The 115,343-nt window shown below is 52.1% G+C and carries 105 protein-coding genes, 3 tRNA genes, 1 other RNA gene, 1 pseudogene and 1 CRISPR repeat array (1 of these 111 only partly in view); of the genes and pseudogenes, 64 read left to right on the top strand and 46 right to left on the bottom strand.

The genetic code is table 11. The features are described 5' to 3' along the window. The 3 genes from Pr1d_RS12290 to Pr1d_RS12280 all read left to right on the top strand — a co-directional run. Window positions 1-516, top strand: partial view of a glycerol-3-phosphate dehydrogenase/oxidase gene (locus tag Pr1d_RS12290; RefSeq protein ID WP_148073804.1) — the end only. The gene continues 948 nt to the left of window position 1, outside the view; the window shows 516 of its 1,464 coding nt (coding positions 949-1,464); its start codon lies beyond the left edge, outside the window; the stop codon is at window positions 514-516. A 132-nt stretch (window positions 517-648) separates the two neighbouring features. Then, window positions 649-1,407, top strand: a complete 759-nt coding sequence (locus tag Pr1d_RS12285; protein ID WP_148073803.1) for an MIP/aquaporin family protein — start codon at window positions 649-651, stop codon at window positions 1,405-1,407. A 310-nt stretch (window positions 1,408-1,717) separates the two neighbouring features. Then, window positions 1,718-2,932: an IS256 family transposase gene (locus Pr1d_RS12280; RefSeq protein ID WP_168205201.1), complete on the top strand. Its 1,215-nt coding sequence runs from the start codon at window positions 1,718-1,720 to the stop codon at window positions 2,930-2,932. Between the two features lie 106 nt (window positions 2,933-3,038). Here the strand turns inward: Pr1d_RS12280 and ltrA are convergent, their stop codons facing one another. Both ltrA and Pr1d_RS12270 read right to left on the bottom strand, forming a co-directional pair. Further along, window positions 3,039-4,517, bottom strand: a complete 1,479-nt coding sequence (ltrA, locus tag Pr1d_RS12275) for a group II intron reverse transcriptase/maturase (protein ID WP_148072169.1) — start codon at window positions 4,515-4,517, stop codon at window positions 3,039-3,041. Beyond that, window positions 4,511-4,882, bottom strand: coding sequence for a hypothetical protein (locus Pr1d_RS12270; protein ID WP_148072168.1), 372 nt, complete (start codon window positions 4,880-4,882; stop codon window positions 4,511-4,513). Before Pr1d_RS12270 ends, ltrA begins: the two co-directional genes overlap by 7 nt. 684 nt (window positions 4,883-5,566) lie before the next feature. On the opposite strand from Pr1d_RS12270, the gene Pr1d_RS12265 reads away from it, so the two are divergent. After that, on the top strand, window positions 5,567-5,776 hold the full coding sequence (locus Pr1d_RS12265; RefSeq protein ID WP_148073802.1) for a hypothetical protein: 210 nt from the start codon (window positions 5,567-5,569) through the stop codon (window positions 5,774-5,776). Between the two features lie 105 nt (window positions 5,777-5,881). On the opposite strand, the gene Pr1d_RS12260 is transcribed toward Pr1d_RS12265, so the two are convergent. Beyond that, the gene (locus tag Pr1d_RS12260; protein WP_148073801.1) at window positions 5,882-6,064 is read right to left on the bottom strand and encodes a hypothetical protein; all 183 of its coding nucleotides are present in this window, start codon (window positions 6,062-6,064) and stop codon (window positions 5,882-5,884) included. A 395-nt stretch (window positions 6,065-6,459) separates the two neighbouring features. Between Pr1d_RS12260 and Pr1d_RS12255 the strand changes: the two genes are divergently transcribed. After that, a complete protein-coding gene (locus Pr1d_RS12255; protein ID WP_148073800.1) occupies window positions 6,460-7,104 on the top strand; it encodes a hypothetical protein in 645 nt (214 codons plus the stop codon). Between the two features lie 579 nt (window positions 7,105-7,683). On the opposite strand, the gene Pr1d_RS12250 is transcribed toward Pr1d_RS12255, so the two are convergent. From Pr1d_RS12250 to Pr1d_RS12165, 19 genes are all read right to left on the bottom strand, one after another. Further along, window positions 7,684-8,220 (bottom strand): hypothetical protein, encoded by a 537-nt coding sequence (locus tag Pr1d_RS12250; protein ID WP_148073799.1) that lies wholly within the window; start codon window positions 8,218-8,220, stop codon window positions 7,684-7,686. A 322-nt stretch (window positions 8,221-8,542) separates the two neighbouring features. Continuing rightward, window positions 8,543-9,334 (bottom strand): type I-G CRISPR-associated protein, Cas3-extension family, encoded by a 792-nt coding sequence (locus tag Pr1d_RS26845; protein WP_449241548.1) that lies wholly within the window; start codon window positions 9,332-9,334, stop codon window positions 8,543-8,545. After that, a complete protein-coding gene (gene cas3g, locus Pr1d_RS12245; RefSeq protein ID WP_168205200.1) occupies window positions 9,309-11,678 on the bottom strand; it encodes a type I-G CRISPR-associated helicase/endonuclease Cas3g in 2,370 nt (789 codons plus the stop codon). The genes Pr1d_RS26845 and cas3g overlap by 26 nt, the downstream gene beginning before the upstream one ends. Continuing rightward, entirely contained in the window at window positions 11,675-12,985 is a 1,311-nt protein-coding gene (csb2, locus tag Pr1d_RS26675) for a type I-G CRISPR-associated protein Csb2 (RefSeq protein WP_148073797.1), read from the bottom strand. The genes cas3g and csb2 overlap by 4 nt, the downstream gene beginning before the upstream one ends. Beyond that, window positions 12,963-14,045: a type I-G CRISPR-associated RAMP protein Csb1/Cas7g gene (gene cas7g, locus Pr1d_RS12235; protein WP_148073796.1), complete on the bottom strand. Its 1,083-nt coding sequence runs from the start codon at window positions 14,043-14,045 to the stop codon at window positions 12,963-12,965. The genes csb2 and cas7g overlap by 23 nt, the downstream gene beginning before the upstream one ends. A 266-nt stretch (window positions 14,046-14,311) precedes the next feature. Further along, a CRISPR array of direct repeats spans window positions 14,312-14,953; the repeat unit is 33 nt; unit sequence GTAACAGCCCGCGTAGCGGGCCCGAATTGAAGG. Between the two features lie 593 nt (window positions 14,954-15,546). After that, on the bottom strand, window positions 15,547-16,149 hold the full coding sequence (locus tag Pr1d_RS12230) for a hypothetical protein (RefSeq protein WP_148073795.1): 603 nt from the start codon (window positions 16,147-16,149) through the stop codon (window positions 15,547-15,549). A 118-nt stretch (window positions 16,150-16,267) separates the two neighbouring features. Next, window positions 16,268-16,735 carry a hypothetical protein gene (locus Pr1d_RS12225; protein WP_148073794.1) on the bottom strand — a complete coding sequence of 156 codons (468 nt, stop codon included), beginning with the start codon at window positions 16,733-16,735 and terminating at the stop codon, window positions 16,268-16,270. A 2-nt stretch (window positions 16,736-16,737) separates the two neighbouring features. After that, window positions 16,738-16,938 carry a hypothetical protein gene (locus Pr1d_RS12220; RefSeq protein WP_148073793.1) on the bottom strand — a complete coding sequence of 67 codons (201 nt, stop codon included), beginning with the start codon at window positions 16,936-16,938 and terminating at the stop codon, window positions 16,738-16,740. A gap of 369 nt (window positions 16,939-17,307) precedes the next feature. Then, window positions 17,308-17,856, bottom strand: a complete 549-nt coding sequence (locus Pr1d_RS12215; protein ID WP_148073792.1) for a hypothetical protein — start codon at window positions 17,854-17,856, stop codon at window positions 17,308-17,310. Window positions 17,857-18,371: 515 nt separating this feature from the next. After that, the gene (locus Pr1d_RS12210; protein ID WP_168205199.1) at window positions 18,372-19,124 is read right to left on the bottom strand and encodes a ParB N-terminal domain-containing protein; all 753 of its coding nucleotides are present in this window, start codon (window positions 19,122-19,124) and stop codon (window positions 18,372-18,374) included. A gap of 104 nt (window positions 19,125-19,228) precedes the next feature. Continuing rightward, on the bottom strand, window positions 19,229-19,519 hold the full coding sequence (locus Pr1d_RS12205) for a DUF1580 domain-containing protein (protein ID WP_148073790.1): 291 nt from the start codon (window positions 19,517-19,519) through the stop codon (window positions 19,229-19,231). A gap of 109 nt (window positions 19,520-19,628) precedes the next feature. Beyond that, window positions 19,629-20,231, bottom strand: a complete 603-nt coding sequence (locus Pr1d_RS12200) for a hypothetical protein (RefSeq protein WP_148073789.1) — start codon at window positions 20,229-20,231, stop codon at window positions 19,629-19,631. Window positions 20,232-20,344: 113 nt separating this feature from the next. Beyond that, complete coding sequence (locus tag Pr1d_RS12195; RefSeq protein WP_148073788.1) at window positions 20,345-21,523, bottom strand: tyrosine-type recombinase/integrase; 1,179 nt, start codon at window positions 21,521-21,523, stop codon at window positions 20,345-20,347. Window positions 21,524-21,640: 117 nt separating this feature from the next. Beyond that, window positions 21,641-21,713: transfer RNA gene (locus Pr1d_RS12190), tRNA-Asn, on the bottom strand. Between the two features lie 142 nt (window positions 21,714-21,855). Beyond that, entirely contained in the window at window positions 21,856-22,272 is a 417-nt protein-coding gene (locus Pr1d_RS12185) for an ATP-binding protein (protein ID WP_148073787.1), read from the bottom strand. 44 nt (window positions 22,273-22,316) lie between these two features. Then, on the bottom strand, window positions 22,317-22,661 hold the full coding sequence (locus Pr1d_RS12180) for an STAS domain-containing protein (protein ID WP_148073786.1): 345 nt from the start codon (window positions 22,659-22,661) through the stop codon (window positions 22,317-22,319). Between the two features lie 195 nt (window positions 22,662-22,856). After that, window positions 22,857-23,321, bottom strand: coding sequence for a hypothetical protein (locus Pr1d_RS12175; protein ID WP_148073785.1), 465 nt, complete (start codon window positions 23,319-23,321; stop codon window positions 22,857-22,859). A gap of 60 nt (window positions 23,322-23,381) precedes the next feature. Then, on the bottom strand, window positions 23,382-23,696 hold the full coding sequence (locus Pr1d_RS12170; RefSeq protein WP_148073784.1) for a hypothetical protein: 315 nt from the start codon (window positions 23,694-23,696) through the stop codon (window positions 23,382-23,384). A 216-nt stretch (window positions 23,697-23,912) separates the two neighbouring features. Next, window positions 23,913-24,209 (bottom strand): hypothetical protein, encoded by a 297-nt coding sequence (locus Pr1d_RS12165; protein WP_148073783.1) that lies wholly within the window; start codon window positions 24,207-24,209, stop codon window positions 23,913-23,915. A 387-nt stretch (window positions 24,210-24,596) separates the two neighbouring features. Here Pr1d_RS12165 and Pr1d_RS12160 point away from each other — a divergent pair, with 387 nt between their 5' ends. The 5 genes from Pr1d_RS12160 to Pr1d_RS12140 all read left to right on the top strand — a co-directional run bounded on the left by Pr1d_RS12160 (window position 24,597) and on the right by Pr1d_RS12140 (window position 30,574). Then, window positions 24,597-25,925 (top strand): hypothetical protein, encoded by a 1,329-nt coding sequence (locus Pr1d_RS12160; RefSeq protein ID WP_148073782.1) that lies wholly within the window; start codon window positions 24,597-24,599, stop codon window positions 25,923-25,925. Window positions 25,926-26,014: 89 nt separating this feature from the next. Continuing rightward, a complete protein-coding gene (locus tag Pr1d_RS12155) occupies window positions 26,015-27,286 on the top strand; it encodes an FtsX-like permease family protein (RefSeq protein ID WP_148073781.1) in 1,272 nt (423 codons plus the stop codon). A gap of 16 nt (window positions 27,287-27,302) precedes the next feature. Next, complete coding sequence (gene devC, locus Pr1d_RS12150; RefSeq protein ID WP_148073780.1) at window positions 27,303-28,496, top strand: ABC transporter permease DevC; 1,194 nt, start codon at window positions 27,303-27,305, stop codon at window positions 28,494-28,496. A gap of 38 nt (window positions 28,497-28,534) precedes the next feature. Continuing rightward, a complete protein-coding gene (locus Pr1d_RS12145; RefSeq protein WP_148073779.1) occupies window positions 28,535-29,680 on the top strand; it encodes an ATP-binding cassette domain-containing protein in 1,146 nt (381 codons plus the stop codon). Between the two features lie 402 nt (window positions 29,681-30,082). Then, a complete protein-coding gene (locus Pr1d_RS12140; protein WP_148073778.1) occupies window positions 30,083-30,574 on the top strand; it encodes a DinB family protein in 492 nt (163 codons plus the stop codon). A 1,045-nt stretch (window positions 30,575-31,619) separates the two neighbouring features. Here Pr1d_RS12140 and Pr1d_RS12135 read toward each other — a convergent pair. From Pr1d_RS12135 to Pr1d_RS12120, 4 genes are all read right to left on the bottom strand, one after another. Then, the gene (locus Pr1d_RS12135; protein WP_148073777.1) at window positions 31,620-32,456 is read right to left on the bottom strand and encodes a DUF5131 family protein; all 837 of its coding nucleotides are present in this window, start codon (window positions 32,454-32,456) and stop codon (window positions 31,620-31,622) included. Between the two features lie 264 nt (window positions 32,457-32,720). Continuing rightward, window positions 32,721-33,662: a hypothetical protein gene (locus Pr1d_RS12130; RefSeq protein ID WP_148073776.1), complete on the bottom strand. Its 942-nt coding sequence runs from the start codon at window positions 33,660-33,662 to the stop codon at window positions 32,721-32,723. 120 nt (window positions 33,663-33,782) lie between these two features. Beyond that, window positions 33,783-34,619 carry a hypothetical protein gene (locus Pr1d_RS12125; RefSeq protein WP_148073775.1) on the bottom strand — a complete coding sequence of 279 codons (837 nt, stop codon included), beginning with the start codon at window positions 34,617-34,619 and terminating at the stop codon, window positions 33,783-33,785. Between the two features lie 30 nt (window positions 34,620-34,649). Beyond that, complete coding sequence (locus Pr1d_RS12120; protein ID WP_148073774.1) at window positions 34,650-35,309, bottom strand: type IIL restriction-modification enzyme MmeI; 660 nt, start codon at window positions 35,307-35,309, stop codon at window positions 34,650-34,652. A gap of 349 nt (window positions 35,310-35,658) precedes the next feature. On the opposite strand from Pr1d_RS12120, the gene Pr1d_RS12115 reads away from it, so the two are divergent. The 19 genes from Pr1d_RS12115 (at window position 35,659) to Pr1d_RS12015 (ending at window position 56,149) form a co-directional block, all read left to right on the top strand. After that, a complete protein-coding gene (locus Pr1d_RS12115) occupies window positions 35,659-37,101 on the top strand; it encodes a sulfatase (protein WP_148073773.1) in 1,443 nt (480 codons plus the stop codon). A gap of 78 nt (window positions 37,102-37,179) precedes the next feature. Next, the gene (locus Pr1d_RS12110; RefSeq protein WP_148073772.1) at window positions 37,180-37,587 is read left to right on the top strand and encodes a hypothetical protein; all 408 of its coding nucleotides are present in this window, start codon (window positions 37,180-37,182) and stop codon (window positions 37,585-37,587) included. A 268-nt stretch (window positions 37,588-37,855) separates the two neighbouring features. Further along, on the top strand, window positions 37,856-38,134 hold the full coding sequence (locus Pr1d_RS12105) for a DUF202 domain-containing protein (protein WP_148073771.1): 279 nt from the start codon (window positions 37,856-37,858) through the stop codon (window positions 38,132-38,134). Between the two features lie 28 nt (window positions 38,135-38,162). After that, the gene (locus Pr1d_RS12100; protein ID WP_148073770.1) at window positions 38,163-38,483 is read left to right on the top strand and encodes a hypothetical protein; all 321 of its coding nucleotides are present in this window, start codon (window positions 38,163-38,165) and stop codon (window positions 38,481-38,483) included. Window positions 38,484-38,788: 305 nt separating this feature from the next. Continuing rightward, a complete protein-coding gene (locus tag Pr1d_RS12090) occupies window positions 38,789-39,745 on the top strand; it encodes a YybH family protein (protein WP_148073768.1) in 957 nt (318 codons plus the stop codon). 45 nt (window positions 39,746-39,790) lie between these two features. Further along, window positions 39,791-41,512, top strand: coding sequence for a hypothetical protein (locus Pr1d_RS26475; RefSeq protein WP_168204974.1), 1,722 nt, complete (start codon window positions 39,791-39,793; stop codon window positions 41,510-41,512). Between the two features lie 285 nt (window positions 41,513-41,797). Continuing rightward, window positions 41,798-43,936: a cation:dicarboxylate symporter family transporter gene (locus Pr1d_RS12075; RefSeq protein ID WP_168205198.1), complete on the top strand. Its 2,139-nt coding sequence runs from the start codon at window positions 41,798-41,800 to the stop codon at window positions 43,934-43,936. Window positions 43,937-44,126: 190 nt separating this feature from the next. Further along, window positions 44,127-45,599 carry a porin gene (locus tag Pr1d_RS12070; protein ID WP_148073765.1) on the top strand — a complete coding sequence of 491 codons (1,473 nt, stop codon included), beginning with the start codon at window positions 44,127-44,129 and terminating at the stop codon, window positions 45,597-45,599. Between the two features lie 251 nt (window positions 45,600-45,850). Next, on the top strand, window positions 45,851-46,921 hold the full coding sequence (locus Pr1d_RS12065; RefSeq protein WP_148073764.1) for a linear amide C-N hydrolase: 1,071 nt from the start codon (window positions 45,851-45,853) through the stop codon (window positions 46,919-46,921). A 241-nt stretch (window positions 46,922-47,162) separates the two neighbouring features. Beyond that, on the top strand, window positions 47,163-47,627 hold the full coding sequence (locus tag Pr1d_RS12060; protein ID WP_210417965.1) for a LamG domain-containing protein: 465 nt from the start codon (window positions 47,163-47,165) through the stop codon (window positions 47,625-47,627). A 240-nt stretch (window positions 47,628-47,867) separates the two neighbouring features. Then, window positions 47,868-49,412, top strand: a complete 1,545-nt coding sequence (locus Pr1d_RS12055; RefSeq protein WP_148073763.1) for an arylsulfatase — start codon at window positions 47,868-47,870, stop codon at window positions 49,410-49,412. A 143-nt stretch (window positions 49,413-49,555) separates the two neighbouring features. After that, complete coding sequence (locus tag Pr1d_RS12050; RefSeq protein ID WP_148073762.1) at window positions 49,556-50,515, top strand: AAA family ATPase; 960 nt, start codon at window positions 49,556-49,558, stop codon at window positions 50,513-50,515. A 10-nt stretch (window positions 50,516-50,525) separates the two neighbouring features. Further along, complete coding sequence (locus tag Pr1d_RS12045) at window positions 50,526-51,446, top strand: DUF58 domain-containing protein (RefSeq protein ID WP_148073761.1); 921 nt, start codon at window positions 50,526-50,528, stop codon at window positions 51,444-51,446. Then, the gene (locus tag Pr1d_RS12040) at window positions 51,446-51,907 is read left to right on the top strand and encodes a DUF4381 domain-containing protein (protein WP_168205197.1); all 462 of its coding nucleotides are present in this window, start codon (window positions 51,446-51,448) and stop codon (window positions 51,905-51,907) included. Before Pr1d_RS12045 ends, Pr1d_RS12040 begins: the two co-directional genes overlap by 1 nt. A gap of 1 nt (window position 51,908) precedes the next feature. Continuing rightward, the gene (locus tag Pr1d_RS12035) at window positions 51,909-52,946 is read left to right on the top strand and encodes a VWA domain-containing protein (protein WP_148073759.1); all 1,038 of its coding nucleotides are present in this window, start codon (window positions 51,909-51,911) and stop codon (window positions 52,944-52,946) included. Further along, complete coding sequence (locus tag Pr1d_RS12030; RefSeq protein WP_148073758.1) at window positions 52,943-53,872, top strand: vWA domain-containing protein; 930 nt, start codon at window positions 52,943-52,945, stop codon at window positions 53,870-53,872. Before Pr1d_RS12035 ends, Pr1d_RS12030 begins: the two co-directional genes overlap by 4 nt. Next, on the top strand, window positions 53,869-54,453 hold the full coding sequence (locus Pr1d_RS12025) for a tetratricopeptide repeat protein (protein ID WP_148073757.1): 585 nt from the start codon (window positions 53,869-53,871) through the stop codon (window positions 54,451-54,453). Before Pr1d_RS12030 ends, Pr1d_RS12025 begins: the two co-directional genes overlap by 4 nt. Further along, a complete protein-coding gene (locus Pr1d_RS12020; RefSeq protein ID WP_168205196.1) occupies window positions 54,450-55,652 on the top strand; it encodes a BatD family protein in 1,203 nt (400 codons plus the stop codon). Before Pr1d_RS12025 ends, Pr1d_RS12020 begins: the two co-directional genes overlap by 4 nt. A gap of 137 nt (window positions 55,653-55,789) precedes the next feature. Further along, entirely contained in the window at window positions 55,790-56,149 is a 360-nt protein-coding gene (locus tag Pr1d_RS12015) for a SpoIIAA family protein (protein WP_148073755.1), read from the top strand. A gap of 67 nt (window positions 56,150-56,216) precedes the next feature. Here the strand turns inward: Pr1d_RS12015 and Pr1d_RS12010 are convergent, their stop codons facing one another. After that, entirely contained in the window at window positions 56,217-57,062 is an 846-nt protein-coding gene (locus tag Pr1d_RS12010; protein WP_148073754.1) for an ion transporter, read from the bottom strand. 53 nt (window positions 57,063-57,115) lie between these two features. Then, window positions 57,116-59,260, bottom strand: coding sequence for a glycoside hydrolase family 2 protein (locus tag Pr1d_RS12005; protein WP_210417964.1), 2,145 nt, complete (start codon window positions 59,258-59,260; stop codon window positions 57,116-57,118). Between the two features lie 395 nt (window positions 59,261-59,655). Between Pr1d_RS12005 and Pr1d_RS12000 the strand changes: the two genes are divergently transcribed. The 12 genes and pseudogenes from Pr1d_RS12000 to Pr1d_RS11945 all read left to right on the top strand — a co-directional run bounded on the left by Pr1d_RS12000 (window position 59,656) and on the right by Pr1d_RS11945 (window position 70,305). Then, window positions 59,656-60,675: a DUF1559 family PulG-like putative transporter gene (locus Pr1d_RS12000; RefSeq protein ID WP_148073752.1), complete on the top strand. Its 1,020-nt coding sequence runs from the start codon at window positions 59,656-59,658 to the stop codon at window positions 60,673-60,675. Window positions 60,676-60,719: 44 nt separating this feature from the next. Next, the gene (locus Pr1d_RS11995; RefSeq protein ID WP_210417963.1) at window positions 60,720-61,190 is read left to right on the top strand and encodes a hypothetical protein; all 471 of its coding nucleotides are present in this window, start codon (window positions 60,720-60,722) and stop codon (window positions 61,188-61,190) included. Between the two features lie 189 nt (window positions 61,191-61,379). Further along, window positions 61,380-61,826: a Fur family transcriptional regulator gene (locus tag Pr1d_RS11990; RefSeq protein WP_238476694.1), complete on the top strand. Its 447-nt coding sequence runs from the start codon at window positions 61,380-61,382 to the stop codon at window positions 61,824-61,826. A gap of 236 nt (window positions 61,827-62,062) precedes the next feature. Then, window positions 62,063-62,878 (top strand): all3515 family Zur-repressed PEP-CTERM protein, encoded by an 816-nt coding sequence (locus Pr1d_RS11985; RefSeq protein ID WP_148073750.1) that lies wholly within the window; start codon window positions 62,063-62,065, stop codon window positions 62,876-62,878. 799 nt (window positions 62,879-63,677) lie between these two features. Then, a pseudogene (locus Pr1d_RS26260) lies at window positions 63,678-63,911 on the top strand (type II secretion system protein); the annotation flags it as partial. A gap of 499 nt (window positions 63,912-64,410) precedes the next feature. Beyond that, the gene (locus tag Pr1d_RS11975) at window positions 64,411-65,610 is read left to right on the top strand and encodes a hypothetical protein (RefSeq protein ID WP_148073748.1); all 1,200 of its coding nucleotides are present in this window, start codon (window positions 64,411-64,413) and stop codon (window positions 65,608-65,610) included. Window positions 65,611-65,729: 119 nt separating this feature from the next. Beyond that, entirely contained in the window at window positions 65,730-66,497 is a 768-nt protein-coding gene (locus tag Pr1d_RS11970) for a hypothetical protein (RefSeq protein ID WP_148073747.1), read from the top strand. Between the two features lie 656 nt (window positions 66,498-67,153). Continuing rightward, window positions 67,154-67,549 carry an S-adenosylmethionine decarboxylase gene (locus tag Pr1d_RS11965; RefSeq protein WP_148073746.1) on the top strand — a complete coding sequence of 132 codons (396 nt, stop codon included), beginning with the start codon at window positions 67,154-67,156 and terminating at the stop codon, window positions 67,547-67,549. After that, window positions 67,546-68,094, top strand: a complete 549-nt coding sequence (locus Pr1d_RS11960; RefSeq protein WP_148073745.1) for an SET domain-containing protein — start codon at window positions 67,546-67,548, stop codon at window positions 68,092-68,094. The genes Pr1d_RS11965 and Pr1d_RS11960 overlap by 4 nt, the downstream gene beginning before the upstream one ends. 257 nt (window positions 68,095-68,351) lie before the next feature. Further along, window positions 68,352-68,900, top strand: coding sequence for a PH domain-containing protein (locus tag Pr1d_RS11955; RefSeq protein WP_148073744.1), 549 nt, complete (start codon window positions 68,352-68,354; stop codon window positions 68,898-68,900). 218 nt (window positions 68,901-69,118) lie between these two features. Beyond that, window positions 69,119-69,616: a thioredoxin family protein gene (locus Pr1d_RS11950; protein WP_148073743.1), complete on the top strand. Its 498-nt coding sequence runs from the start codon at window positions 69,119-69,121 to the stop codon at window positions 69,614-69,616. Window positions 69,617-69,804: 188 nt separating this feature from the next. After that, window positions 69,805-70,305 (top strand): thioredoxin family protein, encoded by a 501-nt coding sequence (locus Pr1d_RS11945; protein ID WP_148073742.1) that lies wholly within the window; start codon window positions 69,805-69,807, stop codon window positions 70,303-70,305. Window positions 70,306-70,326: 21 nt separating this feature from the next. On the opposite strand, the gene Pr1d_RS11940 is transcribed toward Pr1d_RS11945, so the two are convergent. The 4 genes from Pr1d_RS11940 to Pr1d_RS11925 form a co-directional block, all read right to left on the bottom strand. Beyond that, window positions 70,327-71,295, bottom strand: a complete 969-nt coding sequence (locus tag Pr1d_RS11940; protein ID WP_148073741.1) for a hypothetical protein — start codon at window positions 71,293-71,295, stop codon at window positions 70,327-70,329. 180 nt (window positions 71,296-71,475) lie between these two features. Continuing rightward, window positions 71,476-72,450, bottom strand: coding sequence for an aldo/keto reductase (locus tag Pr1d_RS11935; RefSeq protein ID WP_148073740.1), 975 nt, complete (start codon window positions 72,448-72,450; stop codon window positions 71,476-71,478). Continuing rightward, complete coding sequence (locus Pr1d_RS11930) at window positions 72,443-73,492, bottom strand: ferrochelatase (RefSeq protein WP_148073739.1); 1,050 nt, start codon at window positions 73,490-73,492, stop codon at window positions 72,443-72,445. The genes Pr1d_RS11935 and Pr1d_RS11930 overlap by 8 nt, the downstream gene beginning before the upstream one ends. Window positions 73,493-73,640: 148 nt before the next feature. Then, window positions 73,641-74,534, bottom strand: a complete 894-nt coding sequence (locus Pr1d_RS11925) for a DMT family transporter (protein ID WP_148073738.1) — start codon at window positions 74,532-74,534, stop codon at window positions 73,641-73,643. Between the two features lie 225 nt (window positions 74,535-74,759). Between Pr1d_RS11925 and Pr1d_RS11920 the strand changes: the two genes are divergently transcribed. The 7 genes from Pr1d_RS11920 to Pr1d_RS11890 all read left to right on the top strand — a co-directional run bounded on the left by Pr1d_RS11920 (window position 74,760) and on the right by Pr1d_RS11890 (window position 80,850). Beyond that, window positions 74,760-75,404, top strand: coding sequence for a peroxiredoxin-like family protein (locus tag Pr1d_RS11920; protein WP_148073737.1), 645 nt, complete (start codon window positions 74,760-74,762; stop codon window positions 75,402-75,404). A gap of 57 nt (window positions 75,405-75,461) precedes the next feature. After that, complete coding sequence (locus tag Pr1d_RS11915) at window positions 75,462-76,160, top strand: hypothetical protein (protein WP_148073736.1); 699 nt, start codon at window positions 75,462-75,464, stop codon at window positions 76,158-76,160. 287 nt (window positions 76,161-76,447) lie between these two features. Continuing rightward, window positions 76,448-77,149 carry a zinc ribbon domain-containing protein gene (locus tag Pr1d_RS11910; RefSeq protein WP_148073735.1) on the top strand — a complete coding sequence of 234 codons (702 nt, stop codon included), beginning with the start codon at window positions 76,448-76,450 and terminating at the stop codon, window positions 77,147-77,149. A gap of 132 nt (window positions 77,150-77,281) precedes the next feature. After that, window positions 77,282-77,761 carry a transcription elongation factor GreA gene (greA, locus tag Pr1d_RS11905; protein WP_148073734.1) on the top strand — a complete coding sequence of 160 codons (480 nt, stop codon included), beginning with the start codon at window positions 77,282-77,284 and terminating at the stop codon, window positions 77,759-77,761. Beyond that, window positions 77,758-78,534, top strand: a complete 777-nt coding sequence (locus tag Pr1d_RS11900) for a TatD family hydrolase (RefSeq protein WP_148073733.1) — start codon at window positions 77,758-77,760, stop codon at window positions 78,532-78,534. The genes greA and Pr1d_RS11900 overlap by 4 nt, the downstream gene beginning before the upstream one ends. An 800-nt stretch (window positions 78,535-79,334) precedes the next feature. Then, entirely contained in the window at window positions 79,335-79,736 is a 402-nt protein-coding gene (locus tag Pr1d_RS11895; RefSeq protein WP_148073732.1) for a VOC family protein, read from the top strand. Between the two features lie 52 nt (window positions 79,737-79,788). Next, window positions 79,789-80,850 carry a M42 family metallopeptidase gene (locus Pr1d_RS11890; RefSeq protein WP_148073731.1) on the top strand — a complete coding sequence of 354 codons (1,062 nt, stop codon included), beginning with the start codon at window positions 79,789-79,791 and terminating at the stop codon, window positions 80,848-80,850. Window positions 80,851-80,864: 14 nt separating this feature from the next. On the opposite strand, the gene Pr1d_RS11885 is transcribed toward Pr1d_RS11890, so the two are convergent. Then, complete coding sequence (locus Pr1d_RS11885; protein ID WP_148073730.1) at window positions 80,865-81,287, bottom strand: RrF2 family transcriptional regulator; 423 nt, start codon at window positions 81,285-81,287, stop codon at window positions 80,865-80,867. Window positions 81,288-81,420: 133 nt separating this feature from the next. Here Pr1d_RS11885 and Pr1d_RS11880 point away from each other — a divergent pair, with 133 nt between their 5' ends. Next, window positions 81,421-83,667, top strand: coding sequence for a nitric-oxide reductase large subunit (locus Pr1d_RS11880; protein WP_148073729.1), 2,247 nt, complete (start codon window positions 81,421-81,423; stop codon window positions 83,665-83,667). 19 nt (window positions 83,668-83,686) lie between these two features. Next, window positions 83,687-84,412: an iron-sulfur cluster repair di-iron protein gene (gene ric / locus Pr1d_RS11875; RefSeq protein WP_238476693.1), complete on the top strand. Its 726-nt coding sequence runs from the start codon at window positions 83,687-83,689 to the stop codon at window positions 84,410-84,412. A 397-nt stretch (window positions 84,413-84,809) separates the two neighbouring features. On the opposite strand, the gene rsgA is transcribed toward ric, so the two are convergent. Together rsgA and Pr1d_RS11865 are read right to left on the bottom strand one after the other, a co-directional pair. After that, window positions 84,810-85,937, bottom strand: coding sequence for a ribosome small subunit-dependent GTPase A (gene rsgA, locus Pr1d_RS11870; protein WP_148073727.1), 1,128 nt, complete (start codon window positions 85,935-85,937; stop codon window positions 84,810-84,812). A 92-nt stretch (window positions 85,938-86,029) separates the two neighbouring features. Then, window positions 86,030-86,521 (bottom strand): FHA domain-containing protein, encoded by a 492-nt coding sequence (locus Pr1d_RS11865; RefSeq protein WP_148073726.1) that lies wholly within the window; start codon window positions 86,519-86,521, stop codon window positions 86,030-86,032. 171 nt (window positions 86,522-86,692) lie between these two features. Between Pr1d_RS11865 and Pr1d_RS11860 the strand changes: the two genes are divergently transcribed. Continuing rightward, window positions 86,693-87,667, top strand: a complete 975-nt coding sequence (locus Pr1d_RS11860) for a TIGR01212 family radical SAM protein (RefSeq protein WP_238476692.1) — start codon at window positions 86,693-86,695, stop codon at window positions 87,665-87,667. 35 nt (window positions 87,668-87,702) lie between these two features. Here Pr1d_RS11860 and Pr1d_RS11855 read toward each other — a convergent pair. The 3 genes from Pr1d_RS11855 to Pr1d_RS11845 all read right to left on the bottom strand — a co-directional run bounded on the left by Pr1d_RS11855 (window position 87,703) and on the right by Pr1d_RS11845 (window position 94,738). Continuing rightward, window positions 87,703-87,786, bottom strand: a tRNA-Leu gene (locus Pr1d_RS11855). Between the two features lie 80 nt (window positions 87,787-87,866). Next, on the bottom strand, window positions 87,867-91,394 hold the full coding sequence (locus Pr1d_RS11850) for a UvrD-helicase domain-containing protein (RefSeq protein ID WP_148073725.1): 3,528 nt from the start codon (window positions 91,392-91,394) through the stop codon (window positions 87,867-87,869). A 101-nt stretch (window positions 91,395-91,495) separates the two neighbouring features. After that, window positions 91,496-94,738 (bottom strand): PD-(D/E)XK nuclease family protein, encoded by a 3,243-nt coding sequence (locus Pr1d_RS11845; RefSeq protein ID WP_148073724.1) that lies wholly within the window; start codon window positions 94,736-94,738, stop codon window positions 91,496-91,498. A 409-nt stretch (window positions 94,739-95,147) separates the two neighbouring features. Here Pr1d_RS11845 and Pr1d_RS11840 point away from each other — a divergent pair, with 409 nt between their 5' ends. The 5 genes from Pr1d_RS11840 (at window position 95,148) to galK (ending at window position 100,514) form a co-directional block, all read left to right on the top strand. Continuing rightward, window positions 95,148-96,473: a DUF1559 family PulG-like putative transporter gene (locus Pr1d_RS11840; protein WP_148073723.1), complete on the top strand. Its 1,326-nt coding sequence runs from the start codon at window positions 95,148-95,150 to the stop codon at window positions 96,471-96,473. A 133-nt stretch (window positions 96,474-96,606) separates the two neighbouring features. After that, a complete protein-coding gene (locus tag Pr1d_RS11835; protein ID WP_210417962.1) occupies window positions 96,607-96,999 on the top strand; it encodes a rhodanese-like domain-containing protein in 393 nt (130 codons plus the stop codon). A 199-nt stretch (window positions 97,000-97,198) separates the two neighbouring features. Then, window positions 97,199-98,437: a CCA tRNA nucleotidyltransferase gene (locus Pr1d_RS11830; RefSeq protein ID WP_148073722.1), complete on the top strand. Its 1,239-nt coding sequence runs from the start codon at window positions 97,199-97,201 to the stop codon at window positions 98,435-98,437. A 168-nt stretch (window positions 98,438-98,605) separates the two neighbouring features. Then, window positions 98,606-99,331: a 3-keto-disaccharide hydrolase gene (locus tag Pr1d_RS11825; RefSeq protein WP_148073721.1), complete on the top strand. Its 726-nt coding sequence runs from the start codon at window positions 98,606-98,608 to the stop codon at window positions 99,329-99,331. Next, window positions 99,309-100,514, top strand: coding sequence for a galactokinase (gene galK, locus Pr1d_RS11820; protein WP_168205195.1), 1,206 nt, complete (start codon window positions 99,309-99,311; stop codon window positions 100,512-100,514). Before Pr1d_RS11825 ends, galK begins: the two co-directional genes overlap by 23 nt. 69 nt (window positions 100,515-100,583) lie before the next feature. Here the strand turns inward: galK and Pr1d_RS11815 are convergent, their stop codons facing one another. The 5 genes from Pr1d_RS11815 to Pr1d_RS11795 all read right to left on the bottom strand — a co-directional run bounded on the left by Pr1d_RS11815 (window position 100,584) and on the right by Pr1d_RS11795 (window position 106,074). Next, window positions 100,584-101,960 (bottom strand): hypothetical protein, encoded by a 1,377-nt coding sequence (locus Pr1d_RS11815; protein WP_148073719.1) that lies wholly within the window; start codon window positions 101,958-101,960, stop codon window positions 100,584-100,586. A 175-nt stretch (window positions 101,961-102,135) separates the two neighbouring features. Continuing rightward, on the bottom strand, window positions 102,136-103,716 hold the full coding sequence (locus Pr1d_RS11810) for an adenylate/guanylate cyclase domain-containing protein (RefSeq protein WP_238476691.1): 1,581 nt from the start codon (window positions 103,714-103,716) through the stop codon (window positions 102,136-102,138). Window positions 103,717-103,749: 33 nt separating this feature from the next. Then, entirely contained in the window at window positions 103,750-104,463 is a 714-nt protein-coding gene (locus Pr1d_RS11805; RefSeq protein ID WP_168205194.1) for an HAD family hydrolase, read from the bottom strand. 110 nt (window positions 104,464-104,573) lie between these two features. Beyond that, window positions 104,574-105,086, bottom strand: coding sequence for a peptide chain release factor family protein (locus Pr1d_RS11800; protein ID WP_148073717.1), 513 nt, complete (start codon window positions 105,084-105,086; stop codon window positions 104,574-104,576). Window positions 105,087-105,786: 700 nt separating this feature from the next. Then, on the bottom strand, window positions 105,787-106,074 hold the full coding sequence (locus Pr1d_RS11795) for a response regulator transcription factor (protein ID WP_148073716.1): 288 nt from the start codon (window positions 106,072-106,074) through the stop codon (window positions 105,787-105,789). A 440-nt stretch (window positions 106,075-106,514) separates the two neighbouring features. Here Pr1d_RS11795 and rnpB point away from each other — a divergent pair. Then, an RNA gene (gene rnpB / locus Pr1d_RS11790) (RNase P RNA component class A) lies at window positions 106,515-106,939 on the top strand. Between the two features lie 101 nt (window positions 106,940-107,040). Here rnpB and Pr1d_RS11785 read toward each other — a convergent pair. Then, the gene (locus Pr1d_RS11785; protein ID WP_148073715.1) at window positions 107,041-107,628 is read right to left on the bottom strand and encodes a hypothetical protein; all 588 of its coding nucleotides are present in this window, start codon (window positions 107,626-107,628) and stop codon (window positions 107,041-107,043) included. Window positions 107,629-107,979: 351 nt separating this feature from the next. Next, entirely contained in the window at window positions 107,980-108,918 is a 939-nt protein-coding gene (locus Pr1d_RS11780) for a sugar phosphate isomerase/epimerase family protein (RefSeq protein WP_148073714.1), read from the bottom strand. Window positions 108,919-109,149: 231 nt separating this feature from the next. On the opposite strand from Pr1d_RS11780, the gene icd reads away from it, so the two are divergent. Then, the gene (icd, locus tag Pr1d_RS11775) at window positions 109,150-110,397 is read left to right on the top strand and encodes an NADP-dependent isocitrate dehydrogenase (protein WP_148073713.1); all 1,248 of its coding nucleotides are present in this window, start codon (window positions 109,150-109,152) and stop codon (window positions 110,395-110,397) included. Window positions 110,398-110,540: 143 nt separating this feature from the next. Then, window positions 110,541-110,954, top strand: coding sequence for a hypothetical protein (locus Pr1d_RS11770; protein WP_148073712.1), 414 nt, complete (start codon window positions 110,541-110,543; stop codon window positions 110,952-110,954). Between the two features lie 38 nt (window positions 110,955-110,992). Here the strand turns inward: Pr1d_RS11770 and Pr1d_RS11765 are convergent, their stop codons facing one another. Next, window positions 110,993-111,988: a hypothetical protein gene (locus Pr1d_RS11765; protein WP_148073711.1), complete on the bottom strand. Its 996-nt coding sequence runs from the start codon at window positions 111,986-111,988 to the stop codon at window positions 110,993-110,995. Window positions 111,989-112,144: 156 nt separating this feature from the next. Between Pr1d_RS11765 and Pr1d_RS11760 the strand changes: the two genes are divergently transcribed. The 5 genes from Pr1d_RS11760 to Pr1d_RS11740 all read left to right on the top strand — a co-directional run. Further along, window positions 112,145-112,218 (top strand) — tRNA-Val (locus Pr1d_RS11760). A 126-nt stretch (window positions 112,219-112,344) separates the two neighbouring features. After that, the gene (locus Pr1d_RS11755; RefSeq protein WP_148073710.1) at window positions 112,345-113,601 is read left to right on the top strand and encodes a tyrosine-type recombinase/integrase; all 1,257 of its coding nucleotides are present in this window, start codon (window positions 112,345-112,347) and stop codon (window positions 113,599-113,601) included. A 115-nt stretch (window positions 113,602-113,716) separates the two neighbouring features. Continuing rightward, a complete protein-coding gene (locus Pr1d_RS11750; protein WP_148073709.1) occupies window positions 113,717-114,310 on the top strand; it encodes a hypothetical protein in 594 nt (197 codons plus the stop codon). Between the two features lie 131 nt (window positions 114,311-114,441). Beyond that, entirely contained in the window at window positions 114,442-114,726 is a 285-nt protein-coding gene (locus Pr1d_RS11745; protein ID WP_148073708.1) for a DUF1580 domain-containing protein, read from the top strand. Window positions 114,727-114,793: 67 nt separating this feature from the next. Further along, the coding region (locus tag Pr1d_RS11740) for a hypothetical protein (protein ID WP_210417961.1) at window positions 114,794-115,343 on the top strand (550 nt) is incomplete at its 3' end.

The raw sequence follows: 115,343 nt of genomic DNA, 5'->3' as shown, positions 1-115,343 counted from the left end.
AACGACGTGATTTCCACTTGGGCCGGCTTGAGACCCTTAGTTGCGGACAAACACGGCAAACCCTCAGACATTTCTCGTCGCCATGAGATTAAGATGAGCCATCCTGGCTGGTGGGACGTGACTGGAGGCAAACTTACGACCTACCGTCTAATGGCTGAGGAAACCGTAGATGAGATCGCCGACTATCTCAATATTCCTTTGAAGCCATGCCGTACTGCAACAACGCCGCTATTAGAACAACGAGATTCCGTTCAAGTGAGCGGAATTGAGCCTCCCGAAGTATGCCAAGAGGCCGTTGAACACTATTGTCAACGGGAATGGGCAGTCCATCTTGAGGATGTGATGATTCGACGTACAAGTTGGCGCTACTATCACTGCGAACATATGGATATCGCAGAGAACGTGGCAAAGTGGATGGGCAGAATCCTGGATTGGAGCTCAGAAATTACAACCCGTGAACTGGAGCACTACAAGTCGCTGACTGATTCTGGCTTCGCCAGTACTCCATCTTCATAAGTGGCGTTCTCAGACGAATTGAAGTTGTTGCATGGACGGAATCTTTTGAAGTTTGTATCGAGTCATGAAGGTTCTTCTTTGTGACACAATGTGACTATTCTCAATATCATACATTTCTTGGAGCAAAAGAAGATGATTGCTTACGCAGGTGAATTCCTGGGAACATTCCTGCTGGTTTTGCTGGGCAATGGAGTTGTTGCTAACGTTGAATTATCTGAGACGAAGGGTCACAGCGCCGGTTGGATTGTAATCACCTTCGGGTGGGGCATGGCCGTGTTTGTTGGCGTCTGGTGTGTGGGCCCGATGAGTGGTGCCCATCTTAACCCGGCCGTTACCTTAGGGCTGGCGTCAGCAGGTGAGTTTGCTTGGGAGGAAGTCGCGGGCTACATTGCAGCTCAAATGGTGGGAGCCATAGGAGGCGCAATTCTTGTATTTCTTGTCTACAGGGATCACTATGCCGCAACCGATGATGCCAACGCGAAACTTGCCACGTTCTCAACTGGCCCGGCAATCCGACGAACGAGTAGTAATCTACTAAGCGAAACCGTTGGTACCATGGTCTTGGTGCTGGCCGTCCTCCTTACGGTCGAACCAACTCTACTGGCAGAGGGTCCCATGATCGCAGGTCTCGAGATGCCCAGTGCTAAAATCGGCTTGGGCACACTCGGAGCACTTCCAGTTGGATTGCTTGTGCTCTCGATTGGCTTATCCTTAGGAGGCACGACCGGCTACGCAATCAATCCTGCACGCGACTTGGGACCTCGCTTGGTTCACGCGTTGTTACCGATACCTGGAAAACGTGATTCCGACTGGGATTATGCCTGGGTACCTGTCATAGGCCCACTTTCAGGTGCGATTTTGGCCGCCGCTATCTACTCGCAAGTCGGCTAAGCGATTTGCGGGTAGCCTAAGGACAATACCAGTTGATGATGATTTCAGAGAAGCAGCCTTTTAGAAGAAAGCTCGGCATTCGTGAATTCACGAGGCCAGACAGAAAACCCCGAGAAACAGACTATTGCTCGGGGTTCAAAGAGCATGCAAGCTCCCTGTAAACAACACTGTTCGTAAGAGAATAATCTATCTCACTCGTGTTAAGTAGTTAGATAACGTCCTAATTATTGCGCAGATTGTTTGGGCAGCCCCTGCTTGGTAGGAATTGGATTGTTACGATTCATTCCCCCAAGCGAAGGAGACTGCCACGATGGCGAGTTTAACAGGAAGTACTGAAAACGGAAGCATGGTTCAGATCGACGAGGCTCAGATTCGAGGGCACGTCGACGAGGTGGTTCGCAAGAGCGTCGAGGAGACGCTCAATGGACTGTTGGAGGCCGAAGCTGATCAACTCTGTGGAGCGAAGCGTTACGAGCGGAGCCCCGACCGCGTGGATACGCGGGCCGGGTCATACGATCGCGGACTGCAGACAAAGGCAGGCCAAGTGACGCTCAAGGTTCCTAGACTCCGCAGTTTGCCATTTGAGACGCAGATTATTGAGCGGTACCGACGACGGGAGTCGTCGGTCGAAGAGGCGCTAATGGAGATGTACCTCGCCGGGGTGAGCGTTCGCCGGGTGGAGGACATCACCGAGGCGTTGTGGGGAACACGAGTTTCTCCGAGCACGGTGAGCGAGCTGAATCAGCAGCTCTACGAGCGGATCGAAGCCTGGCGAAACCAGCCGATCGAGGGCGATTTTGCCTACGTGGCCCTGGATGGTATTTGGCTGAAACGGTCGTGGGGCGGCGAGGTGAAGAACGTGGCGGTATTGGTTGCCGTGGGCGTCGACCAGGACGGCTATCGGCAGGTTCTGGGTGTTTGCGAAGGGACGAAGGAAGATACCGAGAGTTGGCGGAAGTTCCTCCGGCATCTCAAGGAGCGTGGCCTGAAGGGAGTTCGCCTGGTGACCAGCGACAAGTGTTTAGGGTTGGTAGAAGCCTTGGGCGAGTTTTATCCGGAGGCAGACTGGCAACGGTGTGTGGTCCACTGGTATCGCAACGTTGGCTCGGAAGTTCCTCGTCATCGAATGAAGGAGGTGATGGCGATGCTCAAGGCAATTCACGCGCAGGAAGACCGCGAGGCGGCCAAGAAGAAGGCGGGCGACGTTGTGGAGAAGCTGCGAGCGATGAAGCTCACCAAGGCAGCCAAGGTGGTCGAGGAGGGCGTGGGCGAGACGTTGCGGTACATGTCCTATCCTCGCGAGCATTGGACGCGGATTCGCACGAACAACGCTTTGGAGCGATTGATGCGCGAAGTCCGCCGGCGGACGCGCGTCGTGGGTGCCTTCCCGGACGGCAACAGCGCATTGATGCTGGTATCCGCAAGACTGCGACACGTCGCTGGTACCAAATGGGGCACCCGCAAGTACCTCGATATGGAGCGATTGCAAGAGACAACGAAGGAGACCAGCGGAGTGGCCTCGTAGGCCGCGCACGCCCCCAACTCGTCGAGTAGGCCCGGGGGATCTCTCCCCCAAGCCTCTCACAGAACCGGACTTGCGGGTCACGCATCCGGCTCTTCAAGTTGCTGCCTTAGGTTTCAAACAGTCGTTGCTGTTTGATGAAGACCTGTCGGGAAGGGTTCAAGGCATGCCAACGGTCGGTGAGCGGCATCAATCGTTCGGCGAACCAGGCGTTGGAATACGCCTGATGGATGCCATAGCTGACACTGCGTCTCCAAACGCCAGCACGAGTGAAGGCGGTCTTAGCCGCCGACTTCCGAGAAACGCCACGTGTTTGCAGGTGGCGGAACAGATACCGGTCCCGCTTCTTCTGACGAATGATAATCGCCCGAATACGACGCCGAATGTGGGCGTCGAACTTGTGGAGCGGTCGCAGGGAATCTTCGGTACACAACCGAAAGTATCCAATCCATCCTCGCAGGTAGCGTTCGGTTCTCTCGAAGCACGTCGACAGCGATTGACCCCAGACTCGTGGCGTTAGCTCACGAATACGGGCATCCATTCGCTCCTTAGTTCGGCGAGAGATTGCCACCATGACTTGGCCCTCGGCATTCTTGCCGAGTTGAAAGCCGAGGAAAGTTAGATAATTCGGACCCGTGACGGAACTCTTGTCTTCATTGACCAGCAGACGCAAGCGTCTATCAATGAATTTACTGACGGAGTCCATCACCCGACGACCGGCACGTTCGCTTTTCACGAACACGCTGAAGTCGTCGGCGTAACGCACGAACCGAAGTCCACGACGTGCCAGTTCCCAATCGAGTTCGTCAAGAACTACATTGGAAAGTAGCGGAGAAAGCGGACCACCTTGCGGTGCGCCTTCGGTCGTGGCCGTTCGTGTGCCATCGGGCAACACAACCTTCGCCTTGAGCATGCCATGCACTAGCTTTAGGAGACGCCCATCCTTTACGTGGTTCGCCAAGCGGTTTAATAGCCGCTGGTGGTGAACACGATCGAAGAACTTTGAAAGGTCAATATCGACCGTCCAGGCATATCCTTCTGCCAGATATTGCTTGGCCGCAGCAATGGCCGTTTGTGCACCACGCCTCGGACGGAATCCGTGACTGCTGTCGTGAAACGTCGGCTCGAAGATCGGCTCCAAAACTTGGAGTACGGCCTGCTGAACCCAGCGGTCCACGACATTCGGAATACCTAGGCCCCGATGCCCGCCACCGGACTTGGGAATCCAGACCCGGCGAATGTCGCCAGGCAGGTAGGTACCCGAAAGCAATTCACGGCGTAGCTGAGCAAGCAGTTGGGGCGAAGCCTCAACCACTTCCCGTACACCACGTCCGTCCACACCTGCCGCACCTTTATTGCGCGCGACGTTAAGCAACGCCCGGGCCAAATTAGACACCGAGGCTACTTGTTCCAGTGACCGACTTGTGTCGTCGGCTACCCAGGTGGCTGGATGATCTACCTCCTTGGTATTCGCTCTGAGCAGCAGGTGCGACTTTCCCTTGGATTCGTCCGAGGTTCTCTCGTCCTTGCCCCCATGCGGGCTGTCGGCAAACGCGAAAGCCAGTTGGCATGTTCCAGCACTTAACAACTTGTCGCCCCCTTCGCTCCACCGGCATTACCCAGCTTCAGCACTACTATGGGGCGATCCGACTTCTCTGCGGGCATCAACCGGTCGTCGTTGCCTTCTTCCGGAATACCGATAGGCGGACCCGCAGAGATCTCCTGGGGTAAGATCGAACAATGTCCTGCCGCCTCCGCCCTCACTACTCCTCGGCCACCAACGGATATCGGGCGTCGCGCTGGAAGGCACGCTAACCCAGGTCCGAGAAGCCCGTTTGAGGGTTCACTTACGTTCGGTGCTGCAGTTCGGCTACGGCTTCCTCCCCACACGCCCTCGCGGGATAGACTTCGATTGTCCAATGTCCAAACTCCGTCTCGTGCAGTTGCTTTCACCTCGTGGTTACCTCCGTTAGGATCCACAGGGGACTTCCACCCTCAATCGCTCGACCATGCCCAGCGCACCCTCCGCTGCTACGCAGCTACGGAGTTGGGGGCGGACCTACCGACAGGGCTAAACCCTAAAAACAAATGTGCGCATCTTGACGGACACTACCTGACAAATGAGTCAATATGTGCAACCAGCATGTTAACTTCTGGGGAAATGTTAATCAGAGATTCCGAGACTTTTGGCCGGAGATTTCGCACATGCGATGGCAACCTTGAAGGTTCCGTTCGGCCCCAGGATCTCTCCCTTGAAATAGAGATCCCCGGCCAGGGCGACCAGTCCTCGCAAACTCTGCGAACATAGGATCGAAAAGCAAAACGCCCGGCGGCCGAATTCTCGGTGCCGGGCGTTGACTGGTGTGGTGGTCGGTTTCGTAGAAACCAAAGAAGCTCCCCGGGTAGGACTCGAACCTACGACCCAGCGGTTAACAGTGGGGCTTTTACACCTATAGGCTAATGCCGAAAACACCTAAAATAATAGTGGTTTGCTATCATTCTATACTTGGATGAGACTCTTGCAAAGCCTATTATCTGATTGCATTGTTTATCGGGGAATAGTGGTAGTTTCAAGTATGCCATCTTCGCTTTTAGGTAGTTTACCTATCGGATTAGATCGCGGATTCAGGGTGCTCAATGGCAGACAAGTCGCAATACTTCGAGGGAGTTATTCACGCCGATGCCGTCTACACACTTGAGGAAGTGAAGAAGCGTATGCGATTAGGTGCCGCCGCTTTGAGAACTGCACGCCGCCACGGGTTGAAAGTCCATAGAGTCGGAAGTCGCAACTACATCATTGGTAAGGAATTCATTGACTACATCAGCCAGACGGAAATCGTCTCATAGATCAACATGGATCATCGAGGATGCCTCCAGAATCGATGCTGACGCCTGATAGGTGTTCTCACACCCGCTCCGCCCATGACGCCACACAACACGCTGCTGCTCTGGTCATTCATCGTCGGCGTGACCCTGATGATTACAGGCATCGTGGCCAACCGTTTCCGAGGTGGCCAATTGCTTGACCTGCCCTACTGATATGAGACAGCCGCCTTTGTGGCCTACTTCGCTGGAATCGCAGTGGTGCTGATCGGCAATGTGGTTGCCTGGATGTACATGTAGTAGCTGGCCCATTTGTCAGTGATACCCAACCGAACTCCGGAGACTGGGAAAGACGATTATGCCGATGCCCTATACATTGTGGATATATTGGAACCGGAAAACTGATCCCGAAGCAAAGCTTATCAGCGGAGATATCTATTTGCATTGCCGGAACAATTAAATAATCCTTTCGAATATCGAAATCGGTTTACGTTTCCATCTTCGTCTGCTGAGATAGATATAAGCGTTCGCAAGATGTGTGATGCCATGTACCATAGTTCTAGCAGCTCATCTTGCGTTGAAGCGGAAGGATTGAGTGCTGACTCTACTTCGACTAGACTGCTCCTAACTAATGGTATTGATCAAGATACATCCTGTAGCTACTCGCTTCGCGATTATGCTTTTTAGCTTTGAATGAGAGGTCAAGAATGAGAAGCATCATCATTTCATCTTGTGTTGTGCTTATGAATTTCCAGCTAATTTGCAGTAAACTGCCTGCAGAAGATAAAACTGAAAAAGCTGAGCGAGTTATTGATTTGGTAGTTGAGAAAGCACCCAAGAAAGTGAAAAATAATTCACTAATCGGCGAATATGTTGACAATCGAATTATTCCATTTTTCGATCTAGAAGAGGTGTTATCTAGATCAGATGATTGGGAGGTTGCCGATAACGATTCTTCACATGATTACAAACACACCAAGACTGGCATGAGAGCTCAGTCTCGGATATCAGGCGACCACTCAATAAAAAACCCAAGAACGGGAGAGAAGGTTCTCGAAGTATATGCCGATCTTTCATTTGTCTTTGAAATCGACGACGAAGAACAGAAAAAAGTTTCGAATGAATTGCTGGAGAAAATATTAGACTACGAGTCAGTCAGTTCAAAGAAGAAAATCATTAGATGGATAAAGGCTGGTGCACCTAATGGTGATCTCAAGCTCTCAGATGAGAGAAGCGTTTCAATGTGGTTCAGTAAGGGAGTCAGCGGCTTTACATATAGTTTAAGGATTGCACATTACATGGTTGACGAAGATGGTGAAATAATTCGCAGCAACCTAGGGAGACGACGTTGAGTTATTCGAAGCTATTGGCCTCCGTGATCGACTTGACTGTCAAATTATAGCTTGGGGATTGGAATCTGCGAGGAGCGTTGTCGCCGTTTTAGAAGGCATCGGCTTTGATGTGTCCAATTCGTTTCTTGAAGACCCAATTCTAGCTTCGGTCCGCACAACCGCTGACGATAACTGCCTCCCGCTAAGTTCGAAGGCTTTATCGACCGCGGCTAGTTGGGCATTCCCAACTAAGTTCCGAGATTTGGCACTCCGCCGCGAGGTAGTATCAGCCAGATTTATTCCTAGGTCATCAATCTGGCCGGGGCGGAACTTCTTTCGTAAAGCACTCTAACGTGTCTATAACTGGGCCGAAATTGAGCCGATCTATCGGCAACCATGGAAGGAATCGCAAGCGAAGACTGTGGAGGCCCACCAAGCGGCTGCCAAGCGGCGAGGTGGTGGCTAAAGCACGCCGGACGCGTCTCACGTCGAGGTCCTCCTACGCCTGACAGAGGACGTGAGTCTTAACTGCGTGTTGCTGTTGAAACGATCTTGATGCCTCTAACTCGCGGTGGGTCAGGCTCTACGAGCGACTCCTTGCTAGGGCTCTACCAAGTGGAAGACTTTCATAAATGGTGAAAGCTCATCTTCCCAAATCTGCTTCTTGTTTTTCACTTTGTTGAGAATCATATCACGGATGAACCATGGATTGATCGTGAAATGACCCTCCCCAATCACGACACGCTTCTGCTGTTGACCAGTCAGGCCCCACTTGTACTTTTCACTCTTATTTGGCATTCCGCGATGAGCAAGGCCATTTCGCCAGCACGTCCAGAACTCGTAAGCATCGTCGGCAGGGATCTCCAGATCCTTGCCGATTAATTTGAAGACTTCGTGCCCTTCTGAAAAACTTTCCTCCTGCCCAATTTGGGAAGTCATTCTCAAATACTTTTCGTAAAGGAAAAGGCAGACACTGAGACACACAAAAGCCTCATGGCCATTCATCCTCTCCAAAGGCTCAATGTACCAAAGCTCAATCAGTTTCTTTTTCGAGGTGTGTTCTAGCTTGATCGATCTTGAACCACCGGTTGACCCTGAATCAGGCGGGTTTCCCGTGATGCTGTGATTGTCAGTCATTTTTATGTCCTACCTTGTTGCCAAACATAAAAAGAAGATATAGATACCACTGAATCAATGTTACGGAAAATTAGAAGCATTTCAATTGACAGCAGGCATGCCACGCTGTATGAAGTTCCAGGCCAAAGCTGCGTTGTGTCAGCCTCATCGGCTGAGGCACTTTCCGAGATGCCCCGTCTTCCTCGCTCCGAATGGTGCTCTGTTTGCTTTTGAGGCACCCAAGTACAGCGGCTTTATCAACCGCCGCTACTTCCTTTTTTTACTTCCTTACTCATTTCTGCATCTCCCTCCTCCGACAATCCGCACGGTTTCTTCGAAAATCTCATCGACTATTCCCTACTGCTTTGGCTGGAGATACAGACCAGTTACCTTTGGAAATGTGTCGACGTGAAGAAACATACGCAGGTGGACTCGTGAACAAGCGAGCCGTAATCGCTCTGGGTAGTAGATAGTTCTCCCAGAGGGCCCACGACACAATCTTACCAGTACGATCAAAAATCGCGTGTAGGCTTCGATTCAGCGTAGGGACTAGCGGGAATGACTCGAATGCCAGCCGTGTCGGCCCCAACGCGACAATTTGAGAGTCTTGATTCTTGATGCTGGGGTCAGACCAATTGTCTGCATGTGGTCGATTTTCGAGGGGATCCAATCTAAGCCCACAATCGGGGATTCGCTTCCACGGGCCAAGCAACGCCAGCTCAATATCTTCTCTTGAAATCTTAGAACATTGTCCTTGCACCATCTTTAGAGGATGCTGATGGCCACCCCCTTTGCTCATCAAAATTGGAGACCTTCGGAAATCTTCTCCAGCCTCACAGCCAATTGCACAAGCCCAGTCAGGATACTGGAGTGCGAATTCTCGCCACTTGTTTACACCCTCTTCAAATTTAAGTGCCGGATCCGTCTCAGCCAGTTGGCTGAACTGAGCTGGAAATGTTTGGCATGTTTGTAGCAGTTGAGAAACTACAACTTCAAAGGGATCATCAGTGTCAATGTCTGCTATCCAAAAGGGTCCACTCTTTCGCCATGCAAGACCTACCTCCAGTGTTCTGCAGGCTCCTAATGCTGCAAGAAATCCTAGTAAGCTATCAGCTCTCAATCCGGGTAGTTCCATAACTCTCCCTACGGCTAGTTTCTCTGTCAGCAAACTGTACGACCGATGCTAAAAGTGCAAGTCCCCAATATCCGTAACGATCAATGAGTCGCCAAAGTCGATTCTCATCTGCTACATGCTCATCTGCTCTAACGCTAAGATGTTCCCTATCCCAGGTTAATTCCACATTTGGGGAGCACTCATCGGAAGGTAATGGATAGGTAGGTCTTGCCCATCCGTGGTGCGACTCGATGAGATGAAGTGCCAAATCAATATCTTCCACTTCACAGGCGTCTTTGCTTATGGAGAATAGCTTAGCTGACAAGAACTCATGTCGACGTCCTGAAGGATAAGCGGCCTGCTGTCTTGCAGCAAGCATTTGCAGCCACGTTTGACCACTCTTCGCTAGGAATTCTTTATGAACTGCAAAGCCTCCTTGCAGCCACGCTTGAAATCTAGGATCTGCTTTGCCAGTGTCGTGCCACCATGCAGCTAATCGAATAACTTCTTTCGAGGGTAAGTCCAAATCAGTTGCGATAGATTGTGCTAGTTCCGTTACTTCTTTGCTATGTTGTTCAAGAGAAACTGGTTTTCCACTTTGTACGGAAAGAGAAGTCTGCTTGGCAGCCAGAACAAGACCATCAGGATAGGGACGTACTTCAACGCTGTCTCCTAAGCGTTCCTTCACAGCTTCGGGAAGCAATTCGAGTATCTCGTGCAGTGCCACGGATTCCAAGTCGACACCACTTTCTAGTCCTTCTCTTTCCAGTCTCTCTTTTGTAAGGCGAAAAACAGGTTCCACTATTTCCGAAATGTCTGGAGTCTCCTCCGAAATCATGCATGCTAACTCAAAATATCCTGAGCCTGCAGGAAGAATAACAACATCACCCGGTTGGATGTCTTCTGCATTTCTAACCGCAACATCCTCACGTCCTCGCCAAATGACCAGAGGTTCCTTTACGGCTCTTTGCACACTGTAGATTGGTACGTTTGCAGTCTCCAAAATTGCTGGTGGAACTGCATTGATACGCTCGACCCAATCCGAATTGTCTCCCTCAAAGTCATTTCGCCAACAGATGCGGCAATCTTGTTCGTCCTGTTCGCCGTGTAACCACGGGCTAACATCGAGATCAATTGTCTCGCTTGTCAAAACCCACGCATTGAGATGAGCTGGGAGTAATAGGGGCGGAGGTACTAGAGGCAGACTGCACTCTAGTGGGACTTCCCACTTGCTTTGCGAAGTGATGCCAAAGTCTATCATGCTTTTCTCAGCATTGGCCGTCAACCATTTCCAAGTAGCTAGAGCCGAATCACCATAGACTTTGGGTTTGCTGGGGGGCTTGATAATTTTCCCCTCGGTCTGGGTTCGCTTACCGATCCTGTCGAGTCGACCAAAGCGTTGTTTAAGAGCATCGATGCTTGCACATTCAGTTACCAAGGCATCGAAATCCCAATCGACACCCACTTCAAGTGACTGAGTCGTTACAACAAAAACTTTGGGAGACTCGCTCGATGAGTTGGATTCCAACATTGGACCCCATTCTTTAAGCAACGCTATTCGATCAAACTCCCGTTGACGACCCGTAAAGAGTACCGTTTCTCCGATTTGACGTAGTTTCTTTGCATTCTCGATTGCTTCGTCTACGGTGTTGCACCAAACGGCAATTGATTGTGCCCCTGATTTGCGAAGTTGCTCGGCGTGCTGTGCTAGGCTCCCTGTTACCAAATGGGCTATTTTCTGTGCGTGAAGCCGACTCGCCAAAATTGGATGACCTAAGTCGCTCTCATTAAGGTTAAGTATTTCGCCTTCGGCACATCTCGGTGTAGCTGTCATTGGCGAAAGTCTAATATCTGCTCCAAGTGATACTGCTGACGTGATTGTCTCATTCAATGGTTCGGAAAGATGAGCCTCATCAATCACCACAAGTGAATCGACGCCAGCAAGTGCAGCTTCCAAAACTCTACCGGAACGCCCAACTCCATACCCACGAAAAAGAAGTCGAGATCCAAACTGGTCAACGGTGGAGCAAATGACAGCTGGTCGACTCGGAGAAAGTAGAGGACGTTCGTCAAAGACACCCCCTCGAAGTCTCAAAACATCTACATCTGCTCCTGACTCTCTAATAAGATGAGATGCCCGTTCAAAGGCCGCGTCAACGAGCACACGACGATCAACTATGTACCAGCACCGTCGATTAGCCCTACCTTCCAACCAACGCCACAGCCAAACATCGATTACTGCGGTTTTCCCGCAGCCGGTTGGAACAGCGATTGCAGCAGGCCATTCTTCTAGTTCGGACAACCTCGACTGCCACGGAAAAGGCTCGTAACCCCAAACATCTGAAAACCAATCATTGAAGTTCACAATATTGCCTTGCAGAATCCAAGGCCTTTGTATCTTCCGGAGCCAATTGCTACGGGGCCAGCTAAGGAGGATTGCCACTTAATAGTTGCGTGGAGCCGATACCGATTTGGGGGAGAAACCAACTCCATTCCGAGACCACCTCGATGAGGAGAGGATTGCAGAATCTCGATTGATTCTGGGACTGGCAGCTCTGCTTGTTCGATTGCTTTGAGCAGAAGACTATCCACACTTTCTTGTTTTGGCCATCTAGGCAAAAGAATTGGTGTGACAGTTCCCCAGGTCTTAGATGCTCGGCACCATGTATCTGCAAACACTGTCTTTCGCAGAGACTCCACTTTTCCGATACTTGTCTTGGCATCAATCCAAGACGTCTTCTCAAGAAATGGAGCCAATGCGAGTGAGGCAGCCACTGCATCAATACTTTTGGGAATCATTAACCCTACACCGTAGACAATTCCACTTGAGTACGGATTGCCTACATCAGCCAGTGGAACTAGACCCACGTGGCTTGCTTGAAGTCTGTCTCCATTTTTGGTGTGACCACTAAGCCAGGAAGGCATTGGCTCTTCACAAGCTGCCAAAAAACATTTTCGGACTGCTTCAATAAGCGGACACACTTGTCGAAGATCTACAGGTTTTCCAAGCTCCAATGGGATCAGCTGTGACCACTCGCCTTGTATAGTTTCAGGTGAGTGTGTATTTCGATAACCGTGCCATGCAGCTGGTTGGGGTCTGTTGCCTGCAGCATAGAAAGCTTGCAATTCTGAAAGTCGACCTTGATAGGGTACCCGCATCTTGAGTACACCCTGGTCATCAGGAATCCAAGCTGCAGTCCGTTTTCCTTCCTCTACCCAACAATTTACAATCGATTCTGAACGTCCCAAGTAAGTCATTCGGGATGTCACATTTCGCAAAGCTTCAAGAAGCTCTTCTTTGGGTTTTTCGTCCCACCAGTAAGTAACGCATGGATCATCTGGGCAAGTTGCTGCAAGCAGCTTTTCTTTATTCCTATTTGCGTAAAGCTTATCGTTGGTGGGCCAGTAAGCAGTTAAAGTGCTTCGATCATTAGTGGGAGAGGCCGAAATTGCCGGTGGCTGTTGGCCTTCAAGCCAGCTTAGTGCTTCCAGCTCAGCAGGCTGAGGCTCCCCGCGATACATTGCAGCGACCAAGGCCATAAATAACCTGTCTGGATGGGGTGGCCACTCTACGTGCCCTGGCTCATCGTAAGCCTGGCGGTCTAAGTGTGCGACCCCTGCAACATATTCGACTGTGATTCCCAGCAACTCACACTCCGATTGACTGAACACCTTCTTCTACAAGCTTTAGTAAATCGTCGCTAGGTTCGAGCATTGTTGTCTCATGCCAGGGCAGTCCAGCTTTCTTCACGTCAGATATGGATTCCTCCAACAGACCCAAAGCGACTTCCGAAGAGATTTCCCCAAGGCTAACCGATTCTGGCCCTGAGAGAGCCTCCCAAACATATTGACTCTCCGGTAGTAAATCACACCGCGACCTCAGTCGACAACCTTTAGAAAATGCTTCTGCAAACCCAGCGACTCCCAAAGCTGCTAGAAAATTTACCCCTACTTCGGAATCGTTTCCAAGTGATAAACTTCTCAGCGAAGAAAGGCTTATACTCACGCACTGAAGGGCATAATCCATAGTGATGCCACGGTCATCGGTGATGCTGGGAGGAATATTACCCAACAAGGCTTCAGAGGGTTTTTTACCTTTGGCGTTGAGTCGCCAATCCCATCCTTCTTTTGCAACGACATCGGGCTTCTTAATGCTTTCAACTTTGGATGCTTTGCTGATAGGTAATTGATCAATTCGACTAGCAGTGTGGGGGGCATTCTCTACATCCACGGCAACAATCTCAGAGGCAATTGATCGGGGAACCTTGATTCCCACTCCACCGGTACGATTGCTGTGCCAAAAACCGAAAAGCAAGGATGAAGGTGAATAACCAAATATTTCCCTGACATCGTGATTCAGGATTGCTTTTCCTACAGAAGAATTCAAATAAGGAACACCGTCCAGAGTACAGCCCCTTAATATGGCATCACATATTCGATGGGGAACATCGTACGAGGTCAGATGGTAGTTGCCGACATTGACGGAAAGATGCGGCGTAGTAATCGAGGAGTCGCGAAGAGCCTGTTCCATTCGATTCGCTTGAGAAGTGACTGCGTCCAAGAGAACACATGTCCGACTTTCTCCATCAATCCTTCTGAAATGTCTCGTGCTTCCTTCGCTATAAGTAGGAGGGTAAACAACGTCGCCGTTGCCACCCGCAGGCTGGAGGCGATTGCGAGATCTCAGGACTGTCGACGATTGTAAAACCTTGCTGAAATCTTTTAGCTTCATTTGGCTACTCCGCTTGAGTATCAACCCGAAAAAGTGGCAGTCCAAGGATTGATCAATATGGTTCAGGCCCTGATTGTTCGACTTTAGCCGCGAATAGCAAGTGGCCACGAAATAATAGGGAGGTTCGCGAATTCGCTAACCTGTTGCTAACACTCTAGTTCGGTCTTGGTATAGCTGAAGGAGGCTTCGCTCTTTGACAGAAAACACCCAGGTTCGCGATTTCCCCGACTTTACCCTTTGCTAGATAACGAGTTATGTTGGTGGCCGTAACAGCCCGCGTAGCGGGCCCGAATTGAAGGTTGATGAATGTGATCCTGGTTATTTATTCGCCTGGTAACAGCCCGCGTAGCGGGCCCGAATTGAAGGCCTATTGCAATCCCGAGCACGGTGCCCGGCACAGGTAACAGCCCGCGTAGCGGGCCCGAATTGAAGGAATGACGATGCCTCTACGGTAGATACCAAGGCAACGTAACAGCCCGCGTAGCGGGCCCGAATTGAAGGACGATGTCGTCTCGGCTCGCGTAGTTCGTGTCGTCGTAACAGCCCGCGTAGCGGGCCCGAATTGAAGGGATGAGGATACGGATAGCATCACCGGACTGCATGGTAACAGCCCGCGTAGCGGGCCCGAATTGAAGGCAGGCAAATGCATCGACCGAATCATCTCCGATACCGTAACAGCCCGCGTAGCGGGCCCGAATTGAAGGTATACACTGCTGACAGCGTTACCTACTGTTTGCATGTAAAAGCCCGCGTAGCGGGCCCGAATTGAAGGTCCCCTAGATGAGAGGGTATCCCCCATTCCTGATGTAACAGCCCGCGTAGCGGGCCCGAATTGAAGGCCTGTGGCTCGGCGGCGTTGATCGTGTTGCGACGGCGTAACAGCCCGCCTAGCGGGCCCGAATTGAAGGGGAATGTAAACATTCGTTGGCCCAGGATACGGATACCGAACACCCGTGCAGGGCTGCACTCTTTTTTCTGTTTAGATTCGACATAGAAACTGTTTTGCTTGGCCCCAGCGGGGCGTTGCTTTTGACACCAGTATTCTGGCTGCTTCTGGTGCTCTCTGCAATGGGATTCCCAGCGGCTGATCAGATGTGCAGGTGTTAACGGTTAACACCTGATTCACTGATCAACTGGCAACGGATGCCAGTTCAATTGAAGATCAGCAGGTGCAGGATCAGGCCCTGCTGTTGGAAACGGATTCCAACACTGTTTTGCCAGACTCTACAAAACAAGTACTTTTCTGAAAATGGACTGCGGAAAGAAGCACCTGATGCTGGCTGGCTGGCACCAGATCCGTGCCTTACTTACCACCCCCAAAAATGGTGTGTGAATAAAAGTCTTCCGATCTCTGCTACGCAGACCCCCGGTATCCGGTTTTCCAAGAACCTAACTAGGGGGGCACCCTAGCCTGACCATGGTGTGATCACCCCAATACAGTCGGCACGAACCGCAGCTGACTTGTGTCGAAGGGCCAGCTGCGGCCATGCCGGGAGCTATCTCAGTCTTCTACTGGCCACACTTCCAACTGACATGCTCTGATCTTCTCTGTTGCTGCATCCAGGTTTGCTAGCTCAGCTTTGATTTCTCTGGCGTCGTGATTGTTCGAAGTGTCCCCGTAGCATTCCATCTGTTGGAGTTGTTTGCCCAACATCATCCGTTGCTCTTGGATCACAGCCAGCCTTTCAGCTGTCCAATCTGGTGCGGTGTCCTGCAACTTTTGCTCAATCCATTCTTTGCGTTGGATCCGATAGATGGATTCTGAGAGCTTGATGCGAAGATCACTGTGGCGCTCATTCAGTTTCTGATTGACTGCATCAGATTCCTGCTGCAGAGCTTTCATCTGAGCTTCCAATTCGTTGCACTCTGCTTTTGCCTTACGACATTCAACCAGCGTGGCAATTCTCTCTTTGCGTTCCAGATAAAGTTTGACATCTGCTTCCAGTTGCTCAGCTGTGCAGCCAGAGGCCTGCAGAGCTGCCTGCACAACTTCTGTTGCCACTTTGTTATCTTCACCAAGTGCTGCCACAATCTCACCGTAGCTCTTCTGGGAAGTGGTCCTGTTCTTGGTCAGGGTTCTCTTCAGGCTTGCTAGTGCACTCATCTTCATTCACTCCAGTTCAAAAGTGTGTGTTGGCAGCTCATCTGCCAGGGATTAAATCTCATCTCACAAAAAAGTTGGTTCGGGGACCAAACTGCTGGCTGGTGAACATCTTCCATTTTCAACCAATCTTTTGAAAGCGTTCGATGCAGCATCTGGCATCAACAGGATCTTTCGTCAAGCTGACTTCATGGATCAAACTCTTTTGGTGCAGCTCCATTCCCGATTCCCCAGAATAATAATCCCGATTACCAATCCAGACTTTCGTATTGGGCTTGATGGTCTTTCGTTTTGAGCAGAAATACCCGATTGACAGGGCGCACAGTCTGCGTGACATGATCTGCCTGATTAAATCACAGGTCTGAACATCCGCTCCAAATGCAATGAACTCCGCCATCATCACAGAGCGTTCCCGCCAATGGTCGGTCATGTAGCCAATCACTCTGGATTCCGGCAGATCATGATCCGTCCTCAGCTCCACGTGCTCTGTGAACTTCATGCCATCCAGATCAGACATCACCCACAGTCCAGGGGATCTTTGGTGGACTTGATTTTGGGTGGCAACGATTCCTGAGAATTTGATTTTCATGGTTAAAACTCACTCATTGGAATGGCAACTCGGTTGCGCGTGGCAGTATTCTCTGCCCAGCGTTGGATAGTATCTTTTTTCCAGCCATCTGGTGCATCCTGCAGGGGAAGTGGCCCGCCTAGGCCTGCATGCTTGCACAGGTGTGCAACATCCTCGGATGTCAGGATGGATTTGTTCATCATGGCTTTGATTCGTTCAGACATCGTTCTCTCCTTTTCAAAACAGGGGTGTTGTGTCGCCACACTTCTGGCAGCTTGAATTCTTCTTTGGTCTTGGTGGTTCCAGCTCACTGGCTTTCATGATTCGTGGCACACTGTCGATGAGTTTGCTCACTCTTCGACGCTGTTCTGCTTTCCTGTCTAGCTGGAATGGCAGGTGCAGTTGCTGTTTGCTGGTGGCTTTTTCATCAGTGCTCTCTGATGGTGCTTGGAGTCTCATAATCGGTGTCCCTCTCTCACGAAGGCTATCAAATACAAAAACGCAATCTCTCTATTTCCGCAGAAATACACGAAGGGTATCATGCCACTTGATACTCTTCGTGAGCACCACTTCGATCTGTCTCTTCCCGGTTCTCAAACTGTGCAAGTGTCTGGCGTGCTCTGTGGTGCGTGCTGTTCACTCTTCAATGGTAACGCTGGATCCAGTGTTCCAGTGTTCCAATGTTCCAGTCTTCCAAACTTGTCAACGATGATGGCCATCGCATCATCAGCAGACTGCACTTTCGTTTTTTGTTCATTGATGAACAAGTTGCCAGTGTTTGGCCAGTAGTTCGCAACTTGGACTTCACCACGATAGGCCATCAAGTGGTACACGTGCTTGCAACGACTACGCACTTCTTTCAACCTCAGAATTAAACCATGTTGTCGAGCGTGCACTTGGTAATCGTCGAACTTTTCCAACAGTCCCTTGCAAGCTTCCTTCATGGGCTTCTTCTTTTTCGTCCCTTGACGCTTAACGTGCTTGGGCTTCCCGATCACCTTGCCACGGCTTTGCAATGTGACACCACACTTGCAGCAGCGCGGCTTGAGTTTCCCATGGAACCAATCGTCCTGCGATGTCTTGGTGATTGTCCGACATTCCGTGCACACTGATTCGTAGGTCTTGTACTTGTATTTTTTCATGGTTGAACTCCTGCTCAAGTTTCTCTTGGATCTGTTATGTCCTTGCCCCTCCTTGGAGGGTTTACACTTCACTCGGGATAGAACCCCCCCCCGGCACTCCGCATTTATGGCTGCACACTATCCACTACCCTATTCGGGTCTGGTCCTCACCTTTTGCCGGTACCTTTTGCATCGGGTGGTAGGATTACCACGAGGTTTCTCCGATGGCGTGCTGGTGGCATCACGGGCTTTTGGCCCAACCACGTACGAATTACCATTACTTGCGCAATGGCTCGACAGCTGTACGACTTTAGGTCGTTCGTTGTTGTCCGCAGACAATCGGGCTACGACTGAATCCCCGGAACGCACTAGCCTATTGCTGAGAGGCCTATGTTGGTGCTAGATTGAAGAGCACCTGATCGCAGTGTTCGACTCGATCTTGCCTTGCTGAACTAGTAGTGTGGCGCAGCTTGGCTTCTGAACATGGCCCCAGTCGGGCTTTCCGGCTGGGGCGTTTTTCTCCTTGTGTGTTAAGTTTATTGCAGCTTTTTCAGTGCCACTGCCAGCTGATCAAAGCATGCTTTGTTGGCTTCAAACAGACCCACATCACTGAATCCACGGATCAGCTTTCCCAGATGCAGCTGCAGATCTTTGCGCTGTTTGATGCTCACGGTTGGTGATCCATTCTTCTTTGCTGACCGAGGCTTGACAGCTGGCTTGGCGCCATCTTCAGTGCTGGCAATCGGTGCAGCTGGCTTTGACAGATTGGCCACATTGTATGTTCTGCCATCCCTGCCAATTCTCGTTTCCCCTTGTTTTGTAGAGTCTGGCAGAATCTGACTGTTAACGGTTAACAGTCGATCAGATCTGACACTGCCAACAAAAGCGTTGCAGACTCCACACATGTCTGCCAGCGCTCGGTCACTCTGATCACCAAATGCTTCCAGCGCCAGTTCCACTGCATAGCGCTTGTCAGCATTGGTCCTGCGCAGTCCATGCTCTTGATTGGCCCCACATGCATCCACCAGCGCGTCTTCATAGCTGCCCTGGAAATACTGCACCAGAATGGCAGCCTTTGCACGCAGTGCAGCTTCCAGTCTGTGGGTGCCATCAGTCAGCCATTCACTACCCTGGCCATCTGCAAAGATCCTGATTGGTGGCAGATCTTTCTTCTGCTTGATCAGTTCAGTCAGATGTGCAATGTGCTCTTCTGACATTTCAGCCCTAGTCTGGATCAATTCAACTTTGATGCCAGTGGCTTTGATCTTGATCGGAGGGTTTGCCTGCACCTGAGATTTTGTGCTAGATTGCATTTCAATGAGTCTTTCTTTTAGTGGTCCCAGCGTCTCAGCGTTGGGGCCACTTTTTTTGTGGCCCCAACGGGCTGGAGGAATTAAATACCCATCTTGGCTAGATCTTTTACCGCCCGTTGAATGTCACGTTCTCTCTTGGCAGGGCTGCGACTCTGAAGATTGGAAGACGCTCCAGGTGCAGCTGCGGTCGTCCGTTCGACGAACCGCCCGATAGCCTCCTGGGAGGTGTATCTCTTCACGCCAATCGAGATGGTCTGTAACTTGCATCCACGAACTCCGGAAAGAGTCCATCGCCAGACAGTGGAAGGATTCACGCCCAGCTGTTTGGCCGCCTGCGGCAAGGTAAGCTGCTTTTCTTGAAGAATGTTCATGCTTTGGTCTCCGCTCAAAAAAATGAAAGAACGGAACCAACCATAACCACCGCCAAGGGGTGCAAGGCGAGTTAGTGCGAGTTACTGGCGAGATAGGGCCAGTTGGGGGTCAGTTGGGCATGAGTTGAAACTTTTCCCTTAGCTCAGCAGGGACAGTCTCCATATCAAATTGAATCGACTGCCGATTGATAGAGCGGATTCGGTAGAGTCCCGAGTTGATGCAACTATTGAGCCAGTCGGCTTTTTTAGTATGCGGGCAGCCAAGCAACTTCGCAGCATCCTTCTTGCTCATCGGTCGCGACCATATGATCGGTCTGGCACCTGCGGGGATGCCAATATCCAGAACTTCAGAAGCGAGTTTTGCCCGCAACTCAGCGGCTGCCTTTGAGACCGCCAGATCCGTTAAAAGCTTATTCCACGGTGTCCACCGCAAACGCCCAAAGGTGCCAGCCGATTCACATTCATGAACTTCTGCAGCCAACTTCAAAAGTGAACTCAATTCCCGGAGCTTGGCTTCTAGCTCGGTCTTTGTCATGCCTTGCGTCTTCAACCAGCCAAGCAAGCTCTCTTCAAGTTGCCCGGGGATCCAATGCTTGCAGTTCCGGCAAACAAATATCCCTTGCTCCAGAAAGTCGCAGTGGGCAATGAGTTCACTTGCTGAAGTGCTTTTGAGCTGGCTGATGGCCAGATTGGTGTTCGTCGAATTGTGCATTTTGCAACCTTTCGATTTGGTACCGAGCCGACCGACTGACACCGTGAAGGTTGCAGCCACGATGCAGTCGTTCGTGTGCGGGTAATTAGTCCGCAACTCGGCAGTTCTAAATTCTATCCAATCTCAGCCGCGACAGCAGCAGCAAGTGCCATGTTTCTTGCCGTATAAACCTGTGTTACATCGGCCTTGGAATGGCCCAAGCAAACTTGCACGGCTTCCAGACCATGCGACTTACGGACCTCAGTAGCGAAACTGTGCCTGAGTCGATGCGGGGACCAAGTAGGCACGCCAGCAGCCTTAGCTGCTCTACGAATCGCCCGCCCATAGCTGCGGGTGTCGTACTTGTCACCTGAGGTGCGAAGTGGTTTCACCTTGCAATTGCTGCCCGGTTTGTTCCCGCAACTCAGCGGTGTTTGCCGTTGTTCGTGCTGTGCCGCTCTACGCTTTGCTTCACTCTCAGCGGGCGAGAAGCAATAGCAGTCCGCTGGTCTTAACAGATATTTCAAGAGTATCTGCTGACATTTGGGGCCAATGAAGATGACTCTCGGCTGATCGTGGTGCTCTGTCTTATGGCTCTGCGGAATGTACTCCCAGGTGTCGGGCTTCCGGTTAATGTCCCCTGGCCGCATATCACAGATTTCCCCGGGCCTTGCCCCAGTAAGGCGTTGCACTTGGACCATATCGGACACGATTTCGGGGAGCTTCTCAATAGTGGCTTCGACCACGTCGTTAGCAACTGGCTTGACTGGTGAGCTTTCCTTTGCTTGTGATCGGCCTTTGCGTAATCCGGTCACGGTGCGTAAGGCCTCAAATACACTGCCAGGAATCATTTCCTCACTGACTGCCCACTTGAACACTCGCTTCACCCTGTCCACTTGCTTGTTGACTTGTGATCTGCACCAATCTTTTTCGATCATGGCTTGGCGTACCGTCTTGAGGGCAAGAGGACCAAACTTACTAGCCTGTTCCCTGCCATATAATTCCTTGACCACACCAAGAGCACGCTTGACCGAATAGACTTCGTTGGTCGGTTGACGGTTCTTGCGGTAGTACGTTCTCGCAAACCGCATATAGGCAGCGATGATCTCGACAACGGTGACTTCATTCCGGTGTCTGGCAAGCTTCCCCCCCGCTTGGAGCCACTCTGCGGTTATCCGCTGATAAGCTTCCTTGCTGGCAGCACTGCCATGCTTGCCTAAATAGATAGTCCGACCGTCGATCTGGACTCGGGCTTGTCCGGTGGGTTTGTGCTTTCCGTAGACGGGCACGCGAATAGAATCGGCGTTAGCCATTGTGCAACCTCCAAAGCTAGGTCTTAGGTAGTCTACCTAAGAAACCACTACTTTCAGGCCGCACTGACGAACGCCGTCAGGTAACATAACTTGTTGTTCGGCTTAGACTTACAAAAGCTCCCCGGGCAAGACTCGAACTTGCGACCCAGCGGTTAACAGCCGCTTGCTCTACCAACTGAGCTACCAGGGAATGTCCGCCTCAATCGTGGCGAGTTTCTATGATATCTAACGAAGGAAGGAGGAACAAGAGCCGATTACTGCCCGGGAAAAACGAGATATCTGTTCCAGGGCGAGGACACTCCGACTCGTCTGGGAAATCACTTTCAATGGCACTAGTCCAGAAGTTTTTCCAAGACCACGCACTTGCCATTCTCACAGTGCTCCACACGGGTCATGTAGGCCTTAATTAGAGCCAAGCCACGGCCTCCGGGAATCTCTAGGTTTTCCACATCACAGCAGTCGGGAACCTCGGTAGGATCATAGCCGCTCCCTTCGTCACAGATGCGGGCATAAAACCGATTCTCCGAAAGTTCGCCTTCAACGTGCACACTCTTATCAGGATCATGTTTATTGCCATGACGTACGGCATTACTGATCGACTCTTCCAGTGCCATGTGGACGCCGAACAGGATTTCTTTACTCCAACCGAACTCCTCAAGCACACTCAATACTTCCTGGACGAAGTCATGATAAGCTGTAAGGGTACTGGGCAAGACTCGTTTGAATTGTTTCTTGGGAGAAGAAGTCATGATGATTTGCTCAGTTGGCAGGCTTTCCAAACAGCGAAGCCCTCTCAAAGTACGGCAAGCGCATCGGCTTCGTTATCTTTAATCTTGAACAGCTTATCCAAATTAGTAATCGTGAAAACCTGATAGATCTCTGGGGCAATGTTTGTGAGTATAAGATCCGCCCCGGTCCGCTTCGCTTTTTTCTCGAACGTGATCAATTTCCCAAGCGCTGCAGAGGAGAGAAATTCAACATTGGAAAAGTTAAGCACTAGCTTGTTGTGCTGTCCATCATCTACCAAAGAAAACAGCTCTTCTCCCAACTCTTGAATCGTTTCCGGATCAATAATCTTCTGATCCTTAAAACGCACTACACTAACATTCGATGACTTGCTTATCTCGATTCGATTCATATTAGTTGCACCCGACACTAAAAAAGCAGGAGAGGTGAATCCACAATCCGACCAATCGAAAACGATGGCTCCCGATGACTGAAACTCTAGAAGCGATAATATCTTCCCACCGAGAAGTGTCAAGTCAGTTGGACACGGACTGATTGGCACAGAGTTGGTCCATGCCACTATATTTGTAGATAAAAGATTGAATAGTCAATTGACCACTTGCTCAGGAATTGGGGGTGGCACCGACGATTTGTAAACTGCTCTATTGATGAGCAGATAGTTTCTACCATTGAATTCCGTGATGACCCCGTTCACACTCCAACGGATACTATTGCTTTCATCATATCCTTTCAACGTTCGTACGATCCGTTCGAGATTAAGGTTGGGAAGAGCACCAAACTCGTGCTCATCATCGGTCACAAACGTGGCACCTTCACCATCGAGTCGAAAGAATCCTGCTCGATCGACAATAGTAGTACCTTCACGAATCCGGCGTTTCTTGATTTCCTCAGTATCGCCTTTCGACAATCTGTTAGGCAAAATCTGTGCTGAGGGACTTGGGACGCCACTTGAAATTTCCTGTGCAAAGAGTGTCAGTCCAACAAGCGACAAGCCCAGCGAAGCTGCAATCACTCTTGAGAGCCGAAACGAGTAGATTATTGAGTGCAACATACTCTACTTCAGTACTTGGATTGAAGGATCTTGAATGTCATCTCATTGGGAATGCGAGTATTATCCGCCTGGTTTCTTCATCGCTAAGCTGTGTAAGATCAAGACTGATCCAACAGAGATCAGACACCAACCAAGCCACTCAGGCGGATTGATTACCTTGTTAGGAAGGGATCCCATATCTCCGGTAAATGAGACCATGGTTGTTGAAGTACTGGAGCTTTGGGTTCGTTCTGCCAGAAACCGGGTTGCTTCTTGGTTCAACACATACGAACTAACTATGCGGAATTGGAGTCCCAAGAGAATAACTACAATCCCCAGAAAGAAATACTGGTTGCGATTGAGTTCCACGGCATAGTCCTTCCCAAGCGCTTTCACGCAAACCTGCATTGAGCCAATATACCCGCCCACTGCTTGGCAGCAGATAAATGCGGTCACTCATAGTGTGTTATCGATGAGGTTGCTTCTAAACTCCAACATCTCTCCCCAATGATCCAGTCAGGAGGATGGTAGGATAACTGATGTAAGAGGCGGAAATGACGATTTGCGCTAATGTTCGACCTCTCACTTGTCACGCAAGGAGAGCTGAATGTCTTAGCGAGAGTCACGGTTCAACAAACGGTCTATTCCCTGATCGAGCGTGTCATTGAGGGCGTTGTCGAGCAAATCCTTCCGATTGGCCTGAACAAGTGCAGCGGCGATCTCAGCATTATTTGCCCAATCGGACACCTGAAACTCGCGAATATCCGCATACGTGGTGGTCAGTTGAGGATGCACTTTCGGCACCAGATCGAATCCCTCCCGGGATCGAATCACGTGGAAATTCATGGCGAAATAGATAAGAGCACCACCAAAGACAGCGCCCGAGAAAAAGAGCATGATGCGACGCATTGAATGTTGAACCTCAGTAGAAGCAGCGGAATCCCAAGTTGATCAGTAACTCTATCAGAAATTGTCGATACCCCCCAGATAATATTTACGAAGTTGACAACGAAGTCAGATTCTTCGAATTTCCCAAGAATGTGGATTTCCGATACTTCCAAAGATTCAGGCGCAGGAATCTATGTCCGATAGCGATTCTTCCGAAGATCGCAGTTATAATGGGCGAATAAGGGAAGCTTTTTTGAAGAGCCCAAGAATTACTTGACTCCCCGAGGATTGTCTGGCAATTCTGGATAATTGCAGCGATTTTCTCACCACAATTCGCCTTGGCGCAGTACGTTTCAGGAACCCCTGAACACTGATTTGAGCTTTGGCACCCAAACTTGCCGGAATTCCATGCGCGTTAAACTCAGTAGCACCCTGCCTGGAAAAATCTTACTAGCCGTATCGGTCTGTCTATTGATCGCCGGCTGCTACCAAAGCAATTCAGATCGGACCTTATCCTCCGATGGCGAGTCACGTGCGGTCTACGCTTTAGGCCGCATAGAGCCTGCATCAGGCATCATCTCGGTGAGTGCGGTCCCAGGCGAACGTCTCATGGAAATCGATCCGGATGTTGCCGTGAATCAACGTATACCTGCCAATGGAGTTTTAGGGCTGCTTAGCAGCTTTCACCTGGGCAAAGCACAACTCAATGCACTCATTAAAAAGAAGGATCTTGCCGAGAAAAATCGCCTGCATCAACTCGCGTTGGCCAAAGCGCAAAAGGCTCAGGCGGAAGCTACCCTGGCTCAGGCACAAGCCAAGCTCAAAGAGTTGGAACTTCAAGAAGACAAGATCCAGTCGATGGAGACTGCCAGCCTGCTTGCAGATGAGAATCTTGTTCGCCTGGAATCATTGCACCTCAGCGATCCTGAGTTAGTGACGGACTATCAACTCAGAAAGCAACGCAATGAGATGGACATGGCGCTTTCTGACTACACAATCGCCAAAGAAGGCTACGCCTCTTCAAAAGAAGCTGCCGAGAAATCGGTCGCAGCCGCCCATGCAAATATTGTGGCAGCCGACTTGTCCCTAGAGCAGCTCAAGCATCGCCTTGAAGAACAAGCAATCGACCAAGAAATTGAGGTCGCCAAAGAATCTCTAAAGCGATCCGTCGTTCTCGCACCAAATGTGTCGCTTGAGTCTTTAAAGAATGTGCTGGATCTCAAATCCGAAGCCGACCACACTCCCGGCTCTCCGGAAGGTCGTGGTCCCTTCACAGTCTTGAAGACTTATCTGCAACCAGGGGAGTTCATTACGCAAACCCCGATTATGCAATTGGGAGACCTCACCGAAATGGTCTGTATTGCAGAAGTCTATGAAGCAGATGTAAAGAACCTCAAGATCGACCAACCAGCTACAATACGTAGTCCCTCATTTTCGGGTAAATATGCTGACAAGATTGATCCTATCACCAAAAAACGCACTGGTGGTATCTCGGGTCACATTTCGCGAATTGGCGGCGTAATCGGCTCGCCAGGTTTGGCAAGTCGCAACCCACTTGCTCCGGCGGATCGAAGTGTCGTCGACGTACGGATAACTATCGAGGATCCAGATGCAATTGCTGAATTATCACAACGTGTTGGTCTTCAAGTGACCGTTGAGTTCGAAAAGCAGGAAGATGCTTCCAAGACACCTGCTAAAGAATCGAACGATTCTAAGGTGAGTGAAAATCCTAGCTGAGCAGTAGACAAGTAACCCCCTATTATTTGAATAAGTCGTTCTGGGGAAGAATCCCGGTCTCGGCTTGGGCATGACGGCAATGCGAATCCATGAAAACCCCACTCGCATGGAAGAATCTCGTTCACAATAAAGTCCGCACGACGATTGGCGTGGCTGGGGTGAGTTTTGCTGTTATTCTGATCTTTATGCAACTTGGTTTCTTGGGCGGTATTATTCATACCGCCACGCAGATCTACGACGCCCTTGAGTTCGACCTGATGCTGCGGTCCCCTGCCTATCTGCATCTCACCGAAGCTCGATCTTTTCCGCGTTCAAGGGTCTTTCAGGCAGCATCTTTACCGGAGGTTGAGCATGCCCAGCCTTTCTATCTGGGACTGAGCGAATGGCAAGCGCCGGCCGCTGCTAAACCAGGCCCTTCAGATGATTCCTCTCTCTCTCCTGAATCAGCGCTGGAAGCTGAAGGGGATTGGCGTGCCATCATTACCATGGGTACGGACCCCCAAGATCCCGCTTTCAATCGTGAAGACATCAATCAAGAGGCGCGAAAACTTTCGGACGCAACATTTGTGCTGGTCGATGTGAAATCAAAGAAAGAGTATGGCCCTGCGAACAAAGAAAAATTCAGTGAGGCCGATATCGGCGCTGAAACCACCTTGGGGCCTCAACGCGTACGCATTGTTGGCCTGTTCGAATTAGGCACCGGCATGGCTTCTAACGGTGCCTGCCTGACAAATCCTGCAGGCTATATCAGAGCGTGTCCCTGGCAAACTATTGATGATGTAACGTTTGGGCTTCTCAAGCTGAAGGATCCAGAGGAAGCTGAGAGTGTCCGGCAGAAATTGCTAGACATCTATGGGATTCCATCAAGCAATGAACAATCTGGTCTCTCACTTGCCCCAGTAAATCAGTCGAATACCAATGTGGAAATACTGACTCGCCAGCAAGCATTAGACCGCGAAGAGCACCGCTGGGTCCATGAGACCCCCCTGGGCCAGATCTTTACACTGGGAGTTTGGGTTGCCCTCTTTGTTGGAGTGGCCATCGTCTATCAGGTCCTCTCTACAGATATCGCCAACATGATGGGCGAGTATGCCACCTTGAAGGCCATGGGATACGGCGCGAAGTATTTAACCAAGGTCGTATTGATGCAGGCAGTCTTGTTGGCAGTGGTCGGTTATATCCCATCGCTTATCATTTCCTGGGGACTCTATCGCTTGGTCGAGCATCTCTCAGGGATGCCAATGAATATGACCCCCGGAATTGCCGCATTGGTATTGGTGCTTGCAATCGTCATGTGTGTTCTCTCTGGATTGGCGGCCCTACGGAAATTGTATCAAGCGGATCCCGCTGATTTGTTTTAGGTTTGAGCAACTCCCAATGAAACCACGTCGCAAAACACCACTGGCTTGGAAAAATCTGACGCATGATTGGCGTCGATTGGTGGTCGCTATTTGCGGGATCGCATTTGCCGTTCTGTTAATGTTTACGCAAGTAGGATTCCAAAATGCCCTCTTTGACAGTCAGGTCAAACTTATCGATGATCTGGAAGGCGACATTTTCCTCATAAGTAAAGCAAAATTTACACTTGCTTCTGAGAAACGATTCCCTATCACACGTCTGAACCAAGCCCGCGCATGTGCCGGTGTTGAAGGGGCCTATCCCGTGTACACCGAACTCACCACCTCGGTACTTCGACGAATGCAAAATGGCATGGGAAATCGCGGCTTTCCACTCCGGTCAATTGGATTCTACCTAGATGATCCCGTGTTTGATTCGGCAGCGATCAATCATCAACTCACTCGCTTGCGATCTCAGGGAACAGCTCTCATCGACGCAAAGAGTAAGCGGAGTAAGTTCCCGTTTCCCTATGATGACGACGACGCGTTAGCCCAAGAACAAGTGGAGTTGGCCAGCAAAAATCTTACGTTGGTCGGAACTTTCGAATTGGGTACCGATTTCGCCCACGATGGCAATCTCGTTATGAGCGCAGAGAACTTTGCTGAATTCTTTCCCCAGCGAGTCCGCTCCGGTGATCCCCTGAGCGTGATCGACATTGGCATTGTTGATGTCTTGCCCGATGCCAATGTCGATGAAGTTCGATCCCTTATCGAGCGGTCGATTGATAAAGATGTCCAAGTGCTGACTCGTGAAGAATACCGCGAGGCAGAAATCCATTTCTGGGACACGAGTACGCCGATTGGGACTATTTTCATGGCGGGGAAGATCATTGGTTTCATTGTGGGAATGGTCATCTGTTACCAGGTCATTTACTCAGACATCGCAGATCACATGGCTGAATTCGCCACGCTGAAAGCTATGGGATACACCGCACGGTATTTCATCCTCTTGATTCTTACCGAGGCTGTCTTGCTGGCCATCGTAGGTTTTGTGCCAGGATGTGCCGTGAGTACTGTCATGTATACTTGGCTCTCAAACCAGACGGGACTCTTAATGGTAATGTCACGGAACACGATTATGCTGGTGTTTCTACTCACCGTTGCCATGTGTGTCGCCTCGGGACTCTTGGCCGTGCGTAAACTATTGTCGGCCGATCCTGCGAGCTTGTTTTAATAATCAGACCTTAACAACTTTCAGACAGACCTCCGAATATGGATTCACAAACGACCATTCCTGCAACCAGTGGCGCGTTCACCGGCGGCATTCAAATGCCGAAGACGGTGAAAGTGCAAGGCCTCAATCATTTCTTTGGCGAAGGGGATCTCCGAAAGCAAGCCCTCTATGACAACAACCTTGAGGTACGCCGCGGTGAGATCGTGATCATGACTGGCCCTTCTGGCTCGGGAAAGACCACGCTGCTCACTCTCATTGGCACTCTGCGCACCGTCCAGGAGGGAAGCCTGCGAGTGTTGGGGAACGAACTATGCGGCGCCGACCGCGATCTCATCGTGCGCATTCGTAAGGAAATGGGATTCATCTTCCAAGCGCACAACTTGTTCGAATCACTCACTGCCTACCAAAACGTCAATATGGCTGCCGAGTTGGTGGGTCTCGATCCCATGATCGCCGAAGGGCGAATCAGTTCGCTGCTCACTCGCCTCGGCTTGGGACATCGTATCCATTACAAACCCAAGAGCCTCTCCGGAGGACAAAAGCAACGTGTCGCTATTGCCCGTGGACTGGTCCATAAGCCGAAGCTCATTCTTGCTGACGAACCTACCGCAGCCCTCGACGAAAAATCGGGACGCGAAGTGGTGACTCTCTTCCAGGAATTGGCACGTGACGAAGGCTGCACGATCATCATGGTGACCCATGATAATCGCATTCTCGACGTTGCCGATCGTATCGTGAACATGGTCGATGGCAGAATCAAGTCCGACGTGGCGGTGCAGGAAACCTCGGTCATCTGTGAATTCCTCAAGGAATTCCCGTTGTTTGCTGATCTTACCCCCAATACATTGGCTGAGGTTGCCGATCAAATGATGGTCCACGAAGCCAACGCAGGCGATGTGGTGATCCGCCAGGGAGACGCGGGCGAACTCTTCTATCTTATCCGATCGGGGAGTGTCGATGTGCTGGTCAACGATGGCACCGAGGATCAGAAGGTAGCCGAACTGAAACAGGGCCAATACTTCGGCGAGGCTGCCCTCATTACCGACGAACCCCGAAATGCCACAATCGTCGCCCGCGAACCGACGATCTTCTATGCGCTTGGCAAAGACGACTTCCGTGCGGTGCTGGAAACCAGCGCCACCTTCGAGGAAGAATTGCGCCAGGCGCTGTTCCGTCGTCAGTAGGGAAATATTGCCACGAAAAACACGATAATTCACGAAAATTGGATTTCGAAAACATTGTGTAACCTTCTTGTGCATCTTCATACTACTAACAATTCAAGTTTTCGCAGCTTACAAAAATTATCTAAACGCAGAGGACGCGGAGTCGCGGAGACATGCAGAGAATTCCTTTAATTCCTTTGCGCCTCGGCGATCTCCGCGTTTAATTGATATTCGGTTGCGGCCACCGGCCGCGCTGGGTTTCTTGTGGCTATGGAATTCATGAATCCTTAACAGGATCTGCCCTCCAGTCTTTCTTGCTCCACTGCAAGCTGCTCATTCGCTTGGTTGCGGGCTGGGTCTGAAATTGGATATACTTCGTACTCTCACTCCAACTCAGCACCTTTACTCCTGAGGAATACACTCATGAATGCCAAAGATGTCCTTAACGCGACGCTCGATACTAGCTCCATGGTACTTAACAAGTATTTGGAAGACTTGAGCGATGCTGACCTCATGAAACGACCGGGAGAGGGTTGTAACCATATCGCTTGGCAATTGGGGCATTTGATCAACTCCGAAAAGCATTTGCTCGAAGCAGTTGGTGCCGATTCGGGAGTCGAACTCCCCGCAGGCTTCGCTGAGAAGCATAGCAAAGAATCGGTTGGCGATGACGATCCGGCCCACTTCTGCAGCAAGCAAGAATACCTGGATCTCTTTGACAAAGTTCACGCCGCGACGAAAGCGGCGTTGGAAAAACTCACTGAAGCGGATCTCGAACAACCAGGCCCTGAGTATTTTCGCTCGATGTTTCCTACCGTCGGAAACGTCTACGTGCTGATCGCCACGCATAGCATGATGCACGCGGGGCAGCTTGTGCCGCTGCGACGCGCGCTGGGCAAGCCGGTGGTGATTTGAGTGGTTAGTAGTTAGTGGACAGTGGAGAACTATTGCTCTCCGCAGGATGCGGGTCTCGCAAAATAGTCCAGTAGGGTGGCCACCGCCCACCAAAACAAAGTGATTCAAGCAAGCAACTGGTGGGCGGTGGCCACCCTACTTTTCCATAGGACCGGCCGGAAGCTGCACAAAGCCACATGTCGTTGCTGGCACTTGCGCACCGTGGCGGGAGTTTTGCCCCGGCCTTTTTCTCAAGATTGAATGAAACAAAACAAAACTATTCTCACGCACCCTATTTTTCTCGATGTTTTTTAGAGTTTTTCTCCTGGTTTTGAAAACAAAACTCGCCGAATCTCCGTTTTCTTCCACCACGGGAAAGCCCAGAACCTACCGACGGATCTCTAGCCGCACGACTGCTCCGTGCGAGGTAGGAACGATTTCGATTGTCAAAGAACGGGGGTCAGTGGTTAGTGGTTAGTGGTACGATCAGAACATAGGTAGCGCGGGGGGTGGAAAGCTCATGATTCTTTTTCGATCCTGCGCACCGCAGGAGGGGTTTTGTCGCTGCACATTTTGTCGAAAACTTTTTCTACAAAACAAAACCCCCTCTCGTTGTGTCGGTCCGTTGGGCTGCAACTCGTTGGCCGATCAAGACTTACGCGAATCACGTTGTCTCGGCAGCGGCGAGGTTTTGTAAACAGAACCCCACGAAACTGGCCGCTACTTGCTCGTCGAAACCGCCAAACTCACTGAGCGCGCAGGCCTAGCGCGAGCATTCCCGTAATGCTTTGCGGGCGCTGGTGCGTATCTATGACCTACCGCATGCTCCATTATCCAAATGCCAGGGAGAAATTCCACAACGATTTTTGGGCCAATCGAAAACAGCCAGACAGCGAGGGTTGGCCAGCAGTAAACGTGATTAATCGGAATAGTCGTCAGGCCCTGGTCAGAAATGGCGAGGGAAGATTGTTTACCGCGGAGACGCGGAGTGCGCTGAGTTGGGAATAGAATAGGTGGGGAGATTCATGAACTAAGAGGGAGGTTTTTGACTATTAGCTCGTCCGCTTCAAACTTCGACTAATTGAGGAAACTCGCGCACTCTGAGACCAGAGGGCCATTCATCCCAGTTTCCGCCGTGGGAATGCACATGGCGTGCTCGCTTTCCTTTCCAGCAGGCGTTGGAACCAAGCTGTTTTAGGAAATAAGGCACAGCTGCCTCCTTGCATTGCTCAATCAGTGACTCTGCCCATTCCAAGTGAAATGGGTGTGCATCGGCCCCCGATTCACCACCTTGGATTACCCAATCGATTTCCGGTAGCCATGCTTCGATGTTGATTGGCTCCCATTGAGGTTCGACAGACAAGAATCGGATCGTCTCACTATTACCTACTTGGAGCAAATGCCTGATTCGAGATGTCGACTTTTGGGTGGTGACACTTGTCGCCACCCAAAGGTTTGTTGGCCAATCTATTTCCAGGCGACGAGACAAAGCTGCCATCCGCTGGGGTCGTTTCGTTAGCCACAACCAACAGTGCCTCTGCCCGTCCTCACTTGTGACATTCTCGATCACTTCTTCCTTCAAGAAATCATAGTCCACTGACTCAGACAAAGCGTCGCTCATATCTGAAACAAAGATGAGTCGTGGCATTCCATCTAGCCAAGGCTTGTCTTTTCGCTTCCGTCCCGACAAGTCCGACCACCTGGAAGCCCGCCGCATTCGCCCAGGAAACAATGTCACCTGCTCAAACTGTGGTGCGTATCCAGAGGAGACTCCCCCAAATCGACGATGTAAGACGCCTGCATAACAAGTTTGTCGTTCGCCCGACCACAATTCGCAGCCGGCACATCCCATCGTCGGATTCTCTGTGGAATCACACCATTGTATTGCCGTGTTTTGTGCCATCTGGTTTAACGTCTAGTCTTCGTTGGTTGACGGAAAATGAATCTTCACTTTATCGGTCCTAAAGGTTCCAGCACGTCGCATCTATCTAAGTGCCGATTCTAATACCCTCCCCGGCCCTGAGAGGCCGACCCTCCCAAAGGGAGGGTATTTCAAACTCACCCTCCCCTGGGAGGGTCGGACGCGGTAGCGGCCGGGGAGGGGTGAAATGCGTTCAAAGATTCCGGCGATGCTATCCTTTCCTAAGAGCATGGAACGTACATTTTCTCAAGCCTTTCCGATCACGGCTCGGATTCTGGTGCTTAGTCGTTCCCTTAGATTATCAACATCCTGCCAAACTATGATGTTAAAGTGCTTCACATCGAAATGAGAATTCTTTAATTCGTCTTCTCTGCAGATCCAGATTACCGGCAGTCCCAAGCCTTTGGCGTAGCCTGCTTCAAAGTAAACCCCGTTGCGGTGAAGTGTGAGATCAGCAACTACAAAGCGAGACTCGTTAATTTCCGCAATAATTTTATCAACGATTCCCTCGGTAAATTCCTCTTCATCTATTCGCATTGGAGTAAAGCCGCATGATTCGATGGCTGGGTAGATTCCATCTTTCCACACCGTATCGAGTGATTTATCGAAAGACATCGCGGTAAATACCCTCTTCGAGTCTACCCTATGGCTTTTCTCAAGTTCTTCCCATCCAAGTGGTGTGAGAGCAATCGTGATGTCGTTCTGCTCAGAGCTTGGTTCGTAGCATGAAACAGCTGACGTCTCGATCCATTTGAGTTCCTGCGCGTACTCGATTTGATAGATAAACTCCTCTCTGTTGTCTGCATAACCAACAGTCCAATCTTTATCCCGGTGATATCCGACATAATCGCCTGCAAACAGACTTCTTCTTGCGATGTCTCGGATCAACTTGCGAATTTTTGCAGGGACGTCAAATGCGATTGGAGCTTGGAGTAGCAAATCCATAGTAGTATCGGTAGTAAAAACCAAGGGCTGTCTCGCATCCGTGTATTCCCGTGCTACCCCGCCGAGTCTCCTTCGATTTTGCCGCGTGAGGTAGGCTGCTCGATCATCAAAATGAAACTCCAGTTCTTTTGTGATTGAGTAGCGACCACAGGAGCGACATTCTACAAGTGCAGAATCGTTATCTCCCTCTCTCATAACACAAGGTTTGTCACAGAAGAAGCAAATCGAAACATCAGTGCTCATTTAAGATATTCCTATGCACATGCAATCATGCGTTCTGACCTGCCAAAAGTATTCCAGACAATTTCTTTGTAGAAATTGGATCCAATAAACTTTGCAGTTGTGTTCAAGGTCAATCTCACTTCAGGTTGGATACTGAAATTTGAAAGAAGACGAAAGAGAGGGATATTCCCCTAGAAGCCTCTGCATAACGATTTCAATCCAAGTTCCTAGTACATACTTATTGCTTCGGTCATACCGGTGCTCAATAGCACTGAGAGAGTAACTATTGGGAAACTCGCCAGTAGCTGCTGGATTGTGATAGATACGCCAAATCCCACAACCACTAATCCCTTTCATTCCATTGAAGTCTGGTAAGAATACAGTGAGTGAATCACTCGAACGAATCGGATTGGCATCGAATTCAAAAGCACCATGAATTGAAGAGTTATATTCATGGCCTACGAATGGCGATGGGTCGCCTTCGAATGGTCTTCCGAAAAAAGACACTGGGACGAGGTTAAAACCATAATCTCCATGGCTGAACCACTCCTGAGGATACCCTGCTGTAAGGAAGAAATTGTTGCACTCCCTGGGGCATCTGTCAATTTTCGACAACGTCAGCGGAACCTTAGAGATACAAATTTGTTCCGCTTTCTCTTGTGTGAGTCTGATGATTGCTATGTCGCGGCCATGAGATTCTGTGCCATGAAAATCAGAACCTATCAATTCAACAACGTGCGGATCACCTTCGACAGCAACGCAAAGCGGAGTGTTCGTCTTGATTCGCTGATCGATTTTATGTGCAGCGGTAAGAATGAAGTATTCACGAGCAATTCTAAAAAAAACTCCTGAACGATCAACTTTGAACTTTGGTTCTTGTTCACCTTCAACTCGAACAATAAGTAAAGTAGCGTCAAGTATCTCAGGTAATATTGCCTTTTTAACTTGAACTAGGGTTTCTGGCTCGGAGTATGGCATTGCGGTAATCCTAGCGAGTGACAAACTGCATTACACCCCCACATAACGCTGCCCATCTACCAGGCGCGCCTTAACTAGACTTTCTAGCGTTTCTAGAAGTTCTGCAATCCGTTCTTTGTTGGCCCTGGTGAAATGTTTGGCGAGGTCTGTTTCGTCGGCGGGGGTGGCGAGGATGGCTTGGACGGCGGCGGCTTGTGCGGAGAGGGTTTTGGGCCGGGGTTGTTTGGTGATCTTGGCCTTTTTCTTGGTGGCCTTGGGCTTGGCTTCTTTGGTGTCGGTGAGCATGCCCTGTTGGGTTTTGCCGTCGGGGTTTTGCCCCTTTAGATTTTGATAGTCGGGTCTTAACCACCGGATGAGGCCCCGTTTTTCTTCCTCGGTCTGTTCGTGGTTGAGGGCCACGAGGCGTTCGAGGTCTTTCACCTTCTCGATGCCTTGTTTGGTTTCACAGACAAAACATCCGCGGCGATAGAGATCGATGCGCCGGGTGCTGGTGGTGCCGTCGCCGTTGTCGAAGATGACATTCTTTTCGAAGACGTAGCGATTGTCGGATTCGACCTCTACCGTGGGGTCGGGATGTGGGGCTTCGAGTACGTCGCACAGTTCGGCGAGTAACAGCTGATTGTTCGCCCGCTCGGCCCCGCCGGAGGGCTTCCAGCGGTCGATGAAGTTGGTGATGGCGGTGTCATCCATAACAGCGATTGATTCGAGCAAGGAATAGGTAGGTATGGACACCTAGGATACGTGTTCGAGTGGCCCTCTGCAATTAGTGAGAAAGGCGATCGTGGAGCTGGGTTCCCGCTCCCACTTTCGTGAGGGCAGCCGCTGTGCACCGGTCAGAGAAGGGACTGGGGGCTGGGGACTGGGAGCTGGGGGCCGGGTTCCCGTCAGCACGGGAATGACGGTGGGTTGTTCATCTTTGGCTTATCCTGGGCTAATGGCTATAATCCGTTCGGGATGTTTTCCATCTGCCGACCATAATCATTTATATTGTCAGTGCTCCTTTTATGTACCTTCACTTTGCCATCACGCTTCCCCAAAAATGCTTACCGGCAAATTATATCAGATAATTCTGGGCAGTTGCTTCATAGCACTCTCACTCTTCACTGCCTGCTCTTATGCAGAGGATCAACCAAACATCCTCTTCATCTATCTGGATGACTTCGGTTGGAGAGATGCAAGTTACATGGGGTCTGACTTCTATGAGACTCCCAATATCGACGCGCTGGCGCGCGGGGGGATGATTTTTAGCGACGCCTACTCTTGTGCGGCGAATTGTGCGCCCGCGCGGGCTTGTCTGTTGTCAGGGCAGTACACGCCTCGGCATCAACTCTTCAATGTCGGTACCGCGCCGCGCGGGAAAGCCAGGCATCGCCGATTGAAGCATGTTCCGGGTACCGATACGTTGAACCCGGAGATCGAGATCTGGGCTGAAGCTCTGCAAAAGTCTGGGTATCGAACGGGAATGTTTGGCAAGTGGCACTTGGGAACAGACCCCACGACCCAAGGTTTCGATGTGGCAGTCGAATACGATAAGTTGCCAGGATTTAATGCCCACTATGGCCCCGAGGGCCAATATCTAGCGGATGTGCTGACAGACCAAGCTGTCGACTTTATCAAAAAGAGTGGCGACAAACGCTGGTGTGTTTATCTTTCTCATTTTGCCGTCCACACTCCACTACAACCTAAACGAGAACTGCTGCCGAAATACCAAGCAAAGAAGCCGGGTAAGCTCCACCAGAACGTAAAGATGGCGACCATGATACAAGCCGTCGATGACGGAGTCGGTCGGATAATGACCGTACTGGATGAAATAAATGCTCGTGAAAACACGGTCATATTATTTTACTCCGATAATGGGGGCTATGGCCCCGCTACCGACATGGACCCCTTATGGGGCTACAAGGGGACATACTTCGAAGGGGGTATTCGAGTACCTTTTTTTGTTAACTGGTCGGGAGTTGTCGAGCCAGGGACCGAATCCAGCGAGCCAATCATTGGGGTCGATCTCTTTCCGACGATCTGTGAAATTGCCGGAGTACGCTTGCCCCACCAGCCGCTCGATGGACGCAGCCTCATTCCCCTGTTGAAGGGTGAACTAAAGAGCTTTGGTGATCGTCCCCTCTTCTGGCATTTCCCGGCGTATCTGCAATCGTACGGAGTATACAACGAGCAACGTGACCCTCTCTTCCGATCGCGACCGGTAAGTGTTGTGCGGATTGGCGATTACAAGCTGAAAGAGTATTTCGAGGATGGCCATGTTTCGTTGTTCAATCTCCGCCAGGATATACGCGAGCGTCACAATCTGACTAAAGAAATGCCCGAAAAGCGAGATGAGCTTCTTCATATCCTCAAGACTTGGCAACACGAGGTGAATGCGCCGGTACCAACCGAACTCAATCCAAAATTCGACGCCGACGCCGAGAACAAGGCGATCAAGAAAGCCTCGAATTCCCGCGGAAAACAGCGCCAAAAAGATCTGTAACACTCCCCTTCTCTTCTCGCTTAACACTCCAGGAGACAGAGCGTCTCCCATCCACTGCCTCGCCTGGAGAGACTTTCCATGTATTCTGCCTGTCCAAATTTGCTTGAGTTGAAATCGCCTACCGATTCTCTATTACTGAATGTATTGGAAGATCGCCATAAAAGTTCCCGACTGCGGGAAGAAAGGACTATACCCAGAGTTCCGGTTGTAGAGATCTATCGGAACGCGACGGAGAATATTGTCAATGTGAGAATTGGCCGCTGGCGTGTGCTCTCGAGCGATGTGCATCGTCGGATTGCAGAGGTCCGCGAACTAGGTTGCCAGCGAATAGCAGTTCGCATTGAACTCGACGACCACAACCGGTTAGCTTCCCACTGCACGATTTGGGAACTCTATGACTCGGAGGGACACCTCTTATCGATGCTGCAGGATATGGGCGATCGGGAGATCTGGCTCACGACTGGGTTTCGACGTAAGTCATTGTGAATTGATCAAGAAGCAACAGTAGGGCGATTATTATTGAAAGAAGCAAATCTGGTAGGGACTTGAGCCCCATAAAAGCTTTTTTCTAGCCACGGATTGACACAGATGTACACGGATGTAATTCTGAATCGAGCTGAACAATTGTGCTATCCTTACTATGATATTTCGCAAACTTTACTTCCTGACGAAACTTTTCTGGCTATGATTGCCATGCTTTTTCAGAAGACCATCGAATCCACGGCAATATGCCTCACAATAGCTGGAAGCTTGCATGCTCAAGAATGATGGCGAGCAATCGGCCCGCGATCAGTTGGCTCTCATGCGAACTGAGATGGCTAATGAACGGACAATGCTGGCCTATCTGCGAACTTCTCTCATGTTAATTGCCACCGGGGGAACCATCTTGAAATTGTTGGCCGATACGCTTCCCTTGCATATCGCAGGCTGGACATTGATTGCAATAGGAATAGGCGTCGGCGTTTGGGGCTTCCTGCGATTTCGTCAGTTTCAATTTCAGTACGAAATCGAAGAAGAGACTTTGGAATCCTAGCAGATTCACCTCATAGGACATCTCTAGAATGTCCATGGATCTGCCACCCGATTTTCCCACTTGGCCTCTAACCGCAAATCTACTCCTGTTGATGTTCGTGGCCAACGAGTTGGGGTTCCGCTGGTCGCAGATGGGCTCTGCTTCTGATTCGGAGCTTTCTCGTAGTGCAATTTCTACCGTCAAAGGGAGCGTGTTCGGTCTGGCAGGATTACTTCTGGCATTTTCCTTTTCGCTCGCGGCAACCCGGCACAACGAGCGACGCCACGTTGTGCTCGACGAAGCGAACGCATTGGGAACTTGTTATCTGCGTGCCGGTTTCCTGGGCGGGTTCTCACCACAATCGACGTAACTGGAGCTGGACAACTTGACGCCTCGGGCAACATGCCGACTTCGCCGGGACCGCAAGAAAGGACTCGTTTTCCGGCCCGCATTAAGCTCGATGATAGTGAAGACTTACGAATCTCTGCTGGCTCTCAAGGGTATGCGGCCGTTTATACCGACCAGGTTCAAGTCGCCGGTGTTACGATGATGGTTCTCTTGCGGATGAAAAGTTGGCTAGGCTACTTATTTTAGGAAAACGGTTTGCTAGACTAAGGCTATCAGCATTTGACACAATTGCTCGTCATGAGTCATTCCATACCGCGGAGGTAATCTATGAAACGCTTTTTCGATTCACTGCTGCTAATTGCTTTTCTGGGAATCTTCCCCTCTGGGACTTGCTGGAGCCAGGAGGAGGCTGCTGAGCAAGCTAATCCTGATGAGGCGGCCATTCGAGCCAATGCCGAGGCCTACGTCGAAGCCTACAACAAACGAGATGCAAAGGCCGTCGCTGAGATGTGGTCCCCTGATGCGGTCTATATGGACCCCACCACGGGGGAAGCTGTTGTAGGCCAGGAAGAACTCACTGCTCTATTCGAAGAAGATTTTACGGCGACACCCGACCTCAAGATTGAAGTATCAATCGACTCGATAGATTTCGTTTCTCCCAACGTGGCGATTGAGAACGGAGTCGCCACGGTAACTGTCCCCGACCAGGAACCCGCCATTTCCAACTACTCTGCCGTACATGTCAAACGCGACGGTAAGTGGCTGATCGACAGGGTATCGGAATCCGACGTTCCCTCTCCCCCTCCTACCAACTACGAACAACTGCAGAAGTTGGAGTGGCTGATTGGTTCGTGGGTCGATGGTGACGATAATTCAACGATTGTTACCGAATGCCAATGGACTAAGAACTGTAATTTCATCACACGGAGCTTTGCCGTGGTGGTCAGGGATGAGATCGATTTATCTGGATTTCAGATCATCGGCTGGGATGCGGCCGCCAAGGAGATTCGTTCCTGGGTGTTCGATTCGCACGGAGGATTTGCGGAGGGGACTTGGGAACTCGAAGGCGACCAGTGGGTGATCCATTCCAAAGGAACGCTTGCATCGGGTGAGAAATCATCGTCAGTCAACATTGTCGTTCCGGTCGACGAGAACTCCTTCACTTGGCAATCTGTCAACCGACAGGTGGGCGGGCAACTGCTGCCGAATGTTGAGGAAGTGCTAATCGTTCGCGATCAAACCGAAGAAAGTGAATATCTCGAAGAAGAAATGGCCGCTGAGTGATAGCGCGGCGCTTTTCAATCCCGATTAAATTCAAAAGGTGTTTCGATGAATAAGAATATTCTACTAACGTTGGCTGTGGGGCTCACGCTCTTGATCTATTCCACCGGTGATGTTGTGGCCCGTGGTGGCCGTGGCGGAGGAGGACACGGTGGAGGTGGCGGAATGCATCGTGGTGGCGGTGGTGGTGGAATGTCCCGTGGTGGAGGGGGCGGCATGAGTCGTGGTGGTGGTGGTGGTGGAGCAGTGCATCGTGCACCGAGTGTGAGTCGTCCCTCTCCTCGCCCTGCTCCAAGGCCATCGATGAATCGGCCGAACGTGGGTGGTCCTTCCGGAAATCGCCCGAATATTAGTCGACCTAGCGGAAACCGGCCAAACGTAGGTGGTGGTGCTGGAAATCGGCCCAATACCGGCGGCGGAGTTGCGCCTGGAAATCGGCCCAATCTTGGAAGTCGACCGGGTTCCGGTTCTCCAGGGCAACGGCCCAATCTCGGTGGAAACCGCCCACAGCCCGGTGGGGCAAGTGGTCGTCCCGGTGCAGGTGGAAGACCTTCAAGAGGAGACCTCAACAATTTTCTAGATTTACCCGGTGGCGGTGGGGGAAGACCTTCCCTAGCAAGCAGGCCATCTGGAAGTGGCAGACCTTCGACTCTACCTGGACGACAACCTGGTTCGGGAAGACCCTCCGGTGGTGCTGCGAATGACTTTTTCAATAATCGTCCCACAACGCTTCCTGCCGGGCCGGGCACTCGACCTGGCAGGCCTGGGGCTGGAGGAGATCGGCCTGGTCGACCCGGGGGCGGAGATGGAAATCGCCCCGGCCGTCCCGGCGGTGGTGAAGGTGATCGTCCCGGCCGCCCGGGTGGCGGAGACGGAGATCGTCCCGGTCGTCCCGGCGGTGGTGAAGGTAATCGCCCTGGAAGACCTGGGGGTGGCGATGGAAATCGTCCCGGCCGTCCTGGTGGTGGAGAAGGAGATCGGCCTGGGCGTCCAGGTGACGGCAACAGACCCGGTAGACCAGGACGTCCCGGTGATGGGTGGTCTCAAAACCATCGACCAAACCGTAGGCCCAACAACAACCAGTGGAATTCCTGGCGTAACAACCACTACACCAATATCAATGCCAACTTCAACAGGAATTGGGGTGGTAGATACGGTGGGTGGTATAACAACGCATGGTGGGGAAGATATCCAGGCCGCTATGCCTACGCGCCTGGGTTTAACTACTGGGGTGTCGCCACCTATGGGGCACTGAGTAGCTGGCTGCCTTGGGGTTGGAGCCAACCTCAGTACTACAATTACGGAGACAATGTCTATTATCAGGACGATACGGTCTACTATAACAATGAACCGCTCTGCTCTGCTGACGAGTATGCCTATCAGGCAGAACAGATCGCCACGAGTATTCCGGATGTCCAACCTGCTGAAGACGACTGGATGCCGTTGGGCGTATTTGCGCTGACAAACGACGGCGAGGACGTCGACGAAGATCCTACGATGTTCGTGCAGTTGGCCGTGAGCAAAGAGGGTATTATCTCTGGCACTCTCCAGAATACCTCCACCGATACTGTTCAGAATCTAGAAGGGATGGTCGACAAGGAGAGCCAACGGGCTGCCTGGACTGTCGTCGATCAAACCCGTCCGTTAATGGAAACGGGCATCAGCAATCTCACCCAAGACACTGCTCCTGCATTGATCCATTTCGACGACGGATCAACTCAGCAGTGGCTCATGGTGCGATTGGAAGAACCGGAGGGTGCGACAAAGTAGCACTAGGCTCTCTATCGTTCTTTTGACCCACCAACCTATCCCCTCCACGGTGAACTCGTGGAGGGGATTTTTTGTAAAACAACTTGTCGGGAGAGCGTTTCCTGTCCCTCTGCCGTAAAGTGATTTACAGACTTGATCTGTTCTTGAACTCTGTTTTGATTGAAACTGGATGAATCGTCGCCCCATGTCTGACAACTTTCATAACATCTCAATAGGTTCAGACGGCAGATGAACACGCCTCCACAAAAGACCTCTACAGAGGAACGAACTCCCCGTTCAGGATACATGGGACTCTGGATCGCCCTAGGGTTGCTATTGGGGATTCTTTGTGGAGTATTCTTTGGAGAGTATTGCGAAAAGCTTGACGTCATCGGTAAAGCCTACGTGGGATTATTGCAGATGACAGTGCTTCCCTACTTGGTTTTTTCTTTGATTGCCAAGATGGGGAGACTAGATGTCGATCGAGCCAAGAAGCTAGGAGTGGCTGCACTCACGGTGTTGCTCGCGATGGGCCTCATCGGCGTTCTCTTGATTGTGCTGGTTTCATGCATCTTGCCTGCCATTAAAGGCGCTTCTTTCTATAGCCCCAGTCTCAACCGGTACGAAATCGGAGATTCGGATGCCTTGGCCCAGTTTGTTCCGACGAATATATTTCGGTCTCTGGCCGATGAGTATGTGCCCGCTGTGGTCGTGTTTTGCCTCTTCTTTGGCTGCTCGCTGATGTTGGTTCGCGGCAAGGAGCAACTGCTCGACTTCCTCGATGTGTGTTCCGATGCGATTGGGCGAGTCAACTTATTTCTCATTCGTCTTGCGCCGCTTGGCCTGTTCGCTCTCTCTGCGGCCGCCGCGGGAACGATACGAATTGAGGAATTATCACGCCTACAAGCTTATTTGATCATGTTCACGATCGCTTGTGTGATCGCTGCGTTTGGAGTACTCCCGCTTATTGTTTGCAGCTTCACAGAGATTCGGTACCGTGACTTATTCCACGCCGCTCAGGAGCCCTTACTCACAGTCATTGCCACGGGAAAACTGTTTGTGGTGTTGCCACAGATAGCAGAAAAGTGTGAGCAACTACTCAAGAAGGATGAAGACTCGACGACTGACATCGGAGAAACTACGCCTGGTGTTTTGGTGCCCTTGGCTTATTCAGTTCCTCATCTCGGCAAGTTGTTTGCGTTTATCTTCGTCTCGTTCGGAGCCTGGTACGTGGGGCGCGGCTTAAGCCCATCGCAAACCGCTGGGATGGCTGCCACGGGAACCCTCTCGAGCTTTGCTAGCCCGCTCATCACCATTCCTTACCAACTCGACCAATTTCATTTGCCGCAAGACCTCATGGCTTTGTTTATCCTGCCAGGTTTTGCCACTACTCGGCTTGCTGATGTCGTAGGTGTACTCCATTTGATGGTGGTCACGATACTAGTCACGAAAATCCTGCAAAAGAGACTGCGCGTCAACTGGTGGACACTTGCAGCTTCAACTCTGCTTCTGTTCGCTTGTACCTGTACCGCGTTTGCAGTCAGCCGATGGTATCTGGCGACAACTACTCCGGAATATGATCTCGATCAACGCCTTCTCGCAATGGAGATCGCCGACCCCTATGCTGACGTCCAGGTATATCAATCGCGGGACGACGTGACCGTTCGCCCACCATCGCAGTTACCCACCCTTGAGCGAGTCAAGGCAGAAAACTTGCTGCGAGTTGGTTACCATCCTGACCACTTGCCTTTTTCTTTCTTCAACAATCAGCAGCATTTAGTTGGATTGGATGTCGAGCTGATGCACCGCTTGGCAGAAAGTCTCGGTGTCAAGTTGGAATTTGTTCCCTTTTCCTATAATACCGTTTCCGAACAACTGGAAACCGGCGAAATCGATATCGCGTTGGGTGGTCTGATCGTGAATCTAGAGCGTTTGAAGACCGTGGGATTCACTCAGCCCTACCAAACCGCCACGATAGCGATAGTCGTACCGGACCACCGACGGGGTGAGTTCGATACTTGGAACAATTCTGAGATGCCTACCACACTTCGCTTGGGGGTCGTCTACAAGGACATGGCCGTAGTAGCACGGCGTAAACTACCCGATGCTGAGATTGTCGTGATCGATTCGATTGGTTCGTTTTTTGACCAGAACCAACAGAATCTCGATGGACTTATTATGGCCGCCGAAGAAGGTGCAACTTGGAATGTCTTGTACCCCGAGCATACGGTGGTAACTCCCCGGCCAATCGTACGGAGGCCAGTAGCCATGGCAGTACGTCCAGACGATGTCCAATGGGTTCGCTTTCTCGACGGCTGGCTGGAATTTGAAAGGCTGGACGGGGCTGTTGATAGTCTGCGCAGCTTCTGGATCGAAGGAGACGGAGCAAAGCAGCGCTCACCTCGCTGGAGCGTAGTGCGCGATGTGCTGCATTGGCTTCCCTGAAGCAAGGCAATTACTCCTTCAAAATCCCCCCTTCCCCCCGTGCTAGCACTCTCAAGCTAGCACTGCGAGTTGTCAAACTGCAGAAACTCTAGGGATTATGCCGATCAAGCAAAGTGTGACTGCGCGCAGTGAGCGGTAGTTTCTCGTAAGTAAAGATAATCAATCTACGCGTTGTAGTGATCTGCGGATTATGAATTCACCATTAGCCTACCAACGACAGCGATTGTGGTTTGCACCCATGCTGGTTGGAATAATAGCGATTGGTGGATGGCTCAGAACAACGTGCGCACAAGAGTTTATCTCGCTCCCACCGACAGTTGAAAACACGATTTACGAAACGGAACTCTTGCCGTCTCAGCTCGACTCTTCTGATATTAGACCATCGACTGCAGAGGAGTCGACGGTCGTCACTCCAGCTTCCTATCCTGCAATGTATGAAACGCCGAACGATATCGGTTGGCCGAGCGAAGTGAGGTCTGGGTATGATGATGGCTTTGTTGTTGCCTGTCCGCGACAGCTTAACATCGACACCTCCGACATACCGTTCGTCTGGAGAGTCAACGGCTGGGGCCAATTGCGGCACACGGAGTTTAACTCGCAGGGTACGAACCCTGACCAGAACCAATTCCAATTGAAACGAGCTCGAATCGTAATCTCTGGTAGTGCCTTCACTCCCGACTTTCAATACTTTTTTCAATTAGATGGGCGTAGTAGTAGCGGTGATAATCTGAGACTGTTGGATTATTACATGACCTATGACATTGGTCACCATCGGCTGGGGTACGAGCCCGGAACTCTCGGTTTCAAGACTGGCAAGTACAAGATTCCGTATTCTCTGGCACGCTATCTTTCAGGAAAGCAATTCGAGTTCACCGATCGGTCGATGTCCAGTATGTATTTTGACGCGAACCGTAGTTTGGCCTGGGGTCTTTATGGAACGGTTGATGGATTGATTATCCCTTGGTATTGGGAGACAGCCATCTTCAACGGTTTAGTGACCGGTGGTGCAGAAACCGGCAGTAGCGGCAACCTCGATGATAACTTTGCTTACTCTGCCCGTCTCATGGCTTTTCCTATTGGCGATTGGGGATCAAGTGAGTTGGCCGATTTCGAATGGCACGACACTCTGGCAACCCGAATCGGGGCTGGTTGGGCCGATTCGACGATCAACCGAAGTGGCATGACTGAGTTCGATAGTATTCGCGTCGTCGATTCCGGGCAGACGCTTGCCTCGATCCTGCCATTGAGTGTGGATCAATACACCGTGAATCTCTATGCGGTCAATCACTCGTGCAAGTGGCGAGGGTGGTCGCAAACTTTCGAATACTACTTCCGCTACATTAATGATATCGAAGGTGCGGCAATTCCGAACTTGTTCGATCATGGATTTTGGTTTCAACTCGGGAAGTTTGTCATTCCTGGAAGACTTGAGCTTCTAACGCGGTGGTCGCGTGTGGATGGCAACTCGGGAACGCTTGGTGTCGCAGATGAGTGCTCCGAAGAAATCGCAGGAGGATTCGCCTGGTACATCCGTGATCAACATGCCAAGCTGACGGCAGACGCAACCTACATCAACGGTGCCCCCATCAATTCTGACTCCTTGGACATGTCACCCGGCGACATCGGCTGGTTGTTCCGCACGCAAATTCAATTTGCATTCTAGGGAATTCAGTCCCCTTCTGATTGCGACAAATAGTCGCATGTTGGCCCGCGCATTGATTGTCTTTTCTCGCGCATATCGTGTCAAAACCGCGCTGTGAATTCCCAACTCTATTGAAACTCGTAAGTTTGTTCCCCAATATTTCATATTGGACGACTACACTTTGGGGGAAATACCACTACAATCGACCGGTAGTGATGAAAATCGTGATGTGAGCCTACCCATCCTAGAATCTGCAAGTGATTGTAATTCATATGAATGAACTTGATCCCTGCCAAGTGACACACGTCGCTTTTCGCCTCGCTTTGGTCTTTGCCTTGTTCTCTGCTCAAGCCAAAGCTTGTACCCGCGCTGTCTATCTTGGCCCGGAAGATACCATCATCACAGTACGCAGTATGGATTGGGCTTCGGATATCGGCACCAACTTATGGATTTTTCCTAGAGGCATTAATCGCAACGGTGCCTGCGGACCCAAGTCGATCACCTGGACTTCAAAGTATGGCAGCGTCATTGCCACTGCATTCGATGCCGCCACAGCCGACGGCATGAACGAAAAAGGGCTGGTCGCGAGTCTGCTCTACCTCGCTGAGTCCGAATACCCCCAGCCCACAACAAACGAGGCGAGACCACCGCTATGCATCTCCGTTTGGTCGCAGTATGTTCTTGATCAATTCGCCTCCGTCGCGGAAGCGGTGGAGGCCATACGCAAGGAGCCTTTTTATGTTGTACCGGTCATGTCGCCGGATGGACACGAGGGAACCGTACACCTTGCTATTTCCGACCCCACTGGAGATTCGGCAATATTCGAGTATATCGGCGGTAAATTGGTAATCCACCACGGTAAGGAGTATCAAGTGATGACCAATTCACCGATCTACGACAAGCAGCTTGCGCTGAACGAATACTGGCAGGAGATCGGTGGCACGACCATGCTGCCCGGCACAAACCGCGCGGCCGATCGCTTTGTCCGCGCCTCGTTCTATATCAATGCAGTTCCCCAGACCGCCAAGATCGAAGACGCTATTGCAAGCTGTTTTGGTGTGATTCGCAATGCTTCGGTTCCCTTGGGAATTTCCACTCCTGGTCAGCCGAACATTTCCTCAACACGCTGGCGAAGCGTCTCTGACCACAAGAACAAACGCTACTACTTCGAATCCACTCTTAGCCCGAGCATTTTCTGGATCGATGTGGAAGATTTGGATTTCCAAGCATCAGCCCCGGTGAAGAAGCTTACCATCAGCGATGGGGCGATCTTCTCGGCTAACGTTACAAAGGATTTTCAAGATACCGAACCCTTTGAATTTTTGCCTGCGAAGATTCAATAATCAGGTAAACCGTTATGATCAGGGCCGCCAATCTATCGCAATGAACTGTATCACGACTATTCTGGAAGTTCCCGACCATGGCTGGCTACACGGGGATCATCCCTCTAAGCACCGCACCAGTTTCAAAGACCCTAAAAGACAACGACTATGCTACAGCGATTTTTGGGAAGTGGCACAACACCCCGGAAATGGAGATTAACCCTGCGGGTCCCTTCGATCGCTGGCCGGCGGGACTTGTCGCATGCCAGAGTTCACAGCACCGAGTCTGGGCAAGAAAAGCAATCATGTCACTATCGAGTTGGAAGTCGACGAACATGCCAACGGTGTGCTGTACGCACTCGGCGGCGCAGCTGGCAGTCTGACTTGCTATCTGGACGATGGCTACTTGGTCTTCGAATACATCCTGTTCATCATCGAGCGGTACATTGTCCGATCCGAGATACCCCTTGCAGCTGGGAAGCATACTATCGTCATCGACACAATACTTGAGAAGCCAGGCGCACCACTCACGGTGGCCATGGATGTAGATGGACAAAATGTCGCCAACATAACAACCAAGCGTTCAGTCCCCTCGGCTTTCAGTGCCAGTGAGACGTTCGATGTCGGTATCGATCTCGGCTCGCCGGTTTCTCGCGACTATTTTGATCGAGCTCCCTTAGAATTCACAGACGACATAGTGACCATGAACGTAACACTTCACAAGTGATGATATGAAAAGGTATTACAAACGATGAAACCGGACGAAGAAGCGGATTCTACTGCTGTCGAGGTTTCGCAACACAATCTTCATATTGCTCTTGTCGATAGAAATCCTTTTAAGGTGCCTATCGATTTCTGTTGCTAAAAAAGTCCGATTTTCCTCCTGGGATAAATTGCATTGCGTGGAGAAAATGATAACATTCTCTTGTCTCTTGGGACTTTTCTACATTAACTTCGGAGAATCGACATGAGAAAAATACTGAATTCTCTCACTGTGCTGAGCTTGCTGCTGCTGGCAGCCAACCTTCATGCTCAGCAGGACAGCAAGCCGAACATCCTCGTGATCTTTGGCGACGACATTGGGCAGACGAACGTCTCTGCCTACACCATGGGACTGGTCGGCTATCGCACACCGAATATCGATAGCATTGCCAGAGACGGCATGATCTTCACCGATTACTATGCCGAGCAGAGTTGCACGGCAGGCCGCTCGACATTTCTCACAGGACAGTGCACTTACCGCACAGGTCTTTCCAAGGTTGGGTTACCTGGAGCCGACCTCGGCTTACAGAAAGAAGATCCCACAGTCGCCGAATTGCTAAAGCCTCATGGCTATGCGACTGGTCAGTTTGGTAAGAATCACCTGGGTGATAAGGATGAATTCTTGCCTTCCAATCACGGATTCGATGAGTTCTTTGGCAATCTCTATCACCTCAATGCCGAAGAAGAACCTGAGAACCGCAACTATCCACAAGACCCTGAATTTCGCAAGAAGTTCGGCCCTCGTGGCGTCATCCATTCAACGGCGGACGGTAAAATCGAAGATACTGGTCCGCTTACTAAGAAGCGGATGGAGACCGTCGATGACGAAACTTCTGATGCAGCCGTCGACTTCATCGAGCGTCAGGTGAAGGCCGACAAGCCTTTCTTCTGCTGGTGGAATGCCACTCGAATGCACTTCCGTACGCATGTGCGAGACTCACTACGCGACGAGCCTGGCCTGACCGCCCGGACCGAGTATGCAGACGGCATGCTCGAACACGATGGTGACGTTGGCAAGTTGCTTAAAAAGCTCGATGAACTCGGCATCGCTGACAATACCATTGTGCTCTACACGACAGACAATGGCCCCCACAAGAATAGTTGGCCAGATGCTGGATTGAGTCCTTTCCGTAATGAGAAAAACTCCAACTGGGAAGGTGCTTTCCGCGTACCGGCAATGATCCGTTGGCCTGGAAAAATCAAGGCGGGAAGCGTTTCCAATGAAATCGTAAGTGGTCTCGACTGGTTGCCGACGTTTCTGGCGGCGGTTGGAGATACAGACATCAAAGAGAAACTCAAGCAGGGCTATCAGGCCGCTGGAAAATCCTTCAAAGTCCACCTGGATGGCTACAATATTTTGCCTTATCTCACTGGCAAAGAAGAGAAGTCTCCACGCAAGGAATTCTTCTACTTCAATGACGATGGTCAGATTGTCGGGTTGCGCTTTGAGAACTGGAAACTCGTTTTCCTGGAACAACGAGTACCGGGCACCCTGAAAGTTTGGGCCGAGCCTTTTACTCCGCTGAGACTTCCCTTGATGTTCGACTTAAGGGCGGATCCTTATGAGCAGGCCAATATCACTTCGAATACTTATTACGATTGGCTGCTGGACCATGCGTTCTTATTGGTCCCTGCCCAGCAGTTTACAGGAAATTTCTTGAAAACGTTTCAAGATTTTCCACCACGCCAGGAGCCTTCGAGTTTCAACCTTGATGATGTGATGAGGAAGCTCTCAGAAGCTACCAAATAGGACTCGATTGTTTCTACCACTCAATCAGGGCCAGAACGGCACGGGGTTTCCCAATCGTTCTGGCCCATTTTTTATTTCTGCTATCCGTGATACTATCACGGACTGCTAGTTTCTTAGTTTTTCATAGAGTCCGTGGTATTTAGATGACTCCTCGCGAAGCAATCAATCAGATCCAAATTGCCATGAACGAGGCGATCATTGGTCAGGAGACGGTTGTCGAACGAATGCTCCTGGCACTGCTCGCAAATGGCCACGTCCTCATGGAAGGCCTACCCGGGGTAGCCAAGACGCGTTCGATCAAGACGCTATCCAACCTGGTGAATAGTGATTTTAGTCGGGTGCAGTTCACACCCGATTTGCTGCCATCCGACGTTACCGGCTCGGAAATCTATCGCGAACAAAATGGCACCTTTGAATTCCAACAGGGCCCCATCTTCGGCAATCTGATCTTGGCTGATGAGATCAACCGTGCTCCTGCCAAGGTACAGGCGGCGCTTCTGGAGGCGATGGAGGAACGCCAGGTCACCGTGGCTGGAAAAACTCACAATCTGCCAGCCTTGTTCCTGGTGCTAGCAACTCAGAACCCGATCGAGCAAGAGGGGACCTACCCGCTGCCCGAAGCGCAGATGGATCGCTTTCTACTTTATGTGAACGTCCCCTATCCTCCCGCTGCAGACGAAGCGGCGATCATGCGTCTCGTGCGTGCAGAGAAAACGGGCAACGCTGCCGAGCCCCCACCGAAGATCGAGCAAGACCTCATCTTTGCGGCGCGCAAGGAAGTTGGCTCGATCCATGTGGCCGACGCTGCTGAGAAGTACATGGTCGATCTAGTGATCGCCAGTCGAGAACCGCAGCGCTACGGCGGTGACCTGGAAAAATGGATCCGCCTTGGTGCCAGTCCGCGGGGTACAATCGCCCTGGATGCCGCTGCCCGTGCTCACGCCTGGTTGCACGACCAGGATTTTGTCTCTCCTGAGAATATTCGAGCGGTTGCTCCTGCCTGTTTAGCGCATCGACTCCATTTGAGCTACGAAGCCGAAGCCATTGGCAAGACGCGCAACGACGTTGTCGAAAAACTCCTTGAAGCCGTGGTCCCCGTGTGAACGAAACCTGATGGCTGGCCAGACAACGATCACGCTGGAAGACATGGTTCGCCTTAAAGCGAAAGCTCACGGATACTCGTTTCTCCCCCGACAGCCCGTGACATCCTTGCTCGCAGGGCGCCACGCTTCGCGTCTTCGCGGACGCGGCCTCTCCTTCGAGGAATTGCGCCGCTACCAACAAGGCGACGACATCCGCTCGATCGATTGGAAAGCCACCGCTCGACTCCGCGAGACACAGGTTCGCGTCTACAGCGAAGAACGCGAACGGCCTGTTCTGCTGCTGGTTGATCAGCGTAGCACGATGTTCTTTGGGAGTCGGCGGTGCATGAAATCGGTCGCGGCGGCGGAACTCGCAGCACTGGCTGCTTGGAGGACATTGCGTACCGGAGACCGTGTGGGCGGAATCGTATTCAACGATGCTGCGATGGTCGAAGTGCGTCCCCATCGGAGTCAGACACGCGTGTTGCACTTGCTGAATGAGATCGCACGACAAAACCAACTGCTCGCTAGCAAGGAACCACCGACCGGAAATACATCGCTCAACGACGCTCTCAATTCGGCCCTTCGATTTGCAAAGCACGACTACTTGGTGGTGTTGATCAGCGACTTGAATGGAGCAGACCAAGAAACCCAGCGACTCACTACGCTGCTGCAAGCTCACAACGATGTCTTGATCGCCGCTGTTTACGATCCCCTGGGAGCCTCGCTCCAGTCGCAACCCGGGATGGTGGCGGCAAGTGGTAAGGAGCAGTTTGAGTTGCCGCTCGGAACGTTTTTTGAAGAAGCTTTCCAGCATTCGTTCACGGAAATTCTAGACCGATGGATGACTATTTTCCGGGGTCTCCGAATTCCCATCATGCCCATCTCCACCGCCTTTCCCATCGCAGACCAACTACGCGACCTGTTCGGCCGACACTCTGCTACGCACTAATGGACGACGACACCAACCTAGATCGCTTGCACGACATCGAGTTGCCACCCGAGGTGGCTGCCTGGCCGCTGGCATTAGGCTGGTGGGTTCTGATCGTGGCGATACTGGCGCTGGCAAGCTACATTGGCTACACGCTATGGAAACGTTGGCAGGCCAATGCGTACCGCCGCGAAGCCCTACGTGATCTTGAATCCGCGGAAGACGTCGCCGCGATCTGTGAAATCCTCAGGCGTTGTGCGCTGGCATTTACACCGAGAAATACCATCGCAGCAATGACGGGCGACAACTGGGTAAACTGGCTCTACGAAAGATCTCCTGAAGAGACCCCTTCCGATATCCGTCGTCTGTTAGTTTCTGGACCCTATATCGCTCAGCCTCCGACTGGATCGGAGGAGATGCTTCGCGACTACACTGCGCATTGGATTGAACACCACCAAATTTGCGATAGTAATTCTAGCTGACATGTTAATCCTTTCTCATCCCTGGATGTTCTTGCTGGTACCGTTGCCTTGGATTCTGGTGAAATTGGTACCTCAACCACCGGTCCCGAGCTTGGCGGTCAGGGTTCCCTTCGGGAAGCGCATCAAGTCGGCAAGTTCTGGTGGCGGCGGAGTCGAACAGATTACTCGCAGATGGGGAAAACTCATTGCAACCGGCTTAGTCTGGTTGCTGATCGTGACCGCCCTGGCTAAGCCCCAATGGCTTGAGCCACCGATCGAGAAGACCGTGCCGACGCGCGATCTATTGCTGCTGGTCGATCTCTCGGGGTCGATGGACCACGAGGATTTCGTCGACAAGGAAGGAATGAAAACCGACCGCCTGACGGCAGTAAAACAGGTAGTGGGTGACTTTTTGATCCACCGCCAGGGGGATCGCGTTGGGTTGGTCGTATTCGGGAGTGCGCCGTTTCTGCAAGCGCCCTTTTCCACGGATCTGAAACTCGTGAGGAGCTTGCTCGATGAAACCTCGGTTGGGATGGCGGGACCTCGCACTGCCCTGGGAGATGCAATCGGGCTTGGAATCAATCTGTTCGAGAACAGTGACGCCCCAGTCGAAACGATCATCGCGCTCACGGATGGGAATGACACGGCCAGCCAAGTGCCCCCTGTGGAAGCCGCCAGGGTGGCCAAGGAGCGCGACATCCGTATCCACACCGTCGCGATCGGTGATCCACAAACTGTCGGCGAAGAGAAACTCGATGAACAAACTCTCCGCGATGTTGCAACCACTGCCGGTGGCAAGTATTTCTTCGCAGCCGACCGTGAGGCACTAAGCCACATTTACGACGAACTCGATAAAATCGAAACCCGGAAAATCAGCGAAGTGAGTCATCGTCCGCGGCGGGATCTCTACTATTGGCCCCTGCTTGCCGCACTGCTGTTCTCGCTCGTAGCCAAAGGACTTCAACTAATCAACAGAGCGAAACTAGCCGCACCGATAGCTAAGAACAAACTCGTTCGTGTTGACCCACTCTCGGGCAAACTGGAGGTGGTCACATGAGTGGGCTACTCACAAATTTCCATTTCCTCCGCCCCGCCTGGCTGCTGCTGGCGCTATTGGCAATCGGCCTGTGGTGGCTCTGGCAGCGAAAGACCGATCCGTTGCAAGGTTGGCGTCAACAAATCGATCCAGAGCTACTTTCTGCACTCGTAGTAGGAAAGGAAGCCAACTTGCGGGCAACCAAAGCTCAATTGTTGGCTGCTTGGCTGTTGACGGTTGTAGCAATCGCGGGTCCGACCTGGCGGCTGGCGCCTAACCCCTTTGCCGACGATGCCACGCCACTGGTAGTCCTGCTCAAAGCGGAAGCGAGTATGAACGTTGCCGATCCTGAGCCATCGCGACTCGAGCGAGCCAAACTAAAACTCGCCGATCTCACTGCCGAGCGAAAGGGCCAACCACTCGGGCTGATCGCCTACGCCGGAAGTGCCCACTTGGTGCTGCCGCCGACACGAGACACGGATGTCGTTCGGCAGATGGCCAACGAGATTTCGCCAGAGATCATGCCCGAGCCGGGGGATCGACTCGACCTGGCATTGCTCGAGGCTCAACGAATTCTGGCGGAGAGCGAAACGAGTGGGAGCATACTTGTGATCGCCGACTCGATTGCTACCGATCTGCCCGCCCTGTCAGAAGCGGCCAAAGCAGTTGCCCTGCCGATTCAGATTCTCGCCATCGATTCACCAGACTCTCCAGAGCAAACCTCGATACTCACAGCCGCCAAACGCATCGGTGCCTCGGTACAGAAATTTACCCCTGACGATTCCGATATAAAAAAGATCGTGCAAACTGCCGCCCGCGCCCCGCTGATGGTAGCAGGCGACGAATCGGACCACTGGATGGAAATGGGTTACTACCTCGTACCAGTTGTCGCACTGTTGTTCCTATTTGTCTTCCGCCAGGAAACTGCAGCAAGGGGAGTGGCATGAAACAACTACCCCTCTTAATCGCCTTCTCCTGGATGGGCCTCTGGTACACTCCCGATCAACTGGGCCAGCACTATTTCAATTGCGGCGAGTTTGACACGGCGGCAGATGCCTTTCGCGATCCGCTTTGGAAGGGGGTCGCAGAATTCCGCGCTGGCGATTTCAAACAAGCCGCGCAAACTTTTTCTCGAGTCAACACGGCCGATGGACACTACAACCAAGGTAATTCCTGGGTAATGCTCGGCAAGTACGAAGACGCCGTAGCGAGCTACGACAAAGCGCTCGAAAAACGTCCCGACTGGAAAGAGGCGCAGGAGAATCGCAAGCTCGCCCAGGCGCGCGCCAAGATGCTGGAGAAAAAAGGAGGAGATATGACTGACGGTGAGATGGGGGCTGACGAATTTGTCTTCGACAGGAATAAGCAACCTGACGACCAGTTTACCGAGGTCGCGGGGGGAGACAAACTCTCCGATGCCGGCATGCAGGCTCTCTGGCTCCGCAAGGTGCAAACCCGTCCGGCCGACTTCCTGCGCTCGAAGTTTGCCTACCAGGATGCGCAACGCAAGGAAGGAGACACACCGTGAGATTGACGACTCTTGCTCTCCTGGCTTTCTGCGAAACCGCCGCCACCTGTTTTGCTGCCGTCGATCCGGTGGTGATCCGCGTGCCTGAACCAAAGGCATGGACGGGTGAACGAGTTTCCTTTTTCGTCGACATCCGCGTCTTAGGTTCATTTGGAGGCGCGACCACATTTTCGCTACCGAATGTGCCTGGCACGATCATCCTAAGTGTTGGCAACGCGAGTGTCTCTTCCAAGGAAATCGAAGACAAGCAATGGTTCGTACAAACGCACGAGTTTAGTCTGTTCTCGCAAACATCGGGCAAGGTAGTGATCCCTGATTTTCCCCTACGCTACGGTAAAAGGAAAGGATTCAGTGGTCCCGCTACTGAGGTGGAGGGCAAGGTTCCTAGTTTGTCGGTCGAGATTGAGCGTCCTCCCGGCAGCAACAGCATCGGATTTCTCATTACCACCGAATCCCTGGATGTCTCGGAAACGTGGGATCCAAAGCCTGGAGCAGCGAAGGTAGGCTCCGTATTCAAACGCACTATCAGCCAACACGCAGATCAAGTGCTTGGCATGGCGCTGCCGCCAGTTCCCAACACCACAACAGAGGGTATCCATGTCTATCCCAGTAATCCCGTGGTGAAGGACAACACCGAGCGGGGGGCATTCGAGGGGTCTCGCACCGAGACACTCACCTATTTGATGGAAAAAGCAGGAACCTACAAAATGCCCGCCATCAAGTTTGTCTGGTGGAATCCCAAGTCTGAGCAGCTTGAATCGAAAGAACTCCCAGCAGTGACGTTTGAAGTCGCCGCCTCACCGCAGAGTTCCAAAACAACAGCAAGCGAAAAACATAATCCATGGGCTTGGGTTCTTGTCCTCATCACGGTCTGTGCTGTAATTCTGGCGATCCGAGCAGGAGTCAACTGGATCTTCAAGTTTTACAATGCCCCTGAGCGAGTTGCTACGCGCCGATTACTCAAGGCATGTCATCATAATAATGCGAAAGAGGCTTACGAAGCATGGCTCACCGTGCCGAGAGCTGGAACCTCTGGCGAGCTGAATGATGCGATTCAAGAATTGGCAAGTATTCTCTATTCTGGACGAACCAACCATCCGTGGGACGGCCGGAAACTGGCGAACGCATTTCTAGGTTCGAAGCGAGAAACCTCTTCTCGATATCAGGCACATCCCCATTTGCCGCCACTGAATCCTTAGAATGCGACAATGCAACATTTCGCAGCCATTACGCGTGTCAGATTGTAAATCGAAAGAGCGTGACAACCGATTGCAATTCTCGTATGCTACGGTTTGTCGTCAACTGACTATTCTTTCCTCGAAAAGGAGAATCACACATGATCGAACCACTCAACCATGACTCAAAGAAAGTTCTTGGCTTCAAACTTTCAGGAAAACTTCATGACGAAGATTACAAGACGTTTGTTCCCCTCGTGGATGCCGCAATTGCTGAAGAAGGCAAGGTCAACTTGCTTGCCCAGTTCGAAGACTTCCAGGGCTGGGATGCGCATGCTCTGTGGGACGATATCAAATTCGATACTACCCATTGCACTAAATTCAAACGCATCGCTCTGGTGGGTGATAAAAAATGGGAAGAGTGGATGGCTAAGGTCTGCAAACCTTTCACTATGGCGAAAGTTAAGTATTTTGACGTCCACCAGATTGATGACGCTTGGAAGTGGCTTGACGAAGAATAAGGGCAGACATTCCAAAATAGGCGCACGAGCAGGACCATGAAGGCACGCTATCGGCCAACTCCCCTGCTCAGCTCACCAATCGACTGCCGCAGTATTTGCAAAACACGGCGTCAGAGTCATGCCCCTCACTGAAGCACTCGGGGCAGAGGCGGGTCGTCGCTGGTTTGTTTGCCGCATTGGCGAGTTCAGCCGATACGATCCCGGTGGGAATGATGATCAAGCTATAGCCCAAGATCATCATTGCACCAGCGACCGTCTTTCCAAGTACCGTCTGGGGCGCAATATCGCCATAGCCTACTGTCGTCATCGTCACGACCGCCCAGTACATACTCTGCGGGATTGACGTAAACCCATTTTCCGGCCCTTCGATCACATGCATCATCGAGCCGACGATCACCACTGCAATGATCACGACTGAAAGAAACACGGCAATCTTAGCCCGACTCTGCCAGACAGCCTGCCGAAGGACCTTTGCCTCGGAAAGCATGTGACCGAGCTTGAAAATGCGGAAAGCTCGCAACAACCTCAGCGAACGCACAATTGCAAATTGATGCGTACCATGAAACAACACAGGCTGTAAAACCATCAAATAAGTCGGGAGAATAGCCAGCAGGTCGATGATGCCATAGAAACTCAGCACATATCCCATTGGCCGACGCGAGCATGCAATCCGTGCAATGTACTCCAGCGTGAACAGAATAGTGATGACCCACTCTATTCCCTGGAGCAACTTACGGTGTTCAGCGCGTATGTGATCTACACTATCGAGCATCACCGCGATAACACTTACCAGAATTGCCACGAGCAATGCAATATCGAAGGCTCGTCCGGCAGGCGTATCGGCCTCGAAGATGACCTCGTACCACTGGTCACGCCATGAAACCGATTTCGAGTTGTTGTTGGGATTGGACAATTTTCCACACAACCAGTCTTGGCTGAAGCGACAGTAGGCAGATTCACACGTGACTAATCGATTGCGTCGGGATCCTCTGGTAATTCTTGTTCAGTTGCCAGAACCAGACCAACATCAATGAATTGACCGCCACCGGTTTGGTGACAATGGACAGCAAGGCTATTTTCACCGAAAAGCAATTCTGCGGGCGCTTTGAGCGGGATGTATTTGTAGTCGGTGGTGTACTTGGAAAGGCTTGCAATTCTCTTCCCATTGAGGTAAACCTCGGCATCTTCATCGTGATGAACCCGCAGATACACATCGTCTGCTTCCGGTTCGGAGTCAATTTGAAAACTTCTCCGCAACCAAATGTCGCTTGTGTTCCAGATTGTCCCGATGACAGCCCCTGGCGTTCCCTCGGTGCCGAAACCTCCCTGACCCGCTTGCCAGTTTGAATCGTCGAAGCCGGAATTCATCCAGTCTGATGCTGGCTCAATCGTGGTGTATTGCCATGTTTGCGGACTTTTTTCGCTCGTCGGGACGATTTCTGTCAGCGTTGGTGGAGGCTCAAAGAGTCGCTTGGCAGCCGCGGTGATTTTCGCAGAGTCCATTTTTTCCAGTTCTCGATCATAGGTGAGTAATCCGTTCACTTCGATTTCCACGTCCGAAGTTTGCGTATACACGGCGGCGGACAAACCTTGTCCGATCAGAAATCGCATCGCATCGAGCAAAGCCACGTAGGCATCGGTCAGTTCTTCTTTAGTCTGATAGGAAACATAGCCCCAGTTGGCCTGATCTTGCCATGTGTGTCCTGGAACTGGCATTCCTAACCCGCCAAATTCGCCGAGCACAATAACACGATCTTCTTCCATCGGTCGCATGGCTGGGCCGGGATAGCTATGTGTGTCAGAAATGAGGCCGCTGCCACGGTCATGCCAGCCGCTCGCTTCATTGATAGGTCTGCTAGGATCGTACGCCTCCAACCAAGCCACCACCTCCTGAGTATCGTGTTGTCCCCAGCCCTCGTTGAATGGGACCCACATGACAATAGAGGGATGATTGTGCAAGGTGTCGATCATCGCCTTCAGTTCTCGGCGGTAGTTCGCTTTGCTCTCATCTGTCTTGTCAGCATCCCCCGATGGCATGTCTTGCCAAACGAGCAAGCCGAGTTTGTCACACCAGTAGTACCACCGTGCCGATTCGACCTTGGTATGCTTGCGTGCCATGTTCATGCCAAATTGCTTGGTCTTTTCTATATCGAATTTGATCGCCTCGTCCGTGGGAGGGGTATACAGTCCATCAGGCCACCAACCTTGATCAAGGGGGCCGTATTGAAAGAGCTCCTCGTTATTTAAAAAAAGCCGATTGATCCCCATATCATCCTTGCGAACTTCAATCTTGCGCAGGCCGCAGTAGCTATCGACTGTGTCAACCACCTTTTCATTGTCCAACAATTCGATTTTGAGGTCGTAAAGATGGGGCGAATCGGGAGTCCACAATTGGGGGTTTTCGATTTTGACAACTGTATCATCTCCAACCTTGCCTTCCGCTTCAGAGCTGCCATCCTTATCGCTTGCCACCACTCGCACACGTTTGCCACCGGTAGCGTTTACCGTGACATGAACGCTACCCGCATCAACATCCGGAACAATCTTGAGGGACTTGATGTGATCACTCGGCACTGTCTCAAGCCAAACCGTTTGCCAGATGCCTGTCACAGCCGTGTACCAAATGCCATGGGGCTTGAGTACCTGCTTGCCGCGCGGCTGAGTGCCTGTATCGGTCGGGTCCCAAACTGCTAGAACAATTTCGTTATTGCCGTCGCGTAATGCATTTGTAATGTCGAAGCTGAACGGATCGAAACCTCCCTCGTGCTCGCCAACCAGCTGGCCGTTCACCCACACGCTGCATCGCCAGTCGACAGCTCCGAAATGGAGCAACAAGCGATCCCCATCAGGAACAGACGGTTTGGAAAACTTCCGGCGATACCACAATTTCTCATCTGGAGAAACCGTCTTGCCTACTCCACTCAAAGCCGATTCAACGGCAAATGGTACCAGAATCTCCCCATCCCACTCTGATGGCTTTTCGCCGTTCCGAGGGCGAATCGCATAATCCCAGAGCCCATTGAGATTCGTCCAATCAGAACGCACCATTTGTGGCCGCGGATATTCTTGCCAGGCATTTTCCGGCGAGACATCTTTCGCCCAGCGTGTCACGAGGGGTGCTTTCGCAAGCTGAAACTCTGATGCAGTACCATAAGAAGCGGTAATCGCGCACAAGAACAATAAGAGACGATTGAACCTTAGAATCATATCTAGTAAATACCTATACAAGATTCCGATGAGAATAAAGGTTTCCATTTTATGTGGCTTGGACTGTAGCTTTCCAAATCGAGAATATTAGGGAAATGTGACTGATCTGACGATCAAAGACAAGATGACAGATGAAATATGAGACTAAACGGCCTCTATAGATCGCAGCCTTTCTTGCGTGCGTCCCACTGCTAGACTAGACTATATTCATGCCTGCGAAGCTACTTTCTGCCCGCTACTAGATAACGGTACCGATTCACCATTTGAGTTGTACGATTCAGCCACGCTGGGGCCATTTCATGAAAAGAAAAAAATGCTTCAACGGCTTTACTTTGATCGAGCTACTGGTAGTAATCGCGATTGTGGGGGTGATGATATCATTACTCTTGCCGGCTGTTCAATCGGCTCGAGAGGCTGCACGAGCCACTGAATGCAAGAATCATCTTCGTCAATTGGGTTTGGCAGTGATACACTTTGAGCAGGCGACTCAAACGTTTCCTCCTGCAAGATTGCGTACCCAGGATGAGTATGGATACTTTGCCAGTGAGTCGTCTTCTGTCATAGCTTGCGAAACTACTCAGCCCTCTTGGTTTGCCAGAATTCTTCCTTACATCGAGAATGGCAATTACTATTCCCGTTGGAATCTCTATGCCCCCTACGAGTCCCATGATTCTTACACACGAAACTATGTTTCTGCGAACTTTGTCTGTCCTACTCGTCGCAGCGCTAGTGAAGCGGTAGTTGATTCTGGCTTGGTTGAGCAAGAAGTCACCTATGGCTGCGGATGCGGAGGATCTGAAATTGTTGAACTTACCGGTGGTGCAGTAACCGATTATGCCGCGAATCATGGCGACTATACTGGAGGATCTCTAGATTGGTTGTTCGCCTACTGGCGAGGTGGAGTTGGGACTGGGGTAATTATTTCGAGCGATCCGATCTGCAGTGGAACAGACCCTATCAATTGGAAACATAAGATTCGTCATAAGGATCTCACTGACGGAGCTAGCAATACGATTTTGGCTGGAGAGATGCACATTCCCTCGGGGCGCCTCGCTCAAGTTCCGGAAAATGGTCCCATGTACAACGGCAAAGACCTTCCAGCTTTTGCTCGCATTGGAGGTCCAGAAGTACCCCTAGCACGTGGTCCAGAAGACAAGACAGTTCCAGTTATCGGATTCGGTAGCTGGCATCCTGGTGTTTGCCCGATGGTACTTGCTGATGGCTCGACCCGATCTTTGGACAACTTTATCGACACTCATGTATTGCAGCAGCTTTGCCGCCGAGATGATCACGCTGAGCCTCCTTGGGAATCTTTCTGATAGCATTCGAAAAAACACTCGGACGATCTAGGCCCAGCTCGATTATGCGATTCTGTGCATGTTTTCTTTCACTGCTATTGCTTTCCGGTTGTGGTGATTCTCGTCCCTCAACCTTTCCTGTAGTCGGCACGGTTGAATTTGCTGATGGCACGCCCGTACGTTTCGGAGTCATCGAATTCATTCCCGAGAAGTCCGGTCCCTCCGCTCGTGGAAAAATTGATCAACAGGGACGCTTCGTCTTGGGCACTTTCACCAACGACGATGGTGCCGTCGCGGGCCGGCATGGAGTTGTGATCGTGCAGCACTTTAGCTCTGGAGCCGTACCTCCTGGAGACCACACTCATGAATCCTCTCACACTGAAGAGTCCTCAGTAGTCGATATCCGGTTTTCGCAACTCGGACTTTCTCCTCTCTCTGCGACAATTGAGGAAGAGAATAATGAGGTCAATCTGCGTGTCGAACGTGCTTCATCTCAAGGGGTTCAAAGTGGTTCTCCTAGACGGTCTCAACCGTGATTCTCAATCGTAAGCAGAACTAGGAAAGCTAGTTGTCCTGGTTTTCTCTTACCCAGCGCCTTTTGGATGGGGATGGAATCTCACGATCCGTGGCATTGACAAGAATGAGTGAACTGTAAATTGCATTTGCAATTCACCTGCAATAACGCTCTAATGCCGTATGGAATTAGTTTCTAAATGGATTTGGTTATGCCTACCGATGTAAAACACGACGTCGCCTGGGCCAAAGGTATTCTGAGAGAGTCTGGCCTCCGTAGCACCTCGGCTCGTGTAGCGGTTCTGCGATACCTGGCAGACTCAGGAAAGCCTGCGAGTCACGGAGAAGTCACAGACGCACTGAGTGAGTCTGCTTTCGATCAATCGACGATTTATCGTGTTCTGCTTGAATTGGCCGACGCTGGCCTCTTCTCCAAACTTGATCTCGGCGACCAAGTTCGTCGATTTGAGTTTCGCTCTTCATCTAGTCCCGATGAACTGGAACACCCGCACTTCATGTGCGTAGATTGCGGCAAGGTAACCTGCTTGGATTCTTTCTCTTTTCAACTTACTCCCAGCCGTGGACCCCGGCGGGATAAATTAGGCCAGATTACAGAAGTGCTGCTGCGCGGTCACTGCGGAAAATGTAGTCGGTCTTGATAGGGCCTCTTGGCTCTGCTCTCGTGTGAAATCTCCTCAGGCAATTGCGGCGGATTCTCGGCAAATTCTTCAAACCCATTGTTGCAATCTGATTGCATCTGCATTATATTTGTGCAAATGATTTGCAAATGCGAGTTTTGTGCGTTTCGGCTGATCTTAGCGCTGATTTCAACCAACTCCATGGCTGGCCTTGTAAATCACGTATTTACTGTAAATTTCAATTAAGGAGTCTACTGATGAAGAAATTGTTATCATTCACACTTATCGTTGTTGCTACCTGGACTTGGTCGTGGCCATTTGAAACTGCCCAGTCTGCTGAGTTCTTTGTGGGTGTCGATAGCCGCTCTACGCCATTCGACGCACCTAGCGGCGATGGCGGCGGGGCATATCCAGATAATCCCAATCACAATCGCCTTACCTTATTGTTCCATCATGGAAACCATTTTCATGGAATTGGGTCTTATTCCTATTCCGGTACAGCGGCAACTCCCATGCTGCTCGACACCAATGGAAACAATCGGATACCTGAAACCTACACGAACCTGGAGCCATTGCCCTTGCTTCCAGGGAGCGGTGCCTACACAGGGAAAGCCGCGACAAATTACGTTTCAGGACTCGAGTACTCCAATCTCGAAATGGCGAACGTGCAGAGCTTGAGTGGGGTGGACGACGTGCTGTTCAACAGCAGTGGCGGTCGCTGGAACGGCTCGTTTGATGAAGCTCATATCCATTTACAGGTCTTAGGTGTAAGCTCATCGGACCTGAAAATTGGTACTCCTACCGAACCTGACGCGTTTCAGTTCGCAGATCAACACGTAGGGAATGGGAATGAAATGTTTTCATTGACGCCCGTGCTTTGGGTAGACCAATCAGCTCCCGTGGGTCACTATTGGGCTGAGTTTCAGCTAGTTGATCTATCAGGAAACTTTGGAAACTCAGGCAGATTTTTCTTTGACGTTCAACATGTGCCTGAACCCACGACCCTAGCAGTAGGGCTTATTGGCGTGCTAGGCATGGTAGTGTCGCAACGACCCCGCTCTTGCAGAGTCTAGTCGCTGAGCATGAGATTGCCGTGGCAGCCTCAACTGCCACGGCATCTTTCTACCCTTACTATGTGAATACTTGGCCCGGAAGGCTAAGAGCGAATCCCCGAACACCCTCAGATCGCTTGAATGATGAATTACCCCAGCCAATGCACCGATGGACAATCGAAATCTGCAGCAGTTGTGGAGAGGACCATCAGATTGTGCGGAGAAATCGCTTGACCTATGCTCTCCCGCTGGATAGATTTGAACAGTATGAACGTGCAGTTTTCTTCGAGATATCTTCCCCTAGTCGCCGGATTGCTCTTAGCAGTTTATGGTGCTGCTGGTGTATTGGGATATGGGCTGCACTCTCTATGGGGCTGCGGACACTGCCATGACGGAGTTTGTCATCAATCGACTGATTCATCCTCCTTTGATAGTTTCGTTGCCCACGGGAATCACCGTTCACCATCATACTTCGGCTCCAATTCGCAAAGCGATCAAGAGGACCAAGCCCAGCTAGTCCTCGCTGAAGAAGATTGCCCCATTTGTGCTTTTTTAGTACAGGCTCAATCGCAATTTGTTTTTCAAGTGGCTAGTGACTGTGTGGACGTCGTTCCCACGATTCCTCCGGCCATGGCCTCCTCCTATGTCTCCCCTCTCCTGGGGATCCACCCAGGTCGTGGACCCCCAACCTGCTAATTCTAGTGGGCATGCTACGCATCTCTGTTAGATCGTAGTTTCTTTGCCTTGAGGTTCTGTGAATTGCTGCGCAGTTATTTGCGTGTTGTGATTCGATTCTTACTCGTGTTTTGTAATGTATTTAATGTCTTCATGGGGTGAACACGTGCGCGCACACAAAGCTTTTACGCTCGTAGAACTCTTGGTGGTGATCGCCATCATAGGAGTATTGATTGGACTACTGCTACCGGCCGTGCAGGCCGCGAGGGCGGCTGCCAGGCGGACTCAATGCTCTAATAATATGCGCCAGATCGGACTGGCGATTCACCAATTCGCGAACGCCCACGACGGCGAACTGCCCAAGGTGGACGGCCACGATTCTGGGGACAAGCAATCCTGGATTTATACTCTGGCACCACACCTGGAAAGCGTTGATTCGATTCGTATCTGCCCAGAGGACCCACGAGGAGAGGAGCGATTGCGTGATCGCGAGACCAGTTATGTGCTCAACGGATTTCTGGCAGTCGACATCGGCGTCGAGGGTTTCGAGCCTGTAAGAAACCTCTGGGATATCGCCGAGACTTCTCGCGCGATTCTGATGTTCGAGGCGGGTGATAAGGTCGATGTCGATCACACACACACTTGGGATTGGTTCAATTGGTACAACGTTCACTATCGCACTGCCGACCAACCACTTGTTTGGAATGCGTTCTCGGCCGAAGTCGCTGCAGAGCGACATCCAGGCAACCTGGCCAATTATCTCTATGGCGACGGCCATGTCACAGCGGTCTCAGCAGAAGAAATTCGCCAGTGGTGCGCTGAGGAAACTGTGCAGGTAAACTTTGCCCGCCCTGTGACAAATTAAAGAAAGTACTCCTATGATTCGCCAGTTTGCCTACTTGCTCCTTACGCTCAACCTCTCGCTTGCGGTTTCCTCGGCGCGAGCCTTTCATGCTGACATTTTCCTCACTCAACAGTCTGGAATTCTTGTTACCGGGCGGGGAGCCAACGACCCGGGGCAAAACGGCACGCCGGGGCCCGGACTGCGATTCCATGTGAACGAGATCGCTGGCTTGGCTCCGTTTGTGGATGTGAATCCAGGGTTTCGCGCAGAGGATGCGGACGACTCGTATTACGCAGGGAATAGCGAGTACCAACCACTCCCTGGCAATCGGTCGGTCGGATTCGACTTGAAGGCCTTCCGCATCGAAGATGGCCCCGCTGCGAACTTATTTTATTGGGACGGTACCGATTCCGTCTCCTTCGCGCCAGTTGTCAATCCCCACGATTTTCTTGAAGTTCGCTCGCCGGCAAATGGCTCTGCAATAGCCACAGGCACTGCCGAAGATTTGGCGGGATATGATTTCACCTCAACTGACAGCACCGGTGCAATTCACAGCCATTTGATCTTCGATTTCGACTTAGACAACACCCCTGTTACACCGGCCAGTACCGGAGTCTTTCTGGCGGGCTTCGAGTTCAATATGGATCTCACGGGCGATTCACAGCGAGAAATCGCACGGCCGCATTACGTGGCTCTATACAACGGCCCACCGGGCACAATGAAGACCGCTGCCATTGCCGCTGTGAGTACCTACCTCGATGAGAACTTCGCTCAGTTGAGGCTTTGGGGGGACGTGAGTCCTCTCGATACGGACAATCTTCCGGATGACAAGCTCGATGCCGCCGATATTGATGCGTTGCTCGCGGCAACTGCGACCCAAAGCAGTGATCTAGTCTTCGACCTAGACGGAAATTCCTTTGTCGATGCCCAAGATGTGGATACCTTGTTTGACCTGCTTGGTACGCAATATGGCGATGCAAACCTAGACGGGAATGTCGACGGAACCGACCTCGGCATCTGGCAGGCAAACTATGGCACGAGTGCTGGTTGGGCAGGCGGGGATTTTGATGGGAGTGCGACCGCTGATGGTCGGGATTTCTTGATCTGGCAAAGACACTTCGGAAATGAGGTGGGAATGCTGGCTAGTCCACAGACAATTCCCGAGCCAACAACGTTTGTGGCGTCGCTGATTTGCGTTGTAGCAATGAGTTGGAGGAGGAACTTGCGAAGCTGAAGAGTATTTACCACAGAGCGCACAGTTGGGGCAGGGTTTTATTTCAACCTTGACTACCACTCCCTGTGCTTCCTGTGTGCTCTGTGGTAGTTATTCATTTTTCTTTGGAGGAGCTAACGATGAGATGTTTTGGTAACTGTTTTGCACGACTCGGAGTGGCGCTTGCTTGCGTCATGCTGCTGGGGGCCAATGCAGCGATCGCCCAACACAGCGATTTGGAGTTGTTTAGCGACGGCGGTCAGGTCGGCGCTGAACCCCGCATCGCCGAAGGCGAATTCGGTGAGTCACCCAACCAAGCCTATCGGGCTAATGAGCCTGGTGTGGAATCGGACCCCGACGAGTTGGTGTTAGAGGGCGAAACTCCGCTTCCCGGCGGAGCCTTAGTGGGTTTCGACTTGCAATTGTTCACCATGGACAGCGTGTCGAAGAGCCTGTTTTATTGGAATGGTGTTGGCAGCGTCGATTTCACTTCGCTCCCCTCACCCTACGAACTGAAAATCTCCGACGCGACCGAGAGCTTTTCCGTACAGATTGATGGAACAACTGCTGCTGCGGGGTTCGACTTCGACATCACGGCCGATGGCACGGGCGTTGACCCGGCTGGTTTTCTGCATCACGACCTAATCTTCGATCTGGTCGATGCTGGAGGTGCGGGCATTCTCAACCCAGCTTCTGGGGTTTATGCGTTCGCCACTACTTTCAAAGTAGCGGGGCTAACTGACTCGGAGCCCGTTTTCTGGGTGCAGGCTGCGGGCGTCGACGAGTCTGTGCATGAGGCGGCTGTCGAATATGTCGCTCTCAGCCAGGGGATTATTCCCGAGCCAACTTCGCTAGCACTTCTGGGCGGAATGATGCTTGCCGGTGTATGCCTCAGAGGTCGGAGTTAGCGAAATTGGTCAGCCTCGTCAGATGATTGAGTGCGAAGCGCCGCTGCTTGTCACAGTAGCGGCGCATTTCTCACCAGAGGCTGATTGAAATGTCGTCTTAAGAGTCCCGCCTTGCCAGCAGAATTTGCATCTGGCGGGGAAAAAATTTCTCTTCCGGAGCAAGTAATCGGTGGTCACACTGACTCGCGCAGGGCGCGCGATTGACACGCTGAGGGGCAGAGCTTTCCGAGACCTGATTTCGGCTCCCTGAACACACATGTCCTCTGAGGGTCATGTGGGACCTGCAGCGCGGCCCTGAGGACCAGTATCTTACGTTCTCGACGTTTCGATTTTCCCGCCAGAATTATTTCTCCTATTCTTCCTCCAAAATGGCGAATCACACTAGACGCGGTAGGGGTGCTTTGCATAAAAATCTCTGATTCGTTTTTTACCCTGCCCGCTCACACTTTCAGCAGACCACTAGGTTCAGCAAAACCTCGAAGCATTTTCGACCTAAAGCTGCGTGCTTTCCCGCTTAAGGCTGTCCACTGTCTCGCTCAAGGCTGTACTCCAGGCATTTATAACTTCCTTGCCAGGGCAACTAGCAACTAATCCCATGCGACACGTTGTCGCAAGTTGCGCATTTCACCTATCTCTGATGAACGGAGAACCAATCTGTGTTGACTGAAGCACCTCCAGAGTATCGGCGGATCGTACACAACGGCGAAAAGCACTATGGCCAGCATATGATGGTCACTGCTTTAGGCTGCAATGAAGCGATCCTGTCGATCGAAAAACTCTATGAATTCTTACAAAACTGCGCCGACGAAATCGATATGGTCCGCTACGGACCTCCCATTGTGGCCCGCTTCGGCCAAGGGCACGAAACTGGTTGCTCGGGAGTTCAATTAATTGAGACCAGCCAGATTTCGTTCCATACGAACGACAATCACCGTGACATGTATCTCGATGTGTTCAGTTGCAAACCGTACGAAGAAGCGACGGTTTATAGCGTGCTGGAGACGTTTTTTTCCCCGTCAAGTATCACAAGTGAGATGGTATACCGTAAATGAAAAGGTTCTATCCCGACCACCTACCAGTAATTCCTAACGAACCATGTTGGGAAGACTTTTGTGTCCTCGACGTCGATGATAAGCGTGGACAAGGGGTGCTCGTGCTGCGGGAATTTTCTCAAGGCAGCGTCCTATTTAGGATGAATGGCACGCTTAAGACGGAGATGACTCTGCATTCGTTGCAGATGGGGCCAGGCCTCCACCTGGATGATCCTTACTTTGCAGGAAAGGTGCTGCACAGTTGCGAGCCGAATTCGTGGCTCGACACCGAAACGCGCCTCTACATTGCAACCCGGGACATCGCAGCCGGTGAACTTCTCACCATGGACTACGATGAAACGGAGGATATTCTGTTCCGCGCGTTCCCGTGCTGTTGCGGGTCCGACACCTGCCGGGGAACGATCGGTGGAAGACTTGCAAAGAAGCCGGCGCGTAGAGGAAGGCGTCAGACCGTCTCGTCCGACTTGCCTGCCCAGCTCTACGCAACGGTGATGGCAGAACGGCAGACCTATGCCGACCAATTTGCCACAGCCTCGGTGAGCTGAGTCGAGTTATTGCGCAACTTTACTGATAGAAACGGCCTGCGGCTGGGAAGTCGCAGGCCGTTTTTTGCTGCAGCGAGCCGGGTCGTCCCCGACCCCGATTGTGGCGGCTATCGAGCAACTCTTTATTTGAGGCTGAGTAGGCCGGGGTCGGGGACGACCCGTCTCGCGAGCTCGCTACTTGGCAGTCCCCACAGATTCTGGTAGTTTGCCGATCTAGGTATTTAATTTCTAAGTAAGCGGTTAGAGCAGGATTGACCATGTCGGGTGCCATTGCCGGGGTCTCCCCAGCGACAGAAAAAGAAGTGACCATCATGACGGTTTGGCCGTCGATTGCCGCCACGGCTTACGGTCGTTGGTGGGGACGACGATTTGGCAATTCGGTTGGTCTGACTCTGTTTGGAGTTCCAATTACCTTTGGCCGCCTGATGGCGCTGGTATCGATACCGTTTATCCTGCCAGTCTACTTCCACATGCTGATTCCCAAGCTTCCTTTCGTATTCTGGGGAGTCCACAACGACGCCTGCCGTCGTTATCGTCTGACCAATCGTCGGGTAGTCGTAGAACAGGCCTTCGGTGGAGGCGAGCAACAGAGCGTTTCCTTGGACCGATTCGATTCGATTGAAACTGAGGTTTTGCCTGGGCAAGAATGGTACCCAGCCGGTGATCTCATCTTCCGCAATGGCCAGATTGAGACCTTTCGGCTCTCGGGCGTTCCCCACCCTGAACCGTTCCGCCGTACCTGCCTCAAAGCCCGCGACGGCTTTGTAGGTGTGCAGAAGGCCCGCGATCAAGGCGTAGCTATTTGAGATTCGGAACGCACTCTCTTTGCTCGATCTAAATGTCTACCTAGTCGTCCCGGTCCGTTTGTACCGAAAATGCGCGTCCTGCCGGACCGCTAAGATTCAGCCATCGCGGGGAGTCTCCCTCGCAAAAAAAACACTCCGATGCCGATGCTAGCGAACGTCGATAAACCTCGTTAGCACTTAGACTTGAATGGTTCCGCATTTACTCGGAGGAACTCGGCATGGGGCGATTAATCGCAGAGACACTTCGTTGGGCAGCTTTGGCTGTCATTCTCTCCCCCACTGCCACCTGTCTGGGAGATAGTCCCAACGAAACGGTCGAGACTTCCCCGCCGGTAACTGCAGCAGAGTCCAAGACGCTTTTCAAGTTCGATAGTTACCCGGCAGCTTGGACTGCATCTCAAGAGTCGAACAAGCCCATTCTGGTCTATGTATCGATGCCCGAGTGTCCTCACTGCACGAAAATGGTCGACTCTACTTTTGCTAGTGCGGATGTGAATGCTCTGGTTACCGACTCCTTCGAGACAATCCAGGCCGGTCGCTATACGCATGCCTTGTTAGTAGAAAAACTGCATATCAAGTGGTATCCTTCGACCGTGCTAGTCGGATCGAACAACAAAGTTCTCGACATGATCGAGGGCTACGTCGATCACGACACATTCAAACGACGCCTGCAATTGGGAATTGCCTCGGCAAACAACGCCACGCAAACTCGCTAGCACTTCATGATTCTTGGCCGCTTGAGTGTACTAGCGAATAAGAAATTGCCACTATCTTCGTAACTCTGAACAGCTTCACGAAGGCTTCTCCGCGGGATGCCGATGAAAGAACTAGGCATCCTAAAGACTTGCTCAGATAACTGGCAAAAGCAACGCAGGCTCAAACGCCGCCGAGAAGAGACTCCCAAATGAAGACTCCCTATTTACCCATTACGTTGCTGGCAACGCTAGCAGTCCTGCTTCCCAACGTAGCGGTTGCCCAAACTTCAGCTCACAAAACCGTGGCTCAAGACGGAATCTTCGACCATGCAACAGTGGAAGGTGCTTGGAAAGAGGCCATCCTCCGGCGACGACCCCTCTTGGTGATGTTTACCTCAGACAACTGCACATATTGTCGCAAGATGGCCAAAGAAACGTTTGGTAATCCTCAGGTTCAGCACCTACTACGGGGAAGAACCGAGTCGGTGATGGCGCATTCAGACGACTATGCCGCTCTGATCAAGAAGCTTGGAATCCGTGGATATCCTTCTTCGCTTCTGATTTCTCCCGAGGGAGAGGTGCTGGAATTCATCGAAGGTTACCTCGAACCAAAGGCCTTTGCCCAGCGTGTTGGACCACTTCTGGCTCAGCCACTGAGACATGTTGGAAGTGCCAATCTATCGAATGTCGCTAACCAACACTTGGAATAGTAGCTTTCTTGTGTACATCTTTTAACCCAGCGCTGTAATGCGTTGGTCGTTGTTTGCAAGCGACTGTACGCAATCCGGTGCTTCCAGATTTACTTCGAAGGTGATCGGGTATTTGTAGCCCTGAGGCGTTGCCGGGGCAAGCTTTGGAACCCGCCGCATCACGCGCAGGGCAAATTCTTTGGCGGCTGGTCGCCAGCCGGTTAGCTCTGTTCTGTGGAACTTTCCGCCGAACAATTGTCGGAAGTGTCGATTCGCCAGGAATACGTTATTCCGGCGCGCTGCCCTTTTGGTCATGTGCTCTGTCGAGAGCGAGACGTTCACGCCGCCAGTGTTCACCACTCGATGCGGTGTGTGCTGTGGCCAAGTAATCATCTCACCCGGCTTGAGATCCACTTCGACCGCCATCTCATCCCATGCTGCCTGGAATTCGAGTTCTTCGGATTTCTCACCGCACAAGACTCCTTCAATCGTTTCGTCAGAAACGATGCCCGACTCAAGTGGGTAGGCCCAGACGCGCTTTGTGCCGCGGATGTGCCAGAGCATGTTCACCGGACAATCCAGATGGTAGTACACAATTGCCTGGGGAGATGAAATCAGCAAATTGGCCGAACGATTGTACGTAGCGAGGCCTGGGCAAGTGTCTTCGAGTTCACCGTACAACCGATTCACCAGCGCCTCATACTCGGGGTGGTGATCCATTACGCGCCGCAAGTTGAGCCAGACGCGCCCGCGGCTTACCGCTTCCAATAGTTGTTCGGCATTGAGATTTTCTGCACGCCCTTCTTGCCATTCGCCGTGGAGTTCAGGATCGGTCCCCATGGTATTGATCCCCAAATCTTTGCGGGGATGTGCATCGATAATTTCTAGCAGATGCTCATCACGAAACATCTCCAAATCGTGCAATCGATGCTGGGCAACAAAGATGGCATTCTCCATCCGGGCCGCTTGATCGGGGGTCCAATTCTCCAAGAGACGAGAGGGCTGGCTCATCGCGCAAATTCTCCGCTATCAGTGGGTTGTTACCACAACGAGCACTAGTTGCTCGCGGCACCCAAAAACCTACGTCACGGAGGAATTCACAAAGGGAAATGTTGTAGTTCTAGGTGGCGGCTCAGAAACCATCGAAGCATCCGTTGGACGCACAATCGGCATGACCGGAACGATCTGGAGCTATTGGAACACCCGATCAACCACAGCCTCACCTCGCTCAGCAAGGGCGGCTTGGATCCTTTCCATTTGAAGCTTGCTCAACTGCCAGCCCATCGCTCCGGCAACCTCTGCGAATTGCCACGGTCGCTTGGCACCGCAGAGGGCGGCCGTGATCCCCGATTGGTGGATCGTCCAATTGATGACGACCTGAGCCACCGTTTTGTTGGCATCCTCTGCCACGGCGCGAAGTCGCTCGACGAACTGCAGGTTCTTTTCAAATTCTTCCCCCTGGTACATCGGATACTTAAGCCGTTTGTCAGAGGGGGCCAATTGCTTGTCGCGCGTGATATGACCGGCCAGGAGACCTTTCATCAATGCCCAATAGACGACGACTGCGATTCGCCGCTCCTGACACCAGGGAATCGTTTGCTCTTCAATGCCGCGCTGCAGCATGTTGTACGGCAGTTGCACAGCGACGACTGGGCAAACGGCGTGAAACTCTTCAAGCTGTGGTAGATGAGCGTTCGAAAGCCCCGCGGTAAGCACTTTTCCAGCGGAGATCAGCTCTTGAATCGCCCCCGCGGACTCGGCCAAGGGCACCTCGGGGTCCGGCGAGTGGAGGTAATAGAGATCGATGTGATCGGTCCCCATCCGTCGAAGGCTTTCATCGCACTCCCGTAAAATGGATTCTGGTCGGGCATCTTGCTCCTGCTTGCCTTCCGCGTTGTAGTGAATACCACACTTGCTGGCGATTACATACGAATCACGCTCCGTCGAAATCGCCTGTCGAATGAGATTCTCACTCTCGCCGTTCGGCCCGTAGCAATAGGCGGTGTCTATGAAATTAACGCCCACCTCAGCGCAGCTACGAATCGTGGCAATACTATCGGCATCGTTCACGCCAGGACTGGTCGTCCCCGCCATCGGCCAGGTGCCGAGCGAAACCGGGGAAACGAACAGGTCGCTGGTGCCAAGTTGACGATTGGATTCAGTCATTGGATCCTCTTGAAGGCGTTGGCGGCCTCGTCGGTGAATACAGACAGCAATCCGCCGGACATACGTCATGGCTTGGCCCTAGGTTACCGAGGCTCTGCCGCTCGGGCGAGTCACTCAATCGCTCTTCGACAAGCAAGCGAATCATCTCGATGAACTTCGGATGCGTTCCTACTGTGGTAGCGCGATGCATAGTGATTCCCAGCTTCTCACACAACTCCCTTGCCTCGGTGTCGATATCGAACAGCACTTCCAAGTGATCTGAGATAAAGCCTATCGGAAGTACGACAACATCATTGATCGCTTGTTCAGAGTGAAGTTCCTGAATGCGATCGCACACATCTGGCTCCAGCCAGGGCTGATTTGGCGAGCCGCTACGACTCTGATAGACTAGTTCCCAATTGTCGTGCCCTGCCCCATCAGCTACCAAGCGGCATGTTTCCCGAAGCTGCTCCACATATCGGCAATTGTCCGCCATGCCAATGGGGATACTGTGGGCCGTAAAAAGTAGGGCCGTTGCAGCGCGTCGATCTGCGGGTAGTTGCTTCAGACAGCTTTGCACTGACTCGATCATCGGCTCGACAAAACCGGGGTGATTGAAAAAGACCCGCAGCTTGTGAATATCTGGAGCCTTTGGTCCAACCTCCTCTTGCGCCTTGGCAATATCTTCCCGGTACTGCCGACACCCTGAGTAGGAACTATAGGCACTGGTGAAAAAAGCCAAGGCCTGCTGGATCCCGTCGTCGGCCATCTGCTGGAGTGTATCAACCAGGAGCGGATGCCAATTGCGGTTGCCCCAGTAGATGGGCAGTTCGTGACCGTGCCTGTGCAGCTCATCTTTTAATGCAGCAATCAACCTGCGATTCTGTTCGTTGATGGGGCTTACCCCGCCGAAATGCTGATAGTGTTCGGCCACCTCCAACATTCGCTCGCGCGGGACCGGTTTCCCCCGCAACACGTTTTCTAGAAACGGCATCACTTCGTCGGGACCTTCAGGTCCACCGAAGGAAACTATCAAAATTGCATCGTAGGAATTTGCAGTCATGGCGGAAATGAGATTAGAGTATTGGTTCAGGAATTCTAAAGTGTTCTTTCGCTATACGAAACCCATGTTCAAGTACCGTGACTCTCGTACTGCATTTAACAGTGATTCCCCTCAAAGCGGAACGAAAACCTATCTTCGCCCACTCGAATCACACCGTCTCCACGACTTCAGCCTCCATCGCACGAATTCGGGACTGGCTCCACATCACAAGAGCATTCGCAGCCAGAACGAGTACTGTGCCGACCAACGTACGTCCGGTGAGTTTTTCGCTATCACCAATCAGCAGATATCCCAGCAAGAGTGAACTAGGTAGATAAAGGTACGAGAGTACGCTGATGATCGTGGTCGACAACACCGAGGTGACATGCACCCACATCCCGTGCCCTACGAGAGCGATCCCCAAACTAAGGTAAAGAATCAGCGGTATCTCACTAGGGATGATCGTCCACTCGGTGAGCGGCCAACACAAGAGAAAAACCGGAAGTGCAAACGTGAATTGCCCCCAGGCCCGCAGATTTGTGTTTACCTTGACGTTGTGCTGATGCAGCAAAGGCAATACTGCTGAAGCGAGGCCGCTTAGTATTCCTATTGCCAGTCCTAGTGTTTGATCGTTCTCCAGGCTGAACTCGGGGATCAATAGATAAGTACCCACACAGGCGAGCACCAGCCCTACAAGGTCAAGCATTCTGACACTCCCGAATCCCAGTATCCACCCCAAGAGTAAGAGATGGAATCCATAAGTAGAAAATCCTATTGCTCCGATGGCAGCACTCGCGAGCTTGATGCTCAGGAAAAACAGTAGCCAATGTAGGCCGAACATGAAGCCGACCGATACCATCGCCCGCCAAGTGTGTCTGTCCCAGCTTCGAATCTTGTTAAGGGTAAGTTCACCCTGGGCGACTAACAGAACCGTCATCCCCAGGCTAGCCAATCCTAGCCGAACTATTCCCAGTGTATAGGCATTAAGATGCACCAGACGCACGCATGCTGGGGCACTAGAAAATATGAGAATCGTCAGCACGGCTTGAACAAAAGTTGGCACGGCAAGCTTGGAAGGTTCTGGCAGGGATAGGCGTGGACAATCTGACCGGTGAGGTGAGTATTGTGAGCGATTTTCGCTCGTTTCACCACCCGATGCTTTCAGATTGACTTGTCTCGTTTGCGTACGACCATGGCATAATGGCTTAGAACCCGCTATGCTGGTCAGTACCCTAGCGGTTTCTTCGCGTATATTACGCTTGTTCAGTTCTCACGGAGCAACACACTCATGTCTAGATTACAAGGAATCCAGTGTCTCGCACTAGTGATGGGTGTTATCGCTTTGCAGGCGAACGCCCATTCTAAAGAGCTCCAGGAAAAGACCGCAAAGGAGGCGGCTAGATCTGCTCTTAAGGTTGGAGATCATGCAATCGATGGGGAATTGGTCGATGCCGACGGAAACAAGATTCTTCTGAGTGATCTTTGGAAGAAAAATCCACTCGTGGTCATTTGGTACCGGGGAGGTTGGTGCCCCATCTGCATGCGACATCTTAGCGGCATCCAAGAAGCTATGCCTGAGATCGAGAAAGCTGGAGCCAAAATCGTGGCAATTGCCCCCGAGAAGCCCGAGATGACAAAGCAGACGGCAGAAAACAACGGTTTCGACTTTCTGCTCTTGAGCGATCAGGGCAACGAGTTGGGGGAAAAGTACGGCGTTGTATTCAAGCTGGATCCCGATACCGCCACCAGATATCAACAAATGTTCGACCTAGCAAAGTATAATGGAGATTCGAGCATGCGGTTGCCAGTCCCCGTGGCCTATGTGATCAATCAGGAAGGGGTTATTACGTTCGCCTATGTAGAGCCTGACTACAAGCAGCGAGTCAAACCGGAAGACATCATTAATGCACTCAAGTACGTGCCAAATGAATAGCCCGTCTTTCAGCAGTTTCGTTTCATTAGAACTCCTTGTGTCGAGAAATAGATCAGAATGGAAGAAACAGAAACCTCCCACTCCTCGAAGTCCCTTTGGGGCTGGGTAATAGGAATCGTTCTCTTGATTGCCGCCTTTGCCGCAAGTTGGGTACTCACGGCCGAGTACACCACCGAGCAGACCGTCGAACGTAGCTTCGTGATCGACGAAGACTTTACCAAGGTCCGCAAGATCATGGTCCGCACCAACGCGACCAAAGAAATAATGACCATGGGTGGCACGAGTGAATTCGTCGAACAGAAATGGGACGAAGGCACCGTAGATACGGGATCCGAACATATCGGTGAAGCCCTGCTCAAAACCGTCTTGTCCGCCGATCCCAATTGGAAGCTCCAACTTAATGGTATCCTCAAAGTACGAACCTTAGACGACTACATCGGCCGCCAGGTTGTCACGCTCCACCAGGATGTCGAGATCACGCCCAACGAGATTGACTCCGTGTCGAAGCTAGAAAAGGGTTCCGAACGCCTGAAGGGGTATGAATTAACAACGATTCTCAAACGAGAAGAGGATCACACCCGAGTCGATCTGACACTCATGCAGAAAATCAAGACCAACGCCCCTTGGTTTGCCCACGGCATCGCCGACCGCCGAGTAAAAGCCTCTGCCGCCAAAGCCCTTGAAAAACAAGAGCAGGCAACCATCCAACTCATCGATGACAACAAAGACAAGAGCTGGCTTTTTCCTCTGAACTGAGCCCTCGTTGGCCGTGCTGCCCTTATTGTTAGCCGCGTCGCGGAGCGCCAGCGCAGCCGAGCGCGTACCTTACCCGCCGAACTCCATGCTACGGTCGCTAACGCTCACGGACGCGCCAATACATTGCCTATTTCAGCGGCCATTTTCTGTTAATGCACCGCCCCGCTGTTGATCGGGGAGTTTCTCGTTACAATAGAGAGTGGGGATTGTCCCCAGTTTTTTGGCAAATCGATTTTAGGCTGTGGTGCGTCAATCATCGCTGCTTTTTTATACTCACGGAGGCCCCTATGTCGGTATCCGCAACGGTGTTGCGCGAGTTGCATCGAATTCATACTCAACTTGGCGATTTGAATGAGCGGCTCGCCCGGGGGCCCCGACAGGTTCAGGCTCGCCAATCGAATGTCACGCACCAAGAGACTGCGCTTAGTGCTGCCCAGGACAAGGTACTGCAAACCAAGAAAGCAACCGATCAGAAACAGCTGGATCTAAAGACTAGCGAAAACAAGATCCTCGACTGGAAGGCCAAGCTCAATACTTGCAGCAACAATCGCGAATATCAAACTCTAGTCGAACAAATTGCGGCTGCCGAGATGGCCAACAGCGTGTTGGCGGACGAAATCCTGGAATTGATGGAGCGAGTCGATCAACTTTCGTTGGAAGTAAAAGAAGTTGAAAAATCTCTGGCCGCGGTCAAGAGCGATCTAGCCACCTTTCGCGACTCGGTCACTGCCGAGGGTGAACTGATCAAGGGAGATATCGTCCGACTCGAAGCGGAATTGGCCGAAGTCGAGAAAGAACTCCCCGTCACGCTCAAAGAGGATTACAAGCGCGTGATTCGCGGCAAAGGGGCTGATGGAATGGCACCGGTTGAAGATTTGGTATGCCAAGGCTGTGGGCAGAAAATTACACTTAACATGCAGAACGATCTCTTGCTTTCCAACCCGATTTTCTGCAAGAATTGTGGATGTCTGCTGTATCTGAACGAGTAAAATTCAAAATGTAGGGTTCGGTCTTTACACAAGGCCGTGGCCGCGCAAAAATAGATGTGAATGGTGGGTCTCCCGGAAGGGGGGCCCATTTTGTTTAATTGATGCTAAACCGATGCGCAAGCGAGTGTCTCTATGATCGAACGCAACCCCATGACCCGTGGCGGGTACGACAAATTAAAGGCCGAACTCAACGATCTCGAAAACGAACAAATGCCCGCTATCGAGAAGCGTATTGCGACGGCCCGTGCCGAAGGGGATCTAAGCGAAAACGCCGAGTATCATGGCGCCCGCGAGAGCCAGGGTCTCTTGCAGGCCAAAATCAACATGCTTAAAGACAAGCTCTCCCGAGCAGAAATCATCGACCCCAAAACCCTCCCCAAAGATCAAGTAGTCTTTGGTGTCACCGTCAAAGTAAAAGATCTTGATTTCGGGGATACCGAGGAATTCACACTCGTGGGATCGGGCGACGAAGATTACGATGTCGGCAAGATTCTTATCAACAGTCCTCTTGCTATGGGTCTTCTTGGCAAGAAGGTGGGTGACAAAGTGGATATCGAAGTCCCCGCGGGAACCAATCGATTTGAGATTCTTGAGTTGCGATTCGAAGAATGAATTTTTTCGACACGCATACGCATCTGGACCAGGAGGAGTTTGACGAGATCCGTCCTGAGATTCTGAAGCGGGCTCAAGATGCGGGAGTCACCCAGCTGGTCGCAGTCGGTACGACTGCTCTCGCTAGTGAAAAATGTGTCTCACTCGCAAAGGAACACGCCAACGTCTTAGCGGCAGTCGGCATTCAGCCCAATTACGTCGCCGAAGCGGCTCCCGATGACTGGGATGCGATCGTTCGACTCACCAGTGGACCGGGTGTCGTCGCCATTGGCGAGACGGGACTCGACCGCTATTGGGACTATGCCCCTTTCGAATTGCAGCAAGACTATTTTGATCGCCACATCCGACTGTCGCAGCAATTGGATCTGCCGTTTGTTGTTCACATGCGCGACTGCGATGCAGACATCATGATGATGCTCCGCGAGGCTCAAACGCGAGGCCCTCTGCGCGGAATCATGCACTCTTTCACCGGTGATGCCGCCATGGCTGCGGAGTGTGTCGAGCTGGGTATGCACATCAGTTTTGCAGGGATGGTAACGTATAAGAAGTCCCAGTCGCTACGTGAGTGTGCAGCAACGATTCCAGCAGAGCGATTACTCATCGAAACCGATGCACCCTATCTATCGCCAGAACCCGTACGCAGCAAGAAACCCAACGAACCGGCTCATGTGATTCACACTGCAGAATGCTTGGCAAAGGTCCGAGGAGTGAGTCTCACCGAATTGGCTGAGAAAACAACCAAGAACGCTCGAGATCTTTTTCGCTTGCGCTAGACCGCTCGAGGCTTAGCGATAGGTCGTTTCCTGCGAATCAGCAAAGCGAATCTCGTCAGCCACATTGCGTCCTCGTTTCACGGGAGGCCGTCTCGCTAATGTAGGACCACCCTGGGGTCCATTGTAGCTGCCGTATTGGTTGCAGGTTTCACAGGTGCTCGAGGGATTGGATTGCCAATCTCCGTAATAGGCCTGGTTATCACACCCACAGCATGGGGAACAACCACAAAAGAAATTCCGTAGGCGCATCAGGAGCGGACAATCGCAGAGTCTTTGATTGGGATAGCAAGACCCACACACTGGCGTGCCACATCCGCAAGGTACGCCGCAGGAGGCATCGCAAGCGCAACTTGGTTCGGGACAGCAGCAAGCAGGCTCCGGACAGCAACAGCCGGGATCGGCCACACCGCAGCTTACACAATCGCAGCAGCTATCAGCACAGCCGCAACTGGGACATGCACACGAAGCCTCAGGCACCCCGCAGCATGGATCGCAGCAACTTCCACAACGCGCCCCACTCAGGCACCCACAACAGCCAACTTGGCAGGCACAGGCAACCGCAAAAACCAGACAGAGAAGATTTCGTGGGGACATGTTATCAGTGCTCCAACAATTGCGTGTTTGAATCTGCAAGCTCTCAAGTCCCCCCAATTGATCGAACCGGGCAGGAAACAAGAGGATATTCGTCGTGGTTTATCGGCAGGGTGACTCGCGGTTGGCCAGAAAATCGTTAAAATCATCAAATATTACCAAGATCTTGCTAGCAATTCTGGCAATGATGCCGCCCTCGAAAGCACGAGATGACAGCGAACTCGATCCAACTTGCCCCCATGGACCACCTGGCATTGCTGACGACCGATCCTGCGCGGGGGGAGCGGTTTTATTGCGAAGTACTGGGGTTTCACGCTATAGCACGCCCTTCGTTTTCGTTCGACGGTCGCTGGTTGGTGCATGAGGATGTTGGAGTCATGCTTCACTTGATTCACCGCGCGGATCATCAAGCCAGTAGCGAGGGAATGAATACTCTCAATCCTCATTTCGCCATCAGTTGCCAGAACATCGACGGTGCCATCGCAGTACTCGAGCAATTCGGAATTGATTTCGTAGAAAAGAAACTGCCAGACTATGGCTACCGGCAGTTGTTTTTCCGAGATCCGGATGGCAACTTACTAGAACTCGGCGAGTGGCCTCCTCGTAAGTAACTAATACCAATCACCTAACAAATTCAAACAGTTATTCAGAACGGGATATTTGATGGAAGCTTCAGCCAAAAAGTTTTTTCAGTCCATTTTGGAAACCCCCAGTCCCTCTGGTTACGAACAACCTGTTCAACGCCTTGTCCGCAACTATGCTGAGGAATTTGCCGATGAAGTGACAACGGATCTGCATGGCAATGTGATTGCAGGCTGCAATGTAGACGCTCCTCTGCGAGTGATGTTCGCCGGTCATGCCGACCAGATTGGTCTCTTGGTCACACATATTAATGATCAGGGATTTATCTACACCAACACAATTGGTGGTTGGGATCCCCAACAGTTGATCGGCCAGCGGATGACGGTCCACGCGGACTCCGGTCCCATTCCGGCGCTCATCTCGCGAAAGGCCATTCACTTGCTCGATCAAGAGGAACGCAAGCAGGTAGTCAAAACCAAAGACATGTGGCTCGACATCGGTGCCAAATCCAAAGAAGAAGCCGCAGAGATCATCAAGATCGGCGATCCCGTTACGCTGGAACTTGGGTACCAAGAAATGCGCAACGGTTTGGCCAACTCTCCTGGTATGGACGATAAAACTGGTCTGTGGGTTTGTATGGAGGCTTTGCGTAGAGCAAAGAAGCGCGGACTCGAAGTGGCCCTGTTCGCTGTCTCGACAGTACAAGAAGAGATCGGCCTCCGCGGTGCCCACACGAGTGCCTATGGAGTAAATCCCCAAGTTGGAATTGCGGTCGATGTTACCCATGCGACCGATTGCCCCACCATCGACAAGACTCAAGAGGGGGATGTTAAGCTCGGCGGAGGGCCCGTGATCTATCGGGGTCCGAATATGAACCCAGTGGTCGTAGACCGTCTTCGCGAGGCAGCCGATTATGGCGATATCCCCTGCCAATGGGCAGCCAGTGGCCGCGGCACTGGCACTGACGCCAACAAGATTCAGCTTACCCGAGCTGGTGTCGCGGCAGGTTTGGTGAGTGTCCCCAATCGCTACATGCACAGTGCTGTGGAAACGGTTGCCTTGGACGACCTGGATGCGTGTGCCGACTTGCTGGCGACTTTCGCCCACAAGCTGACGGCAGACACTTGTTTTATTCCGCGGTAAGCTGCCCCCCTCGGCTATGAGCATTCGCAAAGAGGTGGGATGTTGCTTGAATTGTCGAGCAATGCTGCAACTGTTACTCGAGAAAACGCTGCTTCCACAGTGGCATACGCATTATCCAACTCGCGGTGCAATGGGCAGAGACTTGTGTGGGACTCCAAGCCAAGCGGGCAGCTTTCGATCCGCTGAATAGTTCCAACTGCGTTGACCACGTCCAGAATACTGATTTTGCTAGGATCGCAATCCAGCTTATATCCTCCCCCGGGACCCGACTGGGATCGCACAAATCCGGCTTTCACCAAGTCTTGCAATACTTTGTGGAGGTAGCGCCGAGGAACCTGAATCGCCTCGGCCAAATGGTCGGCTGACTCAGCACTCTCCGGGGTACGGGCCAACCAGACAGTAGCACGAAGTGCATACTCGGCAGTTTTTGGCAACATGATATTTTTACCTCCACTCCAATACTACACCTTGACATAAAGAATTCAAGTCGTAAGACTATTCTATATGTAGACATATATTATTTATCGGATGCGATAAGTCGTTTGGTTATAAGGTTTTACGAGGTTCGTCATGAAACAACTTTGGCTCTTTTTTGGCTTGGTAATGGTGGTCTCCTTTGCGGTACTCGGATGGATTGGCGTCCGCATTTATCAAGAGGTCCCACCGCTGATAGATCAAGTCGTGACGACTGAGGGCCAAATCGCCATCGATAAAGGCGAGATTCAAGCAGGGCAAAACGTATGGCAATCGCTCGGAGGAATGGAAGTCGGTTCGGTCTGGGGCCACGGAAGCTATGTCGCCCCCGACTGGACGGCCGATTGGCTGCACCGTGAGGCAGTCTTCATCCTCGATCATTGGGCGCAAGATGATTTTAAGTCAGATTTCGCGGAACTCGACGGAGAACAACAGGCACAACTGAGCGGGCGGTTGGCAGAAAGCATGCGAACCAACTCGTACGATCCCTCAACCGGGACGATCACGGTTGACCCGATTCGGGCCGAAGCGTTTCAGTCAAACTTGGAGCACTACTCGGAAGTATTCTCCAAGGGCAATTCGGACTACGCCATCCATGCGGGTGCCGTTACCGATCCAGAACGACTCAAACAGCTATCGGCATTCTTTTTCTGGACCTCCTGGGCAGCGTCGACCAACCGCCCTGGCGACCACGTTACTTACACGAACAATTGGCCCTATGAGCCTCTGGTAGGGAATCGAGCAACGGGTGACGCCGTAGTGTGGACTGGAGTGAGCATCATCATGTTACTGGCAGGAATCTCCGCCATGGCGTGGTGGTATGCGTCTCGTCGTAGTGATGAGGAAGAACCGCTGGCACCAGAGACGGACCCACTTGGTCAATGGGAAGCCACTCCATCCCAACAGGCGACGATCAAATATTTCTGGGTCGTCTCGGCCATGATTCTGCTGCAGATGTTGCTGGGGGTAGTCACTGCACATTATGGAGTAGAAGGTGATGGATTCTACGGGTTTCCTCTCTCGGAATGGCTTCCGTACAGTGTCACACGAACTTGGCATATTCAGATCGGCTTGTTCTGGATCGCCACCGCCTGGCTGGCAGCCGGGCTATTCATCGGCCCCCTGGTAAGTGAACAAGAACCCAAGGGGCAGCGATTAGGCGTCAACATCCTGTTCCTGGCATTGTTGCTTGTCGTTGCCGGCTCATTGGCTGGAGAATGGTTGAGCGTCCAAAACAAGTTGAGCGACACCATGTCCTTCTATTTTGGTCACCAGGGATACGAGTATGTGGACTTGGGACGTGTGTGGCAACTCGCGCTATTTGCTGGGCTGCTATTATGGCTTTTCCTGATGATTCGAGTACTTCTTCCCGCCCTGCGAAAAGAGGGCGAGCAAAAGCAGCTTGTCGCTCTGTTGGCAGTTTCCACCACGGCCATCGCCTTGTTCTATGGGGCAGGGTTAACATGGGGTCAGCACACTCACCTCTCGATAGTCGAGTATTGGAGGTGGTGGGTAGTCCATCTCTGGGTGGAAGGCTTCTTTGAGGTCTTTGCTACAACCGTCATTGCATTCATTTTCATGCGATTAAATCTTATCCGTCCAGGCATTGCGGCGGCAGCGGCTTTGTTGTCAGCAACGATCTTCCTCTCGGGCGGCATCATTGGAACTTGCCATCACTTGTATTTTTCGGGAACACCGACCGTAGCGCTCGCCTGGGGATCGGTCTTTAGTGCATTGGAAGTCGTTCCGTTGGTCCTCGTCGGCTTCGACGCGACGGAGGACTTGCGTAGATCAAAAACCACGCAGTGGGTGCGTCACTACAAGTGGCCCATCTACTTTTTCATCTCGGTAGCCTTCTGGAACATGATCGGTGCTGGATTATTTGGTTTTATGATCAATCCGCCGATTGCCCTCTATTACATGCAAGGGCTGAACACGACTCCGCTCCACGGGCACGCCGCACTTTTTGGCGTTTACGGGATGCTGGGCATCGGCCTAATGCTTATCTGCCTGCGGGTTCTGATCCCAGGAGTTGAGTGGAAAGAAGGATTGCTGCGGTTCTCCTTTTGGGCTTTGAATGGTGGGCTCATGGCAATGTGCGTCTTAAGCCTGCTTCCGGTAGGCCTGATGCAGACTTCAGCATCGGTTGAGCATGGCTATTGGTATGCCCGTAGCTCCGATTTCATGCAATCGCCATTGATGCAGAACCTTCGCTGGATGCGTGTTCCAGGCGACACCTTATTCTTCCTTGGTGCCGTTGCGCTCGTTGTTTTTGTGGCAGGTTTGAAAACAGGACATTCATTTCGCAAACAACAACTCCAATCTACTTCCAATCCTTCCTGAATTTGAAATGGAGCTCTCCTTGACACAAACAAATCTAAGTTCATCCGTCGGTAGCTGGGTTGCCCAGCATCCTCAAACTTCGCGGGTCTTCGAGTCACTCAATATCGACTACTGCTGTGGTGGCGGTAAACCACTGGCACAGGCCTGCTTGGATCGAAAGCTCGACCCTCATCAGGTCCTGGAGAAAATCGAGCAAGTCATCCACCAGATCGACGATACAACACAAGACTGGCTCACCGCTTCACTCTCCGACCTATCTGACCACATTGAGCAAACGCATCATGCCTATCTCAAGACTGAATTGCCCCGTTTGAATGGTTTGATCGCCAAGGTGGTGAATGCGCATGGGGCAACCCATGAAGAGTTGCCACAGATCCAACAAGTTTTCACCAATCTGCATCAAGAGCTTGAGCCACATATGTTCAAGGAAGAGATGGTGCTGTTCCCTGCCATTCGTCAGCTCGAACAATCGCAAGAGAACCCCTCGTTCGTGTTCGGCACTGTCGCCAATCCGATTCGTGCGATGGAACAGGAGCACGATAACGCGGGGGATGGGCTAGCTCAGATCCGCGAATTGACACAAGAGTATGCCGTCCCCAAGGGTGCCTGCAATACCTATCGGGCGATGCTCGATGGACTACGTGAATTGGAGCTCGACATGCACCAGCATATCCACAAAGAAAACAATGTCTTGTTTCCTAGAGCGATTGAATTGGAAGAATCGCGAGCTGTTGCTGCAAAGTAAACTCAATGTCGCAGCAAATTCCTTTGCTGTTTGCCTGCTCGGGATGTTCCAATGCCGGCCAAGAAGCCGAATAGTTGGCACGGGAACTGGACCGTCGCGGCATCGACGAGATGTCGTTCCTATCCGGCTAGGCGCTGCGAGTCCTCACTTTCTAAAAAAGCTTTCTAGGCGGGAAGTGTGGATTTTTGATGGATGCCCGGTTGAGTGCAGTCTTGGTGTCTTTAATGTACTCCAAGAGCATGTCGATATGCACAATCGCTTGCATGATTTGGTAGTGAAGAAGAACGCACTGCTTCGGTCAAACGAAGAACAGGATGCTTTGATCGAGGCTTTCTTGCAACAGGTTGCTTCCCAGAAACAAGGGTAAGAACATAATTCGCACTCCTGGTCCTGTTTCTTAAGCGTCGTCCCCTGCGTGAATTTGCAAGTAGCTCTCGTAGCGGCGGAAATCAATCGCGCCTTCGGCAACGGCGTCTTTTACGGCGCAGGGTTCCTCGTGGGTGTGCGTGCAATCGGGGTAGCGACAGTGGCTGACGTACGGTCGCAGATCGCGAAAGAAGCCCGCCACTTCTTCGGGGACGACATCCCACAGGCGAAACTGTCGGATTCCTGGGGTGTCTATCACAAACCCACCCATCGAAAGGGGAATCAATTCGGAGGTGGTTGTTGTGTGTTTGCCTTTCTCCGATTCGGCGCTGACCTGTTGCACCCGGAGTGCCAACTCTGGGTCGATGATGTTGAGCAAGCTTGATTTTCCGACGCCACTCTGGCCTGTCAAAACCGACGAGCGGCCTTTAAGAATGGAGCGAAATTCGGTCATTCCCCAACCCTCCGTGGCTGAAACTTGGAGCACCCGGTAGCCGAGTTGGCTGTAGACGCCGATCAGCGGTTGCAACTCACCCCGATCGATCAGATCCACCTTGTTGATACAGATGACTGGCTCAATCTGGGCCCGTTCGGCAGTGACCAGATATCGGTCCAATAAATTCGGTTTCAATCGCGGCTGGGCCGCGCTAGTGACGATCAGGAGTTGATCGACGTTTGTCACCAACACATGTTGACGACCGCGACTATTGCGGCTCAACACCCCCTTGCGAGGTTCAACCCGTTCGATGATCCCTTCGTCAGCACCTGAAGGCCGCACCCAAACCCGATCCCCAGCTGCAACCACATGCCGCTGGTCTGTGCTGAGCGTCTTGAGCAGGCGACGGGTCGCACATTGCCGCACGTTGCCATCGGCAAACTGCACCATGCTCACCAACCCTTGTACTCGCAGCACACGTCCTTCGCTACAGACCGAGGTATCGACTGCCGGCGAGACGAGTCCCTCTTCGTCAATTTCAGCATCGGCCACCGTCCGTTTGCGGGTGAGGTCTCCTTTGCCACTCACGCTTTGCCCAGAAGCAAGATCGGCCACGGACTCTTCATCGCTAGCAAACTCACGCGTTAGATCGTTGCTGCGAGTGCGCACATTGCGATTCTTTCTAAGATCAGCTCGAACCTTGCGCTGTTTTTTCTTGCCCATGCCAACAGAGAGATTTTATTCAGAAAGAAAAACGCCCAAGGAATGGAATCCCTGGGCGTTGAAGTGGAAATAGATTTTCGCGAGCAAAGTGCTCATACCGGTCGATCCGGCATTTTGAGTTGCTCATCATCGTCCATGACATCGTATCGGCGGAATGATCCGTCGGCCTTCTTGCCTGCGTATTGCGGAGCCTTCTCTCTCGAATCCGAAGATTTCAAACCAGCACGGGAAAGCAACGATTCGGTCATGATCTCGTTGGGCAAGTCGTCTGCGGGTGGAGGACCAACGGCCCCCAGATCAGCTGGCGAGTAAATGAGTTCGTAATCGTGCTTCGCCACCGAAAGCTTGTCCCCCGGGTCAACACGTTTCTCTTGGACGCGTATGCCATTGACTTTCACGCCATTGCGGCTCTGCATGTCGCGGATGTACCAATATCCGCCATTGAGCACCAGCCGGCAGTGGTGAGCCGAGACATTGGCAAAACGGAGAACGATGTCACAACTTTCGCGGCGGCCGATCAACAACTGTTTCTTCAAGAGAGGTATTGGATCGCCGCCACCGAGCGGAGTTAATTCACCATACATAAGATTACACTCTTGCGGAAAATGATTCGTGCCCCAATGATAAACGTTAACGGGGGAGATTAATTGACCGGAAGACGGAGCGCAAAGCCACTTCGCCAACCCTCGCGTCGAGTTTCTAAAACCATCTGAATACTAGGTTCTGGCCTTCCTCTAATTTAAGCAGATCACCACGTGAAGTCAACTAACCTGCTACTGGATAGGGATTTACGGCCATCCTGGCGCGATGCTGGCCTGCGATATTATTCCTATAACCACGCCCTCCAGAAAAGGTTTCGATGTCGTGTTCAGAAAGTAAGCCTCGACGCTGGATTTACCTGTCCTAACGTTGATGGCACGGTAGCCAAAGGAGGCTGTACCTTTTGCGATAATAGGTCATTCAGCCCTAGCAGGCGGCTCCCACGAGCAGACATCCTCGGCCAAATTGACCAGAGCATTGTCCGGATGCGAAATCGGTACAAGAGTTGCGATCACTTTCTCGCTTATTTTCAGCCCGCTACCAACACCTATGCCCCCGTCGAGCGGTTACGCCCACTTTATGAAGCCGCCCTCAGCCATCCCCAAGTAGTCGGCCTCGCTATCGGAACGCGTAGCGATTGTGTGCCCGATGAAGTATTGGGGCTTCTTCAAGAACTTGCCAGTGGGACTTATCTCTCCGTGGAGTATGGCATGCAGACGATGCACGACCGCTCACTCGATTGGATGAATCGTGGTCACCACCACGATTCGTTTCTTGATGCCGTCGAAAGAAGCAAGGGCCGCGGATTCGAGATTTGTGCCCATGTCATGCTCGGACTTCCCGGAGAGTCCCACGACGACATGCTGGCCACTGCCCGAGAACTCGCGCGAGTGAACATCGACGCGGTGAAAATCCATAATCTCTACTGCGTGAAGAACACGCCCTTAGCCGACCAAGTGGCCGCAGGGGAGGTCCAACTAATGGGTCAAGGCGACTACGTGCAGACGGTCGTCGACTTCCTTGAACTACTGCCCCCTACGATGGTTGTCGAACGAATTAGTGGCGACGCCCCGCCGGACTACTTTATCGGCCCCGAGTGGTGTCTCGATAAACCGGCAGTCAAGCGAGCCATCGAAGCGGAGTTCACCCACCGGAATTCCTGGCAGGGGAAGCGGCACTCAGAAGGATAGTGAGTCCTTTTGTCGCCGGTTTTTTAAGAATCAAGTACCGGTGAGAGGATTTGAACCTCCACGACCTTGCGGTCACATGGACCTGAACCATGCGCGTCTGCCAATTCCGCCACACCGGCTTGAAGAGTTTACAATCTCAGAATTGGGTAAGTTTGGCAAGGGGAGGCTAGGAAAGTAGCAGGCGCACTGAGAGTGCCTGCTACTTTGCAGTAATCAAGTCCTCCACGCCACGACACACCTCTTGGACTAATCCCGCTTGCTCTTCTTTGCTCTGCACCCATGCGTGTTCCACTGCCGGACGCAGAAAATAGAGGACACTCTCTACCGGCCGTACGCCCAACGCCCGCTCACATGCCAGTCCATAAACGAACATTTGCATGGCATAATTCCCAGCCGCCGCCGGTACCTCGGCGGCAGTGACTTGATTAGTCTTGTAGTCCAGTAGATGCCAGTTCCCGGACTCGTCCTGATACAAGCAATCGATAATCCCTTCCAAGTAACGCCCAGCGAGCGTATCGCTGACCAGTTCGCCAGGAAGGAGAAATTCCACTTCTCGCAGCAGGCAACGAGCCGAAGCCATTTGCTGGGCGCGGGGTGAATGCAAGAAACTCTGCACCAAGTTGGCGGCCTCGGCCGCGGCTTCTTCGACATTCTGCTTCAAGTGCGACGGCGCGAGGAATTCGCATAATTCGTGTACATCAGACTCAGAGAAGAGGTCAGACTCGACAAAGGGGTCAGAACTCTTTTCCGAAAAAGAGTTCTGACCCCTTTTTTCGAAAGCCTGATCCAACACCTCATGGACGAAGGTGCCGAAATCTCGTGGATCGAAAGTGGGGGCATCAATTGCCTCCTCGCCTATCACCGGTTCCGCTCGGACAATCTGTTTCTGCAATTTGCCGGATATGCTGGAAAAAGAAAAACGCTGGCGAGCTCTCAGGTGGAGAGGTATCGTGCCGACTCCCTCAGGCACGATTCCTTTGTCTTGCACTGCCATCTTGCATGTCTTCTCAACCAGTTTCAAGAGATCTGCCCCACGTGTACGACGGGCCGGCTTTCGTTCGCTCACCGGCTCATTAGTCGTCACGCGAATTTGGGGAGTCATGTACCCTTCAGGCAAATCAGCTATGCAATCGCCGCTTGCCAAGTCAAATCGCTCATCGAGAAACTTTAGCCAATCGCTCGACGGTTTGTTGAGGTCCTTGATGCTACTTGAAAGGATGAGAAAGTCGGCTGCGCGAGTGCAGGCCACATAGAGCAGGCGAAGCCGCTCGGCATTATCCTCAATCTTTTCGGCTTGCTGATAGAGGTCCCAACCGACACAGGAACTATCACTCGAGGGTACCAACGGTCCAAGCTCCTCGTCGAACACGGGATCTTGTTTACTACTGGGGCGTTTGCGCTCTAGATCAGGAACGACCACCACAGGAAATTCCAACCCCTTCGCATTGTGGATCGTCATGATGCGGATCACATCTCCCTCAGCGGTTGTCGCGGCAACAGGTTCCTTGGGAGCCCGAGCCACAAACTCGGTCAACTGGGTGACGAATCCACTCAAGTCGCCGGGGTTCAGCTCGTCGAGTGTACGAGCCTGCTCGACGAGTTTGTGCAGATTGGCCAGCTTTCGCTCTCCCAGGAATTCACTTCTCAACGTGGCATCGTAGCCCGTCAACTCGATGGCAAGAGTGAGCAACTCAGCCACCAATAAATCATCCTTGCGATCCCGAAGTTCTTGGAAAGTGTTGGCGGCGTGAGTCACCTTGGCCTGCTCGACAGGCGAAAGTTCTTTAATCGAGTTTGGTGACATCAAAGCCGCTTGAAGGGAACGATGCTTGTTCACCAGCCAAAAAAGGGTTTCATCCTCCACCGCAAAGAGTGGACTCCGCAGCGCCCCTGCCAAACTCAGTTCATCTGCAACGCTGCACACACTCCGCAAGAGGTGCAGTACATCGTAGACTTCTTGTTGGGCGTAAAACGCGTGTCCTCCTGCGAGATAATAATCGAGCCCCTGTTCACGAAGCGCTTCCTCGTAGACTTGCACATCGCTCAGTGTCCGAAACAGGATTGCGATGTCCCCCTGCTTGACAGGCCTGAGCGAGTTATTTTCGACAACCAGTGAATCTTCGGAGTCGATCATCGCTGCCAATCGTCGGGCAACAAAGCGTGCTTCTCGGTAACGGTCTCGCTGAGCCCCTCTAAGCTGCGCGGGTATAGAATCATCTTCCTTGGTATCGGTTATTGCCCAGAAAAACTCGATTGCTGGCAGGGGAGTCTGCTGCTCGCGGCTCGGTCGCAGGGGTTGGTACTCTTCCTCAAAGGCATCGCAAAAGAGCGCGTTCACGAAATCTAGCACGGCCCCTTGGCTGCGGAAATTAGTGGTGAGCGACAACTGAGATTCTGGAGGTAGATGCTCTCGCAGCTGCCGAGACACGGCAGGTTGAGCACCACGAAATCGGTAGATCGACTGCTTGGCATCACCGACGACAAACAACCCCTCCCCTGCCCACCCGTCGCCACACAAGGCCTTTACAAGTTCGACTTGAACCGGATCGGTATCCTGAAACTCGTCGACCAAGAGCAACTTCGTACTGTCCGCGAGATTCTTTCTCGCCGCGGCAAACTCCGGCGCTGTCAATAGACTGTGTGCCTTGTGCATCAAGTCGTCATAGTCCAGCACATTGCGTTCTTGTTTGGCTGACTCATAGCAACGGGCTACGTCGGTGGCGAGTGCCAGAAGTGCCAGACCGGCATTTGCCGTATCCTGCAACTGCTCTTCGTTCCATGGTTTGTAGAGGATGGACTTCTTGATGACTCCATCCCGTACTGCTTTGCATGCATCTCGAAAACTCTCGAAGTCACTTTCGTCGATCCAGTTTTTCTTCTTCGCAGCGTTTCCTTGGACACGAGCCAACGACTGCAGTTCGTCGAGTAGGCGGGTAGGGTTGTCACACTCGGGTAATTCTCGAAGGATTGCCAGAATCCGTGAGCAATGTGCCTGCAATTCATCAGCTGCAAACCCACCTTTCTCACAGATTGTTTGCAAATCACGTATTGGAGCGGCATCGAGCAATTCCTGTATAACCAGAGGAATTGTCTTCTGGTTGTAGTACTTCTTCCAAGCTGCAATTACTTCGTCGGGAGTTGCTTCTAGCCAACTCGCCACGACACCACTCAAATCTTTGCCGAGCAGACCCACCAAATGCTCTCGCAATTTGCTGAGTCCGAATCGCGTGGCAAGTTGAATTACTGCTTCATCGCGTTTCAGTAACAACTGCCGCAAGCGATCGTCGAGGGTTCGCAGTCGCAAGAGATCGGCGCTGGCCGCGTCGAGTTGTTCGAATCGCGGATCAAGCTGCGCTTCAACCGCATGGCTCCTCAGAAGCGATCCGCAGAAGGAATGAATCGTGCTAATGCGAGCCGTGTCGAGAATCCGCAACAACCGTCGCCATGCTTGCTGTTCGTCAACGGCAGTCGCCACCTTTAAACGATCGTAGCAACTGAGGCGAATCCGATCTCGCATTTCCCTCGCGGCGGCATCGGTAAAAGTGATGGCTACCAGCTCGTCCAGTTCCGCGGTCGGCTCCAGGACACGTGGGTCGAGATAGGAAAGAAATCGCTCGGTCAATACAAACGTTTTTCCGCAGCCAGCCCCTGCTGACAACGCAACCGACTGCTGGTACGCATCGAGCGCACGCTGTTGTTCGTCTGTGTAAACAGTGGATGAGGTCATAGCGAGTGAAACTTAATGGATTGAAATCTTAGCCGGACCGCCACGCGGTCCGGGAGTTATCCCGGAGGCATGTGTGCCTCCGGCTGAGGGGGATTTGTAAATCAGTCCTGGGGCCACACTTTCTCCAAACTGCGAATCTGTGCTACGCGGCAGATTTTGCTGAAATCGCAGGATGCGGTGCATTGTTGATTCTCGTTGTAGACGGGGAATTCGCCCGCTCGGATTCCGTGGACCATTTCCTCGATCCTCGCGAGAATTGCCGATTGGAGCGAATCCCAACCGGGAGAATCCTCCAGGCCAGACTTCGTCGGGGTGCGGAATTCGAAGGGACCATCGCGACCACCGGCAAAACCTGTGTCTTTGATGTTCCAGTAACCAGTCGCCAGTGCTTTGGCATGTTGATCGACCAGTAGAAGCTTCTCAGCAGCAAGTGCATAGAGTGGCAACTGCAGCTGGCGGCCTGCTTCCATCTCTGTGGGCTTTAGTTTGACCCCCTGTCCCGATTTGTAATCAATAATCGTGAATACCGTTACACCGTGGACTTGGCCCATGTCGATGCGGTCGATCTGACCTGTAAGCTGAATCTGCTCGTTTTCCAGGTCCAAGATGAATGGTACTGGTTGAGAAAGCGTATCTTGGTATTCGTCGCTACCGTTGTACTTGAGCGGGCCAAACCGCACCTCAAAGTGCGCGGGGTGCAGGGGCTGGTCGAACGACTTCCACTTATCCTGATATTGCATTTCCTGCTTGGCATACTGGGGTGCCCAAGTGAGGACCTCCCGCCGTTCAATTTCGCGAAGCGCTTCATTTAAGCCGCCAAGCGGATTCTCGGAGATGATCCGCTCCATTGCCGAACTAAACCTCGAAATCAGTTCGGGCTCGGTCGCGGCAGCTGGTGGCTTGCCGTGCTGTTGATGCACTGCCGCGAGTACCTGGTGCAGCAAACTCCCACGCCGGAGGTGATCGCTGCGCAAGGCTATCTCGCCAAGCGGTTCAAGCCTCAATATTGTCCCAGCGAAGAAACGAAACGGACAGGTCGCATAGGTTTCCAGCCGACTTGGACTCCACAAATGTTCTTCATTAAATTGCTTCGATAGTGCTACACGGACATTCTCACTTGCTAAGATTCCTTCGTAGGGACCAAACATATCGCGTTGACTTCGCAGACCAACAGACTCGACCCCATGCAGTATCGCCTGCCCCACTGGTAGTTTGGCTAGTCCGGCCAGCCACTTGGGATCACCAGCCAAAGCTGAACCGATCCCGGTTAGTCGCCAATCGCTACGGCTCAGCGGGGCTTGAACCTCGCTTGCGAGTTCGCCGACGGCCATCGTGACTTTGAAAATCGATCCCTCTGCAAAACAACGCTCGAGCTCCGTCAAAAAGGGACTCGGCGACATTGCTTGCCCTTTGTCGTCGAGAGCCGGATAGCTAAGTGTAAGAGTCTCACTCGGCCGGGTCACCATCTCATAGAACAAAAGCATTGCATCGCCAGCCTGTTCTTCAGGTGTCGGCCCTCTGTTCTGCTCGTCAGAGATAAACTGCCCTAGCTCCTGCTGGCTGTAGAGTCGCGCAGAACTCTCACCGCTGGAATAGGATTGCTCGCTCAGTCCCGCTAGGAAGAGGTGACGCACTTCAAGATTGCGTGCATTCGCGGCGGAAAGAAAGCGTACCTGACCGATCGAGTCGTGTGTCACGCGCTGGGGAATCTCCGAGGCAATCTGTTCCACCAGGTGCAATATCTGTGCAACGCTAAGCTCAGCTTCCGCCACGCCGAGTTGCACATCTTTCGCGGAGGTGACATCGAGGGCATGCCGCAAGGATTCCCAATGAGGCCCGGCAATTCCGAATGCAACCACTAGTCGTTCCAAGTGCCGAATCCACGTGGAGAGTCGTGCGTGGGCCGGCAATTCCCCCAGCATCCCTTCGAGTGACTCAAAAATCTTCAAAGCAATTGCCGCGTCCTGAGACTCTTGCGAAGGCTGCTCTCCACTGTCAGACCACAATCGCAATTGCTCCATCAGCAATGTGCGGCCGGCGGGGAGTTGCGCGCGGCGGATGCTTCGCTCGGCTGCGACTCGCCAATTTGAGCTTGTTGCCACTTCTCCGGCGATGCGTTGCGTCGCGGCTGTTGCTGTTAGATCTAGGAGCAAGTCGAAAGGCCAGTCTTTTTCTTGTAGTCGGAGTATTTTCAGCAAGGTGCGCACTAGTGGCGTTTGTTTGAGTGTTGCTTGAGAATCTAACCAGTAGGGTAGTCCAAAATCAGCGCAGACCTCTTTGATTCTTGGAGCAACCTCGTCCAGATTGCGGAATACGACGGCGATCTTTTCCGGCTGGGTGTCACCAGAGAGAAGCAACACTTTAATGCGACGAGCGATCTCCTGGATTTCGCCCTGCACACTATTGGCGGCCAGGATCGCAAGACCCGTGGGTTGATTGCTAAGTTCTTGCTCGTCGCGGAAAAGTTGGCGCTCGACGTGGGCAATCCCCGGAGATTGATTCCGACTCTGTGCTAAAAACTCCGTTTGCGCTGTGGGCAACGAGCCTTGCAATCGCAGTAAGGTTTCTTTCGTTCGCCCAAAGAGTAATTCTCGCCCCGGAGAGGAGGCTCCCTCCGCTGCCTCGGCCAACAGGGAAATGGAAAGTCGCTCCGACCGTTCAGCCAACAGACGCAAGATGTCATGCTGGGCGGCAGTGAAATCGGTAAACCCATCCACCACGACCAGGCCCCACTGCGCGTCGCTCTCCGCATGCAGCTGTTCGCGTGCTGCCCAAAAACGGCCCTCGGCATCGTACAAGTCCTGGGAGGTCAAGAAATGCTGATAAGCCGAATAGATCACTCCGATGTCGCGGTCGCGATCTGAGCGGGCTCGCTGGCGAAATTGCTCCGCCCATACGTCTCGTCGTTTCAGTTCGCCGATGAACTGGGCGACTTGTCGAACAAACCCCGGAGTGTGAGCCACGGCGGCAAAGTAGCTGAGTTTCTCTTGCCCTAATAGCGACACGATCAACTGCTGCAGGATCCGCTGTTTCTCCCACGGTCCGATCGGTCGGATGCGGCGGCGGCCACGGGCGATGACCTGCTCAGCAAACCGGGCAAAGGTTACCACCTGCGGGTTCAGCAGCGCCGACTCACATTTGGTGGCCAGTAGGTCACGGACTTGCCCGACCGCCCCCTGGCTGGGCCCGATCCAGATTCCCCCCGGCTGACGGCAATCCTGCTGCCAGTCGGCAAGAAAATGCACATACTCGCCCGCCAAGCGGGTGGTTTTCCCGGAGCGGGTGGGGCCTAATATTAGGTTGACACCTTGCTCTTTGGAGTTGGAGATCTGAAATCTGCTCATTTGTCATTCCGAAGGAGCCTAGGCGACTGAGTAATATGGGGCCATAACCGTAGACGATGGATGTTGCAGGGGGTAGAAACCGGATCCCTCGGTCGTGAAACTCCCTCGGGATGACAAAAAAGCGACCTATTTGACAACATAACTCTATTTCGGGTAAACTGTTAGGGTAATGAAGTCCCAGGGCAGATGGGAGGCACCTCGCTCTTTTTACCGCTTCATTCATGTAGCGGAAAGCCAGTCAGGTTCCTACTTGTCTTCGCCGCATGTCTTTGAGTTTTACTCATGGATGCGCGTGCAGGTTAGGTTGCCATTCGGCTTGGGACTGCCCACGCAGTTTTGTTGTGGGTTATTAATTTGGCGTCTTATTTTTTTCTTTCTTTCTCATTCCTTTTTTTGAGGAGGCATCACTATGGATGCGAAACGTCAGAGACGAGGATTTACCCTCGTCGAACTGCTGGTGGTAATTGCCATCATCGGTATTTTGGTAGCGTTGTTGCTGCCTGCAATTCAGGCAGCCCGCGAGGCGGCACGGCGGAATTCGTGCCTTAACAACATCAAGAACATCGCCTTGGGTGTCCACAACTACGCGGACAAGAAGAGCGAAGAGTTCCCGTTGGCTTCAACCGGTTTCTTCCGCGGTAGGACAGCCCCCCTCACTACGGATCTCAGAGCAGGTTCAGAGCAGGACCACTACAGTTGGTTGTTCCAGCTTCTACCGAACATGGAAGCCAACAACCTTTACACGCGAGTTCGCGAAGCGACATTGCCTGCTGGTCGTACTGGCGGAAAGCCAACTACCACTGGAAATGGTTCTATACAACTCAAGGCTGGACCGTTTGGCTCAGGTGGTGATAACACGTGTGTTAATGTAGTGGGAAATACGACTGCAACAGGCAATCAAGATCTCTACGCCCACCAACAGAAGCTGGAAGTCTTCCTATGCCCTAGTTATCCCGGTAGTGATGAGGCCAAAGGGACTCAGGCATATGGCAATGGAAAGACAAAGATTGCCGTCGGTAACTATGTTGCCATGCCTTCTACACATTACAACACGGATGGTGTAGCTCCGGCGATAGATCAAGGAGCACCTAGTGGTGGTACTCTATTTGACAGCTATTCAGGGAGCAATCCTAAGCAATTGGCTGGTAATGGTGTGCTGGCTTTTGCTCAGAACACCGCTACCGCCGCACCCGACAATGCTGCAGTCAGCATTTACGAAGTGCAGCGACGTCCCAAGGGTGTGACATTTGCCGGCATTCGTGACGGGACGGCCAACACCATCTTGTTTACTGAATCCCGAGAGGAAAGCTATGCCTCATGGATTAGTGGTTTGTCTGCCTATGTAGTAGCGGTTGACCCTGGCAGTACTCCCAAAGTAACAAAGTGGCCGAACCCCCCCGTTGCCAATACTCCCCAGAGATTAGGCTGGGATCCAAGCGTTGGTACGACTGGTAGGACTGCTTTGAACGTAGGTAATAGCTACAAGACCAAGCAAGGCCAGACTGGCGCCAATGCACCTCAAGAAACCGGCGATGCCTATTTCTTGGCGGGGTATCCGCATGCCAATGGCACTACGACTCCTTCCCGGACATTTGGTCCGAGTAGTGCCCACCCCGGTACTGTGCAACACGCGTTTGCCGATGCCCATGGCAAGAGTATCAACGAAGATGTTGATCCGAATGTCTACTTGGCATTGGTAACCCGTGCCGGTAGCGAAGTGGTGGAACTGCCGTAAGCAGTTTTGCCTGGTTTAGTTTTTTACAACGTCGTGGTGTGAACCCTTTCGCACCACGGCGTTTTTTTATCCCATCGCCGCAAGCCGGGTCGTCCCCGACACCGATTATCTGAGGTGCTCAACAAGCCCCAGTATGAACGGGGTCGGGGACGACCCGGCTCGCTATAAGAAGCAATTGAGTAGTTCCGCTATGTCTTCACTTCCTCCCCAAATCGCATGCAGCGAGCTTCAGGCTCTCAGCAAGAACGGCGCAGACTTTCTGCTCATTGATTGTCGCGAAGCGGACGAGCACGCCCTGGTCGCCCTCCCCGACTCGAAGCTGCTACCGATGAGCTCGCTCGCCGAGCAAGTCAGCGAATTGGAAAACCACAAAGGGTCCCATCTAGTGGTCTACTGCCACCTAGGAGTCCGCAGCCAACGCGTCGCCAACTGGCTGCGCGATCAAGGGTTTGAGAAGGTACAGTCTCTCACCGGAGGGATTGACCGCTGGGCTGAAGAAATTGAGCCGGAGATGGTACGGTATTAGCTAATGCCTGAGGGTGTCCGGGAATTGCACTCGCTACATAGAAGGGCAAAGCGAACTGTCATCCCGAGGGGAGCCGTGCGACCTGAGGGATCTGGGTGGTCTCGCCAAACAGTATGGATGGTGAGCGATGGTTCACCCCGGATTCCTCACTCGCTTAGGCTCCTTCGGAATGACAATTCGTCCGCTATAATGTTTGACAATGTCTTCCGCAACGACCCAACGTGAACACGCTCTGCAGATCGTGAAGAAACTCCGCGAGGCTGGATTTGAAGCTTTGTGGGCTGGGGGCTGTGTGCGGGACCAGCTGTTGGGGCGCGAACCGAAAGACTACGACGTTGCCACTAATGCTCGTCCTGAGGAGATTCAGGCACTCTTCGGCAAGCGCAAGACTCTGGCCATCGGAGCGGCCTTTGGTGTGATCGGCGTGCATTGTGGTCGAGGTCATGAGCCGATTGAGGTCGCCACCTTTCGTGCCGATGGATCCTATCTCGATGGGCGTCATCCGCAGTCGGTCGTCTTCACGACTGCCGAACACGATGCCGAGCGCCGCGACTTTACGATCAACGGTCTTTTCTTTGATCCCATTGCCGAGCAAGTCATCGACTATGTCGAAGGTCAGGCCGACCTTGAGAGAGAAGTTGTCCGTGCGATTGGTAATCCCCGTGATCGGTTCACCGAGGACAAATTGCGGATGCTGCGTGCAGTACGGTTTGCTACGACTTTCGATTTTGAAATCGAACCTGCCACGCTCGCCGCCATCCAAGAAATGGCAAGCGAAGTGATCGTAGTGAGTGCCGAGCGAATTGGTGCGGAATTTGAGAGAATATTGACGCATCCCCGGCGAGGCGAGGGACTACAGTTATTGCATCACAGCGGATTGTTGCGGCCCGTTCTGCCAGAGCTGGCTGACAACGCTGATAGCAGTTCTCCGCAATGGCAAGAGACACTTCAAGTGCTAGGTCGTCTTGAATCAGACAATCTCTCGACGTGCTTGGCTGCGCTTCTTCATAAGACCTATGAGCCTCGAGTAGTCGCCGCCTGTGGTCGACGATTTCGTTGGTCAAACAAGCAGATTGACTTGGCAGTCTGGTTGGTGACGAATTTGGATATGGTGGGTAGAGCGGATACTGTTCCCTGGCCCCAGTTGCAGCGAACGTTAGTTCATGAAGGAGCAAGCGAACTGGTCGCCCTGGGGACTGCCGTGTTCGGCGCGGAGCAGATTGGAGTGCAACATTGTTCCGCTAAAATGGCACTCCCTGAGGACCAGCTCAATCCTCCGCTACTACTGACCGGCGACGATCTCGTGGAGAAAGGACTGACTCCGGGTCCCTATTTTGCCATGTTGCTCACAGCCGTACGTGATTCTCAACTGGAGGATCATATTGCCAGCGCAGACGAGGCGTGGGCCCTGGTAGAAGAATTGATGCGCAATTCGTAGGGTGGGCACCGCCCACCAACAGCTGCGGACAGTGTTAGCATTGGCTTGGTGGGCAGTGCCAACACTATGCGCTAGCGATTTGACTCCTATCTAAATGACATCGATCTCGCTAGAATCGCCAGTTCATCTGCTATCAGTTTACCCGTATTTCTCCATTGAGGTAACTAGATGCCGTCATCACAAAACCGCCGCAGTCTATCAGCTGCTATCGCAATCACACTCTTGCTCTTAGTGGTCTCGCCCACAATGGCCGCCGACAACCAACTTACCGCCGCTGAACAGGAAGCGGGTTGGAACCTGTTGTTTGATGGCGAGTCTCTCGCAAACTGGAAAAATAACAATGGCAAGCCGATTGCCGAAGGTGCGGTACAGGATGGCACGATCAATACGCATGGTGTGGGCGGGTATGTGTTGGTCTACGACCAAGAGTTCGCTGATTTTGAATTCACCTGCGATGTAAAGAAGGGGAAAGATGATGCCAACTCAGGCGTTTTTCTACGGGTCAGCGATTTGGCCGACCCTGTCATGACCGGCACGGAGGTCCAAGTCTATTCCTCGGGCACTGGTCTCACTGACTTCGGCGCAATCTACGACCTGGTGCCCGCATCGAAGATCGCTACCAAAGCGGCTGGCGAGTGGAATAACCTTCTGATTCGCTGTGAAGGCCCGATGATCTCGTCCTTTGTGAATGGCGAGCTCGTCGCAGAACTAAATTGCGACGATTTCGACCAACCAGGCCTGCGACCCGATGGGACCAAGCACAAATTCAGCCGCGCGATTAAGGATTTTGCGCGAAAGGGCTACGTTGGTCTACAAGACCATGGAGACGACGTCTGGTATAAGAACATCAAGCTACGAGAAATAGATGGCGATGAGCAAACCAAGTCCAACTGATAACTTATCACTGGCGGATTTAGCCAAGCGGGCCGCTAAAACATTCCAGGAACGATTTGACAGGACAGCAAGCATCGTCGTGGCTGCCCCTGGCCGGGTAAACATAATCGGTGAGCATACCGACTACAATGATGGTTTCGTTTTGCCGATGGCCATTGACCGGTATACCGTGGTGGCCGGCGACGGAAGTGACGATGGTCGAACGGTCCGTGCTGCGCGCATCTGTAGCACAACTATGGACGAAGAACAGGCGATCTGCCTGGCAGGCGAGCATTCCCCGCCACTTCCCACCTGGGCAAAGTACATTCGGGGAGTCTTTGATGCGGCCGCGGAGCATGGAATAGTGCCCCCCGTGTTCGATGCTGTTATCGATTCGAACGTCCCTCTAGGGGGCGGGCTCTCCAGTAGCGCTGCCCTGGAGGTCGCCACTGCTACATTTTTGGAAGAGATTACGGGCAGCCGACTCGACCCGAAGACTAAGGCACTCGTCTGCCAGCAAGCGGAGCATCAAGGTGCTGGGGTCCCTTGTGGCATCATGGACCAGTTTAGTAGCGTTCTCTGCGAGGAGGGACATTTAATGTTGCTCGATTGTCGCAATCAAGAAACGACCATGGTCCCTTTGGCCGACCCGAGTGTGACGGTGCTCATCATCAACTCAAACGTGAAACACGAACTCACTGGCGGCGAGTATGCCGAACGCCGACAGCAATGCGAAGCAGCGGCCAAAATCCTGCAAGTCTCAGCCCTTCGAGAGGCCAACCTCACCGATTTGGAGAATAACCGAGACAACCTCGACGACGTTCACTTTCGTCGTGCACAACATGTTATCGGAGAAATTGAGCGAACAACCCAGTGCGCCGAGGCAATTGCTGCCGGAGAATGGAAGAGGGTCGGTGAATTGATGTATGGCAGCCATGATTCTCTTCGCGATGACTATGAGGTGAGCTGTAAGGAACTCGACACCTTAGTGGAGGCGGCTCGCGAGCTAGGTCCTGAAGCGGGTGTCATCGGCTCGCGGATGACCGGCGGGGGCTTCGGTGGCTGCACGGTCACCCTTGTTAGGACAGATCAGGCAGATCGTATTGCTGAGGCCATTTGCAAGAAGTACCACGAACAAACCGGCATCGAGGCGACCGCGTTCGTCACTCCGCCAGCGCGTGGGGCCCATGTGATTAAGTCCTAGTTTATCACTTCCTTAGACCTCGGGGGCCGACCCTGCAAGTGGGGGTGGTTTTGTTTCCCAGCAGATTATTCACTCACACTGGCACGACTTCTTCGAGAGGCCTCGATGGCAATTTCCATTTTGACACCCCATACCTAATCCTCCTTCGCATCGCATACAAGCTCCATTGCAGCACCCGTCGAGGCACAAGCGGGGAACATAACCACACTCGTTGGCCAGTTCCCCCTTCGCTTTTTTCAGTTCTACCTGGGCAAGTTTCAAAGCAATCACTTGCTCGATGAGTTGTGACTCGGCCTCATCGATCTCAACTCGCAAGCTACTGATATGGAAAACTGTCACATCATCCATGTCACGAGTTTTGTTAAGTGCAGACAGCTTGTCTCGAAGATCTAGTAGCGTTTGCTGGGCAATGACGACGCGGTGCTGCTGGAGACCAATCTTGTACACTGCTCCTTTAATTTCAGCAGTTGCTTTACTCTCGGTGTCGTCATAGAACAACCCGAGTTGGCGACAGCGGACAGGTACTTCATGTTCATAGCAATGAAAGCAACGCAACGTGTGGATGATCCCCTCGCGCGGCTCGACTGTGCCTATCGTGGAATCCGCGTAGTTTAAGACACCACGGGCAACAGGTAGTGAGATCCTTTCTAGATTGCAAAGCAAAACTTCCAGACCTTGGAGGTCTTGTCGGTTTGCCAATCCCATTGCAAGCTCCAACTCGGCGTCGACTGGTGACATATCGGGATGCCAATCGATTTGGGGCCAGTAGAACGAGTTTTCGTTGAGCGGACAGCCGATCAAGTGCTGAAGCTGGCCGTTGAGTTGCAGGCGTAGATACTCCATCTGCGTAAGCTGATCTTCCATTTGATTGATTTGCTTAAGAACAGAAGTGCGATCGATTCCATCTGGAGGTTCAATGCCTGCCTCATTCATATTGTCGACTCTTGCAAGTGTTGTCGCCGTTTCGTTCAAAGCATGCAGCAGGTAGTGGTGCTGGGCTTCCAGGCCAGCAAGTTGATAGAATGCCTTGAGAGCAGTAGCAGCGGACTCGTTGCGAATCTGGCAGGCATGCAGTGAGAGCAGATCACGGTCGAGACAGTAATTCTCTTGAACGCCCTTTGTGTCGCATTGGATGATTACCTGCGCCCAGTGTCTTTCGAGTTCCACCATGTTTGCTACCGTGTCGTTCGTAGCGGCATTGCACTGACAGGTCGCTACGTCGAGCAACTGGTAGGTCTCGCCAGGTGCGGGAAGCGGAATTAGCTCTCCCGTTGGAAGAATCTCAGAGGCAAGATCCGGGGGCGCCTGATTGCAATCACAGAGGTCGTGGATGCAAGGAGCTTCGGGCGTCCGAGGGACTCCGCACTTTGCGCAAGGGCATGCACACCCTGCCAGTGCCGCGGCAAGCGGAAGAATCGCGATGATAGCAAGAATCCGTAGTTGCATGATAACCAATCGAGGTGGTTCAGACCGTCCACTGCGGTAGTTATCGAGAGTCGCTTATGCCACAGGCAACAGTTGCTCTACTTTTTCCGCAAAGACCACTCAGGTAGACTTTAGCGGTTGCATGCATCCTGCGGGCGAGGGGAGAGTTGCCGAGAGAAGTAACGGTCAAACTGGCTTATTTCTCGGCGATTGCGCTGATCCGAAGGGGCTCGCCCTTCCCTTTGACGGTTTGGGGAGGGACTGGGATACAAGAGAGCTCTTCCGGCAAATAGTGCCTGGTATTCTCGGTTATCAGCAGTGAATGCCCTAAGGTTTTGGTAAGCGATTCCACTCGGGAGGCCACATTGACCGTATCGCCAATCGCGGTATATTCGAGCCGTTTTGGAGACCCAATACTTCCCACAATTGCGGACCCGGTATTGATGCCTACCCCGATCTGCAAGCCGGGCCAGCCTACCTGCTCCAATTCCTCTGAGACAATCTCCAAGCTTTGAAATAATTGCTGAGCGGCTCTCACGGCCTGGAAAGCGTGGTTGGTCTGTTGGGTTCCAATCCCAAACAGAGCCATGAAACCATCGCCGAGAAACTTGTTGACCATTCCTCCATGGCTTTCGATTGTCTCAACCGCCAAGCGAAAGAAAATATTCAACGCCGACACGACTTCTTGCGGAGAATGCGTTGACGAGTGGGCCGTAAAATTTCGCACATCAACAAACATCACCGTGATCTCCTGTTCATTGCCAACGAGTCCTTCGCCCTGTTGCAGAATTTGGCGGGCAGCTTCCTGACCGACATGTCGACCGAAAGTTTCTTGAAGCCGTTCTCTTTCCTGTAGACCTTGGACCATGGTATTGAACCCTTCGATTAGAGGACCAAAGTCGTCGGCACGCTGTAAGTTCACGCGCACGTCGAGATCCCCATCAGACACTCGCATCGAGGCATCTCGCAATTGCCGCACAGGTACGGCAATCAATTTGCTGAGCATCCAGGCCGTAGTGAGCCCAAAGGCGATCGCCACCACGCCAACTGCCAGGCCAAAAGCAGGGGAATGATGCTGGGGATCCTGCACGAGTAGTATCAACACCAAGGAGACTATGGGGCTCACCACAGCAGACAAGGCCCACAAGATTCCCCGAGCGGTGATACTGAGCGGCACTGCACCGGGCACGTTTGCCATGCTGGTTTGGCGAAAGAAGACTGGATACAGGGCTCTTTGGCTCACAAGTTCCACTGCGAAAAAGCTATGAGTGATCGCTATTAGAGAGGCCGTGACGAAAGAGGTAATCAGATGCCCCACGACAACCGGAGAGAGCTTGCCGGGCACCATCGCCAGCGCGGCAGGAAAGACTGGGATACAGATAAACCAACTAACTCCAGCTACGATGAGAATCCACCAAGGTAGATTGATTACAAGCCGTTGTGCCGATACCAGTGTCGATTCTTCAACCTTATCGCCGACTAATAGGGCCCGATGCGTGCTTCGAAGCCAAACTAGAGGAGCCGCCCAGCAGGCAACCGCAATGGGGTAGACCAAAAGGTTGAATAATTGCCAACAAAGATCGAAACGCTCGCGTTGAGCGACCGAGAGGATCGGCCAGATCTGTTGCTGGTTGTAGAGGATGTTGAAGGCGCTGCCAATCAGATTTGCCACGATCGGTGAAATGCCTACCAAAAGCAGGCCATGCCGCTCGACGAACGTCCATACTCGGCGATTAGCCGCGATGTCGCTCGCTGTCGAAAGTGGCGTAGGCTGCACTGGTATTCCTTGCGACTCTTTCCCTTTTGCTGCCTAAGCAGTGACTGAGTTAATCTGTACCAAGATGTCATCAATCTCCGAAAGATCGTCGAGGAGCAGATCGGGCTCGGTAGCAACGAGTACTTCGCGTGGTACTCCCCCCGTAAGTACGGCGACGGCAACGGCGCCGATGCTTCGAGCACACTCTACGTCCGCCGGAGTATCGCCAATCACGATGACTCGCTGCGATTCACCATTTGTTTTCCCAGATCTAGCATCCTGCGATTGTGCGACATACGTTCGTGAAGCGGCGAGCGCGGCCGCAGCAATGTCGTTTCGGTTCACCCAATCATCTCCATATCCTCCGAAAGCGAAACGGTCCCAGAGCCGATAGTGGGAAAGCTTGGCTTGAGCCCCGGCAGCAATGTTTCCCGTCAGAAGTCCAATCGCAGTTTGCTCGGACTCTTTCAGACGGTCGAGCAATTCCACGACACCGGGTAGAACCGTTCCCTGACATTGGGGCAGCACTTCCTCCAAGCGAGGAACAAAAGCCTTGACGAATCGCAGCCAATTTTCACTGCTGGAGGCAACACCGTGCGTTGCCATGAGTTCTTCGGCTATTGCCCGATCGCTGCGACCGGCAAAGCGCACGTCACTTGAAATCTTCTCGATGCCGAACAACGTGCGAAAAGTGTCTGCAAATGCGCGATGTCCTGCTCCGGCAGTGTGAATAAGTGTACCGTCAATGTCAAACAGAACCGTTGCCATGGAGTGCCTTGTGCGTGAATTTGCTCTCAGAAGATCTATGCCCCGCATTGTATGGCAGAGGCTTGGACCTGGCGAGGCGAAAGAATCGCCGAGATTTCCGGCTCCTGGCTCTAGCGAAGTGCCGGCATGTCCCGCTCGCTACGGTGGCGATTGACGGCAAGCAGTGCTGCAGGTTCCAATTTGAGGAATTTCACTAATTGAGAATTAGTGATACCGAGCCGATCAGCGGAGGGAGATATCTCGTATGCATTGGAGGCCAAGATATCCAACGCTTCGGAAAGCAGTGATGGAAAATCAGCATGGGCCACATTCACCGAGACCTTGCCTCCAGATACGCGACTCTTCCACAGCTGGCTAGGCGGTGCATTACATGAAGACTCGGAAGCCGGGGTGCGCAATTGGAGTGCCAATTGAGTGCGTAAGCGATGAATCGCTACCTCTCGATTCAGTGACTGGCTACGCCGCTCCGAGCCCTCGGCACGGACTTGGGTCGGTAGATGCTCAATCACTACAGCCGTCTCGACCTTGTTTCGGTGCTGACCTCCCGGCCCTGATCGCCGAGTTCTGCGAAACTTACATTGCACCAGCAAGTCTTCAATCGGTAATTGTGCAGGATGAACCATTACGACATCCAACCACAATTCGATTGTCGACTCACCTCTAGCACCGTAGGATCGATAAAGTCAGTTAGAAACCCCTTGGTCAGGACTATTTGGTTTCCTGAGGAGTACTAGATACCGAGCGCAGAATGTCGAGGGTGCAATAGAGAACGAATCCGCCACAAGCAAAGATTAAAGCAGGACTGAGCATAAAGAGTCTCCCTTAGATTGAAGAATGGTTAATTCCGTCCACCATAGGATCGCAAATCAGGCAATCCGACTCAAGTGAAAGCGAATACGATGCCAAACACAACTGAGGCACCGAAGAGCTGGAAAAGCGCAACTCTAATTTACCTAATCGAAATAGCTTCTCAAAATCTGGCGAAAATGCAACACCCTGCCCTGTAGCAATTTTGCAGCAGTTACAAAGCGAGGGACATATTTTCACACATTCCAGACTTGAAGAAAAATCTCAGAATTTCAAGAAATAAAGCGGGATGCAGCTATCGGCGATAATATGCAGCCTGAAAAATTCAGTCAGCTACAGTATAAATCACCCACCTTTCAGTCCCCTCTAAAAGGTGGGCAAACTTACCGCAAAAATGGCCGACTCCGACATCGCCGATCCAACTGCCATCCTGCTGGCTAGTAACACGACGACTGGATGTTTTCGCCTCAAGGTGAGCGTTCCTGAGTCAACGCCGGGAAAATATTAGTCCGTAAACTAATTCCACCCATCGTTGCTTCGACCGCTTTTGCGCTTCTCGCTGCGAGAAAGCTTGTCGTCCAGGGGGCTGATTCGATGCTTGATGGCAATCCGGGTCAGCAAAGTTGCTTTATCCGTTCCCAGGGTCTTCATCGCAGCGGCCTTGTGATTGTCGACCGTACTCACTGCCAAATCCAAGATATTGGCAATTTCTTCCACGATGCATCCGAGGCTTACCAGCCTGACTACTTCCAATTGACGGGGAGTCAAATTGGCCACTTTGTCTTTCATTTTGTCTTTAGCCATTTTTCTTCTCTGCTCTGTTCAGGTTCAGTGGACCAAATCAATAAAAATTCACAACCTCCTCAGCATTACTAATCTAATTTGTGAAGTAAAGACCCCATTCGGGGGGATCGAGATTTTCACTCTCTAATGCTATGTGAATTATATCATTTTATTCTAGGGTGGATTGCTCATGGACTGCAATAACCCTCCTTGACGGTAGATAAGCTTTTTACGGTATAGTCAGAAAAAACTACCTTCCTTGCTGGGTCAAGTAAGAATCAACTATTTTTCCTCGATTGTGTCACGCATGCTACACCTGGACACTTCACACTCCCCAAAAGCACGACAAATTGTCCGGCGCAATACACTCCCTCTTTGGCCTGGCTTTTGGGGTTCTTTTTAAATCTGATACTACGTTTCCAAGGAATGGACTGCTATGATACTTAGGTTACATAAATTCCGGAGTGAACCGGGAGACCGCCGGTTTGCCTTGTGCAAACGGGAGGAAAGTCCGGGCACCAATGGACAGGGTGGTGGGTAACGCCCACCGATCGTGAGATTAGGGAAAGTGCCACAGAAAACATACCGCCGATGGGAGTGGTTAGCGTTTTGCAATTAGCGAATGAATTTCTTGCTAATGGTTAAACGCTAACCACTCCACAGGCAAGGGTGAAAAGGTGCGGTAAGAGCGCACCAGCAGACGGGGTGACTCGTTTGGCTTGGTAAACCCCACCCGGTGCAAGGCCAAACAGAGGGCAGAGTTCGTCCGACTCGTTACGACCCTCGGGTAGGCCGCTAAAGGCCGCGGGTAACCGTGGACGTAGATGAATGGTCGCCAATCCACTTCGGTGGATCACAGAACCCGGCTTATAGGTTCTCTCCGGATTTTTCTCTATAAACGCAGAAAGCCCCGACCGAGAAGTTCGGTCGGGGCAAGTTTGCAATTACCACTCTAGCAAGGGACACACGTCTAAATTCGCACCAATGCTAGAAACGAGGCTGTGCCGGCTTGAAAGGCATCGTTATCGTCTGCGGCTGGTGGTTTGTCGCGGTTTGCTGGGGGTGATAGTTGTTCTGGGGAGTTTGCGGCTGGGGGGCTTGGCCGCCAAGGTGAACATTATTGGAAACGGGCTGCCCCTGATTGGTAGGAGTAGATGCTTGGGCGGCCGGCTTGGTACCGCCGGTTCTCTCGTTGGGTATCATTTCTTCGCCAATTACCTGAAGTAGCTTCGAAATGCACAATTTGTTCATGCTGGTCCGCAGATCGTGAGCCTCGGTCCTCAGATACTCGTGCATGCTCTTGGGCAAGCGGACGGTTATTACCCGGGTTGGCTCAGAATCGGGATCTGCAGAGTTCCTCTTTTCTCGCAGCTTTACCAGCATTTTCTGGATGCGGTCAAATTCATCCGTTTGCTCAAATTTGGTGAGTTCCTCAAAAGAGGGAAAACGGGTCCGAACTATACCGTCGATTCCGAGAACTTCGCGAAAGAATGTCACCCAATCTGGTTCTTGACGATAAAGATTGTCGGCGACTTGCAAAACTTCCCGATAGGTTTCTTGAGCTTGGGCTAGCACGATAAGTGTCTCCTTACGCTTAATGCAGGGTGGTCCATCCGAAGGGCCGCTGCGGCCTCCGTGTTTGCTCCCAGTATCAGCTAGCGATCAAATGAATCACGTAGGTCCTTGCACTGCTTGCACTTACGTCGATTGCCAGCAGATGCCTATATTCGGGCAGGCCCTGCCTAGCAAGGCAAAAGCTCGACTGCCTAATAAGTGGGCACTTCACTCACTCCCGTTTCCCCCGGTGTCCACCTCGCAAGTCCGTGGTCACCAAGCCTATTAATTGCTTCAGAACGGGCCCTGAAAGACGAAAAAAGGCGGCCAAATGGCCGCCCTTAAGAACTTCGATTTTCTTTTATTTCTCGCTCAAGTCATCTGAGAGCGAACTCGCTCCAGCAATCGCTTGGTCAGCAGTACCCCTTCGACCTCGGATTCCGGTTCCGATCCTTCCCACTCGATACCAACATACCCGTGATAGCCAGCATTAGTCACGATTTCCATCATTCTTTCATAGTCGATCTCGGATTCATTCCCCTTGTCATCAAATACGTGGGATTTTGCACTGACAGCCTTGGCGTAAGGCATCAATTCTTCGACACCTTTATACTTGTCGTAGTTCTCCTCTGGGCTGACCCGAAAGTTGCCGAAATCTGGCAGAGTGCCGCAATTCGGTAGATTGACGCTCTTAATTACCCCGGCCAACCAAGCCCCATCGGAGGAATAGCCGCCATGATTCTCTACAATCACGTTGATCCCCTGGGGTGCAGCATATTCACTAAGTTTCCTCAGACCCTCCGCCGCAAGCTTTGCCTGCTCTTCTTTGGTCCCCTCAGACCGGGCATTTACCCGAATTGAGTGGCATCCCATCCGTTTGGCCGCGGCCACCCAGGGATAATGCTTTTCAACCGCCAGCTGCCGCTTGCTAGCATCTGGATTCCCGAGATCCCCCTCACCATTGGGAATATCACACATAATCAGCAAGCCTTTGACCCCAGCATCTTCGCTCTTTTTGTGCATTTCATCGAGGTAGACAAGATCCTCTCCCTTATCAGCATATGGTCCCATCCAGTATTCAACAGCGTCCACATCGAAATGTTCCTTGCAGAAAGGGCCAAAATCTAGCGGATCGAGATCTCCCTTCTGGATCATTCTGTGTAGAGAGTATTCGGCAACAGAAATCTTAAAGGGCATGGATGATTCCTCTTCGGCGCTCAAAAGTGAGGCTGAAATGCCCCCAAATACAACTCCCGCCCCAGCCAGGGACGTATTAGATAGAAAATCACGACGATTAGGCGAACTTGGCATGGGTGAGGCCCTCAGATTGATTGGAATAGTTACGTTGAAAGAAGAAGTTTAAGTGATTATAGGTGTCTCCTATTTCATTCACAACTGGATCGTCGCTCTTAGACTAGGTGAGCCCATTGACGGGGGAGTAGCATTAAACCGAAAATCGGCAACTACAAATCCATAGTAGGGTTGTCCGATAGTCAGAGAGAGCCCACGATTCCGCAATCGCGTACAAAGAGAGAAATACCAATGACGGCAGCCATTTCGGGCAAACCAATCAAGAAACAGGGAGATAACCTAGAAGTACCCAACCAGCCAATCATCCCTTTTATCGAGGGAGACGGCACCGGGCCCGATATCTGGAACGCAAGTCAACGGGTCCTCGATGCAGCCGTCGAAAAAGCCTACGACGGTGAACGCCGAATCGAGTGGAAAGAGGTTCTGGCAGGTGAGAAGTCTTTCAATGCCACGGGTAGCTGGCTTCCTGACGAAACGCTTGACGCCTTTCGCACTTACCTGGTCGGGATCAAGGGTCCGCTGACAACTCCCGTTGGTGGCGGGATCCGCTCGCTAAATGTTGCCCTTCGCCAAATTCTTGATCTCTACGTCTGCCTCCGTCCCGTTCAATACTTTCAAGGAGTTCCTACACCTGTAAGGGAGCCAGAGAAAACCGACATGGTCATCTTCCGTGAGAACACGGAAGACATCTATGCAGGCATTGAGTTTCAAGCCGGGAGTGAAGATTGCCAAAAGTTCAGCAAGATTTTCTCTGAAACATTCCCCGATCTCTGGAAAAAGGTTCGCTTTCCCAATTCGGTCGGCATCGGCATCAAGCCCGTCAGCAAGGAAGGCACCACCCGCTTGGTTCATGCTGCGATTCAATACGCCATCGACAACAATCGCAGCTCAGTCACACTGGTCCACAAGGGCAACATCATGAAGTTCACCGAAGGTGCCTTTCGTGATTGGGGTTATGAATGCGCGCGAGACCAATTTGGCGCTACAGAACTCGATGGTGGTCCCTGGTGTCAGATCCCCGCGGGCAAGCCTGGTGCCGGCATCATTATCAAAGACGTCATCGCCGACGCGATGCTGCAACAGATTCTCACGCGCCCCGCTGACTACGATGTGATTGCCACTTTGAATCTCAACGGAGATTACATTAGCGACGCGTTGGCCGCTTGTGTCGGTGGCATCGGCATCGCACCAGGAGGAAACATCAACTACCAGACTGGCCACGCCATCTTCGAGGCAACCCATGGCACCGCTCCGAAGTACGCAGGCCAGGACAAGGTGAACCCCGGCTCTGTAATCCTTTCTGGCGAGATGATGTTCCGCTATCTCGGCTGGACCGAGGCGGCCGACCTCATCATCCGAGGTCTCAATGGTGCGATCAGTGCCAAAACTGTGACTTACGATTTTGAGAGACTCATGGATGGCGCAACGCTCTTGAAATGCAGTGAGTTTGGTGATGCGGTCATAAAACACATGGCGTAGCTGAGCCGCAGTGCGACACACGGCTCTTGCCTTTCTTTCCTTGACAACCTCCAGCCTGCAATTTCTACTAAAAAGCTCACTGCAAAGTGAGCCATCATTCACCGATAGAGACTATCCACCACGAAAGAAGAGGTCTGCATCCCATGCAATATCGTATCGTTCTATGTATTACGGCCATATTGTTTACAGCAAATCTTGCTCAACCCGCATTGGCAGTGCTGCAGTTTCAGAAAGAGTTTGTCAAACTCTATGTCGGTGATGACAAAGAGAGTGACTGGGCGCTCGAAGTAAAAGCGGCAAAATGCTATATCTGTCATCAAGGTAAATCTCGTAAGCAGCACAATCCTTATGGAGTACATTTATTGCCACTGCTCGACAGAAAGAAAGACGCCAAGAATCCCGAGAAGATTGTTGAGGCTCTAGAATCAGTTGCCGCTCTCCACTCGGTTGAAGGAGATGACTCCAGCCCAACCTACGGCGAGCTAATTAAAGCCGGAAAATTGCCCGGTGGTACCCTCGAAGAGTGTAAGACAGAACCAGAAAATCCCGTAGAGTAATTCGCACGGAGTACCATCTTTCCGAGACGGTTTCTGCGTCAGAATCGCCCCGCAGCCGAGTCCACTACCACGGACACGGCTGCGGGGCTTTTTGCTTTGATTGACTTTGACTTGTCAGGCCGCGACCATCGCAATGTAGCTGCCATTAAAAAGATGATTACCAGCACTAGCCAACACGCTCCGCGCAATGTGCTTTCTCCGAAGTCGCCCAGTACTATGCTGGCCAGTCGTTGTAGCAAGATTAACGTTCCCGTCATCGCCACCACAAATATCAACGAGGTCACCAAGCTGCCACCCATCAACGCGGTACGGGTGGCGGCCGGCGTGCTTGCCAACAACCAGACCCCCACGGGAATTTGCAGAAGCGTAGTAAGTAGAGCCACAAGTCCCGCATGCCGAATGGATTTCTGCATCTTAGCATTCATCTCAGCTGCGGAGTTTGCCTGCGAGGCGAGCCAGAGAGTTGCCATCGCAGCCACTGTGACCGATGCCAACACAAAGTGACAACTCAAGGCCAGCACGTGCCATTGCGCCATCAAGTTGAGTAGTACCGAACGATCGAGTACTGGCTCCTTAGCCCAATGAGGGTTGGATGCTAACTGACCGACAATCGCCATTAACGGCGGAAAATGATACAGCAAGTTGGTCGCCGACATTACGGCCAACAGTTTACTCAGCCACGACCTCCCTTGTAGAAATCTCCAATCCAAAGCCAGCGGCAACATGCACACCAATGAGAACAACAATTCAGCCGCCGCAAAGCCGAATGCCCGGCTAGGAAACCTGGCCAAAGCCTGGGCCAGTCCGTCGCCTGGCAAAACCAACCAAAGCAGGACGCCTAGCACCATCCCCAGCAAATAGGCGGCCACCGACCACCGGAACATCTGCAAACGCAATCTCCCAACTTGGTTTTGAGAATCGTCGGCTAATCTGTTATCCCACCGGAGCCACAGAAAACAAAGCGGTCCAGCACTCGCCAAATTCATTGCAGCTAGATGAATGGCCAAAATCAAGGTTGCAAACAGCTCAGTCACTTGAACATTTCGCTTGCGAAAGCTAGGAAAGACATGCAAATAGGCATTAGTACATTGCCTAGTGTTTGCTCTGGCCCTTAGGCAGATAAAAACCAGGGCCTAGACAACCCCCCGTCCCAAAAGATACCATCGAAGGCTTGCCAAGCGAAAGGGCAAGGGCGATTAGCTCAGTTGGCTAGAGCGCCACGCTTACACCGTGGATGTCGGGGGTTCGAGTCCCTCATCGCCCACTACAGTTTGAGCCTAGAAAACAAGTTATTTTCTAACCTGCCTCCAGTTGGCAGTGAGGCGTTTCCTAAGGGAATAAAACGGTACGTACCGTTTTATATTTCCACAAGTTATAGGAGACCCTTGCAATGCCGCGTTCTATTGGGCAGACGATTCCGAAGTACCGTAAACACCGCGCAAGTGGGCAGGCGGTTTGTACGATTAGCGGTAGAGACTACTACCTGGGACCCCACAGTACCAAGGCCAGTAAGCTCGAATATGATCGGCTGATTGCTGAATGGTTAGCTACTGGTCGGTCCGCAACTTATGGCAATCCCGCGGCGTCGATCACGATAATCGAGTTGATTGCCGACTATCTGAAGTTCGCAAAGCAATATTACGGGGATACCACGCGCGGTACCTACCAGAACATGAAGCGCGGCATGACTCCTCTGAAGGAACTCTATGGTCGGACAGAGGCCGCCGAATTTGGCGTCCTGCAATTCAAGGCGATACGACAGAAGTTGATCGACGAGAATTTGAGCCGTCCCTATATCAACGAGAGAATGCGTCAGATCGTGGCTGTATTCCGCTGGGGGGCCAGTGAGGGGCTGATTCCTGCCGTTGTCCCACAAACGCTTGCCATCATCCCCGGACTACGGAAGGGACGCAACGGGCTACGCGAGCCAGCCCCTGTGAAACCTGTAGACTTGGCAGTGGTTGAGCAAACACTTCCCTTCCTGTCTAGTGTTGTATCAGCGATGGTAAAATTCCAGATGCATACGGGATGCCGACCGGGGGAAGTCTGTAATCTCAAGGCTGGCGATGTGGATCGCAGCGGCGCAGTGTGGGAGGCCAGGCTCAAAGAGCATAAGACGGCTCACCACGGATACGAACGGACGATTTATATTGGTCCTCAAGCTCAAGAAGTGCTAACCCCGTTTCTCCTGCGTAGCGCGGAAGATTATTGTTTCTCCCCCGCTGAAGCCATGCAGGAGATGCGAGATCGACGTAATGCAGAGAGAAAAACCCCGCGCACTTGTGGCAACCGTGTCGGCACCAATCGACGTAGGAAGCCGACACGCATTCCCGACGCCAAATACACTACTCAAAGCTACGGTCGAGCCGTATCGCGGGGCTGTGAGTTGGCATTTCCTCATGAACTTATTCATTCCATCGCAGCAGGGAAACGCACCCCAGGACAGCGAGCGGAGCTAAGAGAGTGGAACACAAAACACCGCTGGGCACCGAATCAGCTGCGTCACAGCCTAGCTACCAAGGTCCGCCGGGAGTTCGATATCGACGCAGCAAAGACACTGCTGGGGCATCAATCTATCGGGATCACCGAAGTTTACGCCGAGAAGGATCGGAAAAAAGCAATCGAAGTTGCCAGAATGATTGGTTAGAATGACGACTGCCGAGTTCGCGGAGTTATAAACCGCACAGACTGATCGGTGTCATGGGACGCAATCTCCCCGTGGCCCCGGTCGGTCGGCTCGGCTCAAAATAGGAGATTGCTGGATGGCCGCTGATAGCGAAAGCATTAAACGCCTCGAAAGACTAATGTCCTCCCTTGAGGGCTGTGTACAGTACGCCATTTCGACCGCCGAAAAGCTAGATCCGGACTGGGAAAACTTCAAGCGTCCAGAATGTATCAGTTTCAGTTATAAGAGTGCCTACAACGGGAGGATCGGTTTAGAAAAGCTTAACCATGACACTATAGCTCTTGTACATTCACTCTTGCGGGAGGCTAGAGAAGCACTCGAGCTTTGCCAAAAACTCAATAAGAATCCTTGTCTCGCTGATGCCTTGGAAGTGGCACATCTAGCTTATTTAGTCGGCATATCGGATGGATTTCTCAGGAGCTTGATAACCGACTCCTTGATTGATGGAGTTATAATTGCAGAGAAGCGTAGTACAGGCGGCAAGAACTCTAAGAAGCTGGTTACGCCCAAGGAAGAGGGATGGCTGCGCGAGGAATTTGCTTTTTATGTCGGGAAAAAAGCAGCATGCAAGAATATATCCAAAGCATTATTCAACAAGCACCGCATAAAAGTTTGCGCCAAAACGGTGCGTAAGCGACTTCGCGAACTGGGGCTTTGGGAAAACGCTTAGAGGTTTCCTGGGAAAGCTCTTAGAGGCTTCCCTATTCGCCTGATTATAGTCTTCTTTTCGTTTTTCAGTCCATGGCGTTTCGTGTCTAATAAACTCCGTATTGGTCATATCACACCATCACGGAGGAAATCATGGACATCTATTCTGAAGATCGAATTACTCTTAATCAGCTCGCCAAAGAGTGTAGCCGGAATCCTAGCACCATCTGGCGTTGGCATCTCAACGGCGTTCGCGGCGTCAAGCTCGAAACCTATGTCGAGGGCGGTTGTCGTTTCACTTCCCGCCAAGCCCATCGCAGATTCCAGCAGCGCTGCACGGATGCCGCTAACGGAACTTCTCCGCAGCCTAAGACCTCGATCCAGCGGGAGAGGGATATTCAACGGGCTGAAGCCGAGTTGGCCGAGATGGGACTCTAATCAATCCACAAAAAAGCCTTGGCACGCGATGTGGTTGTCGCACCAAGGCTAAAGCAAGGAAGCTTTTATGTTGAGTACACATTCTACCACGAAGGCGAAGAGACCGCCAAGCAAAAACAAACAGCAATCTTATGGGGCTAGGTCCATAAGATCAGCGCGACGCACCAAAGCTGATATTCAGGCTATTCGTGATGCGATGATCGACGTGCTTGCTGAGTATCAGCCGATGACGGTTCGGCAAGTTTACTACCAGCTCGTTAGTCGCGGGGCGATCGCCAAGACTGAGGCCCAATATAAGAGCACCGTTATCCGTTTGCTTGTCGAGATGCGGCGCGATGGCACCATTCCTTATGACTGGATTGCAGACAATACCCGCTGGATGCGTAAGCCCCGCACCTACTCTTCTCTGGCGGGCATGTTGGAGCGGACACAACAGACCTACCGTCGGGCGACGTGGGACAACCAAGACGATTACGTCGAAGTGTGGCTAGAAAAGGAAGCACTGGCAGGAGTGCTCTATCCGATCACTGATCGTTGGGACGTCCCGCTAATGGTGACGCGTGGCTATCCGAGCGTCAGCTACATCTACGAAGCGGCGCGGACGATTGAATATCAGG

It is taken from the genome of Bythopirellula goksoeyrii (assembly GCF_008065115.1).
GTDB classification, from domain to species: Bacteria; Planctomycetota; Planctomycetia; order Pirellulales; family Lacipirellulaceae; genus Bythopirellula; species Bythopirellula goksoeyrii.
This window is presented reverse-complemented; position numbering and strand designations above follow the sequence as displayed.

What these genes read in the sequence shown, in the direction of transcription:
- Pr1d_RS12015 (WP_148073755.1), top strand. Translation starts at nt 55,790, where the DNA reads ATGATCGAACCACTCAACCATGACTCAAAGAAAGTTCTTGGCTTCAAA.
- Pr1d_RS26845 (WP_449241548.1), bottom strand. Translation starts at nt 9,334, where the DNA reads ATGGAACTACCCGGATTGAGAGCTGATAGCTTACTAGGATTTCTTGCA.
- Pr1d_RS11850 (WP_148073725.1), bottom strand. Translation starts at nt 91,394, where the DNA reads ATGACCTCATCCACTGTTTACACAGACGAACAACAGCGTGCGCTCGAT.
- Pr1d_RS12055 (WP_148073763.1), top strand. Translation starts at nt 47,868, where the DNA reads ATGAGAAAAATACTGAATTCTCTCACTGTGCTGAGCTTGCTGCTGCTG.
- Pr1d_RS12280 (WP_168205201.1), top strand. Translation starts at nt 1,718, where the DNA reads ATGGCGAGTTTAACAGGAAGTACTGAAAACGGAAGCATGGTTCAGATC.
- Pr1d_RS11745 (WP_148073708.1), top strand. Translation starts at nt 114,442, where the DNA reads ATGGACATCTATTCTGAAGATCGAATTACTCTTAATCAGCTCGCCAAA.
- Pr1d_RS26475 (WP_168204974.1), top strand. Translation starts at nt 39,791, where the DNA reads ATGAATAAGAATATTCTACTAACGTTGGCTGTGGGGCTCACGCTCTTG.
- Pr1d_RS12025 (WP_148073757.1), top strand. Translation starts at nt 53,869, where the DNA reads ATGAAACAACTACCCCTCTTAATCGCCTTCTCCTGGATGGGCCTCTGG.
- Pr1d_RS11995 (WP_210417963.1), top strand. Translation starts at nt 60,720, where the DNA reads ATGCGATTCTGTGCATGTTTTCTTTCACTGCTATTGCTTTCCGGTTGT.
- Pr1d_RS11770 (WP_148073712.1), top strand. Translation starts at nt 110,541, where the DNA reads ATGCAATATCGTATCGTTCTATGTATTACGGCCATATTGTTTACAGCA.
- Pr1d_RS11895 (WP_148073732.1), top strand. Translation starts at nt 79,335, where the DNA reads ATGACAGCGAACTCGATCCAACTTGCCCCCATGGACCACCTGGCATTG.
- Pr1d_RS11900 (WP_148073733.1), top strand. Translation starts at nt 77,758, where the DNA reads ATGAATTTTTTCGACACGCATACGCATCTGGACCAGGAGGAGTTTGAC.
- Pr1d_RS12045 (WP_148073761.1), top strand. Translation starts at nt 50,526, where the DNA reads ATGGCTGGCCAGACAACGATCACGCTGGAAGACATGGTTCGCCTTAAA.
- Pr1d_RS11970 (WP_148073747.1), top strand. Translation starts at nt 65,730, where the DNA reads ATGAGATGTTTTGGTAACTGTTTTGCACGACTCGGAGTGGCGCTTGCT.
- galK (WP_168205195.1), top strand. Translation starts at nt 99,309, where the DNA reads ATGAGCAAACCAAGTCCAACTGATAACTTATCACTGGCGGATTTAGCC.
- Pr1d_RS12255 (WP_148073800.1), top strand. Translation starts at nt 6,460, where the DNA reads ATGAGAAGCATCATCATTTCATCTTGTGTTGTGCTTATGAATTTCCAG.
- Pr1d_RS11910 (WP_148073735.1), top strand. Translation starts at nt 76,448, where the DNA reads ATGTCGGTATCCGCAACGGTGTTGCGCGAGTTGCATCGAATTCATACT.
- Pr1d_RS11795 (WP_148073716.1), bottom strand. Translation starts at nt 106,074, where the DNA reads ATGGCTAAAGACAAAATGAAAGACAAAGTGGCCAATTTGACTCCCCGT.
- Pr1d_RS11950 (WP_148073743.1), top strand. Translation starts at nt 69,119, where the DNA reads ATGGGGCGATTAATCGCAGAGACACTTCGTTGGGCAGCTTTGGCTGTC.
- Pr1d_RS12130 (WP_148073776.1), bottom strand. Translation starts at nt 33,662, where the DNA reads ATGAGCACTGATGTTTCGATTTGCTTCTTCTGTGACAAACCTTGTGTT.
- Pr1d_RS12160 (WP_148073782.1), top strand. Translation starts at nt 24,597, where the DNA reads ATGCGCGTTAAACTCAGTAGCACCCTGCCTGGAAAAATCTTACTAGCC.
- Pr1d_RS12185 (WP_148073787.1), bottom strand. Translation starts at nt 22,272, where the DNA reads ATGACTTCTTCTCCCAAGAAACAATTCAAACGAGTCTTGCCCAGTACC.
- Pr1d_RS12060 (WP_210417965.1), top strand. Translation starts at nt 47,163, where the DNA reads ATGCCAGAGTTCACAGCACCGAGTCTGGGCAAGAAAAGCAATCATGTC.
- Pr1d_RS12215 (WP_148073792.1), bottom strand. Translation starts at nt 17,856, where the DNA reads ATGAAAAAATACAAGTACAAGACCTACGAATCAGTGTGCACGGAATGT.
- Pr1d_RS12040 (WP_168205197.1), top strand. Translation starts at nt 51,446, where the DNA reads ATGGACGACGACACCAACCTAGATCGCTTGCACGACATCGAGTTGCCA.
- Pr1d_RS11825 (WP_148073721.1), top strand. Translation starts at nt 98,606, where the DNA reads ATGCCGTCATCACAAAACCGCCGCAGTCTATCAGCTGCTATCGCAATC.
- Pr1d_RS12200 (WP_148073789.1), bottom strand. Translation starts at nt 20,231, where the DNA reads ATGCACAATTCGACGAACACCAATCTGGCCATCAGCCAGCTCAAAAGC.
- Pr1d_RS12000 (WP_148073752.1), top strand. Translation starts at nt 59,656, where the DNA reads ATGAAAAGAAAAAAATGCTTCAACGGCTTTACTTTGATCGAGCTACTG.
- Pr1d_RS11935 (WP_148073740.1), bottom strand. Translation starts at nt 72,450, where the DNA reads ATGACTGAATCCAATCGTCAACTTGGCACCAGCGACCTGTTCGTTTCC.
- Pr1d_RS12035 (WP_148073759.1), top strand. Translation starts at nt 51,909, where the DNA reads ATGTTAATCCTTTCTCATCCCTGGATGTTCTTGCTGGTACCGTTGCCT.
- Pr1d_RS11800 (WP_148073717.1), bottom strand. Translation starts at nt 105,086, where the DNA reads ATGGTTCATCCTGCACAATTACCGATTGAAGACTTGCTGGTGCAATGT.
- Pr1d_RS11815 (WP_148073719.1), bottom strand. Translation starts at nt 101,960, where the DNA reads ATGCAACTACGGATTCTTGCTATCATCGCGATTCTTCCGCTTGCCGCG.
- Pr1d_RS12165 (WP_148073783.1), bottom strand. Translation starts at nt 24,209, where the DNA reads ATGCGTCGCATCATGCTCTTTTTCTCGGGCGCTGTCTTTGGTGGTGCT.
- Pr1d_RS12090 (WP_148073768.1), top strand. Translation starts at nt 38,789, where the DNA reads ATGAAACGCTTTTTCGATTCACTGCTGCTAATTGCTTTTCTGGGAATC.
- Pr1d_RS11755 (WP_148073710.1), top strand. Translation starts at nt 112,345, where the DNA reads ATGCCGCGTTCTATTGGGCAGACGATTCCGAAGTACCGTAAACACCGC.
- Pr1d_RS11915 (WP_148073736.1), top strand. Translation starts at nt 75,462, where the DNA reads ATGGAAGAAACAGAAACCTCCCACTCCTCGAAGTCCCTTTGGGGCTGG.
- Pr1d_RS12220 (WP_148073793.1), bottom strand. Translation starts at nt 16,938, where the DNA reads ATGTCTGAACGAATCAAAGCCATGATGAACAAATCCATCCTGACATCC.
- Pr1d_RS11990 (WP_238476694.1), top strand. Translation starts at nt 61,380, where the DNA reads ATGCCTACCGATGTAAAACACGACGTCGCCTGGGCCAAAGGTATTCTG.
- Pr1d_RS12030 (WP_148073758.1), top strand. Translation starts at nt 52,943, where the DNA reads ATGAGTGGGCTACTCACAAATTTCCATTTCCTCCGCCCCGCCTGGCTG.
- Pr1d_RS11930 (WP_148073739.1), bottom strand. Translation starts at nt 73,492, where the DNA reads ATGACTGCAAATTCCTACGATGCAATTTTGATAGTTTCCTTCGGTGGA.
- greA (WP_148073734.1), top strand. Translation starts at nt 77,282, where the DNA reads ATGATCGAACGCAACCCCATGACCCGTGGCGGGTACGACAAATTAAAG.
- Pr1d_RS12265 (WP_148073802.1), top strand. Translation starts at nt 5,567, where the DNA reads ATGGCAGACAAGTCGCAATACTTCGAGGGAGTTATTCACGCCGATGCC.
- Pr1d_RS11840 (WP_148073723.1), top strand. Translation starts at nt 95,148, where the DNA reads ATGGATGCGAAACGTCAGAGACGAGGATTTACCCTCGTCGAACTGCTG.
- Pr1d_RS12100 (WP_148073770.1), top strand. Translation starts at nt 38,163, where the DNA reads ATGTCCATGGATCTGCCACCCGATTTTCCCACTTGGCCTCTAACCGCA.
- Pr1d_RS12120 (WP_148073774.1), bottom strand. Translation starts at nt 35,309, where the DNA reads ATGGATGACACCGCCATCACCAACTTCATCGACCGCTGGAAGCCCTCC.
- Pr1d_RS12110 (WP_148073772.1), top strand. Translation starts at nt 37,180, where the DNA reads ATGTATTCTGCCTGTCCAAATTTGCTTGAGTTGAAATCGCCTACCGAT.
- Pr1d_RS11955 (WP_148073744.1), top strand. Translation starts at nt 68,352, where the DNA reads ATGTCGGGTGCCATTGCCGGGGTCTCCCCAGCGACAGAAAAAGAAGTG.
- Pr1d_RS11865 (WP_148073726.1), bottom strand. Translation starts at nt 86,521, where the DNA reads ATGTATGGTGAATTAACTCCGCTCGGTGGCGGCGATCCAATACCTCTC.
- Pr1d_RS11920 (WP_148073737.1), top strand. Translation starts at nt 74,760, where the DNA reads ATGTCTAGATTACAAGGAATCCAGTGTCTCGCACTAGTGATGGGTGTT.
- Pr1d_RS12115 (WP_148073773.1), top strand. Translation starts at nt 35,659, where the DNA reads ATGCTTACCGGCAAATTATATCAGATAATTCTGGGCAGTTGCTTCATA.
- Pr1d_RS11880 (WP_148073729.1), top strand. Translation starts at nt 81,421, where the DNA reads ATGAAACAACTTTGGCTCTTTTTTGGCTTGGTAATGGTGGTCTCCTTT.
- Pr1d_RS12260 (WP_148073801.1), bottom strand. Translation starts at nt 6,064, where the DNA reads ATGGGCCAGCTACTACATGTACATCCAGGCAACCACATTGCCGATCAG.
- Pr1d_RS12070 (WP_148073765.1), top strand. Translation starts at nt 44,127, where the DNA reads ATGAATTCACCATTAGCCTACCAACGACAGCGATTGTGGTTTGCACCC.
- cas7g (WP_148073796.1), bottom strand. Translation starts at nt 14,045, where the DNA reads ATGAAGCTAAAAGATTTCAGCAAGGTTTTACAATCGTCGACAGTCCTG.
- Pr1d_RS12180 (WP_148073786.1), bottom strand. Translation starts at nt 22,661, where the DNA reads ATGAATCGAATCGAGATAAGCAAGTCATCGAATGTTAGTGTAGTGCGT.
- Pr1d_RS11945 (WP_148073742.1), top strand. Translation starts at nt 69,805, where the DNA reads ATGAAGACTCCCTATTTACCCATTACGTTGCTGGCAACGCTAGCAGTC.
- Pr1d_RS12125 (WP_148073775.1), bottom strand. Translation starts at nt 34,619, where the DNA reads ATGCCATACTCCGAGCCAGAAACCCTAGTTCAAGTTAAAAAGGCAATA.
- rsgA (WP_148073727.1), bottom strand. Translation starts at nt 85,937, where the DNA reads ATGGGCAAGAAAAAACAGCGCAAGGTTCGAGCTGATCTTAGAAAGAAT.
- Pr1d_RS12105 (WP_148073771.1), top strand. Translation starts at nt 37,856, where the DNA reads ATGCTCAAGAATGATGGCGAGCAATCGGCCCGCGATCAGTTGGCTCTC.
- Pr1d_RS12175 (WP_148073785.1), bottom strand. Translation starts at nt 23,321, where the DNA reads ATGTTGCACTCAATAATCTACTCGTTTCGGCTCTCAAGAGTGATTGCA.
- Pr1d_RS12195 (WP_148073788.1), bottom strand. Translation starts at nt 21,523, where the DNA reads ATGGCTAACGCCGATTCTATTCGCGTGCCCGTCTACGGAAAGCACAAA.
- Pr1d_RS11830 (WP_148073722.1), top strand. Translation starts at nt 97,199, where the DNA reads ATGTCTTCCGCAACGACCCAACGTGAACACGCTCTGCAGATCGTGAAG.
- Pr1d_RS12140 (WP_148073778.1), top strand. Translation starts at nt 30,083, where the DNA reads ATGAATGCCAAAGATGTCCTTAACGCGACGCTCGATACTAGCTCCATG.
- Pr1d_RS11805 (WP_168205194.1), bottom strand. Translation starts at nt 104,463, where the DNA reads ATGGCAACGGTTCTGTTTGACATTGACGGTACACTTATTCACACTGCC.
- Pr1d_RS12205 (WP_148073790.1), bottom strand. Translation starts at nt 19,519, where the DNA reads ATGAACATTCTTCAAGAAAAGCAGCTTACCTTGCCGCAGGCGGCCAAA.
- Pr1d_RS11940 (WP_148073741.1), bottom strand. Translation starts at nt 71,295, where the DNA reads ATGAGCCAGCCCTCTCGTCTCTTGGAGAATTGGACCCCCGATCAAGCG.
- Pr1d_RS11780 (WP_148073714.1), bottom strand. Translation starts at nt 108,918, where the DNA reads ATGCCAAGTTCGCCTAATCGTCGTGATTTTCTATCTAATACGTCCCTG.
- devC (WP_148073780.1), top strand. Translation starts at nt 27,303, where the DNA reads ATGAAACCACGTCGCAAAACACCACTGGCTTGGAAAAATCTGACGCAT.
- Pr1d_RS12250 (WP_148073799.1), bottom strand. Translation starts at nt 8,220, where the DNA reads ATGACTGACAATCACAGCATCACGGGAAACCCGCCTGATTCAGGGTCA.
- Pr1d_RS12050 (WP_148073762.1), top strand. Translation starts at nt 49,556, where the DNA reads ATGACTCCTCGCGAAGCAATCAATCAGATCCAAATTGCCATGAACGAG.
- Pr1d_RS11960 (WP_148073745.1), top strand. Translation starts at nt 67,546, where the DNA reads ATGAAAAGGTTCTATCCCGACCACCTACCAGTAATTCCTAACGAACCA.
- Pr1d_RS12225 (WP_148073794.1), bottom strand. Translation starts at nt 16,735, where the DNA reads ATGAAAATCAAATTCTCAGGAATCGTTGCCACCCAAAATCAAGTCCAC.
- Pr1d_RS12135 (WP_148073777.1), bottom strand. Translation starts at nt 32,456, where the DNA reads ATGGCACAAAACACGGCAATACAATGGTGTGATTCCACAGAGAATCCG.
- icd (WP_148073713.1), top strand. Translation starts at nt 109,150, where the DNA reads ATGACGGCAGCCATTTCGGGCAAACCAATCAAGAAACAGGGAGATAAC.
- Pr1d_RS11885 (WP_148073730.1), bottom strand. Translation starts at nt 81,287, where the DNA reads ATGTTGCCAAAAACTGCCGAGTATGCACTTCGTGCTACTGTCTGGTTG.
- Pr1d_RS12285 (WP_148073803.1), top strand. Translation starts at nt 649, where the DNA reads ATGATTGCTTACGCAGGTGAATTCCTGGGAACATTCCTGCTGGTTTTG.
- Pr1d_RS12065 (WP_148073764.1), top strand. Translation starts at nt 45,851, where the DNA reads ATGAATGAACTTGATCCCTGCCAAGTGACACACGTCGCTTTTCGCCTC.
- Pr1d_RS12145 (WP_148073779.1), top strand. Translation starts at nt 28,535, where the DNA reads ATGGATTCACAAACGACCATTCCTGCAACCAGTGGCGCGTTCACCGGC.
- Pr1d_RS11975 (WP_148073748.1), top strand. Translation starts at nt 64,411, where the DNA reads ATGATTCGCCAGTTTGCCTACTTGCTCCTTACGCTCAACCTCTCGCTT.
- Pr1d_RS11835 (WP_210417962.1), top strand. Translation starts at nt 96,607, where the DNA reads ATGAACGGGGTCGGGGACGACCCGGCTCGCTATAAGAAGCAATTGAGT.
- Pr1d_RS12075 (WP_168205198.1), top strand. Translation starts at nt 41,798, where the DNA reads ATGGGACTCTGGATCGCCCTAGGGTTGCTATTGGGGATTCTTTGTGGA.
- Pr1d_RS12230 (WP_148073795.1), bottom strand. Translation starts at nt 16,149, where the DNA reads ATGAGTGCACTAGCAAGCCTGAAGAGAACCCTGACCAAGAACAGGACC.
- Pr1d_RS11750 (WP_148073709.1), top strand. Translation starts at nt 113,717, where the DNA reads ATGGCCGCTGATAGCGAAAGCATTAAACGCCTCGAAAGACTAATGTCC.
- Pr1d_RS11985 (WP_148073750.1), top strand. Translation starts at nt 62,063, where the DNA reads ATGAAGAAATTGTTATCATTCACACTTATCGTTGTTGCTACCTGGACT.
- Pr1d_RS12155 (WP_148073781.1), top strand. Translation starts at nt 26,015, where the DNA reads ATGAAAACCCCACTCGCATGGAAGAATCTCGTTCACAATAAAGTCCGC.
- Pr1d_RS11845 (WP_148073724.1), bottom strand. Translation starts at nt 94,738, where the DNA reads ATGAGCAGATTTCAGATCTCCAACTCCAAAGAGCAAGGTGTCAACCTA.
- Pr1d_RS11890 (WP_148073731.1), top strand. Translation starts at nt 79,789, where the DNA reads ATGGAAGCTTCAGCCAAAAAGTTTTTTCAGTCCATTTTGGAAACCCCC.